At 60.2% G+C, this 115,343-nt stretch carries 102 protein-coding genes, 8 tRNA genes and 2 pseudogenes (2 of these 112 running past the window's edge); 51 read left to right on the plus strand and 61 right to left on the minus strand.

The window, feature by feature from the left end; all coding sequences use genetic code 11:
* The 3 genes in view from HBO09_RS05800 to HBO09_RS05810 are tightly spaced (at most 44 nt apart) and all read left to right on the plus strand, a layout consistent with a single transcriptional unit that may run on beyond the window.
* Positions 1-65, plus strand: partial view of a nucleobase:cation symporter-2 family protein gene (locus HBO09_RS05800; protein WP_169994145.1) — the final stretch only. It extends 1,279 nt beyond the left edge of the window; the window shows 65 of its 1,344 coding nt (coding positions 1,280-1,344); its start codon lies off the left edge, out of view; the stop codon is at positions 63-65.
* A gap of 44 nt (positions 66-109) precedes the next feature.
* Complete coding sequence (locus HBO09_RS05805) at positions 110-505, plus strand: hypothetical protein (protein ID WP_169994148.1); 396 nt, start codon at positions 110-112, stop codon at positions 503-505.
* A complete protein-coding gene (locus HBO09_RS05810; protein WP_029300394.1) occupies positions 502-1,287 on the plus strand; it encodes an outer membrane protein OmpK in 786 nt (261 codons plus the stop codon). The genes HBO09_RS05805 and HBO09_RS05810 overlap by 4 nt, the downstream gene beginning before the upstream one ends.
* Before the next feature lie 64 nt (positions 1,288-1,351).
* Here HBO09_RS05810 and HBO09_RS05815 read toward each other — a convergent pair whose 3' ends face one another.
* On the minus strand, positions 1,352-2,506 hold the full coding sequence (locus tag HBO09_RS05815) for a patatin-like phospholipase family protein (RefSeq protein ID WP_169994151.1): 1,155 nt from the start codon (positions 2,504-2,506) through the stop codon (positions 1,352-1,354).
* A gap of 35 nt (positions 2,507-2,541) precedes the next feature.
* Positions 2,542-3,474, minus strand: coding sequence for a lipid A biosynthesis lauroyl acyltransferase (locus HBO09_RS05820; protein ID WP_169994154.1), 933 nt, complete (start codon positions 3,472-3,474; stop codon positions 2,542-2,544).
* Positions 3,475-3,591: 117 nt separating this feature from the next.
* Between HBO09_RS05820 and minC the strand changes: the two genes are divergently transcribed.
* The 7 genes from minC (at position 3,592) to HBO09_RS05855 (ending at position 10,721) form a co-directional block, all read left to right on the plus strand.
* On the plus strand, positions 3,592-4,329 hold the full coding sequence (minC, locus tag HBO09_RS05825; RefSeq protein WP_038447253.1) for a septum site-determining protein MinC: 738 nt from the start codon (positions 3,592-3,594) through the stop codon (positions 4,327-4,329).
* Between the two features lie 201 nt (positions 4,330-4,530).
* A complete protein-coding gene (minD, locus tag HBO09_RS05830) occupies positions 4,531-5,343 on the plus strand; it encodes a septum site-determining protein MinD (RefSeq protein WP_057440689.1) in 813 nt (270 codons plus the stop codon).
* A 3-nt stretch (positions 5,344-5,346) separates the two neighbouring features.
* On the plus strand, positions 5,347-5,601 hold the full coding sequence (gene minE / locus HBO09_RS05835; RefSeq protein ID WP_003175252.1) for a cell division topological specificity factor MinE: 255 nt from the start codon (positions 5,347-5,349) through the stop codon (positions 5,599-5,601).
* 187 nt (positions 5,602-5,788) lie between these two features.
* On the plus strand, positions 5,789-6,424 hold the full coding sequence (locus tag HBO09_RS05840) for an RluA family pseudouridine synthase (protein ID WP_169994157.1): 636 nt from the start codon (positions 5,789-5,791) through the stop codon (positions 6,422-6,424).
* Between the two features lie 171 nt (positions 6,425-6,595).
* Positions 6,596-7,885, plus strand: coding sequence for a M18 family aminopeptidase (locus tag HBO09_RS05845; protein ID WP_029300406.1), 1,290 nt, complete (start codon positions 6,596-6,598; stop codon positions 7,883-7,885).
* 409 nt (positions 7,886-8,294) lie between these two features.
* Positions 8,295-8,471 (plus strand): hypothetical protein, encoded by a 177-nt coding sequence (locus HBO09_RS05850; RefSeq protein ID WP_169994160.1) that lies wholly within the window; start codon positions 8,295-8,297, stop codon positions 8,469-8,471.
* Positions 8,472-8,543: 72 nt separating this feature from the next.
* Entirely contained in the window at positions 8,544-10,721 is a 2,178-nt protein-coding gene (locus HBO09_RS05855; RefSeq protein WP_169994163.1) for a mechanosensitive ion channel family protein, read from the plus strand.
* Here the strand turns inward: HBO09_RS05855 and HBO09_RS05860 are convergent.
* A complete protein-coding gene (locus HBO09_RS05860) occupies positions 10,697-11,410 on the minus strand; it encodes a UTRA domain-containing protein (protein ID WP_169994166.1) in 714 nt (237 codons plus the stop codon). The genes HBO09_RS05855 and HBO09_RS05860 overlap by 25 nt on opposite strands.
* 349 nt (positions 11,411-11,759) lie before the next feature.
* Between HBO09_RS05860 and HBO09_RS05865 the strand changes: the two genes are divergently transcribed.
* The 6 genes from HBO09_RS05865 (at position 11,760) to HBO09_RS05890 (ending at position 17,092) form a co-directional block, all read left to right on the plus strand.
* Positions 11,760-12,827, plus strand: a complete 1,068-nt coding sequence (locus HBO09_RS05865; protein WP_169994169.1) for an ABC transporter substrate-binding protein — start codon at positions 11,760-11,762, stop codon at positions 12,825-12,827.
* Between the two features lie 158 nt (positions 12,828-12,985).
* Positions 12,986-13,792, plus strand: coding sequence for an alkaline phosphatase family protein (locus HBO09_RS05870; protein WP_169994172.1), 807 nt, complete (start codon positions 12,986-12,988; stop codon positions 13,790-13,792).
* Positions 13,789-14,634: an ABC transporter permease subunit gene (locus HBO09_RS05875; RefSeq protein ID WP_169994175.1), complete on the plus strand. Its 846-nt coding sequence runs from the start codon at positions 13,789-13,791 to the stop codon at positions 14,632-14,634. The genes HBO09_RS05870 and HBO09_RS05875 overlap by 4 nt, the downstream gene beginning before the upstream one ends.
* Positions 14,621-15,421 carry an ABC transporter permease gene (locus HBO09_RS05880; protein WP_169994178.1) on the plus strand — a complete coding sequence of 267 codons (801 nt, stop codon included), beginning with the start codon at positions 14,621-14,623 and terminating at the stop codon, positions 15,419-15,421. The genes HBO09_RS05875 and HBO09_RS05880 overlap by 14 nt, the downstream gene beginning before the upstream one ends.
* The gene (locus tag HBO09_RS05885) at positions 15,418-16,407 is read left to right on the plus strand and encodes an ABC transporter ATP-binding protein (RefSeq protein WP_169994181.1); all 990 of its coding nucleotides are present in this window, start codon (positions 15,418-15,420) and stop codon (positions 16,405-16,407) included. Before HBO09_RS05880 ends, HBO09_RS05885 begins: the two co-directional genes overlap by 4 nt.
* A 31-nt stretch (positions 16,408-16,438) precedes the next feature.
* On the plus strand, positions 16,439-17,092 hold the full coding sequence (locus tag HBO09_RS05890; RefSeq protein ID WP_169994184.1) for an HAD family hydrolase: 654 nt from the start codon (positions 16,439-16,441) through the stop codon (positions 17,090-17,092).
* A gap of 89 nt (positions 17,093-17,181) precedes the next feature.
* Here HBO09_RS05890 and HBO09_RS05895 read toward each other — a convergent pair whose 3' ends face one another.
* Entirely contained in the window at positions 17,182-18,144 is a 963-nt protein-coding gene (locus HBO09_RS05895; protein ID WP_169994187.1) for a zinc-binding dehydrogenase, read from the minus strand.
* A 138-nt stretch (positions 18,145-18,282) separates the two neighbouring features.
* Between HBO09_RS05895 and HBO09_RS05900 the strand changes: the two genes are divergently transcribed.
* On the plus strand, positions 18,283-20,364 hold the full coding sequence (locus HBO09_RS05900; protein WP_169852119.1) for a carboxy terminal-processing peptidase: 2,082 nt from the start codon (positions 18,283-18,285) through the stop codon (positions 20,362-20,364).
* A 118-nt stretch (positions 20,365-20,482) separates the two neighbouring features.
* Positions 20,483-22,240 (plus strand): bifunctional diguanylate cyclase/phosphodiesterase, encoded by a 1,758-nt coding sequence (locus HBO09_RS05905; protein WP_169994190.1) that lies wholly within the window; start codon positions 20,483-20,485, stop codon positions 22,238-22,240.
* An 18-nt stretch (positions 22,241-22,258) separates the two neighbouring features.
* Here HBO09_RS05905 and HBO09_RS05910 read toward each other — a convergent pair whose 3' ends face one another.
* From HBO09_RS05910 to HBO09_RS05930, 5 genes are all read right to left on the minus strand, one after another.
* Complete coding sequence (locus HBO09_RS05910) at positions 22,259-22,645, minus strand: sel1 repeat family protein (protein WP_169994192.1); 387 nt, start codon at positions 22,643-22,645, stop codon at positions 22,259-22,261.
* A complete protein-coding gene (locus HBO09_RS05915) occupies positions 22,646-23,017 on the minus strand; it encodes a hypothetical protein (protein WP_029292807.1) in 372 nt (123 codons plus the stop codon).
* A complete protein-coding gene (locus tag HBO09_RS05920) occupies positions 23,014-23,352 on the minus strand; it encodes a helix-turn-helix transcriptional regulator (RefSeq protein WP_169994195.1) in 339 nt (112 codons plus the stop codon). The genes HBO09_RS05915 and HBO09_RS05920 overlap by 4 nt, the downstream gene beginning before the upstream one ends.
* A gap of 97 nt (positions 23,353-23,449) precedes the next feature.
* On the minus strand, positions 23,450-23,905 hold the full coding sequence (locus tag HBO09_RS05925; protein ID WP_032863275.1) for a YkvA family protein: 456 nt from the start codon (positions 23,903-23,905) through the stop codon (positions 23,450-23,452).
* A gap of 485 nt (positions 23,906-24,390) precedes the next feature.
* On the minus strand, positions 24,391-25,119 hold the full coding sequence (locus HBO09_RS05930) for an FKBP-type peptidyl-prolyl cis-trans isomerase (RefSeq protein ID WP_169994198.1): 729 nt from the start codon (positions 25,117-25,119) through the stop codon (positions 24,391-24,393).
* Positions 25,120-25,377: 258 nt separating this feature from the next.
* Here HBO09_RS05930 and HBO09_RS05935 point away from each other — a divergent pair, with 258 nt between their 5' ends.
* Both HBO09_RS05935 and HBO09_RS05940 read left to right on the plus strand, forming a co-directional pair.
* Entirely contained in the window at positions 25,378-27,186 is a 1,809-nt protein-coding gene (locus HBO09_RS05935; protein ID WP_169994201.1) for a di-heme-cytochrome C peroxidase, read from the plus strand.
* A gap of 29 nt (positions 27,187-27,215) precedes the next feature.
* Positions 27,216-28,349 carry a catalase family protein gene (locus HBO09_RS05940; protein ID WP_169994203.1) on the plus strand — a complete coding sequence of 378 codons (1,134 nt, stop codon included), beginning with the start codon at positions 27,216-27,218 and terminating at the stop codon, positions 28,347-28,349.
* 59 nt (positions 28,350-28,408) lie between these two features.
* Here HBO09_RS05940 and HBO09_RS05945 read toward each other — a convergent pair whose 3' ends face one another.
* The 4 genes from HBO09_RS05945 to HBO09_RS05960 are packed head-to-tail and all read right to left on the minus strand — an operon-like array spanning position 28,409 to position 33,242.
* Positions 28,409-29,368: a LysR substrate-binding domain-containing protein gene (locus tag HBO09_RS05945; RefSeq protein ID WP_169994206.1), complete on the minus strand. Its 960-nt coding sequence runs from the start codon at positions 29,366-29,368 to the stop codon at positions 28,409-28,411.
* Positions 29,369-29,418: 50 nt separating this feature from the next.
* Positions 29,419-31,428 (minus strand): CocE/NonD family hydrolase, encoded by a 2,010-nt coding sequence (locus HBO09_RS05950; RefSeq protein WP_169994209.1) that lies wholly within the window; start codon positions 31,426-31,428, stop codon positions 29,419-29,421.
* 27 nt (positions 31,429-31,455) lie between these two features.
* Positions 31,456-33,039, minus strand: a complete 1,584-nt coding sequence (locus HBO09_RS05955; protein WP_169994211.1) for a BCCT family transporter — start codon at positions 33,037-33,039, stop codon at positions 31,456-31,458.
* A 50-nt stretch (positions 33,040-33,089) separates the two neighbouring features.
* Positions 33,090-33,242 (minus strand): hypothetical protein, encoded by a 153-nt coding sequence (locus HBO09_RS05960; RefSeq protein ID WP_169994214.1) that lies wholly within the window; start codon positions 33,240-33,242, stop codon positions 33,090-33,092.
* Between the two features lie 422 nt (positions 33,243-33,664).
* On the opposite strand from HBO09_RS05960, the gene kdpF reads away from it, so the two are divergent.
* The 6 genes from kdpF to HBO09_RS05990 all read left to right on the plus strand — a co-directional run bounded on the left by kdpF (position 33,665) and on the right by HBO09_RS05990 (position 41,794).
* Positions 33,665-33,763, plus strand: coding sequence for a K(+)-transporting ATPase subunit F (gene kdpF, locus HBO09_RS05965; protein ID WP_076964610.1), 99 nt, complete (start codon positions 33,665-33,667; stop codon positions 33,761-33,763).
* A gap of 107 nt (positions 33,764-33,870) precedes the next feature.
* Positions 33,871-35,577, plus strand: coding sequence for a potassium-transporting ATPase subunit KdpA (kdpA, locus tag HBO09_RS05970; RefSeq protein WP_104911897.1), 1,707 nt, complete (start codon positions 33,871-33,873; stop codon positions 35,575-35,577).
* A 10-nt stretch (positions 35,578-35,587) separates the two neighbouring features.
* The gene (gene kdpC / locus HBO09_RS05975) at positions 35,588-36,241 is read left to right on the plus strand and encodes a K(+)-transporting ATPase subunit C (protein ID WP_169994217.1); all 654 of its coding nucleotides are present in this window, start codon (positions 35,588-35,590) and stop codon (positions 36,239-36,241) included.
* A gap of 12 nt (positions 36,242-36,253) precedes the next feature.
* Positions 36,254-38,323: a potassium-transporting ATPase subunit KdpB gene (kdpB, locus tag HBO09_RS05980; protein WP_169994220.1), complete on the plus strand. Its 2,070-nt coding sequence runs from the start codon at positions 36,254-36,256 to the stop codon at positions 38,321-38,323.
* A 130-nt stretch (positions 38,324-38,453) separates the two neighbouring features.
* Positions 38,454-41,105, plus strand: coding sequence for a sensor histidine kinase KdpD (locus tag HBO09_RS05985; RefSeq protein ID WP_169994222.1), 2,652 nt, complete (start codon positions 38,454-38,456; stop codon positions 41,103-41,105).
* On the plus strand, positions 41,102-41,794 hold the full coding sequence (locus HBO09_RS05990) for a response regulator (RefSeq protein ID WP_169994225.1): 693 nt from the start codon (positions 41,102-41,104) through the stop codon (positions 41,792-41,794). The genes HBO09_RS05985 and HBO09_RS05990 overlap by 4 nt, the downstream gene beginning before the upstream one ends.
* A gap of 87 nt (positions 41,795-41,881) precedes the next feature.
* Here the strand turns inward: HBO09_RS05990 and HBO09_RS05995 are convergent.
* Positions 41,882-41,958: transfer RNA gene (locus HBO09_RS05995), tRNA-Asp, on the minus strand.
* Positions 41,959-41,976: 18 nt separating this feature from the next.
* Positions 41,977-42,052, minus strand: a tRNA-Val gene (locus HBO09_RS06000).
* 201 nt (positions 42,053-42,253) lie between these two features.
* On the opposite strand from HBO09_RS06000, the gene HBO09_RS06005 reads away from it, so the two are divergent.
* The 4 genes and pseudogenes from HBO09_RS06005 to HBO09_RS28805 all read left to right on the plus strand — a co-directional run.
* Positions 42,254-42,772 carry a sigma-70 family RNA polymerase sigma factor gene (locus HBO09_RS06005; RefSeq protein WP_169994229.1) on the plus strand — a complete coding sequence of 173 codons (519 nt, stop codon included), beginning with the start codon at positions 42,254-42,256 and terminating at the stop codon, positions 42,770-42,772.
* 7 nt (positions 42,773-42,779) lie between these two features.
* Positions 42,780-43,760 (plus strand): FecR family protein, encoded by a 981-nt coding sequence (locus HBO09_RS06010; RefSeq protein ID WP_169994234.1) that lies wholly within the window; start codon positions 42,780-42,782, stop codon positions 43,758-43,760.
* A 78-nt stretch (positions 43,761-43,838) separates the two neighbouring features.
* Complete coding sequence (locus tag HBO09_RS06015; RefSeq protein WP_169994237.1) at positions 43,839-46,277, plus strand: TonB-dependent siderophore receptor; 2,439 nt, start codon at positions 43,839-43,841, stop codon at positions 46,275-46,277.
* A 76-nt stretch (positions 46,278-46,353) separates the two neighbouring features.
* Positions 46,354-46,440, plus strand: a pseudogene (locus HBO09_RS28805) (outer membrane lipoprotein carrier protein LolA); the annotation flags it as partial.
* 94 nt (positions 46,441-46,534) lie between these two features.
* On the opposite strand, the gene HBO09_RS06020 reads toward HBO09_RS28805, so the two are convergent.
* Together HBO09_RS06020 and HBO09_RS06025 are read right to left on the minus strand one after the other, a co-directional pair.
* Positions 46,535-46,611, minus strand: a tRNA-Asp gene (locus HBO09_RS06020).
* Between the two features lie 19 nt (positions 46,612-46,630).
* Positions 46,631-46,706, minus strand: a tRNA-Val gene (locus tag HBO09_RS06025).
* 159 nt (positions 46,707-46,865) lie between these two features.
* On the opposite strand from HBO09_RS06025, the gene rdgC reads away from it, so the two are divergent.
* The 3 genes from rdgC (at position 46,866) to sugE (ending at position 49,314) form a co-directional block, all read left to right on the plus strand.
* The gene (gene rdgC / locus HBO09_RS06030) at positions 46,866-47,786 is read left to right on the plus strand and encodes a recombination-associated protein RdgC (protein WP_169994239.1); all 921 of its coding nucleotides are present in this window, start codon (positions 46,866-46,868) and stop codon (positions 47,784-47,786) included.
* A gap of 150 nt (positions 47,787-47,936) precedes the next feature.
* Entirely contained in the window at positions 47,937-48,893 is a 957-nt protein-coding gene (locus tag HBO09_RS06035; protein WP_169994242.1) for a bile acid:sodium symporter family protein, read from the plus strand.
* Positions 48,894-48,999: 106 nt separating this feature from the next.
* A complete protein-coding gene (gene sugE, locus HBO09_RS06040) occupies positions 49,000-49,314 on the plus strand; it encodes a quaternary ammonium compound efflux SMR transporter SugE (RefSeq protein ID WP_065943540.1) in 315 nt (104 codons plus the stop codon).
* A gap of 70 nt (positions 49,315-49,384) precedes the next feature.
* Here sugE and HBO09_RS06045 read toward each other — a convergent pair whose 3' ends face one another.
* The 3 genes and pseudogenes from HBO09_RS06045 to HBO09_RS06055 form a co-directional block, all read right to left on the minus strand.
* Positions 49,385-51,259, minus strand: a complete 1,875-nt coding sequence (locus tag HBO09_RS06045) for an MFS transporter (RefSeq protein ID WP_169994246.1) — start codon at positions 51,257-51,259, stop codon at positions 49,385-49,387.
* Between the two features lie 67 nt (positions 51,260-51,326).
* The gene (locus HBO09_RS06050) at positions 51,327-52,481 is read right to left on the minus strand and encodes a TDT family transporter (RefSeq protein ID WP_169994248.1); all 1,155 of its coding nucleotides are present in this window, start codon (positions 52,479-52,481) and stop codon (positions 51,327-51,329) included.
* Positions 52,482-52,573: 92 nt separating this feature from the next.
* Positions 52,574-53,759 (minus strand): annotated as a pseudogene (locus HBO09_RS06055) (MFS transporter).
* Between the two features lie 90 nt (positions 53,760-53,849).
* On the opposite strand from HBO09_RS06055, the gene HBO09_RS06060 reads away from it, so the two are divergent.
* Positions 53,850-54,395, plus strand: coding sequence for a TetR/AcrR family transcriptional regulator (locus tag HBO09_RS06060; RefSeq protein ID WP_169994251.1), 546 nt, complete (start codon positions 53,850-53,852; stop codon positions 54,393-54,395).
* Between the two features lie 137 nt (positions 54,396-54,532).
* Here HBO09_RS06060 and HBO09_RS06065 read toward each other — a convergent pair whose 3' ends face one another.
* The 4 genes from HBO09_RS06065 to HBO09_RS06080 all read right to left on the minus strand — a co-directional run bounded on the left by HBO09_RS06065 (position 54,533) and on the right by HBO09_RS06080 (position 57,696).
* Positions 54,533-55,312, minus strand: coding sequence for an ABC transporter permease (locus tag HBO09_RS06065; protein ID WP_169994254.1), 780 nt, complete (start codon positions 55,310-55,312; stop codon positions 54,533-54,535).
* Positions 55,309-56,241 carry an ABC transporter ATP-binding protein gene (locus HBO09_RS06070; RefSeq protein WP_169994257.1) on the minus strand — a complete coding sequence of 311 codons (933 nt, stop codon included), beginning with the start codon at positions 56,239-56,241 and terminating at the stop codon, positions 55,309-55,311. The genes HBO09_RS06065 and HBO09_RS06070 overlap by 4 nt, the downstream gene beginning before the upstream one ends.
* A 134-nt stretch (positions 56,242-56,375) precedes the next feature.
* A complete protein-coding gene (locus tag HBO09_RS06075; protein ID WP_169994259.1) occupies positions 56,376-56,993 on the minus strand; it encodes a glutathione S-transferase in 618 nt (205 codons plus the stop codon).
* 43 nt (positions 56,994-57,036) lie between these two features.
* Positions 57,037-57,696: a transglutaminase family protein gene (locus tag HBO09_RS06080; RefSeq protein ID WP_169994262.1), complete on the minus strand. Its 660-nt coding sequence runs from the start codon at positions 57,694-57,696 to the stop codon at positions 57,037-57,039.
* 202 nt (positions 57,697-57,898) lie between these two features.
* On the opposite strand from HBO09_RS06080, the gene HBO09_RS06085 reads away from it, so the two are divergent.
* Positions 57,899-60,346, plus strand: a complete 2,448-nt coding sequence (locus HBO09_RS06085) for an acyl-CoA dehydrogenase (RefSeq protein ID WP_169994265.1) — start codon at positions 57,899-57,901, stop codon at positions 60,344-60,346.
* A 76-nt stretch (positions 60,347-60,422) separates the two neighbouring features.
* Positions 60,423-60,830, plus strand: coding sequence for a PA2817 family protein (locus HBO09_RS06090; RefSeq protein WP_169994268.1), 408 nt, complete (start codon positions 60,423-60,425; stop codon positions 60,828-60,830).
* A 145-nt stretch (positions 60,831-60,975) separates the two neighbouring features.
* On the opposite strand, the gene HBO09_RS06095 is transcribed toward HBO09_RS06090, so the two are convergent.
* Complete coding sequence (locus HBO09_RS06095; protein ID WP_169994270.1) at positions 60,976-61,908, minus strand: LysR family transcriptional regulator; 933 nt, start codon at positions 61,906-61,908, stop codon at positions 60,976-60,978.
* 90 nt (positions 61,909-61,998) lie between these two features.
* Here HBO09_RS06095 and HBO09_RS06100 point away from each other — a divergent pair, with 90 nt between their 5' ends.
* Together HBO09_RS06100 and HBO09_RS06105 are read left to right on the plus strand one after the other, a co-directional pair.
* Positions 61,999-62,625, plus strand: a complete 627-nt coding sequence (locus HBO09_RS06100) for an alanyl-tRNA editing protein (protein ID WP_169994272.1) — start codon at positions 61,999-62,001, stop codon at positions 62,623-62,625.
* Positions 62,626-62,780: 155 nt separating this feature from the next.
* Complete coding sequence (locus HBO09_RS06105; RefSeq protein WP_169994275.1) at positions 62,781-64,520, plus strand: dipeptidase; 1,740 nt, start codon at positions 62,781-62,783, stop codon at positions 64,518-64,520.
* A 103-nt stretch (positions 64,521-64,623) separates the two neighbouring features.
* Here HBO09_RS06105 and HBO09_RS06110 read toward each other — a convergent pair.
* The 4 genes from HBO09_RS06110 to HBO09_RS06125 form a co-directional block, all read right to left on the minus strand.
* Positions 64,624-64,699, minus strand: a tRNA-Gly gene (locus HBO09_RS06110).
* Between the two features lie 3 nt (positions 64,700-64,702).
* Positions 64,703-64,778, minus strand: a tRNA-Glu gene (locus tag HBO09_RS06115).
* A 105-nt stretch (positions 64,779-64,883) separates the two neighbouring features.
* Positions 64,884-64,959: transfer RNA gene (locus tag HBO09_RS06120), tRNA-Gly, on the minus strand.
* A 2-nt stretch (positions 64,960-64,961) separates the two neighbouring features.
* Positions 64,962-65,037: transfer RNA gene (locus tag HBO09_RS06125), tRNA-Glu, on the minus strand.
* 358 nt (positions 65,038-65,395) lie between these two features.
* On the opposite strand from HBO09_RS06125, the gene HBO09_RS06130 reads away from it, so the two are divergent.
* Positions 65,396-66,166, plus strand: coding sequence for a hypothetical protein (locus HBO09_RS06130; protein WP_092234781.1), 771 nt, complete (start codon positions 65,396-65,398; stop codon positions 66,164-66,166).
* Positions 66,167-66,289: 123 nt separating this feature from the next.
* Complete coding sequence (locus HBO09_RS06135) at positions 66,290-67,102, plus strand: alpha/beta fold hydrolase (protein WP_169994278.1); 813 nt, start codon at positions 66,290-66,292, stop codon at positions 67,100-67,102.
* A 12-nt stretch (positions 67,103-67,114) separates the two neighbouring features.
* Here the strand turns inward: HBO09_RS06135 and HBO09_RS06140 are convergent, their stop codons facing one another.
* The 3 genes from HBO09_RS06140 to HBO09_RS06150 form a co-directional block, all read right to left on the minus strand.
* A complete protein-coding gene (locus tag HBO09_RS06140) occupies positions 67,115-69,055 on the minus strand; it encodes a methyl-accepting chemotaxis protein (protein ID WP_169994280.1) in 1,941 nt (646 codons plus the stop codon).
* 113 nt (positions 69,056-69,168) lie between these two features.
* Positions 69,169-70,593 (minus strand): PLP-dependent aminotransferase family protein, encoded by a 1,425-nt coding sequence (locus tag HBO09_RS06145; protein ID WP_169994282.1) that lies wholly within the window; start codon positions 70,591-70,593, stop codon positions 69,169-69,171.
* A gap of 205 nt (positions 70,594-70,798) precedes the next feature.
* On the minus strand, positions 70,799-71,560 hold the full coding sequence (locus HBO09_RS06150; RefSeq protein WP_169994284.1) for an SDR family oxidoreductase: 762 nt from the start codon (positions 71,558-71,560) through the stop codon (positions 70,799-70,801).
* A 226-nt stretch (positions 71,561-71,786) separates the two neighbouring features.
* On the opposite strand from HBO09_RS06150, the gene HBO09_RS06155 reads away from it, so the two are divergent.
* Entirely contained in the window at positions 71,787-72,794 is a 1,008-nt protein-coding gene (locus tag HBO09_RS06155; protein WP_169994286.1) for an NADP-dependent oxidoreductase, read from the plus strand.
* A gap of 164 nt (positions 72,795-72,958) precedes the next feature.
* Here the strand turns inward: HBO09_RS06155 and pyrF are convergent, their stop codons facing one another.
* Positions 72,959-73,657 carry an orotidine-5'-phosphate decarboxylase gene (gene pyrF, locus HBO09_RS06160; RefSeq protein WP_169994288.1) on the minus strand — a complete coding sequence of 233 codons (699 nt, stop codon included), beginning with the start codon at positions 73,655-73,657 and terminating at the stop codon, positions 72,959-72,961.
* 266 nt (positions 73,658-73,923) lie between these two features.
* Here pyrF and HBO09_RS06165 point away from each other — a divergent pair, with 266 nt between their 5' ends.
* Together HBO09_RS06165 and HBO09_RS06170 are read left to right on the plus strand one after the other, a co-directional pair.
* Positions 73,924-74,673, plus strand: coding sequence for a response regulator (locus tag HBO09_RS06165; RefSeq protein ID WP_169994290.1), 750 nt, complete (start codon positions 73,924-73,926; stop codon positions 74,671-74,673).
* Positions 74,673-75,719, plus strand: a complete 1,047-nt coding sequence (locus HBO09_RS06170; RefSeq protein ID WP_169994292.1) for an ATP-binding protein — start codon at positions 74,673-74,675, stop codon at positions 75,717-75,719. Before HBO09_RS06165 ends, HBO09_RS06170 begins: the two co-directional genes overlap by 1 nt.
* Here HBO09_RS06170 and HBO09_RS06175 read toward each other — a convergent pair.
* The 11 genes from HBO09_RS06175 to HBO09_RS06225 form a co-directional block, all read right to left on the minus strand.
* Positions 75,714-76,430, minus strand: coding sequence for an AAA family ATPase (locus HBO09_RS06175; RefSeq protein WP_169994294.1), 717 nt, complete (start codon positions 76,428-76,430; stop codon positions 75,714-75,716). The genes HBO09_RS06170 and HBO09_RS06175 overlap by 6 nt on opposite strands.
* Positions 76,430-77,095, minus strand: a complete 666-nt coding sequence (locus HBO09_RS06180) for an ABC transporter permease (RefSeq protein WP_346266417.1) — start codon at positions 77,093-77,095, stop codon at positions 76,430-76,432. The genes HBO09_RS06175 and HBO09_RS06180 overlap by 1 nt, the downstream gene beginning before the upstream one ends.
* Before the next feature lie 944 nt (positions 77,096-78,039).
* A complete protein-coding gene (locus HBO09_RS06185; RefSeq protein ID WP_169994296.1) occupies positions 78,040-79,101 on the minus strand; it encodes an AI-2E family transporter in 1,062 nt (353 codons plus the stop codon).
* A gap of 72 nt (positions 79,102-79,173) precedes the next feature.
* Positions 79,174-79,992, minus strand: coding sequence for a DUF4892 domain-containing protein (locus tag HBO09_RS06190; protein ID WP_169994298.1), 819 nt, complete (start codon positions 79,990-79,992; stop codon positions 79,174-79,176).
* Between the two features lie 102 nt (positions 79,993-80,094).
* Complete coding sequence (locus HBO09_RS06195; RefSeq protein ID WP_169994300.1) at positions 80,095-80,949, minus strand: alpha/beta fold hydrolase; 855 nt, start codon at positions 80,947-80,949, stop codon at positions 80,095-80,097.
* A complete protein-coding gene (locus HBO09_RS06200; RefSeq protein WP_169994302.1) occupies positions 80,946-81,755 on the minus strand; it encodes an alpha/beta hydrolase in 810 nt (269 codons plus the stop codon). The genes HBO09_RS06195 and HBO09_RS06200 overlap by 4 nt, the downstream gene beginning before the upstream one ends.
* A gap of 97 nt (positions 81,756-81,852) precedes the next feature.
* The gene (locus HBO09_RS06205) at positions 81,853-82,296 is read right to left on the minus strand and encodes a hotdog fold thioesterase (protein ID WP_169994304.1); all 444 of its coding nucleotides are present in this window, start codon (positions 82,294-82,296) and stop codon (positions 81,853-81,855) included.
* A 30-nt stretch (positions 82,297-82,326) separates the two neighbouring features.
* Positions 82,327-83,994 (minus strand): AMP-binding protein, encoded by a 1,668-nt coding sequence (locus HBO09_RS06210; RefSeq protein WP_169994306.1) that lies wholly within the window; start codon positions 83,992-83,994, stop codon positions 82,327-82,329.
* Between the two features lie 223 nt (positions 83,995-84,217).
* Positions 84,218-84,667 carry a phosphohistidine phosphatase SixA gene (gene sixA / locus HBO09_RS06215; RefSeq protein WP_169994308.1) on the minus strand — a complete coding sequence of 150 codons (450 nt, stop codon included), beginning with the start codon at positions 84,665-84,667 and terminating at the stop codon, positions 84,218-84,220.
* Complete coding sequence (locus HBO09_RS06220) at positions 84,664-85,011, minus strand: DUF4389 domain-containing protein (RefSeq protein WP_029292722.1); 348 nt, start codon at positions 85,009-85,011, stop codon at positions 84,664-84,666. The genes sixA and HBO09_RS06220 overlap by 4 nt, the downstream gene beginning before the upstream one ends.
* Before the next feature lie 10 nt (positions 85,012-85,021).
* Positions 85,022-86,047: an NAD(P)H-dependent glycerol-3-phosphate dehydrogenase gene (locus tag HBO09_RS06225; protein WP_169890951.1), complete on the minus strand. Its 1,026-nt coding sequence runs from the start codon at positions 86,045-86,047 to the stop codon at positions 85,022-85,024.
* A gap of 195 nt (positions 86,048-86,242) precedes the next feature.
* Between HBO09_RS06225 and HBO09_RS06230 the strand changes: the two genes are divergently transcribed.
* From HBO09_RS06230 to fabB, 5 genes are all read left to right on the plus strand, one after another.
* Positions 86,243-88,363 (plus strand): TonB-dependent receptor, encoded by a 2,121-nt coding sequence (locus HBO09_RS06230; RefSeq protein ID WP_169994310.1) that lies wholly within the window; start codon positions 86,243-86,245, stop codon positions 88,361-88,363.
* 1 nt (position 88,364) lies between these two features.
* Complete coding sequence (locus HBO09_RS06235; protein ID WP_222933914.1) at positions 88,365-89,297, plus strand: ABC transporter substrate-binding protein; 933 nt, start codon at positions 88,365-88,367, stop codon at positions 89,295-89,297.
* On the plus strand, positions 89,294-91,195 hold the full coding sequence (locus tag HBO09_RS06240) for an ATP-binding protein (RefSeq protein WP_169994312.1): 1,902 nt from the start codon (positions 89,294-89,296) through the stop codon (positions 91,193-91,195). The genes HBO09_RS06235 and HBO09_RS06240 overlap by 4 nt, the downstream gene beginning before the upstream one ends.
* Before the next feature lie 248 nt (positions 91,196-91,443).
* Positions 91,444-91,959: a 3-hydroxyacyl-[acyl-carrier-protein] dehydratase FabA gene (gene fabA / locus HBO09_RS06245; protein WP_010211704.1), complete on the plus strand. Its 516-nt coding sequence runs from the start codon at positions 91,444-91,446 to the stop codon at positions 91,957-91,959.
* Between the two features lie 11 nt (positions 91,960-91,970).
* The gene (fabB, locus tag HBO09_RS06250; protein WP_092234675.1) at positions 91,971-93,191 is read left to right on the plus strand and encodes a beta-ketoacyl-ACP synthase I; all 1,221 of its coding nucleotides are present in this window, start codon (positions 91,971-91,973) and stop codon (positions 93,189-93,191) included.
* Positions 93,192-93,366: 175 nt separating this feature from the next.
* On the opposite strand, the gene HBO09_RS06255 is transcribed toward fabB, so the two are convergent.
* From HBO09_RS06255 to HBO09_RS06265, 3 genes are all read right to left on the minus strand, one after another.
* Positions 93,367-94,992, minus strand: coding sequence for a methyl-accepting chemotaxis protein (locus tag HBO09_RS06255; protein WP_169994315.1), 1,626 nt, complete (start codon positions 94,990-94,992; stop codon positions 93,367-93,369).
* A 139-nt stretch (positions 94,993-95,131) separates the two neighbouring features.
* Positions 95,132-95,596, minus strand: coding sequence for a DUF3859 domain-containing protein (locus HBO09_RS06260; RefSeq protein ID WP_169994317.1), 465 nt, complete (start codon positions 95,594-95,596; stop codon positions 95,132-95,134).
* Positions 95,597-95,663: 67 nt separating this feature from the next.
* Positions 95,664-96,668: an amidohydrolase family protein gene (locus HBO09_RS06265; protein WP_169994319.1), complete on the minus strand. Its 1,005-nt coding sequence runs from the start codon at positions 96,666-96,668 to the stop codon at positions 95,664-95,666.
* A gap of 141 nt (positions 96,669-96,809) precedes the next feature.
* Between HBO09_RS06265 and HBO09_RS06270 the strand changes: the two genes are divergently transcribed.
* On the plus strand, positions 96,810-97,226 hold the full coding sequence (locus HBO09_RS06270; protein ID WP_169994321.1) for an OsmC family protein: 417 nt from the start codon (positions 96,810-96,812) through the stop codon (positions 97,224-97,226).
* A 64-nt stretch (positions 97,227-97,290) separates the two neighbouring features.
* On the plus strand, positions 97,291-98,157 hold the full coding sequence (locus HBO09_RS06275; RefSeq protein WP_169994323.1) for a pirin family protein: 867 nt from the start codon (positions 97,291-97,293) through the stop codon (positions 98,155-98,157).
* 86 nt (positions 98,158-98,243) lie between these two features.
* On the opposite strand, the gene HBO09_RS06280 is transcribed toward HBO09_RS06275, so the two are convergent.
* From HBO09_RS06280 to HBO09_RS06295, 4 genes are all read right to left on the minus strand, one after another.
* Positions 98,244-98,972 (minus strand): dienelactone hydrolase family protein, encoded by a 729-nt coding sequence (locus tag HBO09_RS06280; protein ID WP_169994325.1) that lies wholly within the window; start codon positions 98,970-98,972, stop codon positions 98,244-98,246.
* Positions 98,973-99,160: 188 nt separating this feature from the next.
* Positions 99,161-101,065: a molecular chaperone HtpG gene (gene htpG, locus HBO09_RS06285; protein WP_169994327.1), complete on the minus strand. Its 1,905-nt coding sequence runs from the start codon at positions 101,063-101,065 to the stop codon at positions 99,161-99,163.
* 89 nt (positions 101,066-101,154) lie between these two features.
* Entirely contained in the window at positions 101,155-101,619 is a 465-nt protein-coding gene (locus HBO09_RS06290) for a PaaI family thioesterase (RefSeq protein ID WP_169994330.1), read from the minus strand.
* Positions 101,616-102,092 (minus strand): PaaI family thioesterase, encoded by a 477-nt coding sequence (locus HBO09_RS06295; protein WP_070995402.1) that lies wholly within the window; start codon positions 102,090-102,092, stop codon positions 101,616-101,618. The genes HBO09_RS06290 and HBO09_RS06295 overlap by 4 nt, the downstream gene beginning before the upstream one ends.
* Positions 102,093-102,250: 158 nt before the next feature.
* Here HBO09_RS06295 and HBO09_RS06300 point away from each other — a divergent pair, with 158 nt between their 5' ends.
* The gene (locus HBO09_RS06300) at positions 102,251-102,502 is read left to right on the plus strand and encodes a hypothetical protein (RefSeq protein WP_029292691.1); all 252 of its coding nucleotides are present in this window, start codon (positions 102,251-102,253) and stop codon (positions 102,500-102,502) included.
* A 74-nt stretch (positions 102,503-102,576) separates the two neighbouring features.
* Here the strand turns inward: HBO09_RS06300 and HBO09_RS06305 are convergent, their stop codons facing one another.
* The 10 genes from HBO09_RS06305 to sdhA form a co-directional block, all read right to left on the minus strand.
* Positions 102,577-102,978: an MAPEG family protein gene (locus HBO09_RS06305; protein ID WP_169994332.1), complete on the minus strand. Its 402-nt coding sequence runs from the start codon at positions 102,976-102,978 to the stop codon at positions 102,577-102,579.
* Positions 102,975-103,715 (minus strand): DUF599 family protein, encoded by a 741-nt coding sequence (locus tag HBO09_RS06310; RefSeq protein WP_169994334.1) that lies wholly within the window; start codon positions 103,713-103,715, stop codon positions 102,975-102,977. Before HBO09_RS06310 ends, HBO09_RS06305 begins: the two co-directional genes overlap by 4 nt.
* A gap of 265 nt (positions 103,716-103,980) precedes the next feature.
* The gene (gene brnQ, locus HBO09_RS06315; protein WP_169994336.1) at positions 103,981-105,294 is read right to left on the minus strand and encodes a branched-chain amino acid transport system II carrier protein; all 1,314 of its coding nucleotides are present in this window, start codon (positions 105,292-105,294) and stop codon (positions 103,981-103,983) included.
* 416 nt (positions 105,295-105,710) lie between these two features.
* The gene (gene sucD, locus HBO09_RS06320; RefSeq protein ID WP_057438865.1) at positions 105,711-106,592 is read right to left on the minus strand and encodes a succinate--CoA ligase subunit alpha; all 882 of its coding nucleotides are present in this window, start codon (positions 106,590-106,592) and stop codon (positions 105,711-105,713) included.
* Entirely contained in the window at positions 106,592-107,758 is a 1,167-nt protein-coding gene (gene sucC / locus HBO09_RS06325; RefSeq protein ID WP_003233235.1) for an ADP-forming succinate--CoA ligase subunit beta, read from the minus strand. Before sucC ends, sucD begins: the two co-directional genes overlap by 1 nt.
* A gap of 204 nt (positions 107,759-107,962) precedes the next feature.
* The gene (gene lpdA / locus HBO09_RS06330; protein ID WP_029292680.1) at positions 107,963-109,399 is read right to left on the minus strand and encodes a dihydrolipoyl dehydrogenase; all 1,437 of its coding nucleotides are present in this window, start codon (positions 109,397-109,399) and stop codon (positions 107,963-107,965) included.
* Positions 109,400-109,496: 97 nt separating this feature from the next.
* On the minus strand, positions 109,497-110,717 hold the full coding sequence (gene odhB, locus HBO09_RS06335; protein ID WP_169994338.1) for a 2-oxoglutarate dehydrogenase complex dihydrolipoyllysine-residue succinyltransferase: 1,221 nt from the start codon (positions 110,715-110,717) through the stop codon (positions 109,497-109,499).
* A 44-nt stretch (positions 110,718-110,761) separates the two neighbouring features.
* The gene (locus tag HBO09_RS06340; RefSeq protein WP_169994340.1) at positions 110,762-113,593 is read right to left on the minus strand and encodes a 2-oxoglutarate dehydrogenase E1 component; all 2,832 of its coding nucleotides are present in this window, start codon (positions 113,591-113,593) and stop codon (positions 110,762-110,764) included.
* Positions 113,594-113,853: 260 nt separating this feature from the next.
* Entirely contained in the window at positions 113,854-114,558 is a 705-nt protein-coding gene (locus HBO09_RS06345; protein ID WP_169994342.1) for a succinate dehydrogenase iron-sulfur subunit, read from the minus strand.
* Positions 114,559-114,569: 11 nt separating this feature from the next.
* Positions 114,570-115,343: the 3' end of a succinate dehydrogenase flavoprotein subunit gene (gene sdhA / locus HBO09_RS06350; RefSeq protein ID WP_169994344.1), read on the minus strand. It continues 999 nt past the right edge of the window; the window shows 774 of its 1,773 coding nt (coding positions 1,000-1,773); its start codon lies off the right edge, out of view — the gene reads right to left on this strand; the stop codon is at positions 114,570-114,572.

Below are 115,343 nucleotides of genomic sequence, written 5' to 3' on the forward strand. Positions count from 1 at the left end.
CGCTGAACGTGCTGTTCAACATTCTGGGCGGTTCAGAACGCCCCGCCGTCGCCCATACGCATTGATTCCTTCGTTACTACAAAAATAACAACGAACAGGGAACATCAACATGCACACCACCAACTTGGGGCCGACCACACGCCGTGCCCCATTCTCGCCCCTCGCGCTCTTTTACAGCGCACTTGAGCACAGGCTCTGGAGCCAGTATTCTCCGCGCCCGCTCGAATCGACTCAAAAAAAAACAGCGAATGTAAAAGCTGACTTAAAGGCCAACTTATCCCGGCCTTATGTCTGCTGCCAAAGTGCGCAAAAGTCCTCTGAACCCGACTGCATCCCATGCAGCCGGCGGGGATTTTTTGGCTTTTCAAACACTTTGGCGCAGCTCTTGCTAAAAGCATTAAAGCTGACCGAACAGACGATTTTTGCAGCGAACCAAAAGGCGCCACACCAGAGCGCCTGCGTAGAAGAAAAACCACAAAACTTTAGCTCGGGAGCAACCGAATGAAACGTACCGTGAACAGCCTGATATTGGCCGGATCCCTGTTGGCCGGGGGCCAAGCAATAGCGGGTGACCTGTTGCAGTGGCAGAACAACAGCCTGACTTACCTGTGGGGCAAGAACTTCAAAGTCAACCCAGAGATCCAGCAAACCGTTACCTTCGAACATGCCGATGCCTGGAAGTACGGCGACAACTTCTTCTTCCTCGACCGCATCTTTTACAACGGTAAGGAAGACGGCAACGTCGGCCCCAATACTTACTACGGCGAGTTCAGCCCGCGGCTGTCGTTTGGCAAGATCTTCGATAAAGACTTGTCCTTCGGCCCGATCAAAGATGTATTGCTGGCGTTCACCTACGAGTTCGGCGAAGGCGACAACGAGTCGTACTTGGTCGGCCCGGCGTTCGACTTGAACATCCCTGGCTTTGACTACTTCCAGTTGAACTTCTATCAGCGCCAGACCGAAGGCAATCGCCCGGGTGACGGCGTATGGCAGATCACCCCGGTCTGGTCCTACACCATTCCAGTGGGCAACTCCGATGTGCTGATCGACGGTTTCATGGACTGGGTGGTGGATAACGACAAGAACGCCCGTGGCACTTACCACGCCAACCTGCACTTCAACCCACAGGTCAAATATGACCTGGGCAAGGCCATGAGCTGGGGCGCCAAGCAGTTGTATGTGGGTTTTGAATACGACTACTGGAAGAACAAGTACGGGATCCAGGACAGCGGCGCGTTCGAGACCAACCAGGACACGGCGAGCCTGTTGGTCAAGTACCACTTCTAAAGCCAACCCCGGCCTCCCCTGTGGGAGCGGGCAAGCCCTCTCCCACACAAGCCCGCGCCCCGATTCAGTTCGGGGTCAAGCCCAGGAACCGCTGCAACTCTTCGCGCTTGGCCAGCGCATCGCGCCGGCCCAACTCGATCAACTCACTGCAATATCCCGCCTCGAACAGCAGATAGCTGAGCACCCCCGCCCCGCTGGTTTTGGTCGCCCCTGGCCCACGCAAAAACAGACGCAACGCCGCCGGCAGTTCCTGGCGATGGCGTGCCGCGATTTCATCGATGGGTTGGCTGGGCGCAATCACCAGTACTTCAACCGGTGCAAGACCGCGCGCAGCGCTGTTGGCCGGTTGCAGATGGCTGAACTGGTTGAGGCGCTCCAGTAACTCGATGTCACTCTCCAGGCTGTCAATGAACGTGCTGTTGAGCATATGCCCACCGATCTGCGCCAGGGTCGGCTCCTGGCCGGTGTAGGTGCGCTGCTGCGGCACCGAGGGGTCCGGGGAACGCGGGTTGCCACTGACACCCACCACCAGTACCCGGCTGGCCCCCAGGTGCAACGCCGGGCTGATCGGCGCTGATTGGCGGACGGCGCCATCGCCAAAATATTCCTGATCGAGTTTGACCGGCGCAAACAGTAATGGGATCGCCGAACTGGCCAGCAGATGCTCCACGGTCAATTGCGTGGGCAGGCCGATGCGCCGGTGGCGCAGCCAGGCGTCGATGGTGCCGCCGCCCTGATAGAAGGTCACCGCCTGCCCCGACTCATAGCCGAACGCAGTCACCGCTACGGCATGCAGGTGCTTATGGCGGATTGCCTCATTGATACCTTCCAAGTGCAGCTTTTCTTGCAGCAACTGGCGCAGCGGCGAGCTGTCGAGCAGCGCCACCGGCACGGGTGACCCCAGACCCAGCAAGCTGCGGGTCAGAAAACGGCTGGCCTGGTGAATCACCCCCGGCCAGTCGCTGCGCAGCACCAAGTGGCTGCGAAAGCCCTGCCAGAATGCGGTGAGGCGCGCGATTGCTGCGCGAAAGTCCATGGCGCCGCTCGCCAGGCTCACCGCATTGATCGCCCCGGCCGAGGTACCGACAATCACCGGGAAGGGGTTGGCAGCCCCCGGTGGCAACAGTTCGGCAATCGCCGCCAAGACACCGACCTGATACGCCGCACGCGCCCCGCCACCAGAAAGAATCAAGCCTGTGACCGGTTCAGTGGGGCGCATTGCATAACTCCATGGGCGGGGGGAAATCCGTTTGTTCAGCGGCGCTTTTCGTACAGCTTGGGTTCGCCCGGTGGCCGGCTCTTGAAGCGACGATGGGCCCACAGGTACTGTTCGGGGCACTGGCGTACCGCGGTTTCTACCCATTGGTTGATACGCAGGCAGTCGACCTCATCGGATTCGCCGGGGAAGTCGCTCAAAGGCGGATGAATCACCATGCGGTAGCCACTGCCATCGGCCAGGCGCTCCTGGGTAAACGGCACCACCAACGCCTTGCCCAGGCGCGCGAACTTGCTGGTGGCGGTGACTGTGGCCGCCTGGATGCCGAACAACGGCACAAAAATGCTCTGCTTGGCGCCATAGTCCTGGTCCGGCGCGTACCAGATCGCCCGGCCGGCGCGCAGCAGCTTGAGCATGCCACGCACGTCTTCGCGCTCTACCGCCAGGGAGTCGAGGTTATGGCGCTCGCGGCCACGGCGCTGGATAAAATCGAACAACGGGTTGCCGTGCTCACGGTACATGCCATCGATGGTGTGCTTCTGCCCCAGCAAGGCCGCACCGATCTCCAGGGTGGTGAAATGCAGGGCCATGAGGATCACGCCCTTGCCTTCCCGTTGCGCCTGCTTGAGGTGCTCCAGCCCTTCGACATGGGCCAGGCGCGCCAGGCGCTGTTTGGACCACCACCAACTCATGGCCATCTCAAAGAAGGCGATACCGGTGGAGGCAAAGTTTTCCTTGAGCAAATGTTTACGCTCCTGGGCGGACATTTGCGGGAAGCACAGTTCCAGGTTTCGCGCGGCAATACGCCGACGCTCACCGGCCACCCGGTACATAAACGCACCCAGCACACGACCAATTCCCAGCAGCACACGGTATGGCAACTGGGTAATCAGCCACAGCACACCGAGCCCCAGCCATAGCAGCCAGAAGCGCGGGTGAAAAAATACAGCTCGAAAACGCGGGCGATCCATTACAGATTCCGGTAAAGACAGGGCCGCGCATTCTACAACGGTTCGACCCGGCTTGCGGCTAGCGGTTGTTCTCGTTATAAGTCTCGACACTTTTCGTGACAAGCCGCTTTGCCGACCATGAGCCAAACCGAATCGCTAGACCAAGATCCCGTCTTCCAGCTCAAAGGCAGCATGCTCGCCATTACTGTGCTGGAACTGGCCCGTAACGACCTTGATGCCCTGGACCGCCAGCTCGCCGCCAAGGTCGCCCTGGCTCCGAATTTCTTCAACAACGCGCCGCTGGTGCTGGCCCTGGATAAATTGCCGGCCGGCCAGGGCGCGGTTGACCTGCCCGGGCTGATGCGTGTTTGCCGCCAGCATGGCCTGCGCACGCTGGCCATTCGAGCCAGCCGGATCGAAGACATCGCAGCCGCCATCGCCATTGAACTGCCAGTATTGCCACCGTCCGGCGCCCGCGAGCGTGTGCTCGACCCGGTGGAAGGTGAAGTGAAGAAAAAACCGGAAAAACCACCGGAGCCGACGATCAAGCCTACAAGGATCATCACCTCTCCCGTACGCGGCGGGCAGCAGATTTACGCCCAGGGCGGCGACCTGGTGGTGGTCGCTCCGGTCAGTCCTGGCGCGGAACTTCTCGCCGATGGCAACATCCATGTATACGGCCCAATGCGTGGCCGGGCACTGGCTGGAGTCAAGGGCGATACCAAGGCCCGGATTTTCTGCCAGCAATTGAGCGCTGAGCTAGTGTCCATCGCCGGCCAGTACAAGGTTTCGGAAGATTTGCGCCGTGATCCGCTGTGGGGGGCCGGGGTACAAGTCAGCCTGTCGGGCGATGTGTTGAACATCATCCGTCTTTAACGGATACTGCCGCATTTTCCAAGCATCTCTGGACTCTGATAGCACAGCGAAACCGGCAAGACTTGCGTAGGAATAATTGAAAGGTGGCGCTTCCCCTACGGGAAGCACATCTTTTTCCTACGAAGGCTGTCCGCCTGCGGCGAGTTTCAAGAGATGTTTTTCAGGGACTGAGAGGTCCTTTTTCCTTAGGGGTGAAACACCTTGGCCAAGATTCTCGTGGTTACATCCGGCAAGGGTGGTGTGGGTAAGACCACCACCAGCGCCGCTATCGGTACCGGCCTCGCTCTGCGCGGCCACAAGACAGTCATCGTCGACTTCGACGTCGGTTTGCGTAACCTCGACCTGATCATGGGCTGCGAGCGCCGTGTGGTGTACGACTTCGTCAACGTGGTCAACGGCGAAGCCAACCTGCAACAGGCCCTGATCAAGGACAAGCGCCTTGAGAACCTGTATGTACTGGCCGCCAGCCAGACCCGTGACAAAGACGCGCTGACCAAAGAAGGCGTGGAAAAAGTCCTGATGGAGCTCAAGGAAACCTTTGAGTACGTGGTCTGCGACTCCCCGGCTGGTATCGAGACCGGTGCTCACCTGGCGATGTACTTCGCCGATGAAGCCATCGTCGTGACCAACCCGGAAGTGTCTTCGGTACGTGACTCGGACCGTATGCTGGGCCTGCTGGCCAGCAAATCCCGGCGCGCCGAAAAAGGCGAAGACCCGATCAAGGAACATCTGTTGCTGACCCGCTACAACCCTGACCGTGTCAGCAAGGGCGAAATGCTCGGCGTTGAAGACGTCAAAGAGATCCTGGCCGTGGCCCTGCTGGGCGTGATCCCGGAATCCCAGGCCGTACTGAAAGCATCCAACCAAGGCGTACCGGTCATCCTCGACGACCAGAGCGACGCCGGCCAGGCATACAGCGATGCCGTTGATCGCCTGTTGGGAAAAACCGTGGAACACCGCTTCCTCGATGTAGCGAAGAAGGGATTCTTCGAGCGCCTGTTTGGAGGCAACTAAACAATGAAATTTCTCGACTTCTTTCGCGCCAACAAAAAGCCAAGCACCGCATCGGTAGCGAAAGAGCGTCTACAGATCATCGTGGCGCACGAACGCGGCCAACGCAGCACCCCGGACTACCTGCCAGCCTTGCAGAAGGAACTGGTGGAGGTGATCCGCAAGTACGTCAATATCGGCAACGATGACGTGCATGTCGCCCTGGAAAACGACGGCAGCTGCTCGATTCTGGAACTCAATATCACCCTGCCTGATCGTTGATCGAACAGGCGGTCGCCTCGGCGGCTACGCTACCCGCCCCTGTAGGAGCGAGCTTGCTCGCGAAGAATTCAACTGCACCGCGTTCATCCTGGATAAACGCAGCGCTCTCAGGTTCTTCGCGAGCAAGCTCGCTCCTACAGGGGGTGGTTGGCGCAGCCGCCGTTGGCGTTTGTTACGAGGCTGTTTAATGCCGCTGTCCAATATCCATATCCTTCACCAGGATGACGCTGTCCTGGTGGTGAACAAGCCGACCCTGCTGCTCTCGGTGCCTGGTCGCGCCGACGACAACAAGGACTGCCTGATCACCCGCCTACAGGAAAACGGTTATCCCGAGGCCCGCATTGTCCATCGACTGGACTGGGAAACGTCGGGGATCATCCTGCTGGCCCGGGATGCCGACACCCACCGCGAACTGTCCCGCCAGTTTCACGACCGTGAAACCGAAAAAGCCTACACCGCCTTGTGCTGGGGCCAGCCGGAGCTGGACAGCGGCAGCATCGATCTGCCATTGCGCTACGACCCACCGACCAAGCCTCGCCATGTGGTGGACCATGAGTTCGGCAAGCACGCCCTGACCTTCTGGAAAGTCCTGGAGCGCTGTGGAGATTGGTGCCGGGTCGAGCTGACGCCGATTACCGGGCGTTCTCACCAACTGCGGGTACACATGCTGTCCATCGGCCACCCGCTACTGGGCGATGGCTTGTATGCCCACGAACAGGCCCTGGCCGCCTGGCCGCGCCTGTGCCTGCACGCCAGCATGCTGAGCTTTACTCACCCACAGAGCGGCGAGCGCGTGCGCTTCGAGTGCCCAGCGCCGTTCTAACCTGTAAACGCAATTAAAACGTGGGAGCGGGCTTGCTCGCGAATGCGGTGTGTCAGTTGCTGGATAAACTAACTGATCCACCGCATTCGCGAGCAAGCCCGCTCCCACATTTGTTCTGTGCACTTATCACATCGGACGGTAAACTCGCGCCATTGCTGTCTGGAGCTACTTATGCGCGAAGCGTTGAATCAAGGCCTGATCGACTTCCTCAAGGCCTCTCCCACCCCCTTTCATGCCACTGCGGCCCTGGCCCAGCGCCTGGAAGCTGCCGGTTTCCAGCGCCTCGACGAGCGCGAGACCTGGACTACCGAGGCCAACGGTCGCTACTACGTGACCCGCAACGACTCCTCGATCATTGCCTTCAAGATGGGCCGCCAATCGCCCCTGCACGACGGCATCCGCCTGGTCGGCGCCCATACCGACAGCCCATGCCTGCGGGTCAAGCCGCAACCTGAGCTGCAACGCCAGGGCTTCTGGCAACTGGGCGTGGAAGTCTACGGCGGCGCATTGCTGGCGCCGTGGTTCGACCGTGACCTGTCCCTGGCCGGGCGCGTGACGTTCCGCCGTGACGGCAAGGTCGAAAGCCAGTTGATCGACTTCAAGCTACCCATCGCCATCATCCCCAACCTGGCCATCCACCTGAACCGTGAAGCCAACCAGGGCTGGGCGATCAATGCCCAGACCGAGCTACCGCCAATCCTCGCGCAGTTTGCCGGTGATGAGCGCGTGGACTTCCGCGCCGTGCTCACCGACCAACTGGCCCGCGAACATGGGTTGAACGCTGATGTGGTGCTCGATTACGAGCTGAGTTTCTACGACACCCAAGGCGCGGCGGTGATCGGCCTGCATGGCGACTTTATCGCCGGCGCGCGCCTGGACAACCTGCTGTCGTGCTACGCCGGCCTGCAAGCGCTGCTCACCAGCGAGACCGACGAAACCTGCGTGCTGGTGTGTACCGACCACGAAGAGGTCGGCTCCTGCTCGGCCTGCGGTGCCGACGGGCCGATGCTGGAACAGACCCTGCGTCGCCTACTACCTGAGGGTGATGAGTTCGTACGTGCGATTCAGAAGTCGCTGCTGGTATCTGCCGACAATGCCCATGGCATCCACCCCAACTACGCCGACAAGCACGACGCCAACCACGGCCCGAAACTCAATGCCGGCCCGGTGATCAAGGTCAACAGCAACCAGCGCTACGCCACCAACAGCGAAACCGCCGGGTTCTTCCGCCACCTGTGCATGGCCGAAGAAGTGCCGGTGCAGAGCTTTGTGGTGCGCAGCGACATGGGCTGTGGCTCGACCATCGGCCCGATCACCGCCAGCCACTTGGGCGTGCGCACCGTGGACATCGGCCTACCGACGTTCGCCATGCACTCGATCCGCGAACTGTGCGGCAGCCACGACCTAGCGCACCTGGTGAAGGTGTTGAGTGCGTTCTACGCAAGCCGCGACCTGCCCTGAGATCAGCTGTGGCGAGCGGGCTTGCCCCGCGCTGGGCTGCGAAGCAGCCCCAAAACGCCCGCCGCGTTTCTTCAGATAAACCGCGATGTCCGGGTTTAGGGCTGCTTCGCAGCCCAGCGCGGGGCAAGCCTGCTCGCCACAGGGGAGGTCGCCAGTGTCTGAAAGTTGTGTAGATACCGATGCCCCCGCTGGGCTGCGCAGCAGCCCCAAAACCTGCCACATCTATCTGTCTGAAAAACCTCAGCGGTCTTGATTGACTTGGGGCTGCCGCGCAGCCCAGCGGGACAAGCCCCCTCGCCACGACAGCGCCTGGCCACATAGCCTTCGCCCTATCTGACACACATCAACCCCACTTGCGCCAATCCAGCCTAGACTGACAATCATCTTTCTACGACAAGGCCGTCCCACCATGATCCCGATGTCCGCCTTCCACGCCATGCTTATCCCCATCCTCACGGGCATGATCCTGCTGGCCGTTGGCTTCAACTTCCGCGACAAAAATCTCGGTGTGTTTGGCATGTGGGTCGGCATGCTGTTGATCCTCGGCACCATCGTCTACCGGATCCTCGCGAAACTGGCCGATTAACAAATGCACTCGCATTGGGCATAGCGCCCTCGTACACTCGGTCGATCTGTCGTTTCCAAGGTTGACCGCCTCGTGCTTGCCCGTCTGTTTGCCCTGCCCCACTGCCTGCTCCTTTGCCTGCTGATCCTGTTGCCTATCGCCCCTGCCCAAGCGGTCGGCCTGCCAGGCATCCTGGGCAGCACCACCAAAACCCAGCCACAGGCCGACGTGCCGCTGGGGCAGTCTTTGGACGAGGTGATCAAGACCCTGGAAAACGACCAGCAGCGCACCAAGCTGCTGGCCGACCTGAAGAAGCTGCGCGAGGCCACGAAAAAGGCCCAGCCTCAGGCCGAGCAAGGGGTGCTGGGCCTCATCGGCGGCACCCTGGCCAGCCTCGAGCAACAGCTGTCCGGCGCCGACAGCCCACTCAATCGCTGGTCCGTCGAGTTCGACCAGGCCAAGACCGAGCTGGCCGCACTGATGCTGCCCGCCAGCGAATGGCTACCGATCATCTTTGGTTTTGCCATGGTGCTGATGCTCTGGAGCCTGCTGGCGGCCGCGCTGATCTGGCTCGGCCATCGAGTGCGCCTGCGCTTTGGCCTCAGTGAAGAGCTGCCACAACACCCCAAGACCTGGGACATGCTGCGTTTTGCCCTGCGCAAACTCGGCCCATGGCTGATTGCGCTGGTGATCACCGTCTACCTGAGTTACGCCCTGCCCTCGTCCCTGGGCAAGTCCCTGGCGATGGTGCTGGCGTACGCGCTGGTGATCGGCACCTGTTTTTCGGCGATCTGCGTCATTGCCTTTTCCGTGCTTGACGGCCCGCACCGCCACCGGGCCCTGTACATCCTGCGCCACCAGGCGTTTCGCCCGCTGTGGCTGATCGGCAGCTTCGCCGCCTTCGGCGAGGCGCTGAGCGACCCGCGCCTGACCGAAGCCCTGGGCATCCACCTGGCACACAGCGCGGCGACCGTCGCCAATGTCCTGGCGGCACTGTCCACCGGTGTGTTTATCCTGCGTTTCCGCCGGCCCATCGCGCACTTGATCCGCAACCAGCCACTGTCCCGGCGCCTGACCCGCCGCGCCTTGAGCGACACCATCGAGATCATCGGCACCTTCTGGTACCTGCCCGCGCTGCTGCTGGTGGGCATTTCGCTGTTTGCCACCTTCGTGTCCGCAGGCGATACCAGCACCGCCTTGCGCCAGTCATTGCTCTGCACGGTGTTGCTGGTGCTGTGCATGGTGATCAACGGCCTGGTGCGCCGCCACTCCCTCAAGCCTCAACGTGGGCACAAGCGCCATGCGCTGTATTCCGAACGCCTGAAAAGTTTCGTCTACACCCTGGCCCACCTGGTGGTGTGGCTGGTGTTTATCGAGCTGGGCCTGCGGGTCTGGGGCTGGTCGCTGATCCGCTTTACCGAAGGCGATGGGCATGAAATCAGCGTCAAGCTGTTCGGCCTCGCGGGCACCCTGCTGTTCGCCTGGCTGATCTGGATCCTCAGCGACACCGCGATCCACCACGCCCTCACCCGCTCGCGCAAAGGCCTGGCCAATGCGCGGGCGCAGACCATGATGCCGTTGATCCGCAACGTGCTGTTCGTGACGATCTTTATCATCGCCGCCATCGTCGCCCTGGCGAACATGGGCATGAACGTCACGCCACTGCTGGCCGGTGCCGGTGTGATCGGCCTGGCCATCGGTTTTGGCGCGCAGTCACTGGTGGCGGACTTGATCACCGGCCTGTTCATCATCATCGAAGACTCCCTGGCCATCGATGACTATGTGGACGTCGGCGGCCACCTCGGCACCGTCGAAGGCTTGACCATCCGCACCGTGCGCCTGCGCGATATCGATGGCATCGTGCATACCATCCCGTTCAGCGAGATCAAGAGCATCAAGAACTACTCGCGGGAATTCGGCTATGCGATTTTCCGCGTGGCAGTGCCTGCCAGCATGGACATCGACACCGCGATCAAGCTGATGCGCGACGTCGGCCAGAAGATGCGCGCCGATCCGCTGCAGCGCCGCAATATCTGGTCGCCCCTGGAGTTCCAGGGTGTAGAGAGTTTCGAGTCCGGCAACGCCATCCTGCGCGCGCGTTTCAAGACCGCGCCGATCAAGCAGTGGGAAGTGTCGCGGGCGTTCAATCTGTCGCTCAAGCGCCATCTGGATGAGGCCGGCATGGACCTGGCGATGCCGCGCTTGAGTGTGCAGGTGGTGACAGCGGCGAGTGGGCCGCAGGACGCTCAAGTCACATCCACACCGACATGAATCGCATCATGGCGCCAGAACTCCAGGTCGCAATCAATCAGGCGCTGATGCTGATCGTAATTGACCCGGGCGATTCGCAGCCCGGGGCTGCCTGCCGAGACCTTCAGGGCTGCTGCCGCTTCCACCGCTAATGAAGTCGGCACAATTTCAAAGCGCACGCGTCCGTAATGCAGGTCGTACTTGCGGGCGTACAACTCGGTCATCGACTCGTTCAGGTCACACGCCAGGATCCCCGGAAAATACTGAGGGTTGAGGTAGTGCTCGACATACAACACCAACCGCCCATCAATACGCCGCCTGCGGCAGATCTGGATCACGCTCGATAGCGCTGGCAGTTGCAGCCACGCGCAAACAGCCGCCGAGGCCGGTTGCAGGCGTGCCGAAATGACTTCAGTGCAAGGCACCCGCCCCTGAGCGCTGACCATGGCGTGGAAGTGGCTGCGCTGCATCAAGTTGTAGGCCAGCCGGGGTGGCGAAACGAACCAGCCACGGCGTTCCTCGCGGTAGATCTGGCCCTGGGCTTCCAGTTGCAGCAAAGCCTCGCGCACGGTGATGCGGGTGGTACCAAACAACTCACTGAGTTTGCGCTCGGCCGGCAATTTGCTCGCCGGGCTCAATAAACCGTGGCTGATCTGCTCTTGCAGCGCCAGGCCGATGGCTGTCACCGCTTTGGTTGCCTCATCACGCATCAACGTTACCTATCTGGACTAGGCCAGCACTGTTTGGGTGCGCCAAATGCCCCTGAAATGGGCGGCGGCTATTGCGTGCAAGCCTAGGCATTGCACATGACCGACAGATGACAGCCTCTTGCGCCGCCGCCTCACACGCCCTGCAATACATCGGCCAAGTCCAGATATTACGGGCTCGCGGTCGTGGTCTACGCTTACCCGGCAGGTGCCTGCCCAGGCACTTTAAAAACGACATCGACATGAAACTGTCATCCAGCGCGCCTAAATTGGCTCGTGTATTGCTGACCTAGACCAAACCAACCGCGCCATCAAAAAATCGCAGCGTTGAAAACGCCCAAAGGAGCTTCGGATGAAACAGCTTTTCCTGGCATCACTGTTAGGCTCGACCATTGCCATGTGCACCGCCGCCATGGCCGCTGACACCGATTTGAAAACCCTGGAAGCTGCCGCCAAGGCAGAAGGCGCTGTGAACAGCGTCGGCATGCCCGATGACTGGGCCAACTGGAGAGGCACCTGGGAGGACCTGGCGGCCAAGTACGGCCTCAAGCACATCGACACCGATATGAGCTCGGCCCAGGAAATCGCCAAGTTCGATGCGGAAAAAGACAATGCCAGCGCCGATATCGGCGACGTCGGTGCAGCCTTTGGGCCGATTGCGGCCACCAAGGGCGTCACACAAGCCTACAAGCCCAGCACCTGGGAACAGATCCCCGATTGGGCCAAGGATAAAGACGGCCACTGGGCGCTGGCCTACACCGGCACCATCGCGTTTATCGTCAACAAAAAGCTGCTGCACGGCTCCGAAGCCCCGACCAAGTGGGCGGACCTGAAGAACGGAAAATACAAGGTCTCGATTGGTGACGTGAGCACCGCCGCCCAAGCCGCCAACGGCGTGTTGGCAGCCGCCCTGGCCAACGGTGGCGACGAGAAGAACATCCAACCGGCGCTGCTGATGTTCGCCGAAATTGCCAAGCAGGGGCGTATTTCCCTGGCCAACCCGACCATTGCCACCATGGAAAAAGGTGAAGTGGAAGTGGGCGTGGTCTGGGACTTCAACGGCCTGAGCTACAAGGCCAAGATGGCCAACCCGGATGACTACGTGGTGCTGATCCCATCGGATGGCTCGGTGATTTCCGGCTACACCACCATCATCAACAAATACGCCAAGCACCCGAACGCCGCCAAGCTGACCCGCGAATACATCTTCAGTGATGCCGGGCAGATCAACCTGGCCAAGGGCAATGCGCGGCCGATCCGTGCCGAACACCTGACCCTGCCCGCCGAAGTGCAGGCCAAGCTGCTGCCTAACGAGCAGTACAAAAACGTAACCCCCATCAAGGACCCGGCCGCCTGGGAGGCAACCTCCAAGGGCTTGCCGCAGAAGTGGCAGGAAGAAGTCATTATCAACATGCAATAAGCCCTGGGTGGGAGCTGGCTTGCCGGCGATAGCGGTATGACATTCAGCACTTGTATCGGCTGATGCACCGTTATCGCAGGCAAGCCAGCTCACACAGTTGATCCGGTTCCAGAAGAACCACGCAATCAAGCCCAATTTGTCGCGGAGCCCCTGCCCCTATGAAGCACAACGTCATCCTTGTGGTGCTCGACGGCCTCAATTACGAGGTCGCCCGACATGCCATGGGGCATCTCCAGGCCTACGTCGGTGCCGGGCGTGCGGCGCTGTACAAGCTGGAATGCGAATTGCCCGCCCTGTCCCGCCCGCTGTACGAATGCATCCTCACCGGCGTACCACCGATCGACAGCGGCATCGTGCACAACCACGTCTCGCGCCTGTCCAACCAGCGCAGCATTTTCCATTACGCCAGCGCCGCCGGCCTGACGACCGCAGCGGCGGCTTACCACTGGGTCAGCGAGCTATACAACCGTTCCCCCTTCATCGCGCCCCGTGACCGGCACACCGACGACAAAGACCTGGCGATCCAGCACGGGCACTTCTACTGGAGCGATCATTACCCGGACGCCCACCTGTTCGCCGACGCCGAAAGCCTGCGCCTCAAGCACGCGCCGAACTTTTTGCTGGTGCACCCGATGAATATCGACGACGCCGGCCACAAGCACGGCCTCGATACCGCGCAATACCGCAACAGCGCCCGCACGGCCGACATTATCCTGGCCGACTACCTGCAAGGCTGGCTCGATGCCGGCTACCAGGTGCTGGTAACGGCCGACCACGGCATGAACAACGATCGCTCCCATAACGGCCTGTTGCCAGAGGAGCGTGAAGTCCCGCTGTTTGTACTCGGTGATGCCTTCAGCCTCGACCCCAAGGCCCAGCCCAGGCAAACCGATATCTGCGGCACCGTCTGCGCCCTGCTCGGCGTTGCCCACGAAAAACCTGTCTGCCAGGAGCTATTGAAGTGAGTTCAGTGATCCGCGGCAAATGGCTGGCTGCCTTGTGCCTGGTACCTTTCGCCCTGTTTTTTATCGTGTTCCAGATCGCTCCGTTGTTCTGGGTGATGGTCAACAGCCTGCAATCGGAAGAGTTCGGCTGGGGCCTGGCCAACTTCAGCAAGATCTTCAGCTCCAAGTTCTACCTACAGGCGATCAAGCACAGCCTGGAGATCAGTTTCTACTCCAGCATCTTCGGCATCATCATCGCAGTGCTGGGCAGCTACTCGTTGCGCAAGGTGGATTCGCCGCTGCGCAATTTCGTCACAGCCTTCGCCAACATGACCAGCAACTTCTCCGGCGTGCCCCTGGCCTTTGCCTTCATCATCCTGCTGGGGTTCAACGGCAGCATCACCATCATGCTCAAGCAGGCTGGGATCATTCAGGACTTCAACCTGTACTCCAAGACCGGCCTGATCATTTTGTACACCTACTTCCAGATTCCCCTGGGCGTGTTGCTGCTGTACCCGGCCTTCGATGCGCTGCGCGAAGACTGGCGCGAGTCCGCAGCACTCCTGGGTGCCAATGGCTGGCACTACTGGCGGCATATCGGTCTGCCGGTGCTGACGCCGGCACTGCTGGGTACTTTCGTGATCCTGGTGGCCAATGCCCTTGGGGCCTATGCCACGGTGTACGCGTTGACCACCGGCAACTTCAACGTGCTGCCGATCCGCATCGCGGCGATGGTGTCCGGTGACATTTCCCTGGACCCGAACATGGCCAGCGCCCTGGCCGTGATCCTGGTGGCGCTGATGACCGTGGTCACCGTGGTCCATCAACTGCTGCTCAAGAGGAGCTACCATGTCTCGCGCTGAAGCCAGCCCCGTTGCCCTCTATCATCGCGTGGTGGTGTACCTGCTGTTCGCGATCCTGGTGCTGCCGCTGATTGGTACCCTGGTGTACTCCCTCGCCAGCAGTTGGTCGGCGACCATCCTGCCCGCCGGCTTTACCTTCAAGTGGTATGTACAGCTGTGGAGCGATCCGCGCTTTTTGCATGCCTTTGGGCAGTCGCTGCTGGTCTGCGTGGGTGCGCTGATCCTGTCGGTGGTGCTGATCCTGCCGCTGCTGTTCGTGGTGCATTACCACTTCCCCAGGCTCGATGCGCTGATGAACATCCTGATCCTGCTGCCCTTCGCCGTACCGCCAGTGGTGTCGTCGGTGGGGCTGTTGCAGCTGTATGGCTCGGGGCCGCTGGCCATGGTCGGTACGCCGTGGATCCTGATCGGCTGCTACTTCACCGTGGCGCTGCCGTTCATGTACCGCGCGATCACCAACAACCTGCAGGCAATCAACCTGCGTGACCTGATGGACGCCGCCCAACTACTCGGCGCCAGCACCTGGCAGGCGGCGATCCTGGTGGTGCTGCCCAACCTGCGCAAGGGCCTGATGGTGGCGTTGCTGCTGTCGTTCTCGTTCCTGTTCGGCGAGTTTGTGTTCGCCAACATCCTCGTCGGCACGCGCTATGAGACCTTGCAGGTGTACCTCAACAACATGCGCAACAGCAGCGGCCATTTCACCAGCGCCGTGGTCATTTCCTATTTCCTTTTCGTGCTGCTGCTCACCTGGGCCGCCAACTTCTTGAACAAGGACAAAAGCCAATGAGCTTCGTCAGCGTCCAGCACCTGCAAAAAAGCTACGCCGCCACCCCGGTGTTCAGTGATATCAACTGCGAGATCGCCAAGGGCGAATTCGTCACCCTCCTCGGCCCGTCCGGTTGCGGCAAGTCCACGCTGCTGCGCTGCATCGCCGGCCTGACGCCGGTGGACAGCGGGCAGATCCTGCTGGACGGCCAGGACATTGTTCCGTTGAGCCCGCAGAAGCGCCATATCGGCATGGTGTTCCAGAGCTACGCGCTGTTCCCCAATATGACCGTGGAACAGAACGTCGCCTTCGGCCTGCGCATGCAGAAGGTCAACGCCGATGACAGCCACAAGCGGGTCCAGGAAGTGTTGCAACTGGTCGAGCTCAAGGACTTGGCCGGGCGCTATCCGCACCAGATGTCCGGCGGCCAGTGCCAGCGCGTCGCCCTCGCTCGCTCCCTGGTCACCCGGCCGCGCCTGCTGCTGCTCGACGAGCCGCTATCGGCCCTGGATGCGCGAATTCGCAAACACCTGCGCGAACAGATCCGCCAGATCCAGCGCGAGCTGGGGCTGACCACCATCTTCGTGACCCACGACCAGGAAGAAGCCCTGGTCATGTCCGATCGCATCTTCCTGATGAACCAGGGCAAGATCGTGCAGAGCGGCGACGCCGAGACCCTCTACACCGCTCCGGTGGATGCCTTTGCCGCCGGGTTTATCGGCAACTACAACCTGTTGGACGCCGAGCAGGCCAGCAAGCTGTTGCAGCGCCCGGTCAACGGGCGCATCGCCATCCGCCCCGAATCCATCGAGCTGAGCAACAGCGGCGAACTGGACGCCCTGGTCCGCAGCCACAGCCTGCTGGGCAATGTGATTCGCTATCGTGTCGAGGCCCGGGGCGTCGAATTGGTGGTGGACGTGCTCAACCGCTCGGCCCAGGATCTGCACCCAGACGGGCAACGCCTGGCACTTTCCATCGATCCCAGTGCGCTGTGTGAGGTAGCCTGAGGATGCAGTGTTCATTGAGGAAGCATGACTGATGGCTTTGGTAATTTTTGATCTGGACGACACCCTGATCCACGGCGATTGCGCCACGTTGTGGAGCGAACAGATGGGCCGCCTGAACTGGGTCGACCCTGAATCGTTCATGCGCAAGAACAACGAACTGATGTCCGCCTACAGCCGCGGCGAGTTGGCCATGGAAGATTTCATGGACTTCAGCCTGGAACCGATGATCGGGCGCACCCCGGAAGAAGTCGCGCACCTGGTGGAGCCGTGGGTGGAAGATGTTATCGAACCGCTGATCTACAGCGACGCCACCAAGACCATCGCCCGCCACCGCCAGAACGGTGACCGGATCCTGGTGATCTCGGCCTCGGGCACGCACCTGGTGACGCCGATTGCGGCGCGCATTGGCATCGATGAGGTGCTGGGGATTGAACTGGAGGTGGCCCACGGGGCGTACAACGGCAAGACCGTGGGTGTACTGACCTACCGTGAAGGCAAGATCACCCGCTTGATGCAATGGCTGGAACAGGAAGGTGAAAGCCTGGAAGGTGCGTACTTCTATTCGGATTCACGCAATGACTTGCCGCTGTTGAGAAAGGTCGATTACCCACAGGTGGTGAATCCGGATCCTGTGCTAAGGGCCCACGCTGAACAGGCGGGCTGGCCGATTCACCAGTGGACCTGACAGCGCGTTTCCTGACTTGAAACCCAATCAAAATGTGGGAGCAAGCCCGCTCCCACACTTTTGACCCGGTTTCAATTCGGGATCGACATTTAAGCCAGGCTTTCGTCAATCACCAGCACCAACTTCCCGGAAATCTGGTTGGTCGCCAGCTCCGCAAACGCCGCCTCAGCATCCTTGATCGCAAAGGTCTTGGCCAACTGCGGGCTCAAGCGCCCTTCACCAAACAACGGCCACACCTGTTGGCCCAAGTCGCTCAGCAGATCCGCCTTGAACTGATCATCGCGGTTGCGCAAGGTCGAGCCCAGCACCTGCACGCGCTTGGCCAGCACCTGCGCCAGGTCCAACTGGGCCTCGCGCCCGCCCATCAAACCAATCAACACCCAACGACCGTCGCGGGCCAGGAGCTTGAGGTTAATGGCCGCGTAGTTGCCGCCCACCGGGTCGAGAATCACATCGAACGGGCCAAAATCGCCCAGGCTGTCGATGCCATCGGTACGTACCACGCCGCCCTGGGCGCCGAGCTCTTCGCAGTAGGCCAGGCGATCCGCCGAACCGACACTGACCCAGCACGGGCTGCCAAACGCCTTGCACAGCTGGATCGCCGCCGAACCGACGCCACTGGCGCCCGCGTGCAACAGCACCTTTTCACCCGGCTTGAGTGCCGCCAGTTGGAACAGATTCAGCCAGGCCGTGCTGTACACCTCAGGCAAAGCGGCCGCTTCAGCCAGGGACAAGCCCTCCGGCACTGGCAGTACGTGGCGCGCGTCCACCACCACTTCCTGCGCCATGCCACCGCCGGCCAACAGCGCACAGACCCGATCCCCCACCTGCCAGGAAGACCCGGCGCCGACCTCACTGATAACGCCGGAACACTCCAGTCCCAATACCTCGCTGGCACCCGGAGGTGGCGGATAGAGCCCTGCACGCTGTAATAAATCAGCCCGATTCAAGCCGGCTGCCGCCACTCGAATACGAACTTGCCCTACATCGCACGTAGGACTAGGGGTCTCAACCCACTCCACATGACCTTCAACGCCTTGCAATGCTTTCACAGTGCCTCCATAGTGAGTCTGGACTGAGCCCGTTGCTGTAGCGCCGGGCTTTTTGCATTATGCGACCGGCCCAAATGGAACCGGCGACTTCAAAGACGGCCTAATATGCGTTATCAATTGCCCCCGCGTCGAATCAGCATGAAGCATTTGTTCCCCAGCACCGCCCTCGCTCTTTTCATTGGTCTCGGCCTGTTGCCGCTGTCGACCAATACGTTCGCAGCTAACAGCTGGGACAAACTTCAGCCTGATCGCGATGAGGTGATTGCCAGCCTTAACGTCGTCGAGTTGCTCAAGCGCCACCATTACAGCAAGCCGCCGTTGGACGATGCGCGCTCGGTGATTATCTATGACAGCTATCTCAAGCTGCTGGATCCCTCGCGCAGCTATTTCCTGGCCAGTGATGTTGCCGAGTTCGACAAGTGGAAGACCCAGTTCGACGACTTCCTCAAGAGCGGCGACCTGCAGCCTGGCTTCACCATCTATAAGCGTTACCTGGACCGCGTCAAAGCGCGTCTGGACTTCGCCCTGGGTGAGCTGAACAAAGGCGTCGACAAGCTCGACTTCACCCAGAAGGAAACCCTGCTGGTGGATCGCAAGGAGGCCCCGTGGCTGACCAGCACCGCCGCCCTGGATGACCTGTGGCGCAAACGCGTCAAGGATGAAGTCCTGCGCCTGAAGATCGCCGGCAAAGAACCCAAGGCGATCCAGGAGCTGCTGACCAAGCGCTACAAGAATCAATTGAGCCGCCTGGAACAGACCCGCGCCGAAGATATCTTCCAGGCCTATATCAACACCTTCGCGATGTCCTACGATCCGCACACCAATTATCTGTCGCCAGATAACGCGGAAAATTTTGATATCAACATGAGTCTTTCCCTCGAAGGCATCGGTGCCGTGCTGCAGAGCGACAACGATCAGGTCAAGATCGTGCGCCTGGTGCCCGCAGGCCCTGCGGACAAGACCAAGCAAGTGGCCCCGGCCGACAAGATCATCGGCGTGGCCCAGGCCGACAAAGAGATGGTCGACGTAGTCGGCTGGCGCCTGGACGAAGTGGTCAAGCTGATCCGTGGACCGAAAGGCAGCGTGGTGCGCCTGGAAGTGATTCCGCACACCAATGCACCTAACGATCAGACCAGCAAGGTGGTGTCGATCACCCGCGAAGCGGTGAAGCTCGAAGACCAGGCCGTGCAGAAGAAAGTCCTCAACCTCAAGCAAGATGGCAAGGACTACAAGCTGGGCGTCATTGAGATCCCGGCGTTCTACCTGGACTTCAAGGCCTTCCGTGCCGGTGATCCGGACTACAAGAGCACCACCCGCGACGTGAAGAAAATCCTCACCGAGCTGACCAAAGAGAAGGTTGACGGCGTAGTCATCGACCTGCGCAACAACGGTGGCGGCTCGTTGCAGGAAGCCACCGAGCTGACCAGCCTGTTTATCGACAAGGGCCCTACCGTGTTGGTGCGCAACGCTGACGGCCGTGTGGATGTGCTGGAAGACGAAAACCCCGGTGCCTTCTACAAAGGCCCGATGGCGTTGCTGGTCAACCGTCTCTCGGCTTCGGCCTCAGAGATTTTCGCCGGCGCGATGCAGGACTACCACCGCGCAATGATCATCGGTGGCCAGACCTTCGGCAAAGGTACGGTGCAGACCATCCAGCCGCTCAACCATGGCGAACTGAAGCTGACACTGGCCAAGTTCTACCGGGTTTCCGGGCAGAGCACCCAGCATCAGGGCGTACTGCCGGACATCGATTTCCCGTCGCTCATCGACACCAAGGAAATCGGCGAAAGCGCCCTGCCCGAAGCCATGCCATGGGACACCATCCGCCCAGCCATCAAGCCCGCATCGGACCCGTTCAAGCCATACCTGGCCCAGCTCAAAGCCGAACATGACCTGCGTTCCGCCAAGGATGCCGAGTTCGTGTTTATCCGCGACAAGCTGGCCCTGGCCAAGAAGCTGATGGCCGAGAAGACCGTCAGCCTCAATGAAGTGGACCGCCGCGCGCAGCACACCGATATCGAGAACCAGCAACTTGCCCTGGAAAACATCCGCCGCAAGGCCAAGGGTGAAGCCCCGCTCAAGGAGCTGAAGAAAGAAGACGAAGATGCGCTGCCGACCGAACCTGAAAAGACCAAGCCGGAAGATGATGCCTACCTGAGCGAAACCGGGCGGATTCTGCTGGACTACCTGAAAATCAGTAAGACGGTGGCCAAGCAGTAAATGATGGCAATTTAATGTTGCCGCTCCACTGAGCGTCATCAAACAGACATCATTCTGTCGTGAAATGAAGGACCGGGCGCCCCAGGCACCCGGTCCTTTTTTTTCGACCGAGATCATCATGACCATGACCGAACAGCTGAATGCCCTGGGCTCCATCCTGGCTCAGGGCAGTTTGCACAGTCTGTTCCAACCCATCATCAGTCTCAGCGAACGCCGCATCCTCGGCTACGAAGCGTTGAGCCGCGGCCCCTCCAACAGCCCACTGCACTCGCCCCTCGCGTTGTTTAGCGTGGCGCGCCAGGCCGGGCGCCTGAATGAGCTGGAGATAGCCTGCCGACAAAGCGCCTGCAAGCGCTTCAGTGAGCAGAAACTGCCGGGCAAGCTGTTCCTCAACGTCTCGCCCGAGTCCCTGCTGGAAACCACCCATCAACCGGGGCGCACTTTGCAGATGCTGCGCGAGTACGGGATCGCGCCCAGCCAGATCGTGATCGAACTCACGGAGCAAGCGCCGACCGACGATTTCCAACTGCTGCAGACCGCCCTGCACCACTATCGTGACATGGGCTTTTCAATTGCATTGGATGACTTGGGCGCCGGTTACTCCAGCTTGCGCCTATGGTCCGAGTTGCGCCCGGACTACGTGAAGATCGACCGGCATTTTATCGACGGCATTCATCAGGATGCGCTCAAGCGCGAGTTTGTCGGCTCCATCCTGCAGATCGCCAGGGCGTCCCGTGCGCAGGTAATTGCTGAAGGCATCGAGTTGCCAGAAGAGTTGGCGGTGCTCACGGAAATGGGCGTGGATCTGATCCAGGGCTACCTGCTGTGCCGTCCCCAGGAGCACCCGCCGACCGAAGCCCGGTTGATGCTGGCCAAGCCTGACAGCACCAGCATCTCTTTCAACGAGGAGGCCAGTGACCTCAGCGCCCTGCTCAACGAACAACCGGCCGTGGCCCAGGACACCGCCACGGCCAAAGTGCTGGAAGCGTTCCGCAGCCAGGCCAACCTCAACTCCCTGGCGGTCCTCGATGGACGCGGTCAGCCTATCGGAATCGTGCATCGGCATTCGTTGTCCGACGCCTTGCTCAAGCCATTTGCCACCGATCTGTTTGCGCGCAAGCCCATCAGCCGCTTGATGAGCGACGACTTCCTGGCCGTGGAACTGAGCCAGTCGTTGCAACAGGTCAGCCGTCTACTGACCAGCCGCGCACGGCAACGCATCGAAGAAGATTTCATCATCACCCAGAACGGCAACTACCTGGGATTGGGCCGGGTAATTGACGTGCTCAAGCTGATTACCGAACTGAAAATCCAGCAGGCGCGCTACGCCAACCCACTGACCCTGCTACCGGGCAACGTGCCGATCCAGCAGTGCCTGACACGGCTGCTGCAGCAGCAGCGCGAATCGGTGATTTGCTATGTGGATATCGACAGCTTCAAGCCGTTCAACGATATCTACGGCTATGGCCGTGGCGATGAAGTGTTGTTGTGCCTGGCGCAATGCCTGAACGACCGGGTAGACCCCAGCCGCGATTTTGTCGGGCATATTGGCGGCGATGATTTTTTACTGGTGCTGGGCGCCCAGGACTGGCGCAAGCGTCTTAACCAGTTGGTGGATGATTTCCAGACCCAGTGCCGGCGTTTCTACCGCAGTGAGCATTTGGAGGCGGGCTGTTTTATCGCCCTCAATCGCCAAGGGGCACGACAGGAGTTTGCCTTGCTGTCGCTGTCCATCGGCGTGGTGCATCTGCATCCGTTGAGTTGTGGACACCTGGATGCCAGCCAGTTGGCGGAACTGGCCTCGCAGGCCAAGCATCACGCCAAAAACGTGGCCGGTTACAGCATCCACGTCATCGACAGCCGAGAGCTTCTGTAGGAGCCGGCTTGCCGGCTCCTACAATTGCTCCAGGCGGATCTGCGCCAGCGGATGCCCGGCCTTGGCGGCGATGGTCCACCAGCGTGCGGCTTCGACCGGGTCCGGGGCCTTGCCCAGGCTGCCTGCCAGGCTCAGCACGCCGACTTGATAGGCGGCCTTGCCGTCCCCGGCCTGCCCCGCCAGGCGCAGCAAGCGCACGCCCTCTTCCCGTGCGCCAAGGCCCTGGCCGCGAAAGGTCAGGATATGCCCATAGAAACTTTGGGCCTCGACATTACCCAGGTTGGCCATGCGTGCAAACTGACCCTCCAGCCAACGCCAGCCACGGGGCTGACGCACAAACCAAGACCAATGAAACAATCTGCGCGCCAGCCAATAGCTGGCATACGCTTTGAGCTTCCAGAACACTCAAGCCTCCGCTGACTCAGGATATTCGTACTCGAACACACGGACCACTTCCGAGGCATGCCACGACGCTGCAGCGACGCCATCGGACGGCCCGCAAAAACGTCCAAGACGTTCGACACATTCAAAAAAACCGGTACGCGGCAAGCGACTCGCGCCCTGGCTGATCACCAGTGAACTGCGCAGGGGTTGCTCCGCCTTGGCATCCAGGGCCGCCAGGTGTTCGAGGGCGGCGGTCAGGGTTTGCATCGCTGGCGTCGGAAATTGCAGGCGCTCAAGCAATGCGCGATAGGTCAAAAGATGTCGTTGGCGACGGGCCTGATCAAGTTCGTTGAGCAATCCATCCCAATGTTGACGGCTGATGCGCACACTCACATTTGGTCCCTCCAACCCGCAATCCCCAACTCCCAGGCCAGGCTGCGACGGATCGCAGCATCCGGCTGGCGCTCACCACTTTCAATCAAACCCAGGTAGGACGGGCTGATGCCCACGGTACGGGCCAAAGTCTCGATCGCCAGCCCCTTGGCTTCACGCAAGCTGCGCAATTGTTCCAGGGGGCGTAGATCCTGCTCGGTAGCGATGGGAGGGATCTGTGCAGAAGGAGTGGCTGGTTGCTGCAGGCCGGCGGCTTTTAACAGCGCCTGGTACTGAGCCCATGGCAGAACCGCGTATTCGGGTTCGCCATCCCGTGAAATGATTTGTATATCCATGACTGCCCCGTAGGATCACAACACTTACGAAGTAAGTACTTTCCTTAGGAGTGTAATCCTAACAGCCACAAAGAGCGCAGGGGGATAATCCGCGTCTTCAGTTTTTTTTCGGATTTTCCTGCTCCAACAGCTGTGGCGTGGCGGGCAAGCGCTCAACCACCACCAGCTTTTCCGGGCGCTGGCGTTCACGCCAGGCGCGGAAGGCACTCAACTCACCGTCCAGGGACTTCATGACCCAGGCCAGAACCGCGATGTCATCGAGCATGCCGAACATCGGCAGGAAGTCGGGAATCGCATCAATCGGGCTGAGGAAATACATCAGGCCCGCCACCACCGAGATCAGCGCCTTGGGGCTGATGGCCCGGTACTCGCCGCGCCAGTAAGCCAGACACAACGCCTGGAGCAGCTTCAGGTCGTCCTTGAGCTTGCCCAGGCGGTTGCCCTGGCTTGAACCTTTGGCAGCGACCGCGAACAACAGGGTCGGCAGGCGTCCACGCCCGATCAGGCGTGCGGCCAACGGTAGGAAGCGGGTGAAATTCCAGGGTGCTTTCATCGTCACTCCAGTTCCAGGCAAGAGAAAAGGTTATCCACACAACTTGTGGATAACCTTGTGAACAGAGCCCATTTTCGCGGCTGAAAGCCACGTAATACAAGGCCCAGAGTCAGATCGGGCGTTTTTTGCGCACATAAAAAAATCCCAAGATTTCATTGACTTGGGGGGCATCTGCGGCTACCCGTGCCGAGGTATAGCATCAGACTGCTCTAAGTCGCAGGCGTTCGTTCCGATTGCACGGGATCCGCTTTCAGCGCGCTCACCCACTGTGGCGAGCGGGCTTGTCCCGCGCTGGGGTGCGTAGCAGCCCCAATAGGGCAACCTCGCTGTCTCAGGCAGACTGGGGCTGCTACGCACCCCAGCGCGGGCGATGCGGCGTTCCGACAAGCCCGCTCGCCACAATAAGCCTGCTCGTCATGAGTAAAGAGGATTTGCAGAAACGACAACGCCCCGTATAAACGGGGCGTTGTGTGTTCAGCAGCTGCTTACTTCGCAGCCGGTGCCTCAGGAGCGTCAGCCTTGGCCGGGTCCTTGATTGCCAGCAGCTCCAGGTCGAAGACCAGTACGGAGTTGGCTGGAATCGCCGGGCTCGGGCTCTGGGCGCCGTAGGCCAGGTCGGACGGGATGTACAACTCGACCTTCTCGCCCACGTGCATCAGTTGCAGGCCTTCGACCCAACCTGGAATCACGCCGCTGACCGGCAGGTCAATCGGGCTACCGCGATCCACGGAGCTGTCAAAGGTGGTGCCGTTGGTCAGCTTGCCGGTGTAGTGCACAGTCACTACGTCGGTAGGCTTGGGTTGCGCGCCTTCGGCCTTCTTCACGATCTTGTATTGCAGACCGGAAGCGGTGGTGACGACGCCGTCTTTCTTGGCGTTGTCTTCGAGGTATTTCTTGCCGGCGGCTGCCGACTCTTCGCTCATCTTGGTCATGCGTTCTTCAGCACGCTTTTGCAGTGCGGAAAACGCTTCAACCAGTTCGTCGTCCTTCAGCTTCTGTTCTTTCTTGCCGACGGCATCTTCGATGCCTTGGGCAACGGCTTTGGAGTCCAGGTCATCCATACCTTCCTGAGCCAGGCTTTTGCCCATGTTCAGGCCGATACCGTAGGAAGCTTTCTGCGCCGGGGTTTTCAGCTCTACGCTGGTTTGCGAATCACAACCCGCAAGTACCAGGCTAACCAGGGCCACCGCCGCCGCCAACCGATGCTGTTTCATGCTATTTCCTTGTTCATGCGCCAAAAGGGCATTCGAATAAAGTCGCGAGCTTATCAGGCGGCCACGACCAATGGCTACCGGCATGTGAGCAGGAAACTTCTGATAAGTTCACGTGTTTAAAAGCATTTTCATCTGCCCTAACGCCCGGCGAAGGACAGCCGCTGTACCGAAAACCGCCTGCGTAGACGGATCATGGCTACTTGCCGCCTACCGCGCTCGGTGGCATAAGGACACAACCACTCGACAAGGATAGTTATCTTGCGCATTTTTTCCCGTGTTTTAGTCCTGATCCTGTCACTTCTGGGACTGGGGCTGGCCGTAGTGCTCTATTACGTGGTCAACCCGAAGCTACCGGATTACGTGCCGGTACAGCAGGTGCACTATCAGGACCAATGGAGCGCCGCCGACCGCCAGCTCTACTACTTCACCCCCCAGGGCACCCAGGTCAAGGGCCTGCGCTATAACTGGTTCACCGCGTTGGAGCTGCCGTTTTCCGAGCAGCGTTTTGCCGAGCCGGCCAACCTGGCGCGCTTCGGTTTCCTGGTAGACCCGCGGCAACAGGCCACACCCCAGAACCCCGGCAACCTGCCCGTAGGGTTCGCCCGGCACAAGAATGCCGGCAGCAACGATGAGTTTCTCGATATCACCTGCGCCGCCTGCCACACCGGCGAGTTGCACTTCAATGGCCAGGCCCTGCGCATCGACGGCGGCTCTGCGCAACATGTGCTGCCCTCCAGCGTGCCGACCCTGCGCGGTGGCAGCTTTGGCCAGGCCCTGGTAGCCAGCCTCGCGTCCACTTATTACAACCCGTTGAAGTTCCGCCGCTTCGCCCACAGCGTGCTGGGGGATCAATACGACGCCCAGTACGATCAACTGCGCCAGGACTTCAAGAAGTCCCTGGACACCTTCCTCAAGGTGGCCTGGAACGATACCCATCGCGGCCTCTACCCCACCGAAGAAGGCCCGGGGCGCACCGATGCGTTTGGCCGCATCGCCAATGCCAGCTTTGGCGATGCCATTTCGCCGGACAACTACCGTATCGCCAACGCACCAGTGGACTACCCACAGTTGTGGGACATGTGGACCTTCGACTGGGTGCAATGGAACGGCTCGGCCCAACAACCCATGGCGCGCAATATCGGCGAGGCCCTGGGCGTAGGCGCGACCCTGGCGTTCTTCGACAGTGCCGGCCAGCCTCTGCAGGGCGATGCGCGCTACCCTTCCAGCGTGCGCGTGCGTGACCTGAACCTGATCGAAGAAACCCTGCAACGACTCAAGCCGCCGACCTGGCCTGAAGCACTGTTCGGCGCCATCGACAAACCCCTGGCCGCCCGTGGCCGCGCGCTGTTCGCGGAAAACTGCGCGGCCTGCCATGTGCCCAGCGTGAACGAAGTCAACGGGCGCCCGGTGCAGCAATTGAAGATGCTGGCGGTGGACTACATTGGTACCGACCCTGGCACCGCCAGCAACATTGCCGACCAGCGCTACGACCTCAGCGCCCTGCAATGGGACCCGGCCGAGCTGGCGCGGTTGAATGTCGAACTGCACCCGACGCCGACCGAACCGCTGGACCTGCGTAGCCTGTCCGTGGCTAAGGGCCTGGCCTATGTCACCGCATTTGTCGAAGAGCATGCCTACCGCGCCGCCGGTATCACCCCGGCCGAACGCCCGCGCCTGGACGGCTTCGGCCTACCTATCGGCGTGCGCGAACTGCGTGCCTACAAGGCCCGCCCGCTGGCCGGCGTGTGGGCCACGCCGCCGTTCCTGCACAACGGTTCGGTGCCGACGCTCTACCAGTTGCTTTCACCCCAGTACGAGCGCAGCCGCACCTTCTATAAAGGCACCTTCGACTACAACCCCCGTCACCTGGGCTATCGCACCGAGGCCTTTAAAAACGCGTTCCTGTTCGATACGAGCATCACCGGCAACCACAACAGCGGCCACGAGTTCCGCGCAGGCAAGCGTGGCAACGGGGTGATTGGCCGGGGCCTGGAGCCTGAGGAGCGCTGGGCGCTGCTGGAATACCTGAAAGTACTGGGCGGCCCGCTGGAGCAGCAACTGCCATGAATTCCCCCTTTCGATACAAGGACCGTTCCATGCTCGCTCGACTGTGGCTGCGCCTCGGCGCGTTTCTCGGCAAGACGCTGTTGTGGCTGGTAGGCCTGGGCCTGCTCGGCTGGTTGTTGTCGACCCTATGGTTTGCTTGGCACCACAGCGGCCCGGTGCCTACCGAAGAGCAGATACCGCCAGGCGAAGCGGCCATGACCCAAGGCATCATTCAGACGGCAGTGCGCATCGTCGACCAGCATCGCGAAGGCACCCGTTACCTGCGCGATGCCCATGCCAAGGCCCATGGCTGCGTGAAGGCCGAAGTCAGCGTGCTGCCGGACCTTGAGCCGGCGCTGCGTCAGGGCGTGTTCGCCGAACCGGGCAAGACCTGGCAGGCGATGATGCGCCTGTCCAACGGCAACGCTTATCCACAGTTCGACAGCATCCGCGACGCTCGCGGCATGGCGATCAAGCTGCTGGACGTGCCGGGCAAGCAACTGCTGGCCGATCAGCAGGCGCGCACCGAGCAGGACTTTGTGATGTTCAGCCACCCGAACTTCTTCGTCAGCGACGTGGCCGAATACGCGCAGAACGTCGGGGCCCAGGCCGACGGCAAAAAAGCCATGGCGTTTTTCCCCAGCTTCGACCCTCGCAGTTGGCAGGTGCGGCATCTGTTTATCGCCCTGGCCACCCTCGCACCGGCACCGGCCAGCCCGACCGAGGCGACGTACTTTTCGGTATCGCCCTACAAGTTCGGCAGCGCAAATGCCAAATTCCGCGTCGCCCCAGACCCGCAAAGCTGCCCGGAGTACAGTTTGCCCAAGCAGAACCAGGACTTGCCGAACTTCTTGCGCAGCGCTTTGAGCCAGCAACTGTCCACCGACCGCATCGACGCGTGTTTCGTGCTGCAGATCCAGCGCCAGAACCCACAAAAGTACATGCCCATCGAAGACACCAGCATTGAATGGAAGGAAAGCGACGCGCCCTACGAGAGCGTGGCAAAAATCCGCATTCCGGCGCAGGACTTTGATACCAAGGCCTTGAACCTGGCCTGTGACAACCAGTCGTTCAACCCATGGTTTGGTGTGGAAGAACACCGGCCGATTGGTGGGATCAATCGGTTGCGCAAGGCGGTGTATGAGGCTGTGAGTGATTATCGGCATAGCCGCAACACCCCCTGACTCACTCCTGGAGCTGGCTTGCCAGCGATGACGTCAGCAAGACCGCATCAGGGTGTCAGTCACCCAGCGTTATCGTTAACGACCATCGCGGGCAAGCCCGCTCCCACGGTGCTCGTCAGCAGCCAGTGCTGAAAGCTGCGCACCGCAGCGGGCGGGTTGCGGTGTTGCGGTTGCATCAGTTGCAGGCGGCCACGACTGTGCATGTGATGGGGCAAGGCCAGTTGCAGGCGTCCGGCCGCCAGCTCGCCTTCGAGCAAACACTTCCAGCCCAGGGCCACGCCATGTCCCATCACTGCCGATTGCATCAGCAACTGATAGCTGTTGGTGCGCAAGGCGTGACGGGGCGTGTGGTAGTGCGCGCCGATATCGGCGAACCAGTCGGTCCAGGTCAGCCAGTCGTGATAGTGGTCTTCGACAATCAACAGGGTATGGCTGTGTAGCAGGTGTTGGGCATCGCGTATCGCGCCATGACGCTCTATGTAGCCGGGGCTGCACACGGCGATGACCTGCTCACTGGCAAACACCGGGGTGAGTTCCAGGCCAAGGGGCGCGGGCAACTCGTCAAGGTGATAGAACAGGCCCAGATCATATTCGCTTACATCCAGATGACTCGGGCTTTCACTGCACAAGATGCGGATATCCAACTCCGGGTGTTCACGCTGGAAGGCCGGCAGCAGCGCGGCGAGCCAGATGGAACTGATGGTCGGCGTGCTGGCCAGGGTCAGTTGGCGATCGGCGCCGCGCCGGCGCAGTTCCGCAGACTCACGGTCCAGTTCGCGCAGCAGGCGCTGGATGGTGCGAAAGTAGCGCACGCCGGCCGGGGTCAAACTCAATCCCAGCGCCAACCGATAAAACAGTGGTCGCGCCAGATCTTCCTCCAGGCGTTTGATCTGCCGGCTCACCGCGCTTTGGGTCAGGTTCAGTTCGTGGGCCGCCTGGGTAAAGCTCAAATGACGGGCGGCCGCTTCAAACGTCTGCAAACAATTGAGCGGTGGAAGATCGACGTTTCGGCGCGACATGCAAGGGTCCGTGGCTGATCAGGTGGGCAAACATCCTGCCATTTGCCCACTCACAACGCGACCCGCTCGACACGTTTGCGCCAGGTTCTGTCATGCACCTGCACCCCGTTTTCCTGTGCCTGCTGCTGCGCCTCGATATAAAACCATTGGGCGTCGGCGTGCACATGCAGGCGGCTATCGACCGTCACCGACCACTGCCCGCGCTCGACGCGGTAGTGCCAGTGGATATCGGCCTGGGTCGACAACGGATCCCAGGGCAAGGTGCGATAGTGCTCGGTGCAGCGCTGATCCACCGCCAAGCCATGCTCGGTAAAGCGCACGGCGCCCAGGTCGTCCTCGATTTTTACGCAGACTTCGCCACTGCCCACGTCCTCGATCAAGGTGCGTTTCGGCGCAGCCGCCCGCAGCACTTGCAGCGCGGCCGGGGTAGCCGCTTGTGGGGCCTCGAAGGGGCATGGCACGGCCGCGCCGCTGAAGATCGGCAATTGCACACGTTGCAGGGCAGGCAGCACAGTCAGGGTGGTCAGCTCACGGCTGGGCCACAGCAACGGGAAACTTGCGGTACTCAGGGCCAGCCGCAGGCGGTGGCCGGCCGGCACCCGCGTGCCGACATGGTCCAGGCACAGTTGCACATCCATCGGCTCGCCCGGCACGGGTGGCGTCAGACGAGAGAAATCTTCACGTAGGGCAAGGTTGAGAACGCCGTAGGTGATCTGCGTGACTTGGCCATCCGGCGCCACGGCATTCAGCCGCGCCACCAGTTGCCCGCAGGCGGTATCGCTGGCCAAACGCAACTGCAAGCGCACATCCCCCAGCAGCGCCAGGGGCTCGGTCAGTGGCTGGGAGTCGAAGCACAGCGACTGCGCATCGTCGCGACGCTGATCGGTCGGGCCATCGGGGCCAAACCAGATGGCGCAGTACTCGCCCTGGTGCAGGCCGGTGGTGAGTGGCGAACAGATACTGCGCGGGCGGCCCAGCGCCTGCTGGCCGGGGCTCAGCCCCTGGTCGTTCAGGCTGTAGTCGGTCCATTGCACCTGGGCATCAGGCCAGCCCGCAGTCTGCACCCAGATACCTGGGCGTTCGGCATAACTGCCCTTGGGTGCCAACACATCCTGTAGGTAAAAGGTGCAGGCTGCGTCGTCCATCACTCCGTTATCCACGCCTTTGAGCCAGTGGTCCCACCAGCGCTTGGCCTCCTGCAGGAACCCGATGGCCGGGTTGGGCACGGCGAAATGCGGGTACTTGTGGATCCACGGGCCGATCATGGCTTTCTTCGGCCCCGGCAGGTTTTCCATCAGGCGCGGCACCGCATTCTTGTAGGCATCGCCCCAACCGCCTACGGCGTACACCGCCGCCTTGATCGCCGAGTAATCCTCGCAGACCGAACCGTGACGCCAGTAGGCATCGCGGGTCTGGTGTTGCAACCAGGTCTCGGCCAGCAGCGGCATGGCGTCCAGGCGTTGCTGCCACTGGGTTCTCCATGCATCACCGACCAGCAGCGGGTCCGGCACCGCCGCGCTGAAGTTGAGCATGGTCGCGGCCCAGCCGAAGTTCTCCAGCAGCAGGTTGCCGCCCTTGTAATGGATGTCATCGGCAAAGCGGTCATCGGTGGAGCACAGGGTGATGATCGCCTTCAGCGCCTCGGGCTGGCGCGCCGCGACTTGCAGGCTGTTGAAGCCGCCCCAGGAGATGCCCATCATTCCCAGGTTGCCGTCGCACCAGGGTTGTTGGCACAGCCAGGCGATCACTTCGAGGGCGTCATCCTGCTCCTGCAACAGGTACTCATCGGCCATCAAGCCCTGGGATTCACCGTTGCCACGCATATCGACCCGCACACAGACATAGCCCTGCCCCGCCATCCACGGATGGGTCAACGCATCGCGCACCGCCGTGCCATCGCGCTTGCGATAGGGCAGGTATTCGAGGATCGCCGGGAAGGCCTGTTCGCCGGGGGTTTCAGGCAACCAGATACGGGCTGCCAGTTGCGTGCCGTCGCTCATGGGGATCAGGCAGTGTTCGATTTCCCGAACCTTGTAGGCAAATTCGGTGACGATTTCCATGGGTAACTCCAACAAGATAGAGGCAAGTCAGCGGGCAAAATCCGCCATCGGGCTGGCACCACGCGGGCCAGGGGCGAGGTGTACTGCAGGGGCTTTTACGTCCAGCAACGCGGGGTTCTTCAACCAGTAGATCAACGAGGTGCTGGCCAGCAGTACCAGGATCATTCCCGGCAGGCCGCCGAGGTTGGAGAGCATCTTCACCCCGTCGATACCGACAAAGGCCACCATGACCCAGGACACCGTGCCGATGATCACGCCCCAGACAATCTTCAGCAGCGGGTTGCCATCCAGGTCCGAATCGGCGGTGACGCCCTTGCTGCACAGGTTGGCGATCACGTCGGTGCTGGAGTCGGCGGCGGTGACGAATGAGATAAATGCGACAAACAGCAAAAACGCGATCATCAGGCCGCTGGCCGGCAACTGCTGGAACATCTGGTACAGCACATGCTCCACGCCTTGCTCGTTGAGCACGCGGTTCAAGCTGCCGTCGCCAAGGGCATCGAAGTACAGGCTGCTGCCGGAGAAGATGCAGATCCACAGCGCGGTGAACAGCGCCGGGTACAGCATGTTGATATGGATAAATTCGCGCACCGTATAGCCCCGGCCGATCTTGCCGAGGAACAGCGCACTCACCGGGGCCCAGGCGAACCATACCGACCAGTAGAACACCGTCCAGCTCTGCGGCCAGCTGTCGCCACTGGCGGCACCGGTGGACAGGCTGCGGCTGAAGAAGGTGTCGAGGTAGACCCCCAGGGACTCGACGCCCAGGCTGAAGATGTACAGGGTTGGCCCACACAACAATACAAACGCGCCCAGGGCCAACATGATCCAGGTATTGAACGACGACAGCATGACGATGCCGCGTTGCAAGCCGCTGGCGGCCGAGGCGACAAAGGTGAAGACGATCACCGCGATGATCAGGGCCAGGCGCAAGGGCGTGGTCTCACCGCCGATGTACTGGCTCAAGCCACCGGCCAAGGTCAGTGCACCGGTGCCCAGGGACGAGGCCATGCCGGCCACCAGGGCGAACATCGCCAGGGTGTCGATCAACCCGGCATACCGCTTGACTCGCTGGGCGCCGAGCAAGGGTTGCAACATGGCGCCAATCGAGAAATGGCTGCGCAGGTTGTAGAACATCAAGGCAAAGACCAAGGACGGCACCAGGTAAATCGCGTAGGGCGTGATCGTCCAGTGCAGGAACATTGTCGACAGGGCAAAGCTCTTGGCTGCCGCGCTGCCTGCTTCGATCGGCAGGCTGCTGGGCGGCGAATACAGGTGGTAGAGCGGCTCGGCGGTGGTCCAGAACAACACTCCCACCGCCAGGGTGGTGCAGAGCGCGACCATGAACCAACGCCATTTACTCAACAGAGGCGTGGCGCCCTCCCCACCAATGCGCACCTTGCCCAGGGGCGAAAAATACACAATGGCCGTAAGCCCCACCATGGCGAAAGAGCCGGCACTGAACAGCCAGGAAAAATTCTGCAGGATCACCGTATTAAGCTGTTTGCTTACGGCCAGAAATGCCTTGAGGTCAAGGTAGCTGGCGATTACCGCCGCCAGCAGAATCAAAAAGGTTGGCCAGAAGACCAAAGGACGCAATGGGTATTTCATCTCGTGCGCTTCCCCAGACAGACTATTTTTATTGCCTTTGCAGGCCATTGTTAGAAAGCAGGCACCGTGGCCGCCCACCTTGAAGTCTTCGCGTGGGTATAGATAAACGTGGGCGCCGGTTGCGGTGCAATCGACCAATAGGCATAGGGGTATTCCGTCAGGTCATGGCTGATCAGAAGCGGCGTGGGGCGTAAAGAGTTCATATAAATCGTCTATTCGCCATAACGTTTACGTCGCCTCTATTGAGCAACTAAGTGCAAACACTCTACCGTCACTTCCTACCCCAACACCCGTAGGAAATCATCGTGGAAAGTTCAACTTTAGGCATGATCGTCCTGTCAATGATTGCGCTCTTCGGTACTGCCGCGTTTTGCTTCGAACACCTCGCTACCCGCAGCGAGAAGAAAAATAAAACTAAATAAGCAGGTCGTTAACATCAGCAACACCCCAGTGTTTAAAGGGATACCCGGGCGGCGGGCTATCCCTTTTTTTCGTGCGCCCGGCAGAATTTTTTCTATATACCGTCTTAATACCGCTGCGCGTAATCAGTGCCTGAGCTTGATACCCCAGGGATTAACCTCCCCGCGTCCGCAGTTGCGGCTTATTCACTCAGGGGAGTTACACCGTGCTCACACTTACGTTCATTTATATCGCCAGCGGCTTATGCGCCGTGGGGCTGTTCGTTTACTTGGGCTACGCCCTTATTCGCGCAGAAAAATTCTAGGGAGCTGGCCATGTACGACCTGATGTTTATCAGTCTTTCCCTGGTGTTTTTTGTTGCGACTGCCATGGCCATTGTCGCCATGGGCAAGATTTGAACGGAGCCACGACATGTTAAGCACGCTGCTGGAATTTACGCTGGTCCTGGGGGTAATGACGGGACTCGCCGTACTGATGGGCAAATGGCTGGCCCGGGTATTCACCGGGACCCACCATGCCTTGCCGGAACGTTATACCTACCGCCTGCTGGGCATCGACCCACAGGAAACCATGGGCTGGGCCCGCTTCGGTTCGGCGCTGTTGTTGTCGAACGCGGCGATGATGCTGCTGGGCTATCTGGTGCTGCGCCTGCAAGCGGTCATGCCGCTCAACCCGCTGGGGCTGACCGCACAATCGCCGGACCTGGCATTCAACACCGCCGTGTCCTTTATCACCAACACCAACTGGCAGGCGTACTCGGGCGAGAGCAGCCTGTCGAACTTCAGCCAAATGGCGGTCATTACCTTTCTGATGTTCGTCGGTGCCACCTCTGGCGTGGTCGCGGCGGCCGGTTTCATTCGGGGCCTGAGCCGCTCCAGTTCGGGCGATATCGGCAACTTCTGGGTCGACTTCACTCGCACGCTGTACCGCGTGATGTTGCCGTTATGCGTAGGCATGGCCCTGGTTTATGTCTGGCAGGGCATGCCACAGACCTTCGCCTCCCAGGCCCTGGTCACCACCCTGGAAGGGGCCCAGCAACAGTTGATTGTTGGCGCAGTGGCCAGCTTTGAGTCGATCAAGCACATCGGCACCAACGGCGGCGGTTTCTTCAGCATGAACGCCGCGCACCCGTTCGAAAACCCGACGCCGCTGACCAACATCCTGCACATCCTCAGCATGTTGCTGATCCCTTCGGCGTTGACCTACACCTTCGGCAGCATGCTGTTGCAACGTCGTCAGGGCTGGGTGTTTTTCGGCACCTTTCTGGTGATGTTCATCGGCTTCCTCGCCCTGGTCTACGGCGCCGAGCAAAGCGGCAACCCGCTGCTGACCCAGGCCGGCGCCAACCAGACCCTGTCGATTGAACACAGCGGCGGCAACATGGAAGGCAAGGAACTGCGCTTCGGCATTGCCGACAGCAGCCTGTTCGTCGCCACCACCACGGCGGCAACCACCGGCTCGGTCAACACCATGCACGACTCGCTGACCCCCATGGGCGGCTTCGTGCCCCTGGCGCAGATGATGCTCAACTGCGTGTTCGGCGGCGACGGCGTGGGCTTTATCAACCTGATCCAGTACGCCCTGCTGACGGTGTTCCTGGTGGGCATGATGATTGGTCGCAGCCCGGAGTTCCTCGGCAAGAAAATCGAAGCGCGGGAGATCAAGCTGGTGATGCTCTCGGTGCTCGCGCACCCCATCAGCATCCTGGGCTTCACCGCCCTCGCCGCCCTGTGGCCCGACACCATGGCCAGCCTCAACAACATCGGCCCCCATGGATTCAGCGAGGTGTTGTACGCCTACACCTCTGGCACCGCCAACAACGGCTCGGCCTTTGCCGGCTTGAACGCCAACACGCCGTTTTTCAACACCACCATTGGCCTGGCGATGTTGATCGGGCGCTTCTTCACCATGCTGCCGATGCTGGCCGTGGCCGGCTCCCTGGCGATGAAAAAGACCGTACCGGCCGGTGCCGGCACCATCCCCACCGCGACCCCGCTGTTCATGCTGCTGGTGGTGTTCGTGGTGCTGGTGGTCGGCGGCCTGACCTTTTTGCCAGCGCTTGCGCTCGGCCCGCTGGTGGAGCAACTGCAGTTGCTGTCCGGCCAGACGTACAACTGAGGACACCTAGATGACGACTCAATCGATATTCAAAGGGCTGTTGCGCCCGGTACTGGTTTCGGCGGTGTTTTTCATGCTGCTGACGGGGTTCGCCTACCCGGCGTTCACCACCGTGACCGCGCAGTTGATGTTCCCGTTCCAGGCCCGCGGCTCGCTGATTGAGCGCGATGGCCTGGCCATGGGCTCGACCCTGATTGGCCAGCACTTCACTCGGCCGCAATACTTCCATGGCCGTCCAAGCATGACCCTGGGCGCCGATCCGCAAGACCCAAGCAAAAGCGTGTCGCAGCCCTACAACGCCGGTTCCAGCGGCGCCAGCAACCTGGGGCCGACCAGCCAGAAACTGGTGGACCAGGTGGCCGCACGCGTGCAGGCCTATCGCCTGGCCAACGGCCTGCCCGCCGACGCCCAAGTGCCGGTGGACGCGGTCACCGCTTCCGCCTCGGGCCTCGACCCGCACATCTCAGTGGCCAATGCGCGCCTGCAACTGCCACGGGTCGCGCGCCTGCGGCAGATCCCCGAAGCCGAGCTGCTGCAACTGGTCAACCAGCACACCAGCGCACGCACTCTGGGCCTGCTCGGCGAGCCACGGGTCAACGTGTTGCAACTCAACCTTGCGCTGGACGACCGCCTGCCATCGCCTCCTATTGCGGCCAGTGAGTAAGAGATTGCCCTTATGAAGAATGCTCGTTTACCTCTGTTTGATCGCGCCATCGTACTCACCGCGTGCGGCGATGCACTGAAGAAACTGCTGCCCCAGGCGCAATGGAAAAACCCGGTGATGTTCGTGGTTTACCTGGGCAGCATCCTTACCACCCTGCTGTGGTTCCAGTCCCTCGGCGGCCAGGGTGAAGCGCCCAGCGGTTTTATCCTCAGCATCACCTTGTGGCTGTGGTTTACCGTGCTGTTTGCCAACTTCGCCGAAGCCTTGGCCGAGGGTCGCAGCCGCGCCCAGGCCGCCAGCCTGCGCGGGATGAAACGCCAGACGCTGGCCAAGCTGCTGCAACATCCCAAGCACGGTGCGCCATGGCTGCCGACCGAAGCGTCGCTGCTGCGCAAGGATCAGGTGGTGTTGATCGAGGCCGGTGACCTGGTGCCACTCGATGGCATCGTGATCGAGGGCGTAGCGTCGGTGGATGAAAGCGCAATCACCGGCGAATCGGCGCCAGTGATTCGCGAGTCCGGTGGCGATTTTTCCTCGGTCACCGGCGGCACACGCGTGCTGTCGGACTGGCTGGTGGTGCGCATCAGCGTTAATCCCGGGGAGTCGTTTCTGGACCGCATGATCTCAATGGTCGAATCGGCCAAGCGCCAGAAAACCCCGAACGAAGTGGCCCTGACCATCCTGCTGGTGGGCCTGACTCTGTTGTTCCTGCTGGTGATCGCCACGCTGAGCCCCTACTCGATCTTCGCCGTGGTCATGAGCGGCAGCGGTAGCGTGGTCAGCGCCACGGTACTGGTGGCTTTGCTGGTGTGCCTGATCCCCACCACCATCGGCGGCCTGCTCTCGGCCATCGGCGTGGCGGGCATGAGCCGGATGATGTCGGCCAATGTCATCGCCACCTCCGGGCGGGCGGTCGAGGCGGCGGGTGACGTCGATGTGTTGCTGCTGGACAAGACCGGCACCATCACCTTGGGCAACCGTCAGGCCAGCAGCTTTTTGCCGGCGCCGGGGATCAAAGAGGCCGACTTGGCGGATGCCGCGCAATTGGCCTCCCTGGCCGATGAAACCCCGGAAGGCCGCAGCATCGTGGTGCTGGCCAAGCAGAAGTTCGACATTCGCGCGCGGGACATCAACCAACTGGGCGCAAGCTTTGTGCACTTCACCGCGCAAACCCGCATGAGCGGCGTCGACCTGCCGGCAGGCCGGGCGATTCGCAAGGGTGCAGCGGACGCGATTCGCCGCCATGTCGAGGCCTTGGGCGGGAGTTTTCCGGCGGCGTTGCAGGCCAAGGTCGATGAGGTCTCGCGGCGTGGAAGTACGCCGCTAGTCGTCAGCGACGGCGCTACGGCGCTGGGTGTGGTGGAGCTCAAGGACGTGGTCAAAGGCGGCATCAAGGAACGCTTCGCCGAGCTGCGGCGCATGGGCATCAAGACCGTGATGATCACCGGCGACAACCGCCTGACCGCCGCCGCCATTGCGGTGGAGGCCGGCGTGGATGACTTCCTTGCCGAGGCCCGCCCGGAAGACAAACTGCAATTGATCCGCGACTACCAGGCCAAGGGCAAGCTCGTGGCCATGACCGGCGATGGCACCAACGACGCGCCGGCGCTGGCCCAGGCCGACGTGGCGGTGGCGATGAACAGCGGCACCCAGGCTGCCAAGGAGGCCGGCAATATGGTCGACCTCGACAGCAACCCGACCAAGCTGATCGAAGTGGTCGAGGTGGGCAAACAGATGCTGATGACCCGCGGCGCCCTCACCACCTTCAGCGTGGCCAATGACGTGGCCAAGTACTTTGCAATCATCCCGGCGGCGTTTGTCGCGACCTATCCCCAGCTCGGTGCCTTGAACGTGATGCAACTGAGCAGCCCCAACTCGGCGATTCTCAGCGCGGTGATTTTCAACGCCCTGATCATTGTCGCGCTGATCCCCCTGGCCCTGCGCGGCGTGACTTACCGCGCAATCGGCGCGGCGGCCCTGCTCAACCGCAACCTGCTGATCTATGGCCTGGGCGGAGTGCTGGTGCCGTTTGCCGGGATCAAGCTGATCGACATGCTGCTGACGGGATTGGGCCTCGTGTAACGCTCCACCCACTGTAGGAGCGAGCTTGCTCGCGAAGGGCGTTAACGAAAACGCGAAAAACCTGACACCCAGCGGCGCCATCAGGTTTTTCGCGAGCACGCTCGCTCCTACAGACAACCAGAGGAATGACATGCCCGCCTTAAACGACGAACGCCCCGACCCCGACGCTCTGCTGGCTCGGGTCCAACAAGAAGAACAGGCCGCCTTGCGCGGCAAATTGCGTATCTACTTTGGCTCCAACGCCGGTGTGGGCAAGACCTGCGCGATGCTTGCAGCGGCGCGCCGCGAAGCCGGCCTGGGCCGCGACGTGCTGGCCGGCGTGGTGGAAACCCACGGCCGCCAGGACACCGCCGAGTTGCTCCACGGCCTCGAACAACTGCCCCGCGCCCAGCACCTGCACCGTGAATTCGCCCTGACCGAATTTGACCTCGACGCCGCGCTGCTACGCCACCCGGCCATCGTGCTGGTGGACGAACTGGCCCACAGCAATGTGCCCGGCTCGCGTCACCCCAAACGCTGGCAAGACGTGGAAGAACTGCTCAGCGCCGGCATCGATGTCTGGACCACGCTCAATGTCCAGCACCTGGAAAGCCTGAATGACCTGGTCAGCGGGATCATCGGCATCCGCGTGCGCGAAACGGTGCCGGACCATGTGTTCGACGACGCTCACGAAGTGGTGGTGATCGACCTGCCGCCCGACGATCTACTGCAACGCCTCAAGGACGGCAAGGTGTACCTGGGCCCAGCGGCGGCGCGTGCGTCACGGCATTTTTTCCGCAAGGGCAACCTGCTGGCGCTGCGTGAGCTGGCCCTGCGACGCACGGCCGACCGGGTCGACACGCAGATGCGTGTGTACCGCCGCGAACAATCGATCAAGACCCTGTGGCCGGCCCGCGAACGGCTGTTGGTCGGCGTAGCCGGTGAGGCCGGCGATGAACGCCTGGTGCGTGAAGCAGCGCGCCTGGCGCAAAAACTGGAAGCCGACTGGATTGTGGTCCATGTCGCCTCGGCCCAAGGGCGCGGCGCCAGGCGCTACTTGAACGCGATGAAAACCCTGGCCCTGGCCGAAGAGTTCGGTGCCGATACGGCCACACTGCCGGGGATGGACGTTGCCCAAGCCCTGGTGGACTGTGCCCGCGAGCACAACGCCAATCGCCTGATGCTCGGCCATCATCCGCGCCGTCGGTGGCGGTTCTGGCATCAGTCGGTCAGTGACCGGATCAGTCGCCACCATCCGCAAATCGATCAGATCGTGATTGCCCACGGCCTGCTACCGGGCAAACCCGCCGCGCGCGAAAAAACCGTGCCATTGCCCGGCACTCGACTGGCCTACGTCTGGACCAGCCTGGCCTGTCTGGCCACCAGCGCCGTCGCCGCCCTGCTGCTGCAGGTGTTCGACCTGGCCAACGTGGTGATGCTGTTTTTGCTCACGGTGGTGCTGGTCGCGCTGCGCTTTGGACGCGGCCCCGGCGTGTGGGCGGCGATGCTCGCGGTGCTGTGTTTCGACTTCTTTTTCGTCCTGCCGCGCTATTCATTCGCCGTTACCGATACTCAGTATTTCTTCACCTTTGCGTTGATGCTCGGCATTGCGCTGATCACCGGCCAACTCACCGCGCGCCTGCGCCACGAAGCACGCACCGCCGCCGCACGGGAACGCCGCGCAACCTCCCTGGCGCGCCTGGCCCGCGACCTGTCGGCGGCGCTGACGGTGGAGCAAATCAGTGAAGTCGCACTGCGCACCTTCAGTGGCGTCTTCGAAGCACGGGTCGGCCTGGCCCTGCCGGATGCCGCCGATGGCGTACACGGCGTGAGCGCCGATGGGCTGCCGATCGACGACAGCATCGCGCAATGGACCTACGACCACGGCCAACCCGCCGGCCATGGCACCGACACCCTGTCGGCGGCCAAGGGCTGCTACTTGCCGCTCAAGGCGCCGATGCGCGTGCGCGGTGTGCTGGTGCTGGAACTGGCACAGCGCGAACGCTTGAACGACCCGCAGGAACGCCGCCTGCTGGAAGCCTGCATGAGCCAGTTGGCGATTGCCTTGGAGCGCGTGCATTTCGTCGAAGTGGCGCAAAGCACCCTGGTGCAGATGGAAGGCGAGAAAATGCGCAACACCCTGCTCGCAGCGATTTCCCACGACCTGCGCACGCCATTGACCACCCTGATCGGCGCTGCCGAGACCGCCCTGCCCCATGCCTCGCCAGGACCACTGAGCGAGTTGCTGCAGGGCATCCACGAACAGGCTACGTCCATGCAGCGCCTGATCGAAAACCTGTTGGACATGGCGCGCCTGCAAGAGCGCGGGGTGCGCCTGAACCGCCAATGGCATTCGCTGGAAGAAATCGTCGGCAGCGCCCTGCGCCAATTGCGCGAGCCCCTGGCGCAACACCGCGTACACACCGCGCTCGACGCGCAGTTGCCGCTGGTGGAAGTCGACGCGCTGCTGATCGAGCGGGTACTGGTCAACCTGCTGGACAACGCCGCCAAATACACCCCCCCGGGCACCAGCATCTGCGTGGCCGCCAGCCAGGCCGGCGAGCACATTGTGCTGCAGGTCAGCGACACCGGCCCCGGTCACGCGCCGGCCAACCTGTTTGAACCCTTCACCCGCGGCCAGCAGGAATCGTCCGTGGCCGGCATCGGCCTGGGCCTGGCGCTGGTCAAGCGCATCGTCGAGGCCCACGGCGGGCGTATCCAAGCCAACCCTGGCCACACGGGCGGTATGCATTTCACCATCACACTACCGGCAGGCACCCCGCCGGCCATGGAAACCTTATGAGCACTGCACGCATTCTGATCGTTGAAGACGAGGCCAATATCCGCCGCTTTGTGCGTATTGCCCTGCAAGATGAAGGCTTTCAGGTATTCGAGGCCGACAGCGTCAAGCGTGCGCTGATTCATGCCGCCAGCCGTCAGCCGGACCTGGTGATTGTCGACCTCGGCTTGCCGGACAGCGATGGCAAGCAACTGATCAGCGAACTGCGCGGCTGGCTGGCGGTGCCGATCCTGGTGCTGTCGGCGCGAGACCGTGAAGAAGAAAAAGTCGCCGCCCTGGACGCAGGCGCCGATGACTACCTGACCAAGCCGTTTGGCGTGCCCGAGTTGCTCGCACGCATCCGCGCCCAACTGCGCCGGCATGGGCACACCGGCACCGTGGTGGCGACCAGTAAGGTGGCGTTTGGCGAGATTGCCGTCGACCTGGCAACCCATCAAGTGTGGCGCTCAGGACAACCGGTGCACTTGACGCCCATCGAGTACCGCTTGCTCTGCGCGATGATTCGCGGCCAGAACCGGGTACTGACGCACCGGCAACTGCTGCTGGAAGTGTGGGGCCTGGATTACGTCGACCGCGCCCATTATCTACGGGTGCATATGGCGCACTTGCGGCAAAAACTGGAGGTGGACCCCACGCAGCCGCAGTACTTCATTACCGAATTGCAGGTGGGTTACCGGCTGGTGGGGCTGTAGAACAGCAAATCCCAGGCACAAAAAAGCCCGCTCAATGAGCGGGCTTTGCGTGGTGACCTGGCGTTCAGCGTTCCAGGTTACCGAATATGGCGCAGCGGACGGGACTCGAACCCGCGACCCCCGGCGTGACAGGCCGGTATTCTAACCGACTGAACTACCGCTGCGCGTAGCATTGGACGTAATGGTGGGTGATGACGGGATCGAACCGCCGACCCTCTGCTTGTAAGGCAGATGCTCTCCCAGCTGAGCTAATCACCCTTTACGTTCGGTGCGGGGCGCATCATATACGAAAATTTCGCAATGTGTTGATTTAAATGCAATTTATTTGAAATATCTTTTCGCCGGCAGCGTACCCCCTGGAAAACCGGCGCTTGTAGCGGGTAAACGCGAGTCCATTGCGTTTACCCAGCCCTGGGCCCACAATTAGAAACTATTCTCAATAACACCTGGGCCACGCCTATGTCTGTGGGTGAACCGCCATTCCAACGGGAAATAACCCAGCTCTACAGCGAACATCATGGCTGGCTACTCACCTGGCTGCGGCGCAAGCTGGGCTGCCGGCAAAACGCTGCCGACCTGGCACAGGACACATTCACGCGCATCCTCAACACCCGTGAATCGGTGGCGACGATCCGCGAACCCAGGGCCTACTTGAGCACCACCGCGCGGCGGCTGATCATCGACCAGGCCCGGCGCAAACAGATTGAACAGGCCTATCTGCAAGAACTGGCGCTGACGGTGGACGCGCTTGAGGGGTTCCAGTCGCCGGAGCAGATCAACACGACCCTTGAAGCCCTGGAACAGATCGCGTTTATTCTCGAAGGCATGCATGAGTATTCGCGCCAGGCCTTTGTGCTCTATTACCTTGAAGAACTGACCCAACAGCAGATCGCCCGGCAACTCAAGCTCTCGGAGCGCACGGTACGCAAATATCTGATCCAGGCCCTGGTGCATTGCGGCCATAGTATGGACACCTGAGCCAACCATGCCCGACGCCCAACAGATCGAAGAACAGGCCGCCGAGTGGATGCTGCGCCTGCATGAAGGTGAGCTGAGCCAAGCCCAGCGCCTGGCGTTCGAGCGTTGGAAACAACAAGGCCCACACTACGCCGCAGCCGCTGCACGCATGGAAGCGGTGATTGCGCGGATGCAGGCCCTGCGCGGGGAAAAGTCCCCGGCACGGGCGGCGCTGAATGCGGCGTTCGCCAATAAGCCATCGCGCCGCAGCAAAAGCGCAGTGCGCAGCCTGTTGCTGGCATGCAGCCTGGCGGTGCCGGCGGCGGCGCTGCTGGTCAGCCCGTATCCGCAGCGCTGGATGGCCGATGTGCAAAACGGCCCCGGCCAGTGGCAGACCCTGCGCCTGGCCGACGGTTCGGCATTGAGCCTCAATGGCATCAGTGCGGCCAACCTGCATTTCGACGCCACGCAACGGCGCATCGAACTGCTGCAAGGCGAAATCCTGGTGGAAGTGGCCCACGATCAGGCACGACCGTTTATCGTACAGACCGCCCAAGGCAGCATGCGCGCGCTGGGCACGCGGTTTGTGGTCAAGCGCGAGGGCGATAGCACCGTGCTGAGCATGCTCGAATCGCGCGTGGCAGCCCACAGCGCCGATGCCCGGCAGAGCCTGGAAGTCGCCGCTGGTTCCCAGGCCCTGATCATTACCAACAGCGTCCGCCTGACCGGTAGCATTGACCCAGCGGGCATCAATGAAGCCTGGCGCCGCCATCAACTGGTGGTGGAAAACCGGCCATTGCCCGAGGTACTGGATGAAATCGCCCGGCATCGTGCGGGCCGCCTGCAGTTTGATCGTGCCGCCTTGCAAAGCCTGCGGGTGTCGGCCGTGATTCCTCTGGACGACAGCGACCATGCCCTGCAACTGCTGGCGCAAACCCTACCGATAACGGTGCAAACCTATACCCCTTGGCTGGTCATCGTGAACCCGACCAACACCGCCAATAAATAATTATTCGCATTTGCTTCCGGTTTTTACGCAGCTGCCCGTCAAGCAAGGTAATTCGACACCTAAAGGATTGCCTTCACCATGCACACCCCTTCCTACCCGCGTGGGCGCTTTGGCCTGCTCAGAAGCGCACCGTTTTCCCTGGCCATGCTCGCCGCCACCGTTGGCGCCTTGCACGTCAACCTGGCCCAGGCGGATATACCAAGCACTGCCGCCCAGGCTTACAACATTCCCGCCGGGCCACTGGGCAGCTCGCTCAACCGCTTTGCCCAGCAGGCAGGCGTGGCGATTGTGTTCCAGTCCCGGGAACTGGAAGGCCTCAAGGGTCCGGGTTTGCAAGGCAACTACGGAATCCAGGATGGTTTCGACCGGTTGCTGCAAGGCAGCGGCTACATCGCGGTAAAGGGCAACCAAGTCTATGCACTGCAACCTGCGCCCGCTGCCAGCAACGGCACCATGGAACTGGGCCCGACCCAAGTCACCGGCAACCAGCTGGGTAACGTCACCGAAGACAACGGCTCGTACACGCCCGGCAGCATCGCCACCGCCACGCGCCTGGTGCTGACCCCCAAGGAAACCCCGCAGTCCGTCAGCGTTGTTACGCGCCAGCACATGGATGACTTCGGCCTGAACAACGTCGACGATGTGATGCGCCATACCCCGGGCATCACCGTGTCGGCCTTCGACAGCGAACGCAGCAACTACTACGCCCGTGGTTTTTCGATCAATAATTTCCAGTACGACGGCATTCCTTCGACGGCGCGCAACGTTGCCTATTCGGCGGGCAACACCCTGAGCGACATGGCGATCTATGACCGCGTCGAAGTGCTCAAGGGTGCCACCGGCCTGCTCACCGGCGCGGGCTCCCTGGGCGCGACAATCAACCTGGTGCGCAAGAAGCCCACCGCCGACTTCCAGGGGCACGCCACCCTCGGCGCCGGTTCCTGGGACAACTACCGCAGCGAACTGGACGTCAGCGGCCCGTTGACCGACAGCGGCAATGTGCGCGGCCGGGCGGTCGCGGCCTACCAGGACAAGCATTCGTTCATGGACCACTACTCGCGCAAGAGCCCGACGTACTACGGCATCATGGAGTTCGACCTGTCGCCGGACACCCTGCTGACCGTCGGCGGCGATTACCAGGACACGTTGCCCAAGGGCTCTTCCTGGTCAGGCAGCTTCCCGCTGATCAACTCCAAGGGCGAGCGCAACAAGGTCAAGCGCTCGTTCAACAACGCCGCCCAATGGAGCAGCTGGGAGCAATACACCCGCACCGTGTTCGCCATGCTCGAACATGACCTGGGTGACGGCTGGGTGACCAAGCTGCAACTGGACCACAAGATCAACGGTTACCACGCGCTGATGGGCTCGATCCAGGGCGACCAGCCACAGCCGGACGGCACCGCACAGTTGACCTCGGGCAAATACACCGGGGAAACGGTCAGCGATTCCGCCGACCTGTACGTCAGTGGCCCGTTCAGCCTGGGCGGCCGCGAACATGAACTGGTGCTGGGCGGATCCATCAGCGCTTCGCAGTGGAAAGGTAAAGGCTATTGGAACCTCAGCCCCAACATCGTCGACTTCAATAACTGGCATGGCCACGCGACCATCCCGGACTGGGGTAACGCCCAATCCCTGACCGACGACACCGTGCGCCAGACCGGCGCCTATGTGACCACGCGCCTGAACCTGGCCGATGACCTGAAGCTGCTGCTGGGCGGTCGGGTGGTCAATTACCAGGTCACGGGCTACAACCCCAACTATCGTGAATCCGGGCGCTTCGTGCCGTATGTCGGTGCTGTCTACGACCTGAACGACACCTACTCGGTGTATGCCAGCTATACCGATATCTTCATGCCCCAGGAAAACTACAACCGCGACCGCGATAACAAGCTGCTTGAGCCGGATGAAGGCCAGAACTGGGAATTTGGGGTGAAAGCCGACTTCCTCGACGGCCGGGTAAACGCCAGTGCGGCGTACTTTGAAATCCACGAGTCCAATCGTGCGCTGTCCGATGATGAGTACAACAACCAGACGCCAATCCCGTCCAACTACGCCTATAAAAGCAGCAAGGCGGTGACCAAGGGCTACGAAGTGGAAATGTCCGGCGAGATTGCCCCCGGCTGGCAATTGCAGGCGGGCTATACCCACAAGATCGTGCGCGATGACAAAGATGTGAAGATTTCCACGTTCGAGCCAGAAGACCAGGTCAAGCTGTACACCACCTACAAACTCAAGGGCGACCTCGACAAATTGACCGTCGGCGGCGGCGTGCGCTGGCAGAGCGTGGGATGGCAGGATATCTACAACAACCCACATGGCGGGTATGAGGAATTCTCCCAGGAAGCCTACTGGCTGGTGGACCTGATGACCCGCTACCAGGTCACCAAGAACCTCTCGGCGACGCTGAACGTCAATAACATCTTCGACAAGTCCTACTACACCAATATCGGCTTCTATAACTCTGCCGCCTATGGTGAACCGCGCAACTTCATGGTCACCACGCGCTGGGATTTCTAAGCGCCCAATAAAAAACGCCCCCGGTCATCGGCAATGACCGGGGGCGTTTTTTAACGCAATCCCTGTAGGAGCGAGCTTGCTCGCGAAAATCGCCAACGATAACGCGAGCATCCTGAATAAACACAGCGCCCTCAGGTTCTTCGCGAGCAAGCTCGCTCCTACAAAAGCACAAAGGCAAACCCCTGACAGCAAAAAGCCCGCTCAATGAGCGGGCTTCTTGTGGTGACCTGGCGTTCAGTGTTCCAAGTTACCGAATATGGCGCAGCGGACGGGACTCGAACCCGCGACCCCCGGCGTGACAGGCCGGTATTCTAACCGACTGAACTACCGCTGCGCGTAACACATGAAGCGAATGGTGGGTGATGACGGGATCGAACCGCCGACCCTCTGCTTGTAAGGCAGATGCTCTCCCAGCTGAGCTAATCACCCTTCGTTTCGGTGTGGCGCGCATTCTACGGAGCGACCATAAGTCTGGCAAGCACTTTCTTAAATCTTTTTTTTCAGCCCTTCCAATGGCTTAGGCAGGGTTGGCCTCAGGCCTTATCAAGAGAATAATGCCCCACTTTGTATAAAGGAGAGACTCACCCCATGTGGTTCAAGAACCTGCTTATCTATCGCCTGACCCAAGATCTGCCTGTTGATGCCGAGGCGTTGGAAACTGCAATGGCCACCAAACCGGCGCGCCCTTGTGCAAGCCAGGAGTTGACCACTTACGGTTTCGTCGCGCCTTTTGGCAAAGGTGAAGACGCGCCCCTGGTGCACGTCAGCGGCGACTTCCTGCTGATCGCTGCGCGCAAGGAAGAACGTATCCTGCCGGGCAGCGTGGTGCGTGATGCAGTAAAGGAAAAGGTCGAAGAGATCGAAGCCGAGCAAATGCGCAAGGTCTACAAAAAGGAACGGGACCAGATCAAGGATGAAATCATCCAGGCCTTCCTGCCACGCGCCTTTATCCGTCGTTCGTCGACCTTTGCTGCCATCGCGCCTAAACAGGGCCTGATCCTGGTGAATTCGGCCAGCCCCAAGCGCGCCGAAGACTTGCTGTCGACCCTGCGTGAAGTGATCGGCACCCTGCCGGTACGTCCACTGACCGTAAAAACCGCGCCAACCGCCATCATGACCGACTGGGTTACCACCCAGAAGCCAGCCGATGACTTCTTCGTCCTCGACGAATGCGAACTGCGCGACACCCACGAAGACGGCGGCATCGTGCGCTGCAAGCGCCAGGACCTGACCGGCGAAGAAATCCAGCTGCACCTGAGCACCGGCAAAGTCGTGACCCAGCTGTCTCTGGCCTGGCAGGACAAGCTGTCGTTCATGCTCGACGACAAAATGACCGTCAAGCGCCTGAAGTTCGAAGACCTGCTGCAAGACCAGGCCGAACAGGACGGCGGCGACGAAGCCTTGGGCCAACTGGATGCCAGCTTCACCCTGATGATGCTGACCTTTGGCGACTTCCTGCCGGCGTTGGTGGAAGCATTGGGCGGTGAAGAGACCCCGCAAGGTATCTAAACGCGCACACTCAATGTAGGAGCTGGCTTGCCTGCGAAAGCGGCAGGTCAGTTGTAAAGTTGTCGGCTGATCCACCGCCATCGCAGGCAAGCCAGCTCCTACAGTTGATTGGGTACCCACTCCCAGCACTCTAATAATAAGGACATCACCATGCGCGCACTCGCCGCCTTGAGCCGTTTCGTCGGCAATACCTTCGCCTACTGGGTGCTGATCTTTGCCGTGGTCGCGTTCCTTCAGCCCAGCTGGTTTATCGGCCTGAAAAGCGCCATTGTGCCGCTGCTGGGCCTGGTGATGTTTGGCATGGGCCTGACCCTCAAAGTTGAAGATTTCGCCGAGGTCTCGCGCCATCCATGGCGGGTGGCCCTGGGCGTGGTCGCGCAATTTGTGATCATGCCCAGCGTGGCCTGGCTGCTGTGCCAGACCTTCAACTTGCCAGCGGAAATCGCCGTCGGCGTTATTCTGGTTGGCTGCTGTCCTAGCGGCACCTCTTCCAACGTCATGACTTGGCTGGGCCGTGGCGACTTGGCGCTGTCAGTGGCCATCTCTTCGATCACCACCCTCCTCGCCCCGCTGCTGACGCCGATGCTGATCTGGCTGCTGGCTTCGGCATGGCTACCGGTGTCGTTCATGGAGCTGTTCTGGTCGATCCTGCAAATGGTGTTGCTGCCTATCGTGCTGGGTGTATTGGCGCAACGTCTGCTGGGTGAGCGCGTGCGGCATGCCATCGAGGTGTTGCCGCTGATCTCAGTGGTCAGCATCGTGATTATCGTCGCGGCCGTGGTCGCGGCGAGCCAGGCGAAGATTGCCGAATCGGGCCTGCTGATCATGGCGGTGGTGATGCTGCACAACAGCTTCGGCTACTTGCTCGGTTACTTCACCGCCCGCGTGTTCAAGCTGCCGCTGGCTCAACGCAAGTCCCTGGCGCTGGAAGTAGGCATGCAGAACTCGGGGCTGGGGGCCGCACTGGCCAGTGCGCACTTCTCGCCGCTGGCGGCGGTGCCCAGTGCGCTGTTCAGTGTCTGGCACAATATTTCCGGGGCGTTGTTGTCGACGTATTTCCGCCGGATGAGCGAGAAGGAAGATCGCAAGGCCCTCGCCGAAACTTGATCGGGTCCTGGCTTTTCGGCACTCTACCAACCTTCGCGGGGACGACCCCGCGACGCGTTTGAGCATTCAATCCGGGGACGACCCCACTTCTAAAAGGAAGGTCTTTATGTCCTGGGTCATTCTGTTTTTCGCTGGACTGTTTGAAGTTGGCTGGGCCGTCGGCCTGAAATACACCGACGGTTTCAGCAAGCCGCTACCCACCGCCCTGACGATTGCGGCCATGGCCGTCAGCCTCGGCCTGCTGGGGCTGGCCATGAAGGAATTGCCGCTGGGTACCGCCTATGCCATCTGGACTGGGGTCGGTGCAGTGGGCACGGTGATTGCCGGGATTATCCTGTTTGGGGAGTCCATGGCGCTGTTCCGGCTGGCCAGCGTAGCGCTGATCATTGCCGGGCTGATCGGTCTCAAGATCAGCGCTTAAGCCACTAACGCTATCGCAGGCAAGTCGAATCGTCGACTTGCCTGCGATGAGGCCCTTAAATCCGAAAACCCTACCTGACACTCCCCCGCAACGCCCCAACCTGTTCCTGCAAGGCTTCTGGCGTCGCCTGCTCCACCGTCAACGGCGGCCCCGCCACCAACGTTACCCGCGACCAGATCCGGTGAAAGATGCCCTTGTTCGGATCGCGGCTGAAAAAGCTCCCCCACAACCCCTGCAACGCCATGGGAATCACCGGCACCGGGGTTTCTTCGAGTATCCGCGTCACCCCGCTCTTGAACTCGTTCATCTCACCGTCGGCGGTCAATTTGCCTTCCGGGAAGATGCATACCAACTCGCCGTCCTTCAGGTATTGGCTGATACGCTGGAAGGCCTTTTCGTAGATCTCCAGGTCTTCATGGCGCCCGGCAATCGGAATCGTCCCTGCCGTGCGAAAGATAAAGTTGAGCACCGGCAAACGGTAGATCTTGTAATACATCACAAAGCGAATCGGCCGACGCACCGCGCCACCAATCAGCAATGCATCGACAAACGACACATGGTTGCACACCAGCAACGCCGCGCCTTCGTCCGGGATGTGTTGCAGGTCGCGATGCTCCACGCGGTACATGGAGTGGCCAAGCAGCCAGATCATGAAACGCATGGTGAACTCGGGCACGATCCTGAAGATGTAGGTGTTGACCGCGATATTAAGCAGCGACACCACCAGGAACAGCTCAGGGATCGACAGCTTGGCCACGCTCAACAGCACGATGGTGACAATCGCCGAGACCACCATGAACAGCGCATTGAGAATGTTATTGGCGGCAATCACCCGCGCCCGTTCGTTTTCAGCCGTGCGTGACTGGATCAAGGCATACAGCGGCACGATATAGAAACCGCCAAACACCCCCAGGCCAAGGATATCGATCAACACCCACCACGCCTGGCTGTAACTCAACACCGTCAGCCAGTCATTGGCCTGGACGTTTTGAGGGAAGCCGCCGGAATGCCACCACAGCAACAGGCCAAACACCGTCAGGCCGAACGATCCGAAGGGCACCAGGCCGATTTCCACCTTCCGCCCGGAAAGTTTCTCGCAAAGCATCGAGCCCAACGCGATACCGACCGAGAACACCGTGAGGATCAGGGTGACGACAGTCTCATCGCCATACAGCCACTCCTTGGCGTAGGCCGGGATTTGCGTGAGGTAGATCGCCCCGACAAACCAGAACCACGAGTTGCCGACAATCGAGCGCGACACGGCCGGCGTTTGTCCCAGGCCCAGGCGCAAGGTGGCCCAGGATTGGCTGAAGATGTTCCAGTCCAGGCGCATCTCTGGACTGGACGCCGCTGCGCGTGGGATACCCCGGCTGGCCAGGTAGCCCAGGAGCGCAATCACCACAATCGCGGTGGAGACCACAGGCGCGTAGTCGGTAGAGGACATCATGACCCCGGCCCCGATGGTCCCGGCGAGAATGGCCAGGAACGTGCCCATCTCCACCAGGCCGTTACCGCCGACCAATTCCTCTTCGTGCAAGGCTTGCGGCATGATCGAGTACTTCACCGGGCCAAACAGCGCCGAGTGCGTGCCCATGGCAAACAGCGCCAGCAGCATCAGTTCCAAGTGGTTGGTCATAAAGCCCACGGCGCCCACGGCCATGATCACGATCTCGCCGATCTTGATCGCGCGGATCAACGCATCCTTGTTGAATTTCTCGCCAAACTGCCCGGCCAGAGCCGAGAACAGGAAGAATGGCAGGATAAACAACAACGCGCAGAGGTTGACCCAGATCGAGCGGTCGCCCTCGATGGCCAGCTTGTAGAGAATGGCGAGGATCAACGACTGCTTGAAGATATTGTCGTTGAACGCGCCCAGGGACTGGGTGATGAAGAACGGCAGAAAGCGCCGTTTGCGCAGCAAGGTGAATTGCGAGGGGTGACTCATCGTCCGTGTTCCTGCGTGGCCTGAAGGCTTTATTGATTTTTCAGGCCACGACTTTACCTAATCCTGCTTACTTATTCCCCAATCCTGCAATGCACGGTGAAACAAACAGCTCGCCTTTATAGGCACCCTGCACCGTGCGCTTGCTGACAACCAGCCACATCAGCGCCAGGGCGGCGACCAGCACGCTACCGGTCACGCTGAAAAATGCCAGGTGCAAGGTGCTGCCCAGTTTCAAGGTGGTCAGGGCATACACCCCCAACGGGAAGGTAAAGCCCCACCAGCCCAGGTTGAATGGAATACCGGCGCGCAGGTAACGCAGGGTGATCAGCACCGCGATCAACATCCACCACAGCCCCAGGCCCCACAAGGTGATCCCGGCCACCAGCCCCAGGCCTGCGGCAATCTCACCGATCCCGGCAAAACCATTGGCGGCGAAGATGGCCGGCGCGTCCTGGCCCAGCAGCAACATACCCAGAGCACCGGTGCCGATCGGGCCAAGGGCCAGCCAGCTCGACGCGGCCATATTGGCGTGGGGCAGCTTGTGCAGGGCCATGCGCAGCATCAGGATCGTCAGAATGCTGAATGCAACTGGCAGGGAAAATGCCCAGAGCACGTAGCTGGTCACCAGCATCACCAGTTGCGAATGGGCGTCGACGAGGTGCGGCGCCAGCAGGCCACCACTGGCGGCGGCGACTTCGGCCGCCACCACTGGCAGCAGCCAAACGGCGGTCATCTGGTCGATGCTGTGTTCCTGGCGGGTAAACATCATGAACGGGATCAACACCCCGCACGCTAGGGCCATGGCCACGTCCAGCCACCACAAGGCTTCGGCCAATTGCACCACGCCCTCGCCCCAGCGCGGCAGGCCAAACAGCAGCAGGCCGTTGATGATGGTTGCCAGGCCCATGGGGATGGTGCCGAAGAACATCGAGACCGTGGAGTGTCCGAAAATTCGCCGCGCTTCGTCGTAGAACATCACCCAGCGCGCGGCGTACAAGGCGCTGAACAACACAAACAGGAATATCGTCAGCAGCCACAGCCCTTCGGCGACGGCATAGACACCCGGCAGTTGCACCGGCAATTGCGCCAGAGCCAACGCCAGCACGCCGGTGCCCATGGTAGCGGCGAACCAGTTGGGGGTGAACTGGCGAATCACCTCCCTGGGGCCCGCCAGGTGGCTGAACGGCTTGTAACTTGTGGCAATGCTATTGGGGCAGGTCATGGTTCAATCCTCTTCCTCTTATGAGGTTGAGCCCATGATAGAAGCACAACGAATATCTATATAACGGGTAATATCTCTAACTGTTATCTGTTTTACCTATATTCAGCCTTGGCCGATACTTGCTTTATCAAGCCAATCAAGGCCCCGAGCGACAATACGATCAGCACTGCACCGTAGCCGTCAGTGGTAGCGATCAAACCAAAACTGCGGGTCAGGTTGCCCGCCAACAGCGGTCGGCAGGCAGAACGCCAGGTAACTGAGTACGTAAAACGCCGACATCAACCCCGCCCGTTCATGGGGCAAGGCCAGGGGGACTACGCTGCGCAGCGCGCCGAGAAAACCTGCACCAAATCCGCTGCCGGCCACCAGCGTGGCGAAGAAAAACAAGCTCAGGCTAGCGCTGTGGACCGCACCAAGGATCAGTGCGACGCCCCCGGCCAACAGACCGGCCCCCAGGCGCAGTACCTTGTCTGCCGGGCGATTGCGCAGGCTGAAAATCATCACCGCACCGCTCAAGGTCAACACCGCGACCAGGCCGCCACCGATCAGGTTGGATGTCGACCCGGTCGCCGCCCTTACCAGCGACGGCGCCAGCGACAAATAGAAACCGCCCATGGCCCACACGGCGATATCCACCGGCAGCGACAGCCACAAGGCCCGACGCGCCTGGGGCGGCACATGCAGGGTCGGCCATAGCGAGGCGAGCGCGCCAGGGATCGGGCTGACGCTTTCCGGCAGACGCCAGACATACAGGCTCTGCAACAACATCAGCGCGAACAAGGCCCAATAGATCAACTGGGTCGGCAGCGGCGCGAACTCCACCAGTAAACTGCTGCCCATGGCGCCACAAGCCATGCCCAGCAACGGCGCGACACTGTTGACCAGCGGGCCCTGCAGGCGGTCGGTATCCAACAAGGCGGTACCGAGTACGGCGGTGGCCATGCCCGTGGCGAAACCCTGCAAGGTGCGGGCAGCGATCAGCCAGGCGACACTGTCTGCATGGATAAACAGCAGCATCGCCAGCATATTCAGGATCAGCGCGACAAAGATCACCGGCTTGCGCCCCAGGTGATCCGAAAGCGAACCGACGGTCAACAAGGCCGCCAGCAGGCTCAAGGCATAGACGCCGAAGATCAGGGTCAAGATGCCGGCGGAAAACTGCAGGCCCTCCTGGTAAAGGTGATACAACGGCGTCGGCGCGCTGGAGGCGGCGAGAAACGTCAGCAAGGTGATCGCCAGGAACACCAGGCTGGAACGGTGAGAAGTGACGCTGGGCATGGGCACGCTCCGCTAAAGCTAATATTTTGCTTTTGTGCAGTGTGCTACTGGGTCGCGCTTAAAGCAAATTCTTTGTGTTAAGGTTTTGGCATGGCGATTAAAGAAGGCCTTCGCCCGGGGGGCCGTAGTGCCCGGGTACAAGAATCAGTTCATTCGGCGGTGCGCCAGTTGCTACAAGAGCAAGAGCGCGCCAGCGTGACCGTGCCGCAAATCGCCGCACGTGCAGGGGTCACGCCGTCGACCATTTACCGGCGCTGGGGCGACCTCGCCGCCCTGCTCGCCGACGTCGCCTTGGCGCGCATGCGCCCGGACAGCGAGCCGGCCAACACCGGCACCCTGCGCGGCGACCTGCAAGCCTGGGCCGAGCAGTACCTGGACGAGATGAGTTCGGAACCGGGGCGCAACATGATGCGCGATGTGCAGTGCAGCCAGACACCGGGGTACTGCGTGACGATTCTGGGTGGGCAGTTGCAGGTGATCCTGGATCGTTACCAGGCTAGCGGCCAGGCATTGCCCAGCGTAGATCGGCTGATCAATCTGCTGGCGGCGCCGACGGTGTTTCGGATTCTGTTTGGCGCCGCGCCGATGCGGGTCGAAGAACTGCATGAACTGATCGAAATCGCCCTGCAGCCCTGAGATAAACACAAATCCAAATGTGGGAGCAGGTTTGTGTAGGAGCGGGCTTGCCCGCGATAGCGGAGTGTCAGGTTAGATACAGTTGACTGACCCACTGCCATCGCGGGCAAGCCCGCTCCCACATTTTTAGACCTTGCTTAGGTACGCATCCCACGCCCGCTCACCAGCAACCGCGCGCAGCCGATATACAACACCACTGTCGCCACGATCATGAAGGTGATCGCCACGCTGATCTTGATATCCGAAACCCCGAGGATCCCGTAGCGAAAGGCATTGACCATATGCAGCACCGGGTTGGCCATCGACACGGTCTGCCAGAATGGCGGCAGCAAGGTGATCGAATAAAACACACCGCCCAGGTAAGTCAGCGGGGTCAGCACAAAGGTCGGGATGATCGAGATATCATCGAAGTTGCGCGCAAACACTGCGTTGATAAAGCCCAGCAGCGAGAAGATTGTCGCCGTCAGTACCACCACCAGGATAGTCACGCCCAGATGATGCACCTGCAGGTCGGTGAAGAACATCGACAGCACCGTCACAATCGCCCCGACCATCAAGCCACGCAGAACGCCGCCCAGGGTGTAGCCGATCAGGATGGTGTGTGGCGATACCGGCGAGACCATCAACTCCTCAATGGAACGCTGGAACTTGCTGCCAAAGAAACTCGACACCACGTTGCCGTAGGAGTTGGTGATCACCGACATCATGATCAGCCCCGGCACGATGTACTCCATGTAAGTGAAGCCACCCATATCGCCAATCTGCCGGCCGATCAGGTTCCCGAAGATCACGAAGTACAGGACCATGGTGATCGCAGGTGGCAGCAAGGTCTGTGGCCAGATGCGCATAAAGCGCTTCACTTCGCGGTAGACGATAGTATTGAGCGCTACCAGGTTGGGTCGGAACTCGGAATTCATACCGCCACCTTCGCCAGATTCTTCTCCACCAGGGACACGAACAACTCCTCAAGGCGATTGGTTTTGTTACGCAGGCTCAACACTTCAATATTCTGCAAAGCCAACTGGCTGAACAGCGCGGTGATGCCCACGGCTTTATCAACCTGGACTTCCAGCGTATGGCTGTCTACCAGGCGGGTCGGGTAGCCAATCAGCTGCGGTGGCACCGACAGGTTGTTCTTAAGGTCCAGCAGGAACGTCTCCACATGCAACTGGCCCAGCAGGTTGCGCATGCTGGTGTTCTCGACAATGGTGCCGTGGTCGATGATGCCGATGTTGCGGCACAACTGTTCAGCCTCTTCCAGGTAATGGGTGGTGAGGATGATGGTGATGCCTTTCTGGTTCAGTTCGGTGAGGAAGGTCCACATCGAGCGACGTAACTCAATATCCACCCCCGCCGTCGGTTCGTCGAGGATCAGCAGGCGTGGCTCGTGCACCAGGGCACGGGCGATCATCAGGCGCCGCTTCATGCCGCCGGACAGGGAACGTGATGGCACGTCGCGCTTGTCCCACAAGCCCAGTTGGGTCAGATACTGCTCGGCGCGCTCCTTGGCGATCTTCGGCGGGATGCCGTAGTAACCGGCCTGGGTCACCACGATATCGAAGGTCTTTTCAAACTGGTTGAAGTTGAACTCCTGGGGTACCACGCCAATGCTGCGCTTGAGCGCGGCCGGGGATTTATCCAGGTCATGGCCAAAGATACTCACCGTGCCACTGGTCTTGTTGACCAGGGTCGACAGAATGCCGATGGTGGTGGATTTGCCGGCACCGTTGGGGCCGAGCAATGCGAAAAAATCACCTTCGGCGACATCCAGATCGATACCACTCAGGGCCTGGAAACCGTTGCCGTAGGTTTTGGTTAGCTGCCGGATGGACAGAGCGGAACTCATATCGGATTACGCACCAAGGAAGGGAATAGAAAGAATAGATAAGGGCGTACGCTACGTAATACAACTGCAGCGCACGGCAAGCATGGTGCTTGCCCGCGCCGCACAAGTACAGTCACCTGTATTAATAGTCAGTATTAAGTCAACGCGGTCATAACCGCTTTTTGATAGGCCGGACGTTGCTGCAAACGCTGGTACCACGCCTCCAGATGGGGCATCGCCGGGCGTTCGATCGGCATCTCGAACCAGGCGTAAATAAAGCTGCCCAAGGGAATATCACCCATGCCGATGTCGGTACCGGACAGGTAAGGCTGCTCGGCCAGGGCCTGGTCCACGGTTTTCAACACCTCGATACAGGCCTTGCGCCCGGCATGGATGCTGTCCCAGTTCTGCCGCTCGGCCGGGGTCCGCAAAATGCCCCAGAACACCGTCTTGAAGGGTTCAGCAAAGGTCGAGGTGGTCCAGTCCATCCACTTCTCGGCGTTGGCTCGCGCCTGCAGATCCGCGGGGTACCAGCTCGATGCCTGTTTGGCGCAGAGGTAACGCACGATGGTGTTGGACTCCCACAACACGAACTCGCCGTCCTCAATCATTGGCACCCGGCCGTTAGGGTTCAACGCCCGATATTGCGGCGTATCGACCACACCAAAGGCCCCGCCCGCATCAATTGCCTCATAGTCCAGGCCGAGTTCCTCGGCGCACCACAGTGCCTTCCTGACGTTTGACGAATTTTTACGACCCCAGATCTTCAGCATGACCGCCTCCCAGTGGATGAATGCCGCAGCAGCATACGCCCGTTCAGCCGCGACTCAAATCGCTCTGCATGTCACCTAATAATTGGGGGGACTGCTCGTCAAACAGGTGCGGGTAACATTTCTCCAGGTGGGCGAAGAAGAACTCCTCGGGCACCTCGGCAAATTGCCCATGGTCCAGCACGTACTCCATGGAGCGCTGTCCCTGGCGGTTGAACGGGTGGAACACACTGTCATTGATCCCGTCGAAATCCAGCGGCGGCACATCGAACAATTCGCACAGTTGGCTGTTAAACGCTGGCGTGGCCTTGACCCAGCGCCCGTGCAGATACAGTTCGGTGTAGCCATGCATGGCGAACACATCACTCTTGAGCAACTCGATCAGGCGCGGCGTCGACAAGTGATTACGCACGTCCGCCAGGCCAATACGCGACGCTATGCCGCAATGCCGGGCGCAAGCGGCCAGCAGGGTGGCCTTGGGCACGCAATAGCTCTGCCCGGTGGCCAGCGCGTAACTGCCCGCCAGGGTTTGCGGATCGCGGCTGAAGGTGTAAGGGTTGTAGCGCACCGCTTCGCGCACGGCGTAATACAGACTGACTGCCTGGTCACGGGGATCGCGGTTTGAACCGCGATTTTTTTCGGCGAACTCCACCACCGCAGGGTGGTCACTATCGATGAAGCGGCTGGGATTCAAGTACGCATTCATGGGGATTTTCTCCGAGGCGAGCCTGGAGTCTAACCACAGGCCCGACCGAGGGATAACGACGATTCGGCCAAATGTCGGCGCCTGCTGCCTGTGACTGGAGAGCATTTCCCGCCACACCACGTAACACCCTCAGGCACCGCTTTGCCGGATGCCGGCTAAGCTCTGAGGATGTTTCTGCCCCTGGTTTCACGGAGGATTGAATATGCTGTTGTTGTGGATACTGGTTCTGGTGCTCGGCATTGCCTACCTGGCACACCGTCGCACCGCGCCCCTGCCCGCCCTGGGTGTGGTCGCCGTCTATCTGTTGGCGATGGGCGCCTTCAGCCATGCGCCGGGCTGGCTGCTGCTGGTGTTCTGGGTCCTGCTCGCGGCAATCGCCGCACCGCTGCTGCTGCCCGACCTGCGCCGCCAGTATTTCACCGCACCGCTGTTCAACTGGTTCCAGAAAGTCTTGCCGCCAATGTCCGAGACCGAGCGCGATGCCATCGACGCCGGTACCGTGTGGTGGGACGGCGAACTGTTCAGCGGTCGCCCCGACTGGGACAAGTTGCTGGCCTACCCCAAGGCGCAATTGACCGAAGAAGAACAGGCCTTTATCGACGGCCCCACCGAAGAGCTGTGCGCCATGGTCACCGACTGGGAAATCGGCCAGGCCATGGACCTGCCGGCGGCGGCCTGGGACCATATCAAGCAACATGGCTTCTTTGCCCTGATCATTCCCAAGGAGTTCGGTGGCAAGGGCTTTTCGGCCTACGCCCACTCCCAGGTTGCAATGAAACTGGCAACCCGCAGCGGCGACCTCGCCTCCACCGTGATGGTCCCCAACTCCCTGGGCCCGGCCGAACTGCTGCTGCATTACGGCACCGACGAACAACGCAACCACTACCTGCCACGCCTGGCCCGTGGCGATGATATTCCGTGCTTTGCCCTGACTGGCCCGCTGGCCGGTTCCGATGCCGGCGCGATGCCCGACACCGGGGTGATCTGCAAAGGCGAATGGGAAGGCAAGGAAACACTCGGCCTGCGCCTGAACTGGGAAAAACGCTATATCACCCTGGGGCCGGTCGCGACCCTGCTCGGCCTGGCCTTCAAGGCCCATGACCCGGATCACCTGCTGGGTGACGAAGAAGACTTGGGCATCAGCCTGGCGCTGATCCCAACCGACACCCCTGGCGTGGAAATCGGGCGCCGTCACCTACCCCTGGGCGCCGCGTTCATGAACGGCCCCAACTCCGGCAAAGACGTATTCATTCCTCTGGACTTCCTGATCGGCGGCCAGGAGATGCTCGGCAAGGGCTGGATGATGCTGATGAACTGCCTGTCGGTTGGCCGTTCGATTTCCCTGCCGGCGGTGGGCACTGGTGCGGCCAAGTTCACCAGTTTGGTGACAGGCCAGTACGCCCAGGTACGCGAGCAGTTCAACGTGCCACTTTCCGCCTTCGAAGGCATCCAGGAAGCCCTGGCCCGTATCGGCGGCAATGCCTGGCTGATGGACAGCGCGCGAATGCTCACCGCCAATGCCGTCGACCTGGGGGAAAAACCCTCGGTGCTCTCGGCGATCCTCAAGTACCACCTGACCGAACGCGGCCGCGAGTGCATCAGCCACGCGATGGACGTGCACGGCGGCAAGGGCATCATCATGGGCCCCAACAACTATCTGGGCCGCAGTTGGCAAGGGGCGCCGATTTTCATCACTGTTGAAGGTGCGAATATCCTGTCGCGCAACCTGATGATCTTCGGCCAGGGCGCGATCCGCTGCCACCCGTTCGTGCTTAAGGAAATGGCCCTGGCCGGTCGTGAAGACCGCGACCAGGCGCTCAAGGAGTTCGATGGGCTATTGATGCAGCATATTGGCTTTGCCGTAAGCAACGCCGCCAGCACCCTGGTGTTGAACCTGGGCCTGGGCCACTTCGAAAAAGCTCCGGGCAACCGTTTGAGCCAGGGCTACTTCCGCGCGCTCAATCGCCAGGCCGCAGCATTTGCCCTGCTGGCGGACCTGAGCATGATGCTGCTGGGGGGCGAGTTGAAACGTCGCGAACGCCTGTCGGCACGGCTCGGGGATGTGCTCAGTCATATGTACCTGGCCTCGGCGGCGCTCAAGCGTTACCACGACCTCGACTCCCCGGACCATCTGGAGCCGCTGTTTGCCTGGGCCATGGAAGAAAGCCTTGGCCAGTCGGAGCGCGCGCTGGATGAGTTGCTCAGCAACTTCCCCAACAAAGTGCTGGGCTGCCTGATGCGGGTCATCGTGTTCCCGTTCGGTCGCCGCCATAAAGGCCCATCCGATGCACTGGACGCGGAAGTCGCGGCGGTGATTGGCCGGGCCAAGGGCGACCCGACCCTCGAAGAGCTGCTGGCAGGCTGCTACCGTCCACAGTCGGCGGAAGATCCGGTTGGCGCGCTGCAACATGCCTACGACCTGCTGGGTGCCAGCCATCCCCTGCAGAAAAAACTCCACAGCGCCCTCAAGAGTGGCCAAGTCAAGCCACGCGCCGGCGAACACGCCATCGATGCCGCACTGGAAGCAGGCGTGCTGCAACCGGCTGAAGCGCAAACCCTGCGCGACGCGGAAGCTGCGCGGCGCAAGGTGATCGATGTGGACGACTTCAGCAAAGAGGAGTTGGCCCAGGCACCCGGCAGAGTCCGCTGATACCGGCGGTCATATAAAAGCGGGCGCGAGAGCTATATACTCTCGCGCCCGTTTTTGCTTTTGAGGACTTACTCTCGTGTCCAACGTCGTTGCCGATCATCTCGTCTTGCTCGACCACCTGCGCAGTATCCTGGTTGCCGTCGGCGAAGCCGAACAGGTTCCCGAGGAAAGCCACGCTTTGTTCCTGGAACGCTTTGATGAACTGCGGGCCATGCTGCCCATCGACCCGATCAAAAGCCAATACCTGGGCCAGGACATGATGAGCCAGGTCATCCTGCGCTACCCGCAGATTGCCCATCTGGTACCGCGCGACTTGCTCTGGTTCTTCGGCGGTGACTGCCTGCACTTCATGCCTGACGATGAACTGGACCTGTACCAAGCCCTGGAAGAACGCCGCTTCGAAGCCGAACAGAATGACGAGCCGTTCGACTGGAACCAGGAAAAGCAATTGCTGGCCATGTCCAACGACCAGCCCAAGCACTGATCCCGAACACTCCAAAACCCCAAATGTGGAGAGGGGCTTGTGTGGGAGTGGGCTTGTCCGCGATGGCTGAGTGCCAGTCGATACATTGGTTGACTGATACACCGCTATCGCGGGCAAGCCCGCTCCCACATTTTCGACCGTGCTCCTACCGCCGGCGCAATGTCGGCTCCCTGGCCATGCACTCCACCAGATAATCGATAAACACCCGCAGTTTCGGCGGCAGGTACCGTGTGGGTGAATGCAACAACCAGGCATCCCCATGGTACGAGGCAATGAAATCCCATTGCGCCAGGACCTGCACCAACCGCCCCTCCTCCAATGCATGGCGCGCGGTGAAGTATGGCAGGCTGCCAATCCCCACATCCTGCAGTACTGCATCCAACCGTACCCCGGTGTGATTGGCCGCATAGCGACCGCGCACGCCCACCGTCACTGTCTTGCCAGCCTGGCGGAATTTCCAGCGCGCATCCCCGGGGGTTTCGCCCAGGTAGATACAACTGTGCTCCAGCAAGTCATGGGGATGCAGCGGCGTACCGTGCGCTGCCAGGTACTGCGGCGTGGCACACAGCAAATGCTCAATCGGCAGTAGCTGACGCCCTACCAAACCCGGTGGCGGGCTATCGGTGATGCGGATGCTCAGGTCGACATTGTCATCAATCAAATCCACCTGCCGATCTTCGAGGATCAACTGCACATCGACCTTGGGATAACGCCGCAGAAACTCCGGCATATGCGGGTGCACCACAAACCGCCCGACCGCCTTGGGCACGCTGATACGCACCAGCCCTTCGGCCTCGTGGGTGTACTGACCGCTGATCTCCATCACCGAGCGCGCGGCATTGACCATGTCCTGGCAGCGCTTGAAGACTTCTTCGCCACCTTCGCTCAAGCGCAACTTGCGTGTGGTGCGTTGCAACAGCCGGGTAGCCAGGGCCTTTTCCAGGCGCGAGATACTGCGACTCACCGCCGATGGCGAAGCCCCCAGTTGGCGTGCCGCCTCAGAGAAGCTGCCGGTTTCCACCACTTTGACGAAAATCGCCATTTCGCCCAGCAGCGGTAAAGGAAGATTGATGCTCATGACGCACAAGTCCATTGAGATTTCAGCGGATTATCACCCATTGGCGCACTACTTATACTGCTGCGTAGAACCCTGATGCGGATGTAGACGATGACCCAGCGCCTGTTTTTTACCCATGACCACCTGGTTGCCGATGTTGATGTGCTGGAGTGCACGCCCGTTGAGCAGCAGTTTGCGGTGGTCCTGCAGTCCACCATTTTCCACCCCCAGGGGGGCGGTCAACCCTTTGACACGGGCTGGCTGGGACAAAGCACCGTATTGAAAGTAGTGCAGGAAGCAGAGCGCATCGTGCACTACGTCGACCAGCCCGTCGCACTTGGCCCCGTGCAAGCGCGGGTCGACGGCCAACGTCGCACCCTGCATACACGCCTGCATTCTGCCGGGCACTTGATCGGCAATGCTGGTGAAACCCTGGGCTGGATGCCGATCAAGGCCCACCACTGGCCCGGTGAAGGCAAGATCAGTTTTATCCGTGGGGAATCGGCCCAGGACATGCAAGCTGATGCCTTGCAGGAACAGGTCAACCAATGGATCGGCGCCGACCTGCCACGCCATATGACGCTGGACGGCGGCACCCGGGAAGTCGGTTTCGGTGACCTGCCGCCCTATGCCTGCGGCGGCACTCATGTACAAGCCCTCGCCCAAGTCGGGCAGGTCACGATCCTCGGCCTGTCGGAGAAAAAGGGCACGCTGTCGGTGCGCTACAGCCTGGACTGACAGCCTGATGGCGGGCGGCGTTTTCTTATTGAGATAGGACATCACCCTGCCGGAGGGCTCCCCTCCAGCGTGTGGGTGGTGCTAGTGTGTGAAAATGTTTCCGACATAAAAATCGGAAACATCCTACTCACCACCTGCAAAGGAATGCCCCAGCAATGGACTTTTCCCTCAAGCACCTGGCCGCCGCCACCCTGATGGTCGCCAGCCTGTCTTCAATTAGCGTGTCTGCCGTCGCCAGCATCAACCCGCAACAGAGTGCGACTATTCTCAAAACTCTGAATGACGCCTCGATCAAGGACTTCCGTACATTCCTCGGCAACCTAGGCAAAAGCGACGTGGCGAAATCCGCCAATCTTGGCCCGGCCATCACTGCCTTTCTCGACAACAAGACGCTGACCGCCGAGCAACAGAACGATATCCATCGCCTGCTAGGCATCTATGCCCGGGTGAAATACGGTGCAGCCGCTACCGAAACCCTGCGTGAACTGGTGGCCATCCCGACCTTCCAGGTTGAGGGTGTTGCCCAGCACGACAACCCCGAATTCAAAAAGATTGCTGAAAAAATCAAGGCCCTGGCGCAGTCCTTCAACCTGAACTTTCGCAATATCGATGATCGCGTCTACGAAATTTCCCTGGAAGGTGCCGGCGATGAAGTGGTCGGCATTCACGCCCACGCCGACGTGGTACCGGTGACCCCGGAAAACTGGGTCCTGGCCGACGGCACGCGCCTCGACCCGTTCAAGGTCACACTGATTGGCGATCGCATGTATGGCCGCGGCACCGAAGATGACAAGAACGGTATCGTGGTAACGCTGTATGCGATGAAGGTGATCAAGGAAGAAAACCTGCCACTGGCACGCAATTTCAAGTTACTGGTGGACACCACCGAAGAAACCACCGGCGACGCCATCCCCTACTACTTTGAACACAACCCAACGCCGAACTACAACCTGGCACTGGATGGCGGCTACCCGGTCGTCATCGCCGAAAAAGGTTACGGCACAGTCATGGCGACCTTTGCCAAGCGCAAGGCCGATGGCAAAGGCGCCGAAATCATCGCCATGACCGGCGGCCTGGCGACCAACCAGATTCCTTCGGCATCAGTGGCCACATTGCGCAGCGATAAACCCGCCGAGTTGGCCGCCAACCTTCAGCAGGCCGGCGTTGCGTTCGCCAAGGCCCATGGTGGCGATTTCAAAGTGGATGCCAAGGTCGTCGGCAAAGACGTCAAGCTGACCGTTACCGGGGTGTCGGCCCACTCTTCCGAGCCCGAATCCGGTATCAACCCGGTGGCGCGGATGCTGGTCTTTATCAACAGCCTGGACGGCAAGGTTGCACTCAAGCACAACGAGATCACCGACGCCGCTCGCTACGCCGCCGACAACTGGGGCCTGGATTACTTGGGTGGCAAATTGGGCGTGGGCTTTTCCGACGCGTTTATGGGGCCGTTGACCACCTCCCTGACATTTGTGGGCATGGATGACAAGGCCTTCAAGCTGGCGGTCAACCTGCGGGTGCCAAAAGGCAAATCCCCAGAAACGCTCAAGCAAGAGATCGCCGACAAGCTCAGCGCCTGGAGCCAAAAGACCCATATTGCGCCGGCTTTCGATTACTCGGTCGCCGCGCCGATGTATCGCAACCCCGAGGGCGAATGGGTCAAGGCGCTGCTGGCCGTATCCACGGAAAACCTGGGCATGAAGCCAGAGTTCGGTACCTCGGCCGGCGCAACGTCGGTGCATGACCTGCCCAACGGCGTGCAATTCGGCTTGGCCCGACCGGAGGTCAAGTACACCGGGCACACCGACAACGAGTTCAAGACCACCGAGCAGTTCCTGCTGGACCTGCAGATCGTCACCGAAATGATGGGGCGTATCGGGCAGCTGCCGAAACTCTGAGCCAACGCTTGGCCCCGCTGTTGCAGCGGGGCCATTGGGTGCGGGCTTAAATTCCGGACAAACAAAAACGCCGATCATCTCTGATCGGCGTTTTTGTTGAATATGGAGCGGGAAACGAGACTCGAACTCGCGACCCCGACCTTGGCAAGGTCGTGCTCTACCAACTGAGCTATTCCCGCAAATGGCGTCCCCTAGGGGACTCGAACCCCTGTTACCGCCGTGAAAGGGCGGTGTCCTAGGCCACTAGACGAAGGGGACACGCTAACTGAAACACATGGTGTGTATTCCAGTGCCCAGAGGCCTTGTCCGAAGACTTGGTCCTGGTTTCACTCAGTGCCGCCCGAAAGCCACACTGTTTAAAAATGGAGCGGGAAACGAGACTCGAACTCGCGACCCCGACCTTGGCAAGGTCGTGCTCTACCAACTGAGCTATTCCCGCAATGGCGTCCCCTAGGGGACTCGAACCCCTGTTACCGCCGTGAAAGGGCGGTGTCCTAGGCCACTAGACGAAGGGGACACACGTACAACATTCACTCCCTACCGCGTTTCGCTGTGTGCTTTACGCTGTAAGTGGCGCGCATTCTATGGATGGATTGAAAGGTCGTCAACCCCCAAGGATAAATTTATTTAAATCAATGACTTCGCCCTGCTTTACAGGCACTGCCGGGGTTTCTCGCCGTCCAGGCTTTGACGCCTATATTCTGGCGCCCGACAAGACGTTATAGTCCTGCCCCGCGAATGATGGCAATGTGCATCTATACAGTCGATGCCTACATATAGAGATGAAAGCACTGACTCATCTCGTCGAAGAGTCCTATCCGCCGCATGCGCCAATCACTACACTTCAACGTACATCCTATAAAGAGGTCACACCGGTGACACCACTCATGATCACCCTGCTGGTAATAGCCGGGATCGTAATACTGATCGCCATTGGCTACATGAACCACGTGGTGGAAAACAACAAACTGGAAAAGGCCCGGGCCCAGATAGAGCTCAACGATCGGCTGCGCCGCTGTGGCGAGATCACCGAGACGTTTCCCGGCCAACTGATGACGCCGCAGCTCAAGCTGCTACTCACCCGCCTGGAACTGAACGTCAACCAACGCATGCTCCACCTCAACAAATCCAGCGCCACCATCAAGGCACGTATTGCCGAACTTGAAGCGCTGGTGGGCCAGGGCGAATCGATCCCGGTGAACAATCCCCCGGGACCGATCCAGACCGAAGCCAAGGCCAAGGATGTGCGCTTTTTGCTCGAAGCTCTGCACGGCCAGGTCACCCGCGCCGCCCAGGACGGTTTTTTGCCCACCAATGAGGCCAAGCACTGGATCCGCGAGATCCGTCACCTGCTGGTGCTGCTACACATCGAGTTCTTCAACAATCTGGGCCAACACGCGTTGCAACAGGCGCAACCCGGCCAGGCACGCCTGGCGTTCGAGCGCGGCGTACAGTACCTGCGCAAGCAGCCCGAGCCGGCCACCTACAGCCAGCACCTGCAACTGCTGGAAAAACAATTGGCACGCGCCAACTCCATGGTGCTGACCAACAGCCAGCAAACCGCAGAAGAGGTCAATGAACTGACCGCAGGCTTGAAAGCCGATGACGCGGATGCCGAATGGAAAAAGAAAGTCATCTACGATTGACCCCTCCTGTACTCAGTCGCCGAGTGCATTTCTTGCGCTCGGTGACATCATCCTGCCTCTACCTCCCTCTGCTATAACTCGAGTACAAAAGTGCACTCATGCATTTAGCCAAGGAGGCCCGCCATGCCTATCGCCATTATTGATGATCAGCCCTTGCACTACGTGGACCAGGGTTCTGGCCCTGCTGTCCTGCTCGGCCATAGCTACATGTGGGACCAGCAGATGTGGGCCCCGCAGATTGCCGCGCTGTCGCAAAAGTACCGCGTGATCGTGCCAGAGCTGTGGGGCCACGGAGAGTCTGGCCCGCTGCCAGCACAGACCCACAGCCTAGGCGACCTGGCGCGCCAAGCCCTGGCCTTGCTGGACCACCTGGGCGTTGCCAAGGTCAACCTCGTGGGTTTGTCCGTCGGAGGCATGTGGGGTGTCCCGCTGGCGCTGCTGCCGCCTGAGCGGGTTAATAGCCTGGTGCTGATGGACACCTACCTGGGCGCAGAGCCTGAGGCTACCAAAAAAGCATACTTTGCGCTGCTCAGCGAAATCGAGCAGGCAGGGGAAATTTCTGACAAAGTTTTGGATACCATCGTGCCGATCTTCTTCCGCCCCGGTATCGACCCCGACTCTGCGCTGTATAAGGACTTCCGCCAGTCCCTGCGCGTCCTCCCCCCCGACCGTCTGCGAAACAGCATCGTGCCCCTGGGGCGCCTGATCTTCGATCGTAAAGATGCGCTCGAAGGTTTGTCCCGCCTGAACCCCAATAGGACACTGGTGATGTGTGGCGACGAGGACCAGCCACGCCCACCCGCAGAAGCACAGGAAATGGCTGATCTGATCGGCTGCAAGCTGATATTGATCCCGGAAGCTGGGCATATCTCCAGCCGGGAAAATCCTGATTTCGTCAACAAGGTGCTGCTCAAGTTCTTGGAAGAACACGCCTGAGGCGACGGGTGCTCACAGGCGAAAATGCCCCACCATGCCCTTGAGCTCCGCCCCCAGTTGTGCCAACTCGATACTCGAGGCGGCGTTACCCTGCATGCTCAGCGCCGATTGATCGGCACTGGCGCGGATGCTGGTGACGCTGCGGTTGATCTCTTCGGCCACCGAGCTCTGCTGTTCGGCCGCGGCCGCGATCTGCTGGTTCATCTGTTGGATCAGCGAGACCGCCGCAGCAATGCTGCCCAAGGCGCTTTCGGTTTCCAAGGCATCGCTGACAGCCAGCTTCACCAGTTCACCGCTGTGCTGGATATCCCGCACTGAAGACTGCGCGGCACTGCGTAAGGTGCTGACCAGGCGTTCGATTTCCTCTGTCGATTGCTGGGTGCGCCTGGCCAGGGCGCGCACTTCATCGGCAACCACCGCAAAGCCGCGTCCTTGCTCGCCAGCGCGTGCCGCCTCGATGGCGGCGTTGAGCGCCAGCAGATTGGTCTGCTCGGCGACGCTTTTGATCACCTCCAACACGCTGCCAATGTTGTGGATTTCCGCGTTCAGGCTCTCGATGCTGGTGCTGGCGGATGTCGCCGAACTGGCCAGCAACTCGATACGCTGCAGGCTCTGGCGCACCACCTGCTGACCGCTGTCGACCTTGTCGTCGGCGGTCTGCGCTGCTTGCGCGGCCTGCTCGGCATTGCGTGCCACATCGTGCACCGTGGCGGCCATCTGGTTCATGGCAGTGGCGACCTGCTCGGTTTCTTCTTTCTGGCTGCTGACTTCGATATTGGTCTGCTCGGTCACGCTGGACAGCGACTGGGCCGAGCTGGCCAATTGCTCAATCCCCGCCTGCAGCCCGCTAACCATGCTGCTCAGGCCGCTGCCCATCTGTTGCATCGCCTGCATCAACTGGCCCATTTCGTCCTGTCGGCTCACGTCCATGCGCCCGCTGAGATCCCCGGCGGCGATCTGCCGGGCCACGGCGATCACACTGCGCAACGGCATTACGATCAAGCGGGTAATCAGCCACGCGGCAATCACCCCGACCAACAAGGCCAGGCCCGAGGAAACAATGATCAGCCAGCTACTCTTGGCCAACTGCGCCTGCATCGACTGGTCCTGCTCGGCATAGGCCTGGTTGACCTGGGACACCACCTGCGCCGCCCGCTCGTGCAATTGCTGGTAGACGATCTTCTCCTGGGCAAGCAGGCCGGTGTATTCGGTGAGCTTTTCGCTGAAGGCGCCGATATGCCCGACCACTTCGTTGAGCACGGTCTGATAGCCGGGATCCTTGACCAGGGTCTTGAGTTGCTCAGCCTGGGCCAGGGCCTGATCGGCCTGTTCGATACGGCCTTGCCCAGCATTGTCCTCATCACCTTTGCGGCTCAGACCCAGGCGCACCCGCGCCTCGTTCATGGCCTGCAACATCAGGCGTGAGACCTGCCCCACCTGCCCGGCCTGCTCGATAAACTCAGCGCCCTCCTTGCCCTGGCTTTCCTTGAGGCCATAAGCCCCGTCGTCAGCCAGGCCGGCCTGCAAGACATCAAGGTTGTTGGCGACACTGGACACCGACCAACTGGCCATTTCCAGCGCCAGGTCCTTGGCCTGGGTCAGCTCGACAAACTCGTCAAACGCCTTGCGATAGGCGCCCAGGGCTTGCTCGACCTCGGTCATGTCGAGTGCCAGGGCTTCGGCTACCAGGCTATCAACCCGCTCATGCAGGGCCTCGACCGACTGGGTATCGGTGCGCAACGCATACTCCTGCTCGATCAGGCGCACGTTCAGCAGCCCCTGATTGAGCGAGGACATACCCTTGAGCCCCACAAAACGCTGGCCAACACTTTGCAGCGACCACACGCCAATCGCCGCCACCAGGGCAGTCAACAGCAATACCAAGGCAAACCCCAGCCCCAGTTTCCTGGCCAGCCCAAGGTTGGCAAATCGTCGTTGCACGGCCGAAATCATGGCGCAAAATCCTCTTGGCGTGGCGAATGCCAACATGCCGGGTTCCATGCAACGAGATTCGCAACCCCAGGCCCCGCAACACAAGACGTTGGCGTCACAATAATGGCAAAAAGCTACACATCCGTCGTTTTCAGGACGGTAGAGGTCGATCCCGCAGGCCCCATGGCCTTGAACAACGCCAACGCCCGATGATCGCTGGCATAGGCCACATTAATCCGCAGCCAGTCCGCGTGCTCGCCGGCGGGGCTGAACAACTCCCCGCAAGACAATAAGACCCCAAGCCGCCTGGCCCTTGCGTGCAACCTTGCCCCGTCCCCCACCCGCGGGCGAGCCCAAACAAACATACCGCCTGCGGGCACCGCAAAGACCTCCCACTCTTCGTCCTCCAGTACCTGCAGGGTCTTGGCCATCTCCGCGCTCAACCGCCTGCGCAGGCGTTGCACCCATTTGCGGTAGGTGCCATTGGCCAACAGGCTCGCCACCATCGCCTCAGCGAAGCGGGAGGTGCCGATACCGGTCAGGGTCTTGAGCATGAGCAAACGGGTGATAAGCGCGGTACTGGCGGTGAGATAGCCTACCCGTAGCGCGCTGCTCAGGGTCTTGGAAAAACTCGAGACATAAATCACCCGATCATCATGGGGTAACGCCGCCAGGCGGATACACGAGGCGTGTTGCAGGTCGCCATAGACATCCTCCTCGACAATCAGGAAATCCCGGGTATGGGCCAGATGCAGCAGACGCTCGGCCACCGCCAGCGAAAGGCTGGTGCCGGTCGGGTTGTGGTAAAGGCTATGGATGAACAGGCACTTTGGACGGTGGCTCACCAGCAGCGCTTCCAGGGCCTGGACGTCCGGGCCACTGCGGGTCCTGGGGACCTCCAGCATCGTGACGCCGTGGAAGGCCAACTGCCGATAGAGGTTGCCGTAGCCAGGACTTTCAACCACCACCGTATCGCCAGCCTTGAGCAAGGTGCGTATCAACAGGTCCTGAGCATGGCTGGCGCCATGGGTAGTGAGGATCCGCTCGGCGGTGGTGGTCACCTGGATCTGCGTCAGGCGCTTGTGCAATTGTTCACGCAACGCTGGCAACCCAAGGGGGGTGCTGTAATTGAATACGCCAGCGGTGTCGGTACGGCTGATTTCGCGGATTGCGTAGCTGATGTCATCACTTTCACGCCAGGTATCGGGAAGCCAACCACACCCCAGCTTCAACTCCCCCAGTTGGTTATCGGTAAAAGCCCCCCAACGGAGTTCCGCCCCTTCATACCACTGGCATTCTCCCAGGGGAGTGCTGGCAACAGGTTGCGCGGCGATAACAAAACCCGAGCCGGCCCTTGAGGCCAACACCCCTTCAGCCACCATTCGCTCCAGGGCCTCGATCACACTGGATTGACTGAGCAGGTTGTCTTGGGCCAGTTGCCGAATGGAAGGCAGGCGCGTCCCGGGGCTGACCCCGCTCTCCCGAATCCATGTGGCAATGGCGCTGACAATTTGCTGAACCACCGGTACCAGGGCTTGCCGATTGATCCCTAAATCCATGAGCCACCCCCTTCAACTGTTTGGCATTTAACTCAAAACAGTTAAGCACAGAAGGCTCGGGGCGCCCCGCTCATAAATTTATTAAATTATTGATTTTATTGAGTTATTTACCTAGTGAAACACAATGGACGAGGGCATCTTGCCATCTACGGAAATGCCCCACAGACCTTCAAATCAATTTCTTCGCCGTGCACGGTGGCCGTTCCTAAATAGCCGTAGCACCACCATCCACGGCCAATGCATGCCCAGTGGTGAACGCAGCACCATCGCTGCACAGATACAGCACTGCGCTGGCGATTTCCGCGACCGTGCCAATGCGCCCGACCGGATGCATGGCGGCGGCAAACTCGGCCTTGCGCGGATCGGCTTCATAGGCGCGGCGGAACATATCGGTGTCGATCACCGCCGGGCACACTGCGTTGACGCGGATTTTCTTTTTCGCGTACTCGATGGCTGCTGACTTGGTCAAGCCAATCACCGCATGCTTGGATGCCGCATAAATACTCATCTTCGGCGCAGCGCCCAACCCCGCAACCGACGCGGTATTGACGATTGCCCCACCGCCCTGGGCCAACAGCAACGGCAACTGATACTTCATGCACAACCACACGCCCTTGACGTTGACGGCCATGATGGCGTCGAACTCATCCAGGGTGCCGTCGGCCAGCTTGCCCTGTTCAATCTCGATGCCGGCATTGTTGAACGCATAGTCTAGGCGGCCATAGCTGTGCAACACCTGCTGCATCAGTTGTTGTACATCCGCCTCCAGGGTCACGTTACAGCGCACGAACACCGCTTCGCCGCCTGCCTCGCGGATCAATGCGACCGTGCCCTCGCCGCCCGCCACATCGAGGTCGGCGACCACAACCTTCAAACCTTGCGCGGCGAATGCCAGTGCCGTGGCGCGGCCAATGCCGTTGGCGGCACCGGTGACCAGGGCGACCTGGCCGGAAAACGTCATGCTCATTGCTTATATCCTTGGATGATTGCCCGTGGGCCCAGCATAGCCAGGGCCCGGCACCGCGCGTCAGCATTATCAGAAGGCCGGTTGAGCGCCCATGCGTCGCAGTGATAAGCCTAGTGTGCCCACTATCAAGCCAGCCTATCGACGGGCATTCGCAGCGATCAGCCGAACTTGCTCCTCGCGCCTGGAAGGTCTATCACTTGAGGTTCATTTACCCAGAGTCCTTGCCATGACTGCCCAGACCAACCGCCAATTCCTGCTTGCCAAACGCCCGGTCGGCGCGGCCACGCGGGACACCTTTACCTATCAGGAAGTGCCGGTGGGCAACCTCGCCGACGGCCAGGTGCTGGTGCGCAACGAATACCTGTCCCTCGACCCGGCCATGCGCGGCTGGATGAATGAAGGCAAGTCCTACATCCCACCGGTAGCTATAGGCGAAGTCATGCGCGCATTGGGCGTGGGCCAGGTCATTGCCTCGAACAATCCGAAATTCGTCGTAGGCGATTACGTCAACGGTGCCCTGGGCGTGCAGGATTACTTCCTCGGCGAACCCCGTGGTTTCTACAAGGTCGACCCGAAACTGGCGCCCCTGCCGCGCTATCTGTCTGCGCTGGGCATGACCGGCATGACCGCCTACTTCGCGCTGCTCGATACCGGCGCGCCCAAGGCCGGCGAAACCGTGGTGATTTCCGGCGCCGCCGGTGCGGTAGGCAGCATTGCCGGGCAGATTGCCAAGATCAAGGGTTGCCGTGTGGTGGGGATTGCGGGCGGCGCCGACAAGTGCAAGTTTTTAGTGGATGAACTGGGGTTCGACGCGGCCATCGACTACAAAAGTGAAGACGTGCCCGCGGCCCTCAAACGCGAATGCCCGAAAGGTGTGGACGTTTATTTCGACAACGTTGGCGGCGAGATCCTCGACGCCGTACTCAGCCGCCTCGCGTTGAAGGCACGGGTGGTGATCTGTGGGGCTATCAGCCAGTACAACAACAAGGAAGCCGTGAAGGGTCCGGCCAACTACCTGTCACTGCTGGTCAATCGGGCGCGCATGGAAGGGTTTGTGGTGATGGATCACGCGGCGAACTTTGCCGCCGCCGGGCAGGAAATGGCCGGCTGGATGGCCCAAGGCAAGCTCAAGAGCAAGGAAGATATTGTCGAAGGCCTGGAGACGTTCCCGGAGACGCTGATGAAGCTGTTCAACGGCGAGAACTTCGGCAAGTTGGTACTGAAGGTCAACTGACACACCACAGAGCCATGGTGGGATTGGGGCCTGAAGGCTAACTGCCACACCACAAACCAATGTGGGAGCTGGCTTGCCTGCGATGCGGACACCTCGGTTTTTCAGTAACCACGAGGTGATGCTATCGCTGGCAAGCCAGCTCCCACATTTTTAGCCCAAGGGCATCAGGCGATTTCGGCGACCACCGCCGCCAAGGCCTTGGCCGGATCAGCCGCCTGGCTGATCGGGCGACCAATCACCAAATAATCAGAACCCGCATCCAGCGCCTGGCGCGGCGTGAGGATACGACGCTGGTCGTCCTGGGCACTGCCCGCCGGACGAATCCCCGGCGTCACCAATTGCAACGTCGGATGGGCAGCCTTCAACGCCTGGGCTTCCAGCGCCGAACAGACCAGGCCATCAAGGCCGGCCTTCTGCGCCAGGGCCGCCAGACGCAGCACTTGCTCCTGGGGCTCGATATCCAGGCCGATGCCGGCCAGGTCCTCACGCTCCATGCTGGTCAGCACGGTCACACCGATCAGCAACGGCTTGGGACCGCTGCGTTGCTCCAGCACCTCACGGCACGCAGCCATCATGCGCAGGCCGCCGGAACAGTGGACGTTGACCATCCACACGCCCATCTCGGCGGCGGCCTTGACCGCCATCGCGGTTGTGTTGGGGATATCGTGGAATTTCAGGTCGAGGAACACCTCGAAGCCCTTGTCACGCAGGGTGCCGACGATTTCTGCGGCGCAGCTGGTGAACAGTTCCTTGCCGACCTTGACCCGGCAGAGCTTGGGGTCCAACTGGTCAGCCAGCTTCAGTGCGGCGTCACGGGTGGGGTAATCCAGGGCGACGATGATAGGAGTCTGGCAGACGGACATTGGAATGGGCTCTCAGGCAAGTCGAAATCGGCGCGGATTGTAGCGCAAGCAGCGGCTTTGCGGGATCCGATGATCGGTAAATCCTCGGCTAGCGCCTATTTTTCTGGGATAACCGGCTAATATTTCAAAGCCGATACATTCACGACACGCCTGCAACATGCCCCGGCAGTAGCCTCGCCCGCACGCCCCGACACGGCGCCTATGCTCACGCAATTACCCCGCCGCGGCCCTTGGGCCGGGCGGCCAACCAGGCAGATGATCGCACCATGCATACCCCTTCCGCCCTGCCCCATGAACTCGCCACCGAGGACAAGCGCTGGAACACCCGCGCGCTGATCGTCGACGACGATGTACCAATCCGCGAACTGCTGATCGATTACCTGGCCCGCTTCAATATTCTCGCCAGCGGTGTGACCGACGGCGCCGCCATGCGCCTGGCCATGCAGGCCGAGACCTTTGATGTGGTGGTGCTCGACCTGATGCTGCCCGGCGAAGATGGCTTGTCGATTTGCCGTTGGCTGCGGGCCGAGTCAGATATCCCGATCCTGATGCTGACCGCGCGCTGCGAGCCCACTGATCGCATCATCGGTCTGGAATTGGGCGCTGACGATTACATGTCCAAACCTTTCGAGCCTCGGGAGTTGGTGGCACGGATCCAGACCATCCTGCGCAGAGTGCGCGATGACCGCACCGAGCAACGCACCAACATCCGCTTCGACAATTGGCGCCTCAACAGCGTGCTGCGCCAACTGGTGGCGGATGATGGCCTGGTGGTGCCGCTGTCCAACGCCGAATTCCGTTTGCTGTGGGTGTTCATCGAACGCCCGCGCCGGGTGCTCAGCCGCGAACAATTGCTGGATGCGGCCCGTGGGCGCTCGATCGAAGCCTTTGATCGCAGCATCGACCTGCTGGTCTCGCGCCTGCGCCAGAAACTGGGAGACGACCCCAAGGCCCCGCAACTGATCAAGACCGTGCGTGGCGAAGGCTACCTGTTCGACGCGCGGGACATCGGCTGATGCGCAGCGCCTTCAACACCTTGTTTGGCCGCCTGTTCGGAGTGCTGCTGGTAGCCATTGTGCTGGCCCATGTGCTCGCGTTCTTTTGGTTTCACCACTACGGCCCACCGCCGCCACCGCCCGTCGACGTCATGATCGAGCAGGCGGACGGCTCCTTGCAGGCTGCGCCCCAGGCACATCGACGACCCTGGTTCGGTGGCCCGGTAGTGCCGCTGACCTTCCAATTTATCTCGCTGATCATCGCCGCGTGGTTTGGCGCCAAACTGCTCAGCCGCCCGATCCAGCGCTTGAGCGCGGCGGCCGAGCGTTTGAGTGTGGACCTGGACAGCCCGCCCCTGGACGAATCCGGCCCGCGTGAAGCCCGCCAGGCCGCTTCGACCTTCAACCTGATGCAGCGACGCATCCGCGAACAAGTCAGCCAGCGCGCCCGCATGCTTGGCGCGGTTTCCCACGACCTGCGCACCCCTCTGTCACGGCTCAAGCTGCGCCTGGAGCAGATCGACGATCTGCGCCTGCAAGGCCAGATGCGCCAGGATCTGGACGACATGATCGGCATGCTGGACGCCACCTTGAGCTACCTGCACGAGCAACGCACCAGCGAAAGCCGGCAGTGGCTGGACGTGCAGGCACTCGTGCAATCCCTGAGCGAAAACGCCCAGGACCAGGGTGCTGACGTGCAGTGCCAGGGCCAAAGCACGCCGTTGCAAGTGCAGCCCATGGCCTTGCGTTCGTGCCTGAACAACTTGATCGACAACGCCCTGCGCTATGCCGGTACGGCCCGCATCGAACTGCAGGACAGCCCCCAGGCGTTGGTGATCCGGGTAATCGACCATGGGCCGGGGATTGCTGCCGAGCAGCGTGAGGCGGTGTTCGAACCGTTTTTCCGCCTGGAAGGCTCGCGCAATCGCAATTCCGGGGGCGTGGGGTTGGGGATGACCATTGCCAAGGAGGCGGTTGAGCGGTTGGGGGGCCGGCTACATCTGGAGGAAACACCGGGTGGCGGACTGACGGCGGTGCTAGGGCTACCCAGAAGCCAGGCTCTATAAGGGACTCCGTATGTTTACCGCCTTGATAAAGGCTTCATCTAACGTAGTTGCATCGTAGTGGCTCATAAAGCTCACAGCATTAGTAAAATGGTTAAACCGTTGCTGAGCAAGCATGTAAAAATCGTCACAATTACTGGCTACCTCCTCAACGTTGTGCGATGAGATCAAAATTGCCGCACCTTCGTTTGCAGCACCCCGTAGACACTTCCATATGTGATATCGAAACTCCGGATCAACACCCGCTGTAGGCTCATCAAGAATCACAAAGTCCGCCGCAACAGACAGCAAAGACAAAGTAAAAAACCAGCGCTTTTCGCCATAACTGCAAAGAGATGACTTTTTGTCCCAGATACTCAAGTAACGGTCAACTAAAGTCGGACTCCACAATTCCAGTTTCTCGAGAGATTTTTCTTTAGTGATTTTTTTCTCGGAGCAAAACAGGGTAATCATTTTAAAAATATCAGACATGCGAAATACAGCAGGCGTCGAAATCACCTGCGACAAATAAACTCGACTCGAAAACTCATCCGTAATCGCGCCACTATCGACACTCCTTAAACTGCAAACAATATCAAAAAAAGTAGTCTTACCAGAACCATTTGGCCCTAGAAGTCCTGAAATTGAGCCGGACTCGACTTTCATTGATGCATCTTTAAATACGGTATGACTCGCATATTTAAAGTCAATGGCTTGCGCAGAAAACCTTCTCATCAGTAGCGACTCCAAACGGGTGTCACAAGCAAACGTCTAACGGAAATCAAAAAGACCGCCACATACAATATAACTATAACAGCGACTAAAAATCTCAGTTGACCAACCCCCTCCATCATTATTCTATTCGCCCACCACAGCGGATTGAAAAAACTGACAACCGTCATTAACGGCAGAGACGAGTTCATCCCCGCCACACCGACTACCAGCATGGCAAATGACACGACGGAAAATAATGTATTCGTATTCTGGAAACTGATCGGAATCAACGTCAATAGCAGAGCGAGTGTAGAAAACAGGACAAAACACACATAAAATCTGACGAGCACAATACAAAACTCTACAAGACTCACTGGACCAAAAACAATATGGGTAATCGCGTAAAAAACAGCACAATATACCAAAGACATAAATGAATAAGCTATAAACTGCCCCAACATAAAAATAAATTTGGTACGAAAGGTATAAATAAATGACCTAACAAAGCCGCTCTCCCTACGCCCCACAATGTAAAACGCGAACCCAAACAATGCGACACTGGAAGCCACATAAGCATAAAACCAAGACGTGCTGGACAAATAGTCGCTTGATGCTGAATATGTGAGACCTCTCGAATAGCTCAGCAAATAAAAAACCACTCCGGGAGACACGACAATCCAGAACAACGCAAGGGGCTCCTTGACTTGTTCCTTTATTAAAAGCACTGCCAACGATAAGGACTTTGATATTAAGTTAGCGCACATAATTCACCTCAAAACAATGTCACCACGATCCACAATCTATCCTGCGCCATAATATTAAAAACAGCCTCACCCAAATTTTCACCCCCCCAAACCAATAAAAGGCCGATTTCTATCACCCGATATATAGCAATAAAATAAAGCTAGCCATTTCTGAGAAAAATTCAAATATCGAAAAGGCGGAACGTAGGAATTTACTGATTTAAATATAAGTAATTGCCCACGCAAAAATCAGCCCCCTCCAAACTGCATAACACCCAATCATCGAAAGCTAAAAAATACTTTTAATAATTAATAATTTACCTAACCCCTCCGCCATACAGATACCCCACCACAAACCTTAATGCTTTGTAGGAAGTAATAAAATACTCCGTAAAATCCACAGAAAAACCGACAAACGGTATCACTAAGCGTCGTTTCAACAACGGTACTAGGTGCTAGAAAATAATCATCACATGAAGTTTTGCAGCATAGAAGAGCATGCTTAACAGCAGAAATTTGTAGGAAATGGCAGGTTTCGGGGGGAGGCGCGAGGCGAGGATAATTTCATTTGCGGGCTAGCTTTCAAAGCGAGCCATTGATCAGTTCCCGATAATATTGCTCCAGATACGCAAAGCCCTCTGTCGTGAAACGCTTGAGCGGCGGCTTGACAGCAAAAATGTGGCTACCCAGAACCTTTGGCTAGAGGGCTAGCCCCCCGCGGGGCTGCGCAGAAGCCCCAACACCAACCACCTCGGTGTACCTGGCACAACGTGATGAGGCTATTGGGGCGGCTTCGCCACCCAGCGCGGGGCAAGCCCGCTCGCCACAGAAAACCAGCGGTCCACAGCACGTTCCAGGCTGCTGCAACGCCCCCATGTGGATAGGTGCTAGCCCACCTTGTCTTCCCGGCGAACCTGCGCCTGACTCGCGCTCCAATCGGTTAACAGGCTATACGCCACCGCCAACAATGTCGGCCCGATAAACAAGCCGATAAAGCCAAACGCAATCAACCCACCAAATACCCCCAACAACACGATCACCAGCGGCAGGTTGCCGCCGCGGCTGATCAGGTAGGGCTTGAGCACGTTGTCCACGCCGCTGATGATGAACGTGCCCCAGACGCCGAGGAACACCGCGTAGGTGTAATCGCCCTTCCACACCAGCCAGGCCGTGGCCGGGATCCACACGAGCGGCGGCCCCATGGGGATCAGGCTCAGCAGGAAGGTGACGATACCCAGTACCAGCGCCCCGGGCACTCCGGCGATCAGGAAGCCAATCAGTGCCAGCAGTGCCTGGGCGGCGGCGGTGCCGATCACGCCGTTGACCACCCGCTGTACAGTACCGGCCACCAGGTCGATGTAGTAACCGGCACGCTCACCAATCAAGCGCTCCAACAGACGGTGAACGAACATCGCCAGGCGCGGCCCGTCGCGGTAGAAAAAGAACACAAACACCAGGCTCAGGGTCAGTTCCAGGATGCCGCCGCCGATCTGCGCGCTGCGGGCCAGCAGCCAGTTGCCGACCTGCCCCAGGTACGGCTTGATGGTGACCATCAAGGCCGCGCCCTGCTGGTCGATGCTGTCCCACATGGCGACCAGCCGCTCCCCCACAAACGGGATGGAGCCAAGCCAGTTGGGTGCCTCGGGCAGGCCGTCGACCTGGATATCCTTGATCAGCGCCACGGCGTCGCGCACATGGTCGGCCAGGTTGAAGCCCAGCCACACCAGCGGCACCGCCACCAGCAACATCCAGCCCAGGGTCAGGATCCCCGCCGCCAGGGACTCGCGCCCCCCCAGGGCACGGGTCAACAGGCGCATCAGCGGCCAACTGGCAAACGCCAGCACCGCGCCCCAGAACAGCGCCGACCAGAACGGTGCCATCACCCAGAAGCTGGCACCAAACAGCACCAGGAGCAGGATCTGCACCAGCAGGCGATCATTGTTGAGCATGTGGTTTCTCGAAAAGAAGTCTGTTGAGGGAGAGCTTAGGCGAACGGCGCGGGTCCGTTCGCCCTGGAACGATCAGCGGATCACTTGCAGATGCAGGCCCTTGGCCTCACCCGTACCGGTTTCCAATCGCGCCGCACGCACGCCCTTGTCGATCAGGCCCTGGCGCCAGGCTTCGGCATTAGGCCCGCTCACACTGACCCGCAAGGTGGTATCGAGGTTCAATCCACGGGAAATCAGGGTCAACCACGTTGCATCAGGCTCTGATTCCAGCAACGGAAAATCCAGGTCGCCGGTACTTTTCAATTCGCGCAGCAGGGTGGCCGAGGTGGGTAGCAATTGGCCCAGTGGCGCGCTGGCGTCCATTTGTTCCACATGTAGGTAAGCGCGACGATTGCCACGAGTGATGCCGTAAAGCGCCACCAGGGAATTGTCCTGGGGGGCTGCCAGGCGCAGTAACAGGAACTCCTGCTGGCCATCGGCGCCGACCAGTTTGGCGTTGCCCAGCACTTCGTTGGCCCAGAGGCTGCTTTCGCCGCAATCGCGAGCCTGGCACCAGAACAGCAACTGCGCGCCTTGCTCTTGCAACGCCTCGCGCGTGGATTTGAAGGCCGCGCTGGAGCTGTGCTCGGCGGGCAGTTCATAGGTGATGGCTGTCACCTGGCCCCGCGCCGTGGCCTGGCCCTCGTAGCGCAACTGGCCGCTGATCTTGCGGATCGCGCCCATGGGGTAGATACGTTCTTTTTCTTCGGCGGGACGGTAGTCGACAATCTGCGCATCCACCTGTCGGGCCACGCTAGGCAGATCCTGGCTTCCCGGCAGGTCAGCAGCGAAAACCAACGGGCTGATGCAGCACAGCCCAAGCACACGGATAATTCCCTTGGCACTACTCATCGGATCGGTGCGCCTTGGCCGGTGGATGCCTTCGCGATATTCGGATTGTTCATGGTTGACTCCCTTTCAATCCGCCCAGCCTCGACAGTTGCCCCCGCCAAGTCAAGGCGCGGTGAAGAACCGATTGAAACAGTCTGCAACAAGAGCCGCCCCCGACTCGTCGTTCAGGTGCAAATGATGGCCGCCTGCGAGGGTGGTTACAGTGAAAGGAAGCTGCGAAAGCAGCTCGGGATGTTTGGCCAGCATGCCCTCTTGCGCCACCACCAACTGTGTAGGACACGCCACTCGACGCACGAAGGCCATGGCCTGCTCTTCCGTCAGGCGCATCGGCGACGCCAGGGTCAAGCGACTGTCGCTGCGCCAGGTGTAGCCGCCCGGCACCGGCATCAAGCCGCGCTGGGCCAGGAGTTCCGCGGCTTCACGGCTGACGGCCACCACGCCTTTCATCCGCGCCTCCACCGCACGGTCGAGTGTGCTGTACACCGGTTTTCGCTTGTCTTGCAGGCTGATTTGCGCCTGCAACGCCATGCCCATGCGCTCGGCGGCATTCTCGCCGGTGGCGGTCGGCGGGATCACGCCGTCGATCAACCCCAAGTGCGTCACACGCTCTGGCAACGCCCCGGCCAACACCGTGGAGACAATCGCACCGAGGGAGTGACCAAGTAATGCAAAACGTTTCCAGCCCAGTTGCTCGGCCACTTGCAGCACATCAAACACGTAATCCCACACGGCATACCCTGCCCCGGCCGGGCGGTGGGCCGAGTGGCCGTGACCGGCCATGTCCAGGGCAACAATACGCAAACCCTGCAGCCTGGGCGCCAGGCGCGCGAAGCTGTTGGCGTTATCCAGCCAGCCATGCAGGGCGATCACCGGCAGGCCATCTTCCGGGCCGAAAAGATGGGCCGCCAGCTCGATATGCGGCAGGCTCAGACGTACTTCTTCGACGGGTGCGGTCATGCGCAATTGCGCTCACGCTCGCGGGCTTCCCAGCGGGTGAACAGGTTCTTGATCAAGGTCGCGGTGTCCTGCGGGCGCTCAAGGGGAAACATGTGGCCGCCAGGCATGGTCAGCATCTCACCCATGGGCAGGCGCGCGACGCCACTGGCGTGATGGCGCATCACCACCCGGCTCTGCCGGCCGCGCACCACGGCCAGTGGCACTTTCAGTTGGCGGGTCTGGCCAGGGCTGGTATGCGGCACGCCCCGGTAGATGCTGATTTCCGTTGCCGGATCGAACCGCAGGCGCAGGCGATCGCCGACCTGGTGCAGGCCGTGTTGCAGGTAGGCCTCCAGGCATTCCGGGTCAAAGCCGCGGAACAGTGTCTTGCCGGAAAAATACTGGCGGGCAGCATCCAGATCGCTGAACTCTTCGCGCCGGCCCAGGGTGCGACCGGCGGGGGTCAGGCGGTCGATCAGGCCAAAGCGCTTGGCTGCACGGATCACCCAGCGGTCAGCCAGGGTCAGCACCGGCGAATCGAGCATCACCACCCCGCGATACAACTGCGGGCAGCGCAGGGCCGCGTGCAAATGCAACACGCCGCCCAGTGAATGGCCGACACCCCACACCGGCTCCGGTTGCTGCTCCAGGTGATGGATCAGTTCGTCCACCAGGTTCTGCCAGTTGTCATCCACCGGGAACCGCGGATCGTGGCCGTGCTGCGACAGGTGCGCCACCGTGTACTCCGGCGCCAGGGCATCGAACAATTTGCCGTAGGTCGCCGAAGGGAAGCCATTGGCGTGAGTGAAAAACACATGTTGCGACATAGCCAGTCCATCTTCAAAAACAGAAATCGATTGTCCCCACGCCTGGCCGCTACAGCAATGACTGTAACTGCCAGGAATGATGACACTCACGCCACGCCTATCGCGCCGGCGGGTTTTCGCCCAGCGGCACCACGGCCATGGTCAGGCGCGACACACAGCTGGCCTTGCCCTCGTCACTGGTCAGGCGAATGTCCCAGACATGGGTGGTGCGCCCGATATGGATCGCCCGAGCCACCGCCGTCACCCGCCCGGAACGCAGGCCGCGCAGGTGGTTGGCGTTGATCTCCAGGCCCACGCAATAGAACTTGCTGGGGTCAATGCACAAGTAGCTGGCCACCGAGCCCACCGTTTCGGCCAACACCACCGAGGCCCCGCCGTGCAGCAGCCCATAAGGTTGATGGGTGCGATGGTCGACCACCATGCTGGCGGTCAGGGACTGGTCGTCGAAGCTTTCGAAGCGAATATCCAGCACTTCACCAATGGTGTTTTTCTGTCTGGCATTGATTTGCTCGATATCGGGAACGGTGCGCCACAGGCTCATTGCAGTGTCCTTCTTGATTTTATTGAATGCTCAATCCTGCCACAGCACCGCCTCGGAGCGCGCGCTCCAGGCCTGGAACTGTGGGCCGTAGGTTGACTCGATGACGTTGCGCTTGATCTTCAGGGTCGGCGTCAGAAAGCCGTTTTCCACGGCCCAACTGTCCTTCACCACCACCAGTTGACGCAAGCGCTCATGTTTATCCAGCACCTGGTTGACCTCCTCCAGCAAGCGCTCCAGGCTGCCGTGCAAGGACTGCCGAGCCTCGCCGGCCGCCTCCTGCTGGCCTACCGCAGACAGCACGCATAAGCCCAACGGCGCGCTCAGGCCATCGCCAACCACGCACACCTGTTCGATGCGCCCATGCTCTGCCAGGCGGTTTTCGATGGGTGCCGGGGCGACGTACTTGCCCTTGCTGGTCTTGAAGATTTCCTTGAGGCGCCCGGTCAGGCGCAAGCGGCCTTCGGCATCCTGCTCGCCCTTGTCGCCGGTACGCAGAAAGCCGTCTTCTGTGAGGGTCTCGGCGGTCTTCTGCGGGTCCTTGAAGTAACCGAGCATGGTCGCGCCGCTGCGCACCTGGACCTCACCGGCCGGATCAATGCGCACCTCCACGTCCGGACACGGCAGGCCGATCCAGCCGATTTTCTGCTGGCCGGGACGACAGACATGGGAATAGCCGCAGCTTTCGGTCATGCCATACACCTCCAGCACATCCAGGCCCAGGCTCTGGTACCAGCGCAGGAGCGCCTCGGGTACCGGCGCGGCACCGGACAGGGCTACCCGTACCGCGTCCAGCCCAAGGCCGGCAAGGACTTTGCGGCCGACGCGTTTGCCGACAAACGGCAGGCGCAGCAGCAGGTCCAGGCGTTTTTCCGGGATTTTGCCGTACACCCCCATCTGGAATTTGGTCCAGATCCGCGGCACACCGAACAAGGCCGTGGGCCGGGCGCGTTGCAGGTCGGTGAGGAAGGTGTCGAGGCTTTCGGCGAAAAACACCGTCTGCCCGGTGTAAATCGCAGCCATCTCGACAAACATACGCTCGGCCACATGGCACAGAGGCAAGTAGGACAGCAGGCGATCGCCCTCCCCCAGGCCGAACAACTCGGTGCCTCGGGTCGCCGCAAACGCCAGGCCGCCGAAGGTGTGCATCACGCCCTTGGGCAGGCCCGTGGTGCCTGAGGTGTAGATGATGGTGGCCAGGTCTGTCGCCGCAGGCGCAGGGTCATCCTGGATCGGCGAACAGGCTTGCAGGTCGGCCCAGGTGAAGTCGAATTCGCCCTCGGGGCACAGCGGCAGGCTGATGGTGGCCAGCCCAGGCTTGATACCCGGGGCCATGGCGGGCCAGTCGTCAAGTTTGCCGATAAACGCCAACGCTGCCTCGGAGTGCTCCAGCACATGGGCTACGGAGTCGGCGGTGAGGTTGGGATACAGCGGCACCGAGACATGCCCGGCCATCCAGATCGCCAGGTCGGCGATGATCCAGTGCGCGCAGTTTTTCGAGATCAGGGCAATGTGCGAACCCTGGGGCAGTTCCCGCGCGCGCAGCCAATGGGCGGCACAACGGGCCTGGTGACCGGCTTCGCCCCATGTGAGGGTCTGCACCTCGCCACCGCCAATGGGCTGGACCAGGAAGCGCTGGCGCGGATGGCGCGCCTCACGTTCAAAGAAAACCTGCAGCGGCAAACGAAAAGCGACAGACATGGGACGCGCTCCTGTGTGTTCCGATGGTAGCCAACCAAGCACTTGCTTGGTGGACTATTCCATGCACACAGGAGCACTGCAAGTTCCTTGCTGACACAACACAACCAACTGTGGGAGCGGGCTTGCTCGCGAATGCGGAGTGTCAGCCAATATATTCATTGACTGATACACCGTATTCGCGAGCAAGCCCGCTCCCACTGTTGGTTGTGTTGTGCCTGAAAAATCAGGGGTTTTTGACGCTGTTGAGGCTCATCAGCCCCGCCAGCGGAAAGTCCCCTTCCAGCTCTGCCAGGCTGGCGGTGTGCATCGGTTGCGGCTGGCGCTGGTGCCCGTGCTGCAGAAAGCTGATCAGGTTGCCCACCAACGGTTGATGGCTGACCAGCAGCACCGTGTCATCGGTGTCGAGCTTTTCCAGCACTTGCTGGGGATTGCTGTCAGGCGTCAGCCACGCCACGGTACGGATCTCTGGCACAACTCCCAACGCCGTGCGCACCAACTCTGCGGTCTGCTGCGCCCGCACATAGGGGCTGGCGATGATCGCGCTGATGGGCTGGTCGATCAGGTGTGCGGCGCTGCGCAGCACCTCATCGCGACCACGCTCGGTCAGGTTGCGCTCGGCATCGCTGGGCGCATGGGACTCGGCTTCACCGTGGCGCAACACCCACAGCTTCATAGCTTGGGCTCCTCATCACGCACCGGGTGGGGGGCTGGCGGCACGCTGTGGGCGGCCTCGCCCTCCGGCGCGCGCGGGGTTGGCCAATCGGCGAAGGGCCAGGGCTTCTGCTCGCTGTGGAAGCTGCCAAAACGGCCAATCTGCGCGAGGAACTGACTGAGGCTGTCGCCAAAGTTCATCAAGCCCAGGTTCGGTGCGCCGTAGATCAGGCGGTAGATCAACTGCACCACCACCAACGCCCCGAGGATAAACTGCGCCACTTGCCAGACCAGGGCAAACACCAGCATCCACAGGATGCGCAGGACGATAGATTCATACTTGGGTGCTGCTTTGGGATCGTTCATCGCGCGTTCCTCAGTTGAAACCACTGGTGGAAATAAAGTCGACATCAGTCTTGGGTTCGGCACGCATCAGCAACTCGATGACCTGGTTCAAAGTGCGCCCTTCGAACAGGATCGCGTGCAGGCCGGCGACCAACGGCATATAGACCCCGGTTTCCTGGGCCTTGGCCTTGAGCACTTTGAGGGTATTGACCCCTTCGGCCACTTCACCCAGGCGGGTGACGGCATCTTCCAGGCTCAAGCCCTGGCCCAGGGCAAAGCCCACCTGGTAGTTGCGGCTTTTGGGCGACGAACAGGTGACGATCAGGTCGCCCACCCCGGCCAGGCCAAGGAAGGTCATGGGGTTGGCGCCCTGGTTGACCGCAAAGCGGGTCATTTCCGCCAGCGCGCGGGTGATCAACATACTCTTGGTGTTTTCCCCCATGCCCAGGGCCACCGCCATGCCGGCGATAATGGCGTAGACGTTTTTCAACGCGCCGCCCAGTTCCACGCCAAAGCGGTCGGCACTGGCGTAGACGCGGAAGGTGCGGCCATGCAGCACCGCTTGTACCTGTTCGCACAGCGCCTCGTCTTCACTGGCGACCACGGTGGCGGTCAGGGCGTGTTCGGCCACTTCCCGCGCCAGGTTCGGCCCGGAGAGCACGCCGATGCGGGCCTGGGGCGCGATTTCTTCGAGGATTTCGCTCATCAGCTTGAACGTCTGAGCCTCAATGCCCTTCGTCAGGCTGACCAGCATCTTGCCCGCCAGCCGTTCGGCATGGGGCGCCAGCACCGAGCGCAGGGCGCTGGAAGGCAGCGCGACAAAGCACAAGTCGCAGTCATCCAGGGTGGCCTGCAGGTCCGTGACCGGCGTGACGGCCGGATGAATCTTGATGCCCTTGAGGTAACGGGGGTTTTCCCGGTTGACCCGAATGGCCTCGGCCTGTTCCGGATCACGCATCCACTGACGCACCTGATGGCCGTTTTCGGCCAGCAGATTAGCCACGGCGGTACCAAAACTTCCGCCTCCCAGGACCGCTATTGGGCGCTGTTCAGTCATATGCAATCCGTTAATCCATAGCAGTGGCGATGGCGGCATTATACGGGCCGGCCTGACGGCGGCCAGCCCTTCCTTAATTTCCCGCGCTTGTCGGAAAATGGCCGAATAGACCACAGTAATTGCCATAGCGCCGACTGGCAAAAGCCCCCACCTCAGTTAACATGGGCGGCTATCCGCAATTATCAAGGCCGTTCCGTGTATTTGGGCCCTCCTTCTCGTTCATCTCTGTTGCTGGCGCTGTTGGTCAGTACGCCGTTGCTGGCCGACGATCTGTTCCTCGACAACCAGCCGCTGCCCCAAGTCCTCACGGCGACCCGACTCAAGCAGTCGGCCGCCGCCGTGCCCGGCAGCATGACGGTGATCGACAGCGAACTGATCAAGGCCAGCGGCGCGCGGGATATCGCCGAGTTGTTGCGCCTGGTACCGGGGATGATGGTGGGCTACACCTCGGGCAACCAGGCAGCCGTCAATTATCACGGCACCAATGCCAGCGAAGCACGGCGCATGCAGGTGCTGATCGATGGCCGCTCGGTGTACCGCGCCGGCCTCGCCACCGTGGACTGGAGCGATATTCCGGTCGCCATGGAGGATATCGAGCGAATCGAAGTATTCCGTGGGCCCAATACCGTCAGCTACGGGGCCAATGCGCTGATGGCGGTGGTCAATATCCTCACCCGCTCACCGGCCAACAGCCTGGGCACGCGGATGAAAATGACCCGGGGCGAGCGCGGGATCAACGACTGGTATGCCAGCCAGGGCCTGGGCTGGGACACCGGCAACCTGCGGCTATCGCTGTCCGGGCAACAGGATGACGGCTTCGACAGCGACCGGTTGGGCGCCGATTACCGCGACAGTCGGCGCCTGAGCCGCTTCAGCCTGAAGGTCAGCCAGACCCTCGACCAGCAGCAAAGCATCGACTGGCAGATCAACGCCAAGGAAGGGACCAACCAGCGGCCCTATACCTATCAACCGATATTTGGTGTAACTGAACGCGGGACAGACTCCGACGTCAGCGCCAAGGACTACGCCGCTTCCCTGCGCTGGAATTTCGACTTAAACCCCGACCACAGCCTGTATATCCAGGGTTCGGCGCAGCAATGGGATCGGCGCCAGGTCTGGAAGGCGTGTGATGCCAAGATCTCGTTCAGCCCGGAGTTGACGCAACTGTGGCAAATGAACCCCAACTACGCTGAAAAATTGGCGCGGCATATGAAGGACTATCCCGACGGCGCACCCCCACCCCAGGGCTCCGATGCAGAGCGAGCATTAGCCCAAGAGGTGATAAACCAGTGGAATAAAAACGGCAAGGAAAGCGTCTGCGGCAACATCGACCAAAGCACCAAGGAAAGCCGCTACGACCTGGAAATACAGGACACCCTGAGCCTGTCCGACAGCCTGCGCCTGGTCAGCGGCATGAACTACCGCTACGACCGCGCCGACTCCGACACCTACTTCAATGGCCGGCTGGACGACACCACCTGGCGCCTGTTCGGCCACCTGGAATGGCGCGCCAGCGAGCACTGGCTGTTGCAGGGTGGGGCGATGTACGAAAACACCGACCTGAGCGGCAACTCGCTGACGCCCAGGGTCGCGGTCAACTACCTGATCAACCCGCGCCACGGCCTGCGGGCGGTGTATTCCGAAGCCATTCGCTCGCCGGACATGTTCGAGAACAACGTCAACTGGAGCTATAAGGTCACCAACCTCAGCTCCCCCACCTATGGGCAAAACTCCGGCCAGTATTTCGTCAAGACCCGTGGCCCGGGCAATCTCGACAAGGAGCTGATGCGCTCCAGGGAGCTGGGCTACAACGGCTTTTTTGCCGATATCGGGCTGAACGTCGACGTCAAACTGTTCTATGACGAAATCACCGGCATGATCAGCGAGCCCTTGCGCAATAACCAGTACATCGCCAGCAACAGTAACAGCTCGCGCTTTACCGGTACCGAGACCCAGCTGGACTGGCACCTGAGTACCGCCGACCGCCTGCGCCTGACCTATGCTTATGTGGATGCCGACGCCAGCAACCGGCTGGACCGGCAACAGACCGCGCGCAACAGCGGTTCGGCCGGCTGGATGCGTGAATGGGGACAGGGCTGGTCCAGCGCGCTGTTCTATTATGGCAACGATGCACTCAATCAATATCGCTTTGAACGGGTCGACATGCGGGTCGCCAAACGCATCGCCCTGGGCAAGGCCAATCTGGAGCTGGCCGGCATGCTGCAACAACGCCTCGACCAGCAGCCCACCACCCATGTCGACAATAACTACGACCAGCGCCATGTGCTCTACTTCAGTGCCGAGTTAGAGTTCTGACATGAACCCTGCCCAGTCAAGGATGAACGCCCTCTTTGGCGCCCGGTTCTGGCGCCGCTGCCTGCTGCTTGCCAGCCTGGCATGGGCCATGCCCGCGTGGAGCGCCGATCTCCTGCTGACCGCCGCCGAAGATGGCCCCGGTGTGCAGGCATTTACCCAGGCCCTGCGCGAGCAACGCCCCGCCGATAGCGTCACTTTCAAGGCCCTGCCAGACATGCCCGCCCCCGGCCAACTGCCGAACAGCACCCGCCTGATCCTGCTGGACCTGCCCAGCCTCGACTGGCGCCTGCAGGACACCCAGGGCCCGGCGACGCTGGTGCTGCGCATCAGCCGCCTGCAAGCCCACGCGCGCCTGGGCAATCATGTGCCCGGCAAGATCAGCCTGCTGTGGAGCGACCCACCGGTGGACCGACAGTTGCGCCTGATCGCCAATATCCTGCCCCAGGCCCAACGCATTGGCGTGCTGTACGGCAACGACAGCGAATTCCTGCTGCCGGAGCTGCGCCAGCACGCCGAGGCCCTGGGTCTGGAAATCGTCGCCCAGCACTGGGACAACATTAACGACAGTCGCCCGCTGCTCAGCCTGTTCAAAAGCAGCGCTGTGTTGCTAGGGCTGGATGATCCGCAGTTGTACAACCCCAAGACCGTGAAAAACCTGCTGTTGAGCAGCTATGCCAGGCAATTGCCGCTGATCGGGCCCAACGCCGGCTTCGTGCGGGCCGGCAGCCTGGCCAGTACCTACAGCGACCAAGCTGACTGGCTGAATGAGCTCGACCGCCTGCTCGATCGTCCGCCGGCTAGTTGGCCGCGCTCGCTGTACCCGGAACACTTCAAAGTCGTGGGCAACCCGCAAGTGGCGCGCTCGCTGCGCATCGAACAGGTGGACGAAACCGCCGTCGCGACCCGATTGGCCGAAGGGGAGAAACGCCCATGACCTTGCGTCGCCGTTGGGATATCAACACCCGTACTCAGATCATCACCCTGGGCCCGGCCCTGTTGCTGACCCTGCTTTTAATCAGCTTCTTTACCTTCGTGCGGATCCAGGATCTGCGCCAGGAACTGGACCACACCGGCCAACTGATCGCCAACCAACTGGCCCCGGCCACCGAGTACGGCGTGATCTCGGGCAATAACGACGTGCTCGACAGCCTGTTGCGGGCAACTCTGGCCACGCCCCATGTGCGCTTTCTGGAGATCCAGGACAGCGCGGAAAACATCCTGGTGTACGTGGAGCAGCCCTCGGAAAAGCACGACCGCTCGCTGTCGGTGAAAATCTTCCAGGCACCGATTCGCCTGCAGCATATCCAGCTGGGCAACGATTTTTTCCAGGACAACACCGCGCAGCCCAAGGCGCCACGGGCCGACTATCTGGGCCGGGTGATCGTCGGCATGTCCAATGACGCTTTCAGCCAGCGCCAACAGGAAATCCTCTTCAAGGCCGCGATCCTCGCGCTGTTTGCCCTGCTCTTTACCTTCCTGCTGGCGCGGCGCCTGGCCGCCAGCCTGTCGCAACCGATCAGCGCCATGGGCCATGCGGTCAAGGCGATCCAGCAGGGGGACTACAAGACCCCACTGCCGATTGTCGACGACTCCGAGCTGGGCGACCTGTCACGGCATATCAACAACCTCGCCGAAGGCCTGCATCACGCCAGCCGCGAACAGCAGCAGGCCATGGCCCAATTGATCCAGACGCGGGAAGAAGCCGAGCGCGCCAACAGCGCCAAATCCGACTTCCTGGCGATGATGAGCCACGAGCTGCGCACGCCGATGAATGGCGTACTGGGCATGCTGCAACTGCTCGAAACCACGTCCATGACCGACGAGCAGACCGAGTACGCCGCACTGGCCTCGGAGTCCACCGAACACCTGCTCAAAGTCATCAACGATATCCTCGACTTCTCGCGTATCGAACGCTCGGCCCTGGAGCTTGAGCATATTCCGTTCAACCTGGTGGACCTTATCAACAGTTGCGCCCAGTCCTTCCAGCACAGCGCCATACAACGCGGGCTGGTCCTGGAGTTGTCGATCCCGCCGGGCATGGACGCTTTGCGCGTACAGGGCGACCCGACACGCATCCGCCAAATCCTGGTGAATCTGATCGGCAATGCGCTGAAATTCACCGAGCGGGGCACGGTCACGGTCGAGCCCAACTGGCAAACCCTGGACCCTGAACTGCTGTGGTTTACCTGCACGGTGCGCGACACCGGGATTGGTATCTCGGCCGAACGCCTGGAACTGATGTTCGACGCCTTTCAACAAGCTGACAGCTCTATTTCCAGGCGTTACGGCGGCACCGGTCTAGGCCTGCCGATTGCTCGCACCTTGGCCGAGCGGATGGGCGGCACCTTGCGTGCCCTTAGCGAGGAAGGCGTCGGCTCGGTATTCACCCTGGAAATCCCCCTGGCGATCTACCAGCAGAGCCTGCCGCAGATCGCCCCGGACACCCAGCACAAAGCCAGCGCCGGTGAAGGTCGCCATGTATTGCTGGTGGAGGACAATCCGGTCAACCGCACCGTGGTCGAAGCCATGCTGCGCAGTCTGGGGTTCGAGGTGAGCATCGCCACCGATGGCGCCGAAGCGATTCGCAGCGCTGAAAGCCTGATTTTCACGGCGATCCTGATGGATTGCCGGCTGCCGGTGATCGACGGCTATGAAGCCACCCGCCAGATCCGCCAGTTGCCCGGCTGCGCCGACCTGCCGATCATTGCCCTGACAGCCAACGCGCTACAGGGTGATCGCGAGGCATGCCTGGCCGCAGGAATGAACGATTACCTGGCCAAGCCGTTCAAACGCACGGATTTGCAGCAAATCCTGCAACGCTGGGTGCATTAGATGGGCACCATCAGCCAACTGCGACTGGCGTGAAAGACGAAAGTGCGGCAGTCTTAGGCACCCGAGCGGGCCTATAAATGAGTCCGGTTTAAAATTTCAGTGCACAAGTGTACATTCATGTCCTTGATGCTGTGACTTTCACTACAACGCAATAGTCTACCTGTAGGCTGCCGACGTGAGGCAAGCACGCTTCAGTCGGTCGGGAAGATTTACCCGGCCCTGCCGCATGGGATTATTGAGGAGCTCGCATGACCAAACAAAACGCCTTTACCCGGGAAGACCTGCTGCGCTGCAGTCGCGGTGAGCTGTTCGGCCCAGGTAACGCGCAACTGCCCGCCCCGAACATGCTGATGGTGGATCGCATCACCCATATCAGCGAAGAGGGTGGCAAGTACGGCAAAGGTGAATTGGTCGCCGAGCTGGATATCACCCCGGACCTGTGGTTCTTCGCCTGCCATTTCGAAGGCGATCCGGTCATGCCGGGCTGCCTGGGCCTTGATGCCATGTGGCAACTGGTCGGCTTCTTCCTCGGCTGGCAAGGCCTGCCGGGCCGCGGTCGCGCCCTGGGTTCGGGCGAAGTGAAGTTCTTTGGCCAGGTCCTGCCGACCGCCAAGAAAGTCACCTACAACATTCAAATCAAGCGCGTCCTCAAGGGCAAGCTGAACCTGGCCATCGCCGATGGTTCGGTGAGCGTCGACGGTCGCGAGATCTACACCGCCGAAGGCCTTCGCGTCGGCGTGTTTACTTCCACTGACAACTTTTAAGGGTTATCCGCATGCGCCGCGTCGTTATCACTGGTCTGGGCATCGTTTCGTGCCTGGGCAATGACAAAGAGACCGTCTCCGCTAACCTGCGTGCAAGTCGCCCTGGCATCCGCTTCAACCCGGAATATGCCGAAATGGGTCTGCGTAGCCAGGTTTCCGGCTCCATCGACCTCCCCCTCGAAGAACTGATCGATCGCAAGATCTATCGCTTCGTTGGCCACGCCGCAGCTTATGCCTACCTGGCCATGAAAGACGCAATCGCCGATTCCGGCCTGAGCGACGACCAGGTATCCAACGTGCGCACCGGCCTGATCGCTGGCTCCGGCGGCGCGTCGACCTTGAACCAGATGGAAGCGCTGGACATCCTGCGCGAGAAAGGCGTCAAGCGCGTTGGTCCGTACCGCGTCACGCGGACCATGGGCAGCACCGTTTCCGCGTGCCTGGCCACACCATTCCAGATCAAGGGCGTGAACTACTCGATCTCCTCCGCCTGCGCCACCAGTGCCCACTGCATTGGTACCGCTGTCGAGCAGATCCAGTTGGGCAAGCAAGACATCGTATTCGCCGGTGGCGGTGAAGAAGAACATTGGAGCCAGTCGTTCCTGTTCGACGCCATGGGCGCACTGTCCACCCAGTACAACGAAACCCCGGAAAAAGCCTCCCGTGCCTACGATGCCAAGCGTGACGGTTTCGTCATCGCTGGCGGTGGCGGCATGGTGGTGGTCGAGGAGCTGGAACACGCCCTGGCCCGTGGCGCGAAGATCTACGCGGAAATCGTCGGCTACGGCGCAACTTCCGACGGCTACGACATGGTTGCGCCAAGCGGCGAAGGCGCCATCCGTTGCATGCAGATGGCCATGGCCACCGTTGATACGCCAATCGACTACCTGAACACCCATGGCACCTCCACTCCGGTGGGCGACTCCAAGGAAATGGAAGGCGTGCGTGCGGTATTCGGCGACAAGGCACCGGCCATCAGCTCCACCAAGAGCCTGTCGGGTCACTCCCTGGGCGCCGCTGGCGTTCACGAAGCGATCTACTGCCTGCTGATGATGGAAGGCAACTTCATGGCGGGTTCGGCCAACATCGAAGAGCTGGACCCAGCCGTTGCTGATATGCCGATCCTGACCAAGACCCGTGAAGATGCCACCATCAACACGGTCATGAGCAACAGCTTCGGCTTTGGTGGCACCAATGCCACCTTGGTGCTGAAACGCTGGCAGGGTAAGTAATACCCCGCAGGTTGTGCATATGAAAACGCCCCGACTGGTTCGGGGCGTTTTTTATTGGGCGGGGTTAACGCTAGACCGTGTCGCCTTCATCGCAGGCAAGCCAGCTCCCACACTGATCGCATTCCAACTCGGTCAAGTGTGGGAGCTGGCTTGCCTGCGATGGCGATCTTCAGCCCTACACCGAAAACCGCGCCACCATGCTGTTCAGATCCACCGCCAACCGCGACAACTCCTGGCTCGCCGCACTGGTTTGATTCGCCCCCGCCGACGTCTGCATCGCCAGGTCGCGGATATTCATCAGGTTGCGATCCACCTCCCGCGCCACCGCCGCCTGCTGCTCCGAGGCGCTGGCAATCACCAGGTTACGCTCGTTGATCAAGGTAAACGCCGAGGCAATCTCCTCCAACGCAGTGCCCGCTGACTTGGCAATGTCCAGGGTCGCACGCGCCCGGCCATTACTCTGCTGCATGGAACTGACTGCCAGATCGGTGCCCTGCTGAATCCCGCCGATCATCTGCTCGATTTCCTGGGTCGATTGCTGGGTGCGATGGGCCAGGGCCCGCACTTCATCGGCGACCACCGCAAAACCACGCCCGGCCTCGCCTGCGCGCGCCGCCTCGATCGCCGCATTCAGCGCCAGCAGATTGGTCTGCTCGGCAATCGCGCGGATCACATCCAATACCTTGCTGATGCCATACACCTTCTGCGCCAAGTCCTCGACCTGGGTGGCATTGGCGGTCACATCGTCGGCCAGGGATTCAATCGACAGCACCGTCTGATGCACCTGCTCACGCCCGTGCTGGGCAATGCGATCGGATTCACGCGAGGCCTGTGAGGTCGCCACCGCGTTACTGGCCACCTCCTCCACCGCAGCGGTCATCTGATTGACCGCCGTGGCGGCCTGTTCGATTTCCTGGCTTTGCTGGTGCAGGCCGCGGGTGGCATCTTCGGTGACACAACTGAGCTCCTCGGAAGCCGAGGCCAGTTGGTTGGAAGAGTCGGAAATGCGCCGGATCGTCTCACGCAAGCTTTGCTGCATGCTCTTGAGCGCCTGTTGCAGGCGCGCTGGCTCATCCTTGCCGTTGACGGTGATCTCGCCAGTCAAGTCGCCGCTGGCGACCCCCTCGGCGACCCTCACAGACTGCGCCAGTGGCAACACAATGCTACGGGTCAACAAAACGGCCAGGGCGATGGTAATCAGCGCGGTCACGGCGATCATGCCGATCACCCAGATCCGCGACTGGCTGAATACCTGCTGGGCCAAGTCTGCCGCCTGGTTGGCGCTGTCCTTGTTGAGTGTGACCAGTTCGCCAAGGGTGCCGGCCAAGGTATCGGCCAGATGATTCATCTCGCCGTTGACCACCTTGATCGCGTCTTCCAACTGATTCTGCCGGGAAAGCGCCATGACCTGTTCCTGGCGTTGCAAATACTGTTGCTGCTCGACCTTGAAGCGGTCGAACAGCACCTGATCTTCGGGCAGGACAATCAACGCCTCATACAACAACTGCGCGGTGTGCAGCTGCTTTTTGATATCAATGATTTTTTGCTCATTCTGTGTCACCGCCGAAGGATCGCGGTTGATCAGCAGGCGCAAGGTCAAGGCGCGTATGCGCAGCAGGTCCTGATTCATTTCGCCGGCTGCCATCACGCTGGGCAGCCAGTTGGTTTCCACCTGGTCCGACTGCTCGCGCATATTGCCCATTTGCATCAAGGCAAACCCGCCCAGCACAAACACCATCAACGCCAACAATCCAAAACCCAGGCCTGCACGTGGAGCGATATTGAGACTTCTGATACTCATTGCGCTGATTCCTTTCAAAAGCGCTGCATCCACCTGCAGCGAGTTGCTCATGAAAGGTATCGGCGTCTTCGACTTTTTGCGTAAGACGAAAACGCGATATCAAAACGCCTTTATCTACCTAGTCCATAGCTGTGGCGGTTCAGCGCACGGTAAAGTTCTTCTGAGTCAGCAGGCGATCGCCCTGAAACACCATGAATCGCCACTCACCCGGCACCACTTCGTGGCTTTCGGTGAACTCGTAGGCCATCACGTCCTGAGGCGCGCCGGGCACCAGTTTCTGGGTCACTTCGAATTTATCATGGCGCTGGCCATCGGCCGTGCGGATGCCAGGCGTGAAGTAGAGCAAGGTCAGCGGCGTATCTTCGGCGACCTTGCCCAGCAACTGATAACGCAGGCCGAACTTGGTGCCCAGCTTGGCCGGCACCACGGTAGTGGCCTGGATCTGTTCGTTGCTGCGGCGCAACACGCGCTCGCCCGACTGCAGCTCGGCTTTGGGGCCTTCAAACACGCCAAATTCCACTGGGCCTTCGATACGGACTTCGGCGCTGGCAAAGCTGCTGATCATCATCAATGCCGTCAGGGCGCTTAAACGGGTGAGGTGCATAGTGGGCTCCTTGAGTGAGATGGCGGGAGCTTATGACACCGGTATGACGGGACGATGACAAACCCGATCAGCGCGCCTTGGGCAAGATCGCGAGAAAATTGTCCCGCGCAACTTTTCGCGCAACATCTTCTGGCAAGGCATCGAGGAAGGGATTGAAGCTGCGCATCTCCTTACCCAACTTGTTGAACCGCCCTACAACATCAGACCCCAGCATAAAACGCTCCGGGAAGCGCTCTACCAACTTCAGCCACTCAGGCCGCGGCTTTCCCGCCTCATCCAGCAAGTAGGGCGTGAGCACGCTCCAGGACAGGTCGACGTACAGGTTGGGATAGGCCTCCAGCATCCGGCTCAGGGTCGGCAACAGGAAGTCCAACTGCGTCTGGTGCCGGTGGATCTCCATGCTGGTACCGGCATGGGCCCAGATAAATCGGGTATGCGGATGATTGCGTAGCGGCTCTTCGATTTCTGCCAGATACAGGGGATTGCGCTCGCGCTTGGAGGTGATATTGGAATGCACCAACACCGGCAGGTCATTCTCGGCGGCCAGGTGATAGATCCGCGTCATGGCCTCGTTATTGGCCCGTGGCGTGTCTCCGGAAGTCAGTGCTGTCAGGTCATCGTGGCGGGTGAAGACCTCTCCGATGCCCTGCCACAGGCCTGGATTGAGGTCGAGCATGCGCTGGATATGGGCCTCGGAGTTCTTGTCGTTAGGGTTGAAGCCGCTGAGGAATGGATGGAAATGCTGGCGCTGTTCGGGGGTCAGCTTGTTGACCGCAGCGGCGACGATTACATCGGTGGCGCTGTACCAGTAGGCATCGGCATCATCACCAGCGTAATAGCGCGGCCGCTTGGGCTCGTCTTCATGCCATTTCTTCGCCACAGGCACGCCGGAAATCATCACATGTTCGATGCGATTGTCAGCCATGGCCTTGAGCAATTTGTCCATGCCGGCCGTCTCCTGGAAGAAGTCGACGTAATGCAGGTGCGCGTCGCTGTAGGCATAGTCGCGGGCGTGCACGGCGACGCTGCTGGCGCTCAGCAACAGGGCAAGGGTCAGGCGGGTCCAGGGCACGGTAAAACCTCAATCTAGGTTAAGTGGGGTAGACCGCCGGTAGCTTGCTGGGGTTCATCCGGCAAAAAAACGCGGAACACTCAGATGCCAGCATGCTCTATAACTGCATGACGTTCATCCTGCCACCTAGTGAGGTTCACCATGCCCGTTATCGTCAATACGCTGAACACCGAGAATTTTCGCCATAGCGTCAACATCAATAACCACGAGCTGTTTACCGACCTGCCCAAGAGCCTGGGTGGCGACGACTCGGCGCCCTCGCCTCACGATTACTTCGACGCCGCGCTGGCCTCGTGCAAAGCCCTGACCGTCAAGCTGTATGCGCAGAAAAAAGACATCCCCCTGACTGGCGTGACCGTGGAAGTCACCCATGACAGCAGCGAGGAGCAAAAGGGCAAATACAAACTCAACGTCAAGCTGACCCTCAAGGGCGTGCTCACCGATGAACAGCGTGACGAACTGCATCGCGTGGCCGACAAGTGCCCGGTGCATAAACTGATGACCACCGCCGAGATCAGCATCGATACCAAGCTCGCCGAAGGCGCGTTCAGCCAATAACACCTGCTTCCTGTCTGGCGGGTTATGCTCAAGCCCTACAAACCCGCTCAGACAGGGATGCTCCATGACCACCGTGACCGTGATTCGCCCGCGCCCAGAAGATGTAGAAGGCCAACCAATCCTGCGCCCGCTGCCCTCGCGAGAATGCCGCAGCGTTGGGCCCTTCGTGTTTTTCGACCATATGCTCCAGACCCGCTACGCGCCCGGCAGCGGCATGAATATCCGCCAGCATCCGCATATCGGTTTATCTACCCTCACCTACCTGTTTGAAGGCGAACTGCTGCACAGGGACAGCCTCGGCTCCGATCAAGTGGTGCAGGCCGGCGATGTCAGTTGGATGACTGCTGGCAGCGCCATCGCCCACGTCGAACGCACGCCCGACGCGCTCAAGGCCAAGGGTTTCAACCTGCATGGCCTGCAGGTGTGGCTGGCATCGCCCAAGACCCATGAGAAGGGACCGGGGCATTACAGCCATCACCCCGCCATCAGCCTGCCGGTCAGTGACAACCTTGGCGTGACGATCCGCTTGATCGCCGGCAGTGGCTTCTGCCTGGAATCACCGGTGCCCGTGCTGTCGCCGACGTTGTATGCCGAGGTTCATATGCAAACCGCCACTACCTTGCTGATTCCTGATGAACATGAGGAACGGGCGGTGTACGTGCTCGACGGTGATGCGCAGTTGGACGGCGAACCGGTGCAGGCCCATAGCCTGGTGGTGTTGCCGGCAGGCCAGAGCATGACGTTGTTTGCCGAAACCGACTGCCATCTGGTGGTCTTCGGCGGCGCGCCACTGGATGGGCCACGGCGGATCAACTGGAATTTTGTCGCCAGTGATCCGGCGTTGATCGAACAGGCGCGTCAGCGCTGGGCGGCTGGGGATTGGCCGACGGTGCCGGGGGAAAGCGGGAGAATCGAGTTGCCTTTGAGATAGCTATCGCGGGCAAGCCCGCTCCCACATATTGATTTAAATGTGGGAGCGGGCTTGCCCGCGATAAGGCCCGAACAGGCGCTGAAGACTCAGCCCCCGAACACTTCATCCAACAAATTATGCATCGCCTGGAACGCCCGCCCAGCCGTCTTGGCGTCGTACATCATCTTGCCCGGCACATTGGCATGGGGATCGGTGAAGGAATGCACCGCGCCGCCGTAGCTCAGCAATTGCCAGTCCACACCGGCTGCGTTCATTTCATCTTCAAAGGCAGGTAGCTGCTCCTTGGGCACCAACGGGTCAGAAGCGCCATGCAGCACCAATACCGAACCCTTGATGTTCTTCGCATCCGCCGGGTTTGGCGTATCCAGGGTGCCATGGAACGACACCGCCGCCTTCAACTGCGCACCGGTACGCGCCAATTCCAGGGAACAGCAACCACCAAAGCAAAAGCCAAAGGTCGCCAGCTTCGAGGTATCGACGACGGCTTCAGTCTGCCCTTGCAATTGCTCAAAGGCCGCCCGCATGCGCTTGTTCAGCAACCCACGGTCATTCTTCAATGGCATCATCGCCGCCCCGGCTTCATCGCCATTGGACGGGCGCACCTGTTGCCCATACAGATCGGCGATCAACACCACATAGCCCTTGGCGGCTACGGCCTTGGCGATCTCTTCGGCGCCGGCGCTGACGCCCATCCAGTTCGGCGCCATCAGCAGGCCCGGCAGCGGGCCCTTGTGGCTGGAATCGAAGGCCAGGCGGCTTTCATAAGACTGGCCATCAATCTGATACACCACGGAACGCACGGTGACTTGGCTCATCATTTTCTCCAGTGAGAATGGATTAACGCGGTTCCCCGTAGGAGCGAGCTGGCTCTCGAAGAACGTCAACGATAACGCGCACATGCTGAATGAACGCAGTGATCAGACGTTTTTTCGCGAGCCAGCTCGCGCCTACAGTGGAGCCATAACGAAAAACCCCGCCGAAGCGGGGTTTTCTTGCAACGTTGTTAAACCGACAGTTCAACCAACAGCTTGTTCAGTCGGCGCACGTAGGCGGCCGGGTCTTTCAAGCTGTCCCCTGCGGCCAGGGCCGCCTGGTCGAAGAGGATGTGCGACAAGTCGCCAAAGCGCTCTTCACTCTGCTCGCCGTCGAGTTTCTCGATCAACGGGTGAGCCGGGTTGAATTCGAAGATCGGCTTGGAATCCGGCACCTTCTGCCCGCTGGCTTCGAGGATCTGACGCATCTGCATGCCCAGGTCCTGCTCGCCGATGGCCAGGATCGCCGGGGAGTCAGTCAGACGGTGGGAAACCCGCACTTCGCTGACAGCATCGCCCAGGGCGGTCTTGATGCGCTCAACCAAGCCTTCTTTGGCCTTGGCCACTTCTTCGGCTTCTTTCTTCTCTTCTTCGGAGTCCAGGTTACCCAGGTCCAGGTCACCACGGGCCACGTCGACGAAGGATTTGCCGTCGAACTCGCTGAGATAGCTCATCAGCCACTCGTCGATGCGGTCGGTGAGCAGCAGCACTTCGATGCCTTTCTTGCGGAAGACTTCCAGGTGCGGGCTGTTCTTGACCTGGGCATAGGTTTCGCCAGTCAGGTAGTAGATCTTGTCCTGACCTTCCTTGGCGCGCGCCAGGTACTCGGCCAGGGACACCACCTGCTCGCCATCCTCGCCTTGAGTCGAAGCAAAACGCAGCAGGCCGGCGATTTTTTCCTTGTTGGCAAAATCTTCCGCCGGGCCTTCTTTCATGACCTGGCCGAAGTTTTTCCAGAAGCCCTTGTATTGCTCTGGCTCGTTCTTCGCCAGCTTTTCCAGCATGTCCAAAACACGCTTGGTCAATGCCGACTTCATGGAGTCGATGATCGGGTCTTTCTGCAGGATTTCCCGCGACACGTTCAGCGACAGGTCGTTGGAGTCGACCACACCCTTGATAAAGCGCAGGTACAGCGGCAGGAAGGACTCTGCCTGATCCATCACGAATACACGCTGTACGTACAGCTTCAGGCCCTTGGGCGCTTCGCGCTGGTACAGGTCGAACGGAGCACGGGCCGGGACGTACAGCAGTGAGCTGTATTCCAGCTTGCCTTCGACCTTGTTATGGCTCCAGCTCAGCGGGTTTTCGTAGTCATGGGCGATGTGCTTGTAGAACTCCTGGTATTCCTCGTCCTTCACTTCAGTGCGCGGACGGGTCCACAGAGCGCTGGCGCGGTTGACCACTTCCCATTCCTGGGCTGGCGTCTCCTCGCCTTCGGCAGCCGCTTGCTCTTTCGGCAGTTCGATGGGCAGCGCGATATGGTCGGAGTACTTCTTGATGATGTTGCGCAGGCGCCAACCATCGGCGAATTCGTCCTCACCGGATTTTAGGTGTAGCACGATGCGGGTACCGCGATCAGCCTTGTCGACGGTGGCGATTTCGAATTCGCCCTCGCCTTTGGAAGACCAGTGCACGCCTTCGCTGGCGTCGAGACCGGCGCGACGGCTGAACACTTCAACTTTGTCAGCGACGATAAAGGCCGAGTAGAAGCCCACGCCGAACTGACCGATCAGGTGCGAATCTTTCTTCTGGTCGCCCGAAAGGTTCTTCATGAAATCAGCGGTGCCGGATTTGGCGATGGTGCCCAAGTGGGTAATCGCGTCTTCACGGCTCATGCCGATGCCGTTGTCTTCGAGGGTGACGGTCTTGGCGTCCTTGTCGAAGCTCACACGGATTTTCAGTTCCGCACCACCTTCCAGCAACTCAGGCTTGGACAGGGCTTCGAAACGTAATTTGTCGACAGCGTCAGAGGCGTTCGAGATCAATTCGCGAAGGAAGATTTCCTTGTTGGAATACAGCGAATGGATCATGAGGTGCAGCAGCTGCTTCACCTCGGTCTGGAAGCCCAGGGTTTCCTTTTGAGTTTCCACACTCATGGTCATCAAACTCCAATTGGATGGCAGTGGCCGCGCCCGAGAGGGTTGGCGGCGGGTTGTCATCAAAGTTGGGGGCTAAGACCAGGATTTCAAGGGTGGCCCTGCTCCTGAATCTTGAAATGCGCACGAGCGGTGGCAATAGGCTCGGCTGGGGTGCTTTGCCAGGCGGTGATTGCCACATTGGCCACCCGCCGTCCCTGACGCCATACCTGGCAGGTGGCGTAAGTGTCACGAAACTGCCCGGCCCGCAGGTAATCCAGGGAAAAATCGACGATCTTGGGCAGGCCTTTTTCAACCCCTGGGGTACCCGTGGCCACCCACAGGTGAAAGGCCGCCGACAATTCCATAAAGCCTGCGATCACGCCACCATGGATAGCTGGCAATATCGGGTTACCAATATTGTCCTTGCTGGCCGGCATGCGGAACAACAGTTCATCCCCCAGACGCGAGCACTCGACGCCGATCAGACGCGCGTAGGGAATCAGCTCGAGCAACGCCTTATAGTCGCCGCGTTGGTGGGCCTGCTGCATCCGGGTCTTGAATTGATGGGTCATGCCTGTTCTCCCTTGATGCTGCTACCCAGTCCCTTGGTGCCCTTCAATCGCTTGCCCATACGCATAAACGTACCCACCACATGGGCAATCGGCTGCTGGGGATCGTCCTGGTAAGCAAAACCGCGGGTGAAAATCACGTCGCTGGTCACTCGGTAACATTGGGCAAAGCCGAATACCGTCTTGTGCGGTTCGGCCGGGTGCATATAGTCAATGCGCAGATCCAGGGTCGGGCAGACCTCGAACTCCGGCAGCACGCACAGGGTGGCCATGCCACAGGCCGTGTCCATCAGCGAGGTCAAGGCGCCGCCATGGATGATCCCGGTTTGTGGATCACCGACGATCTGCGGGCTGTAGGGCAAGCGCAAGGTCATGCCCTCGGCGTTCGCATCATGCACCTCGATTCCCAGCACCTGACAATGACGCAGGGCCGAGACAAACCGTGCGGCACGCTCTAAAAGGGGGCTATCGGTCATTGGATAAAGACTCTTATTAGTAGTGATCCGGCGAAAGAAATACCCCGGAAGAAAGTTCCTTGGCGAAACGTCTTATATATCTGTGGGATTAAAGGAACTAATGCAGGCACCCCATGCTCGAAAGGCCAGTAGATATCTTCAATAAGGAGAAACACCCCATGCGCAAGACTTTCGCTGTTTCCTTGATGTTGGCTGCCGCCCTTGGCCTCGCTGCCTGCGATAAAAAATCCGAGGACAAAGCTCAGGATGCCAACCAGCATGCTGAACAAGCTCAAGAAAAAATGAGCGAAGCTCAGGATAAAGTGAACGACGCTGCAAAAGAAAACGCCGAAGCCGCCAAAGCCCAAGCTGAATCTGACGCAGCCGCCGCTAAAGAAGCTGCTCCAGCTACACCTGCAACCGGTTCCTGATACCGCGGTTTAAATACCATGTTGCAAAAGAAAGCCCGCTTACATAGCGGGCTTTACTTTGTGCGGGACTTTTATCAGATCAGCAAAGTGCGAAATGTAGGACTAACCATCAACAATAGTGAGCACAGCAACCCCACCAACCACACCAGGCTGCGTTGCCAGGCCAAGTCGGCCCAATAGCAGGCTAGATAGATTACCCGCGCAATCACAAAGATGATCGCCAGCCAGTCAATCAGGTAGCCCTGGGTCTGGGTGGTATGGGCCATCAAGACTCCCGCCGCAAACAAGATAAACGCTTCAAAACTGTTTTGATGCGCAGCCACTGCCCGCGCGCCGAAGCCGGTCAACTGCGCCTGTTGATTGCGGGGAAGGTGGTTGTCATACCCCCCCTGCTCTTTCATCGCCTTGCCCACCGGCATGCGTGCCACGAAAATCAGCACTGCGCTGATAAATACACACCAGAACGGAATACTCACGATATAGCCTCCTTGGTCGCTTCAGGCATCGGTGCCTCTGTAGGGGTATAGACCATGACCTCCAGAACGTCGGAATGAAATTCCCGCCGGTACAGTACCAGCACCACCCCACTGCTCATCAGCATGAACAGCCAGGGGCTGACAAACCAGGCAAGCATGGTCATGCCGAAGTAATAGGAACGCAGGCCGAAGTTGAACTGGTTGGCAGCCATGGAGATCACCCGCGCTGCCCGCGAGGCAAACGCCTTGCGCTCCTGCTCGGAGACGTGACGCTCACCGACCATCGGCGCCGAGCCAATCAGGATCGCCGCGAAGTTGTACTGGCGCATGCACCAACTGAAGGTAAAGAAGGCGTAGACAAACACCAGGGCCAGGCACAGCAGCTTGATCTCCGACATGCCCTGGGACGCCTGCTGCACCATGGGAATGTCCGCCAGCAGCGAGACGGCGCGCTCCGAAGCCCCGAGCACAGTGAGGATACCGGCGAGGATGATCAGGGTGCTGGAGGCAAAGAACGAGGCGTTGCGCTCCAGATTGCCGATCACACTGGCGTCGGCAATGCGGTTGTCCCGCAGGAGCATGCGGCGCATCCAGTCCTCGCGATACAGGTGCAGCACACTGGCGAGACAGGCCGTGTCTCGGGCTTTCCAACTGGCGTAGCGGGTATAGCCGCCCCAACAGATGACAAACCATAGCGCAGCAAGCAAGTGGATCAGGTTGGCTTCGACGAACGACATGCGGGTCCTCTAAACAATAGGGCTGGCTAACTCGGCCAACTGTAGGAGCAGGCTTGCCGGCGATGGCGTCCTTTCAGTCAGTATCAGGCCGACTGATATACCGCTATCGCTGGCAAGCCAGTTCCTACACCCGCCGCGCTTGAGCTTTAGAATTGCGTACCCGTTCGACGTTAGCCCACAAAAAAAGACACTGCCCATCGCCCATAAAAAATGCCCCGGATCGATTGATACGGGGCATTTCGTTGTCTGCGGATAACAGCTCGCTTTAGGCGATGGCTTCGCTGCGTTTGCCCAGCATACGGTCAACCCCGAATGCAGCCACCAGGGTAATCACACAAGGTACCAGCCATGCCAGGCCTTGCTCGCTCAATGGCAGGTTAGCCATTTGCGCAGGCATCCAACCGGCCAGGCCAGCGCCCTTGAGCGCGTCGATGGTACCGAAGATGAACGACACCAGCATCACCGGGCCAAGGATGCGGCCATGCTCATGCCAGAAGTCCTTGCAGAAGCTCAGGGCCACCAGAACGATGCACGGCGGATAGATGGCGGTCAGTACCGGAATCGAGAACGCAATCAGCTTGGTCAGGCCCAGGTTGGAGACCAGCAGCGAGAACGCGGCCAGGATCACTACCAGGGTCTTGTAGGACAGCGGCAGCACTCGGCTGAAGTACTCGGCGCAGGCACAGGTCAGGCCCACCGCCGTTACCAGGCACGCCAGGGAGATCAGCACCGCGAGGAAACCGCTGCCCAGGGAGCCGAAGGTGTGTTGCACATAAGCGTGCAATACCGCCGCGCCGTTGGCTGCGCCGGCAGCCACTTCATGGCTGCCCGAACCGAGGCGGAACAGGCTGATATACACCAGCGCCAGGCCCACGCCGGCAATCAGCCCGGCGATGATTGCGTAGCGGGTGATCAACTGTGGAGACTCTACGCCACGGGAGCGAATGGCGTTGACGATGACGATGCCAAACACCAGCGCGCCCAGGGTATCCATGGTCAAGTAGCCATTGATAAAGCCTTGGGAAAACGGTGCCGCAACGTATTCAGGTGTAGCAACGCCGATATCACCCGCAGGCAGGGCAAAGGCTGCGATACCCAGTACCGCCAGCGCACTGATCTTCAGCGGCGCGAGGAAACGGCCGACGGTATCCAACAGGCGCCCTGGGTACAGGGAGATGAAGAACACCAGCAGGAAATACACCGAGCTGTAGAGGAACAGGGCCAGCGGGCTTTCACCGGTCAATGGCGCCAGGCCTACTTCGAACGAGACCGTTGCAGTACGTGGCGTGGCGAACAGCGGGCCGACAGCCAGGTAGCACGCTGCAGCCAGGATGCCACCGGCGATCTTGCCGATTGGGCTGCTCAATGCGTCCATACCACCGCCGACCTTGGCCAAGGCGATGACCGTAACGACCGGCAGGCCGACCGCAGTGATCAGGAAGCCCAGTGCTGCCATCCAGACATGAGGCCCGGACTGCAAACCGACGATAGGCGGGAAGATGATGTTGCCGGCGCCCACGAACAGGGCAAAAGTCATAAAGCCCAACGCCAGGATATCCTGGCTTTTCAACACTTTCATTTGAGGAAATACCACACTACTGAATCGGAATTTAGAGAGGGATTCCCTATGGATGAGGGAAATGCTACCGGCCCTTATGGGGACCGGCCGGTCTAGCACGCGGCTTCCTTTTGGGATGCAGGCGCATAAAGAGGCGGCTAGCGTACAGAAATTGCCTGACAAACGCACTGTTGCGGGGCGGGCTGTCCGATAAGCGACACTTTGATGTCGCGTTTTCATACTTAACTTAACAATACGAACAAATGTGGGAGCGGGCTTGCTCGCGAATGCGGTGGGTCAGCACTGAATGTATCAACTGATACACCGCATTCGCGAGCAAGCCCGCTCCCACATTTTGATCTTCAGTAACTTGCAGAAAGCACAAAGGCCACCCGAAGGTGGCCTTTGTGTGGTGAAGCGTCAGTTAAGCGCGAGGCTTACTTGATCGCCCAGCCAGTCAGCTCGGACAAAGCCTTGCCGATGTCTGCCAGCGAACGCACGGTTTTCACGCCTGCGTCTTCCAGGGCAGCAAACTTCTCGTCTGCAGTGCCCTTGCCGCCAGAGATGATTGCGCCAGCATGGCCCATGCGCTTGCCCGCAGGGGCAGTCACACCAGCGATGTAGGAAACAACCGGCTTGGTCACGTGTGCCTTGATGTAGGCAGCCGCTTCTTCTTCAGCCGAACCGCCGATCTCACCGATCATTACGATCGCTTCGGTCTTCGGGTCTTCCTGGAACAGTTTCAGGATATCGATGAAGTTCGAGCCTGGGATCGGGTCACCGCCGATGCCGACGCAAGTCGACTGACCGAAACCGGCGTCAGTGGTCTGCTTCACAGCTTCGTAGGTCAGGGTGCCGGAACGGGAAACGATACCGACTTTGCCTGGCAAGTGAATGTGACCTGGCATGATGCCGATCTTGCATTCGCCTGGGGTGATCACACCTGGGCAGTTAGGGCCGATCAGGGTAACACCCAGCTCGTCGCACTTAACTTTAGCGTCCAGCATGTCCAGGGTAGGAATGCCTTCGGTGATGCAAACGATCAGCTTGATGCCGCCGAATGCTGCTTCCAGGATGGAGTCCTTGCAGAAAGGAGCTGGAACGTAGATCACGCTGGCGGTGGCGCCAGTTTGAGCAACAGCTTCTTTCACGGTGTTGAACACTGGCAGACCCAGGTGCTCGGTGCCGCCTTTGCCCGGAGTTACGCCACCGACCATCTTGGTGCCGTATTCGAGGGCTTGCTGGGTGTGGAAGCTACCTTGCGAACCGGTAATACCCTGGCAGATAACTTTGGTGTCTTTATTGATCAGGACGCTCATTATTTGCCCTCCGCAGCTTTGACAACTTGTTGAGCAGCGTCGGTCAGGCTGGTAGCAGCGATGATGTTCAAACCGCTTTCTGCCAGTACTTTAGCGCCCAGTTCAGCGTTGTTACCTTCAAGGCGTACAACAACCGGGATTTTCACGCCGACTTCTTTCACTGCACCGATGATGCCTTCGGCAATCATGTCGCAACGAACGATGCCGCCGAAGATGTTGACCAGTACTGCAGCGACGTTGGAGTCGGACAGGATGATCTTGAACGCTTCGGTAACGCGTTCTTTGGTAGCGCCACCGCCCACGTCGAGGAAGTTGGCTGGTTTGCCGCCATGCAGGTTGACGATGTCCATGGTACCCATGGCCAGGCCAGCACCGTTGACCATGCAACCGATGTTACCTTCCAGGGCTACGTAGTTCAGTTCGAACTTGGCAGCGTGCGCTTCGCGCGGATCGTCTTGCGACGGATCGTGGAAAGTCTTCAGCTTAGGCTGACGGTACATGGCGTTGGCGTCGATGTTGATCTTGGCGTCGAGGCAATGCAGATCGCCGTCAGCCTTGATCACCAGCGGGTTCACTTCCAGCAGGGCCAGATCGTGATCCTGGAACAGTTTGGCCAGACCTACGAAGATCTTGGCGAACTGGGCAACTTGCTTGCCTTCCAGACCCAGCTGGAAAGCCAGCTCGCGACCCTGGAATGGCTGAGCGCCAACCAGTGGATCGATAGTGGCCTTGAGAATTTTTTCTGGGGTTTCGTGAGCGATCTTCTCGATGTCCACGCCACCTTCGGTGGAAGCCATGAACACGATGCGACGGCTCGAACGGTCAACGACAGCGCCCAGGTACAGCTCTTTAGCGATATCAGTGCACGATTCAACCAGGATCTTGGTGACTGGCTGGCCATTGGCGTCAGTCTGGTAAGTCACCAGACGCTTGCCCAGCCACTGCTGTGCGAAGGCCTTGGCGTCTTCTTTGCTGCGAACCAGCTTAACGCCGCCCGCTTTACCGCGACCACCAGCGTGGACCTGGGCTTTGACAACCCACTCGGTGCCGCCGATTTTGTCGCAAGCTTCTGCTGCTGCTTCCGGGGTGTCTACTGCGTAGCCCTTGGAAACTGGCAGGCCGTATTCAGCGAACAGCTGCTTACCCTGATACTCGTGAAGATTCATGCTTTTTACCGTCTTCGTTAGGTACTGCGCATTCGGCGCTGCGCTCATTATGAGTGCCGCGCCACCTGTGACTGCTGCTCGCACAACTTGCCGAACTTAAGCCCGGTCAAGCTGCACAAGACTGCGTCCAGCGGATATTCCGCGGTGAGTCTTGCGCGCAAGGCTCACGACGGGCAACTCCGCCGTGGTTTCTTATTATCTCGCTTAGCGCTTCTTGCGGTTGGCGATGTGGATGGCGCCGCCATTCACAGCCAACGCTGCTTCGTGCAACGCTTCGGACAGGGTCGGATGGGAGAAGACCATCATGCCCAGGTCTTCGGCACTGGTGCCGAATTCCATACCGATAGCGCCCTGCTGAACCAGTTCTGCAGCGCTTGGGCCAATTACGTGGACGCCCAATACGCGGTCAGTCTTGGCATCAGCGATGACTTTGACAAAACCGCCAGTGTCGTTCGCTGCCATGGCACGGCCAGAAGCGGCAAACGGGAAGGTGCCGACGTTAACTTCAACGCCTTCAGCTTTCAACTGCTGTTCGTTCTTACCAACCCATGCAATTTCCGGGTGGGTGTAGATAACCGAAGGGATCAGGTCGTAGTTCATCTGGGTCTTGTGACCCTTGATGCGCTCAACCACCATGATGCCTTCTTCGGATGCCTTGTGTGCCAGCATCATGCCGCGAACCACGTCACCGATGGCATAGACGCCAGGAACGGTGGTAGCGCAGTGATCGTCGACATGCACAAAGCCACGCTCGTCGATGGTCACGCCGCTGTCAGACGCCAGCAGATCAGTGGTCACTGGACGGCGACCAACGGCAACGATCAACTTGTCGAAAGTGATGGTCTGCTCGCCATCCTTGTCGGTGTAGGTCACGACAACTTCTTCGCCGTTGACTTTCGAACCGGTCACGCGAGCGCCCAGCTTGATGTCCAGACCTTGTTTGGTCAGGGTTTTCAGCGCTTCTTTGGACACCGCGGTGTCGGCAGCCAGCAGGAACGTGTCCAGGGCTTCCAGTACGGTCACTTCGGAACCCAGGCGGGACCAGACCGAACCCAGTTCCAGGCCGATTACGCCAGCGCCGATCACGCCCAGGCGTTTTGGTACCGATTGGAATTCCAGGGCACCGGTCGAGTCCACGATCACGTTCTGATCAACTGGAGCCGGTGGAATGTCGATTGGACGCGAACCTGGAGCCAGGATCACGTTTTCGGCTTCGATGATTTCGGTCGAACCATCTGGCTTGGTGATTTCAACTTTCTTGCCGGCCAGCAGTTTGCCGTGACCTTGCAGGGAAGTGACGCCATTGGCCTTGAACAGGGTAGCAACGCCAGAGGTCAGGCCTTTGACGATGTTGGCCTTGCGGCCGACCATTGCTGGCACGTCCATGGTCACGCCAGCGTGGTTGATGCCGTGGATGGCAAAACCGTCCTGGGCTTCGTGGAATTTCCAGGAGCTGTCCAGCAGCGCCTTGGAAGGAATGCAACCCACGTTCAGGCAAGTACCGCCCAGCGCCAGTTTGCCTTCCTTGTCGGTGTATTTTTCGATGCAAGCAGTCGAGAGGCCCAGTTGAGCGGCCTTGATGGCGGCAACGTAGCCGCCAGGGCCCGCACCAATCACTACAACGTCAAATTTCTGCGACATGAAAAAAAATCCTCTTTAGCAAAAAAGCTTCAAGCCCGAGCCACAAGCCAGGCTGCAATTGCTTGCAGCTTGAAACTTGCAGCTCACGGCCGCTTTATCAGATATCCAGCAGCAGACGAGCTGGATCTTCCAGCAGGTTCTTGATGGTCACCAGGAAAGTCACGGCTTCTTTACCATCGATCAGGCGGTGATCGTAGGACAGTGCCAGGTACATCATCGGACGAATCACGACCTGGCCATTGATGGCCATAGGACGCTGGATGATGTTGTGCATGCCCAGGATCGCGGCTTGCGGCGGGTTGACGATCGGGGTCGACATCATCGAACCGAAAGTACCACCGTTGGTGATCGTGAAGGTACCGCCGGTCATCTCGTCGATGGTCAGCTTGCCGTCACGGGCTTTCTTGCCGAAGCCAGCGATGCCGCCTTCGATTTCAGCCAGGCTCATCAGCTCGGCGTTACGCAGGACCGGTACCACCAGGCCACGGTCGCTGGAGACGGCAACGCCGATGTCAGCATAACCGTGGTAGACGATGTCGCCGCCGTCGATGGAAGCGTTGACTGCCGGGAAGCGTTTCAGCGCTTCGGTGGCCGCTTTCACGAAGAACGACATGAAGCCCAGGCGCACGCCATTGTGGGACTTCTCGAACAGATCCTTGTACTTCGAACGCAGGGCCATGACTTCAGTCATGTCGACTTCGTTGAAAGTGGTCAGCATCGCCATGTTCGACTGTGCTTCAACCAGGCGCTTGGCCACGGTGGCACGAACGCGGGTCATCGGTACGCGCTTCTCGGTGCGGTCGCCAGCGGCGAACACAGGAGCAGCGGCAGCCGGGGCAGCAGCCTTGGCAGGCGCGGCAGCCGGAGCGTTTTTCTTGGCTTCAACAGCAGCTACCACGTCTTCCTTGGTCACACGGCCGTCTTTGCCAGTGCCTTTGATGGAAGCCAGGTTGATGCCATTTTCTTCAGCCAACTGACGCGCAGCCGGTGCAGCGATTGGATCTTCACCACCAGCGGCCGGAGCGGCGGCAGCCGGTGCGGCAGCCGGAGCAGCGGCGGCTGGAGCAGCGGCAGCAGCGCTACCCGCTTCGATCGAGCCCAGAACCTGGTTGGACAGGACGGTCGCGCCCTCTTCGGCAACGATGGCACCCAGGACGCCGTCGGCTTCGGCCAACACTTCCAGCACGACCTTGTCAGTCTCGATGTCGACGATCAGGTCGTCACGCTTGACGGCCTCGCCTGGTTTCTTGTGCCAAGTGGCAACGGTGCCATCGGCAACCGATTCCGGGAATGACGGGGCTTTGATTTCGATAGCCATTATCTGTGGGTCCTTAAAATTCGGTTTCAGTCAGCGCGAAGGCGTTAAACAGTGAAAGCATCTTGCAGCAGTTTTTCCTGCTGCTCGGCGTGCATCGATGCATAACCACAAGCAGGTGCAGCAGAAGCATCACGACCGGCATACTCCAGGCTCAAGGCCTTGTTGTGGTTGCCGATGCTGCGACGCAGGTGATGCTGGCTGCTGTACCACGCGCCCTGGTTCATCGGTTCTTCCTGACACCACACCACATTGGTGAGGTTGTTGTAAGGCGCAATGGCCTCCATCAGGTCGTCTTCCGGGAACGGGTAAAGCTGCTCGATACGCACGATGGCGATGTCTTCGCGGCCTTCGGCACGACGTTTTTCCAGCAAGTCGTAGTAGACCTTGCCGCTGCACAGGATCAGGCGAGTGACCTTGGCCGCGTCCAGGGTGTCGATTTCCGAGATAACGGTCTGGAACGAACCATCGGCCAGATCTTCCAGGGTCGAGATGGCCAATTTGTGACGCAACAGCGATTTCGGAGTCAGCACCACCAACGGCTTGCGCAGCGGGCGGATCACCTGGCGACGCAGCAAGTGGTAGATCTGGGCCGGGGTAGTCGGTACGCACACCTGGATATTGTGCTCGGCGCACAATTGCAGGTAACGCTCCAGACGGGCCGAGGAGTGTTCCGGCCCCTGACCTTCATAACCGTGCGGCAGCAACATGGTCAGACCGCACAGACGGCCCCACTTGTGCTCGCCACTGGTAATGAACTGATCGATTACCACCTGGGCGCCGTTGGCGAAGTCGCCGAACTGGGCTTCCCAGATCACCAGCGCGTTTGGCGTGGTGGTCGAGTAACCGTATTCGAAGGCCAGTACGGCTTCCTCGGACAGGAACGAATCGTACAGATCGAAACGTGGCTGGCCTTCATACAGGTGCTGCAACGGGATGTAGGTGCCTGCGTCTTTCTGGTTGTGCAATACCGCGTGACGGTGCGAGAACGTACCACGGCCGATGTCCTGGCCGGTCATGCGGATCGGGTGACCTTCGAATGCCAGGGTCGCGTATGCCATGGTTTCGGCATAACCCCAGTTGATCGGCAGGCCGCCGGCTTGCATCTTCTGACGGTCTTCGTAGATCTTCGCAACCTGGCGCTGTACCACGAAGCCTTCCGGGATTTCCAGCAGCTTGGCGGACAGTTCCTGCAGGGTCTTCAGATCGAACGAGGTGTCGTGACGCGCAGTCCAGGCGTGGCCCAGGTACGGGCGCCAGTCCACGAACAACTCTTTGTTCGGCTCCTTGACCAGGCTTTTTACTACATGCAGACCGTTGTCCAGCGCGTTGCGGTATTCATCGATCTTCGCCTGAACACGCGCTTCATCCAGCACACCGGCCTTGGTCAGGCTTTCGGCGTACAGCTCACGGGTGGTGCGCTGCTTGGTGATCTGCTGGTACATCAACGGTTGGGTGCCGCTAGGCTCATCCGCTTCGTTGTGACCGCGACGGCGGTAGCAAACCAGATCGATGACCACGTCACGCTTGAACTGCATGCGGTAGTCAATGGCCAGTTGGGTCACGAACAATACAGCTTCCGGATCATCCCCATTCACATGGAGGATCGGCGCCTGGATCATCTTGGCAACGTCGGTCGCGTACTCGGTAGAGCGCGCGTCCAGCGGGTTGCTGATGGTGAAACCAACCTGGTTGTTGATAACGATGTGAACGGTACCGCCGGTCTTGAAGCCGCGGGTCTGCGACATCTGGAACGTTTCCAGGACCACGCCTTGACCGGCGAATGCCGCGTCACCGTGGATGGAAATCGGCAGAACCTTCTCACCGGTGGAATCGTTGCGACGATCCTGGCGCGCACGTACCGAACCCTCGACCACTGGAGAAACGATTTCCAGGTGGGATGGGTTGAACGCCATGGCCAGGTGAACTTCACCGCCGGTGGTCATCACGTTGGACGAGAAGCCCTGGTGGTATTTAACGTCACCGGAACCCAGCTCGACCTTCTTCTTGCCTTCGAACTCGTCGAACAGCTCGCGCGGGTTCTTGCCGAAGGTGTTGACCAACACGTTCAGGCGACCACGGTGAGCCATGCCGATCACGATTTCCTTGGTGCCGTAGGAACCGGAACGCTGGATCAGTTCGTCAAGCATCGGAATCAGGCTCTCGCCGCCTTCCAGGCCGAAACGCTTGGTGCCCGGGTATTTGGTACCCAGGTACTTTTCAAGGCCTTCGGCAGCAGTTACGCGCTCAAGCAGGTGGCCGCGCACATCGGCGGACAGCACCGGACGGCCGCGCACGCCTTCCAGGCGATGCTGGAACCAGTGGCGCTGCTCGGAATCGGTGATATGCGTAAATTCAGCGCCGATGGTGCGGCAATATGTCTGCTGCAACGCTTCGTGAATTTCGCGTAGGCTCGCTTCCTCTTTGCCGATGAACAGGTCGCCGGCACGGAAAATCGTATCAAGATCGGCATTGGTCAAGCCGTAGTGATTGATCGACAGGTCTGCAGGTGCAGGACGCTGCCACAGCCCCAGCGGATCAAGCTGGGCTGCCTGGTGGCCACGCATACGGTAGGCCTGGATCAGTCGCAGTACTTCAACTTGCTTCTTCTCGTGCTCACTGCTCACGCTCCCGGCGGAAACCGGTTGGGCGCGGCGCTGGTTCTTTGCCAGCAGCACAAACTGATCGCGAATTGTTGCATGCGATACATCGGTGGCAGCGTTGCCGTCTGAAGACAACGTCTGAAATTTGGTGCGCCATTCTTCTGGCACAGCGTTAGGGTCGTGCAGGTAGAGCTCATAAAGCTCTTCCACATAGGCAGCGTTACCACCTGAAAGATAGCCGCTGTTCCACATGCGCTGCATCACGCTTTCTTGCATGCTTGGTCACCCTCGATTTGGGGACACCACCGGCGAAAACACCGAGTTTGCTTGCAAAAGGCCAAGTGCAGCGACCAAAACAAGCCACTTAGGATCACGCTGATAGTTCGGGTACCAACCCGAATGCCCCTGCTTGTCTCATTTCTTCAAAATAAGAGCTGCGGCTTTGTAAGTCGCTGCTCAAGTTAAAACTACGGCGCCGGTTGAAGCCTGCGCCGTAGCATTTACGGGCACAACGGTCCTGCTTTTACTACAACGTCTTACACGCCGCTTTGCAGCAGCATGTTACGGATGTGACCAATGGCCTTAGTCGGGTTCAGGCCTTTGGGACATACGTTGACGCAGTTCATGATCCCGCGGCAGCGGAATACGCTGAACGGGTCATCCAGTGAAGCCAGACGCTCGGACGTCTTGGTGTCACGGCTGTCTGCCAGGAAGCGATAGGCTTGCAGCAGAGCAGCTGGACCCAGGAACTTGTCCGGGTTCCACCAGAAGGACGGGCAAGAGGTCGAGCAGCAAGCGCACAGGATGCACTCGTACAGACCGTCGAGCTTCTCGCGCTCTTCCGGGGACTGCAGACGCTCGATGGCCGGAGCCGGCGTGTCGTTCTGCAGGAATGGCTTAACCTTCTCGTATTGCTTGTAGAAGATGCTCATATCGACGACCAGGTCACGGATAACCGGCAAACCTGGCAATGGACGGACAACGAGCGTGCCTTTCTTGACCACGGCAGACAGCGGCGTAACGCAAGCCAGGCCGTTTTTGCCGTTGATGTTCATGCCGTCGGAACCGCAGACTCCTTCACGGCAAGAGCGACGATAGGAGAAACCTTCGTCCTGCTCTTTGATCAGGGCCAACACATCCAGCACCATCAGGTCTTTACCACCGGTATCGACCGTGAATTCCTGCATGAACGGCGCAGCGTCCTGATCAGGGTTGTAGCGATAAACACTGACTTTCAACATGGCAGCCACCCTTAGTAAGTCCGAATCTTCGGTTCAAACGTCGGAACCGTCTTCGGCGAGAAGTTCACGGCACGCTTGGTTACGCGCTTGTCACCCGGGAAGTACAGGGTGTGGCACAACCAGTTTTCGTCATCGCGATCTTCATAGTCTTCACGAGCGTGGGCACCACGGGATTCTTTACGAACCTCGGCGGCGATCGCAGTCGCTTCAGCCACTTCCAGCAGGTTTTGCAGCTCAAGGGCTTCGATACGAGCGGTGTTGAACGCCTGGCTCTTATCGTTGATCTTGACGTTGGCAATCCGCTTGCGCAGGTCGGCCAGCTGGGTAATACCCTTCTGCATGTATTCGCCAGTACGGAATACACCGAAGTAGTTCTGCATGCAGCTTTGCAGCTCGCGACGCAGGGTTGCCACGTCTTCGCCATCCGTGCGCTCGTTCAGAGCGTTCAGACGCGCCAGGGCAGCTTCAATATTGGCGTCGGTGGCGTCATCGTATTCGATGCCGTCGGTCAGCGCCTTTTCCAGGTGCAGGCCGGCAGCGCGACCGAATACCACCAGGTCGAGCAGCGAGTTGCCGCCCAGACGGTTGGCACCGTGTACCGATACGCAAGCCACTTCGCCTACAGCGAACAGACCATGAATGATCTCGTCCACGCCTTCGGCGTTCTGGGTGATCGCCTGGCCATGAATGTTGGTCGGCACGCCGCCCATCATATAGTGGCAAGTTGGAACCACCGGAACCGGAGCAACAACCGGGTCAACGTGCGCGAATGTCTTGGACAGTTC

The sequence above is a fragment of the Pseudomonas sp. WS 5027 genome (genome assembly GCF_012985695.1).
GTDB classification, from domain to species: domain Bacteria; phylum Pseudomonadota; class Gammaproteobacteria; order Pseudomonadales; family Pseudomonadaceae; genus Aquipseudomonas; species Aquipseudomonas hygromyciniae.

Bases quoted from the DNA above. Each gene is read 5' to 3' on its own strand.
- HBO09_RS05805 (WP_169994148.1), top strand. From the start codon at position 110: ATGCACACCACCAACTTGGGGCCGACCACACGCCGTGCCCCATTCTCG.
- HBO09_RS05810 (WP_029300394.1), top strand. From the start codon at position 502: ATGAAACGTACCGTGAACAGCCTGATATTGGCCGGATCCCTGTTGGCC.
- HBO09_RS05815 (WP_169994151.1), bottom strand. From the start codon at position 2,506: ATGCGCCCCACTGAACCGGTCACAGGCTTGATTCTTTCTGGTGGCGGG.
- HBO09_RS05820 (WP_169994154.1), bottom strand. From the start codon at position 3,474: ATGGATCGCCCGCGTTTTCGAGCTGTATTTTTTCACCCGCGCTTCTGG.
- minC (WP_038447253.1), top strand. From the start codon at position 3,592: ATGAGCCAAACCGAATCGCTAGACCAAGATCCCGTCTTCCAGCTCAAA.
- minE (WP_003175252.1), top strand. From the start codon at position 5,347: ATGAAATTTCTCGACTTCTTTCGCGCCAACAAAAAGCCAAGCACCGCA.
- HBO09_RS05840 (WP_169994157.1), top strand. From the start codon at position 5,789: ATGCCGCTGTCCAATATCCATATCCTTCACCAGGATGACGCTGTCCTG.
- HBO09_RS05845 (WP_029300406.1), top strand. From the start codon at position 6,596: ATGCGCGAAGCGTTGAATCAAGGCCTGATCGACTTCCTCAAGGCCTCT.
- HBO09_RS05850 (WP_169994160.1), top strand. From the start codon at position 8,295: ATGATCCCGATGTCCGCCTTCCACGCCATGCTTATCCCCATCCTCACG.
- HBO09_RS05860 (WP_169994166.1), bottom strand. From the start codon at position 11,410: ATGCGTGATGAGGCAACCAAAGCGGTGACAGCCATCGGCCTGGCGCTG.
- HBO09_RS05865 (WP_169994169.1), top strand. From the start codon at position 11,760: ATGAAACAGCTTTTCCTGGCATCACTGTTAGGCTCGACCATTGCCATG.
- HBO09_RS05870 (WP_169994172.1), top strand. From the start codon at position 12,986: ATGAAGCACAACGTCATCCTTGTGGTGCTCGACGGCCTCAATTACGAG.
- HBO09_RS05880 (WP_169994178.1), top strand. From the start codon at position 14,621: ATGTCTCGCGCTGAAGCCAGCCCCGTTGCCCTCTATCATCGCGTGGTG.
- HBO09_RS05885 (WP_169994181.1), top strand. From the start codon at position 15,418: ATGAGCTTCGTCAGCGTCCAGCACCTGCAAAAAAGCTACGCCGCCACC.
- HBO09_RS05890 (WP_169994184.1), top strand. From the start codon at position 16,439: ATGGCTTTGGTAATTTTTGATCTGGACGACACCCTGATCCACGGCGAT.
- HBO09_RS05900 (WP_169852119.1), top strand. From the start codon at position 18,283: ATGAAGCATTTGTTCCCCAGCACCGCCCTCGCTCTTTTCATTGGTCTC.
- HBO09_RS05905 (WP_169994190.1), top strand. From the start codon at position 20,483: ATGACCATGACCGAACAGCTGAATGCCCTGGGCTCCATCCTGGCTCAG.
- HBO09_RS05920 (WP_169994195.1), bottom strand. From the start codon at position 23,352: ATGGATATACAAATCATTTCACGGGATGGCGAACCCGAATACGCGGTT.
- HBO09_RS05925 (WP_032863275.1), bottom strand. From the start codon at position 23,905: ATGAAAGCACCCTGGAATTTCACCCGCTTCCTACCGTTGGCCGCACGC.
- HBO09_RS05930 (WP_169994198.1), bottom strand. From the start codon at position 25,119: ATGAAACAGCATCGGTTGGCGGCGGCGGTGGCCCTGGTTAGCCTGGTA.
- HBO09_RS05940 (WP_169994203.1), top strand. From the start codon at position 27,216: ATGCTCGCTCGACTGTGGCTGCGCCTCGGCGCGTTTCTCGGCAAGACG.
- HBO09_RS05945 (WP_169994206.1), bottom strand. From the start codon at position 29,368: ATGTCGCGCCGAAACGTCGATCTTCCACCGCTCAATTGTTTGCAGACG.
- HBO09_RS05950 (WP_169994209.1), bottom strand. From the start codon at position 31,428: ATGGAAATCGTCACCGAATTTGCCTACAAGGTTCGGGAAATCGAACAC.
- HBO09_RS05955 (WP_169994211.1), bottom strand. From the start codon at position 33,039: ATGAAATACCCATTGCGTCCTTTGGTCTTCTGGCCAACCTTTTTGATT.
- HBO09_RS05960 (WP_169994214.1), bottom strand. From the start codon at position 33,242: ATGAACTCTTTACGCCCCACGCCGCTTCTGATCAGCCATGACCTGACG.
- kdpA (WP_104911897.1), top strand. From the start codon at position 33,871: ATGTTAAGCACGCTGCTGGAATTTACGCTGGTCCTGGGGGTAATGACG.
- kdpC (WP_169994217.1), top strand. From the start codon at position 35,588: ATGACGACTCAATCGATATTCAAAGGGCTGTTGCGCCCGGTACTGGTT.
- kdpB (WP_169994220.1), top strand. From the start codon at position 36,254: ATGAAGAATGCTCGTTTACCTCTGTTTGATCGCGCCATCGTACTCACC.
- HBO09_RS05985 (WP_169994222.1), top strand. From the start codon at position 38,454: ATGCCCGCCTTAAACGACGAACGCCCCGACCCCGACGCTCTGCTGGCT.
- HBO09_RS05990 (WP_169994225.1), top strand. From the start codon at position 41,102: ATGAGCACTGCACGCATTCTGATCGTTGAAGACGAGGCCAATATCCGC.
- HBO09_RS06005 (WP_169994229.1), top strand. From the start codon at position 42,254: ATGTCTGTGGGTGAACCGCCATTCCAACGGGAAATAACCCAGCTCTAC.
- HBO09_RS06010 (WP_169994234.1), top strand. From the start codon at position 42,780: ATGCCCGACGCCCAACAGATCGAAGAACAGGCCGCCGAGTGGATGCTG.
- HBO09_RS06015 (WP_169994237.1), top strand. From the start codon at position 43,839: ATGCACACCCCTTCCTACCCGCGTGGGCGCTTTGGCCTGCTCAGAAGC.
- rdgC (WP_169994239.1), top strand. From the start codon at position 46,866: ATGTGGTTCAAGAACCTGCTTATCTATCGCCTGACCCAAGATCTGCCT.
- HBO09_RS06035 (WP_169994242.1), top strand. From the start codon at position 47,937: ATGCGCGCACTCGCCGCCTTGAGCCGTTTCGTCGGCAATACCTTCGCC.
- sugE (WP_065943540.1), top strand. From the start codon at position 49,000: ATGTCCTGGGTCATTCTGTTTTTCGCTGGACTGTTTGAAGTTGGCTGG.
- HBO09_RS06045 (WP_169994246.1), bottom strand. From the start codon at position 51,259: ATGAGTCACCCCTCGCAATTCACCTTGCTGCGCAAACGGCGCTTTCTG.
- HBO09_RS06050 (WP_169994248.1), bottom strand. From the start codon at position 52,481: ATGACCTGCCCCAATAGCATTGCCACAAGTTACAAGCCGTTCAGCCAC.
- HBO09_RS06060 (WP_169994251.1), top strand. From the start codon at position 53,850: ATGGCGATTAAAGAAGGCCTTCGCCCGGGGGGCCGTAGTGCCCGGGTA.
- HBO09_RS06065 (WP_169994254.1), bottom strand. From the start codon at position 55,312: ATGAATTCCGAGTTCCGACCCAACCTGGTAGCGCTCAATACTATCGTC.
- HBO09_RS06070 (WP_169994257.1), bottom strand. From the start codon at position 56,241: ATGAGTTCCGCTCTGTCCATCCGGCAGCTAACCAAAACCTACGGCAAC.
- HBO09_RS06075 (WP_169994259.1), bottom strand. From the start codon at position 56,993: ATGCTGAAGATCTGGGGTCGTAAAAATTCGTCAAACGTCAGGAAGGCA.
- HBO09_RS06080 (WP_169994262.1), bottom strand. From the start codon at position 57,696: ATGAATGCGTACTTGAATCCCAGCCGCTTCATCGATAGTGACCACCCT.
- HBO09_RS06085 (WP_169994265.1), top strand. From the start codon at position 57,899: ATGCTGTTGTTGTGGATACTGGTTCTGGTGCTCGGCATTGCCTACCTG.
- HBO09_RS06095 (WP_169994270.1), bottom strand. From the start codon at position 61,908: ATGAGCATCAATCTTCCTTTACCGCTGCTGGGCGAAATGGCGATTTTC.
- HBO09_RS06100 (WP_169994272.1), top strand. From the start codon at position 61,999: ATGACCCAGCGCCTGTTTTTTACCCATGACCACCTGGTTGCCGATGTT.
- HBO09_RS06105 (WP_169994275.1), top strand. From the start codon at position 62,781: ATGGACTTTTCCCTCAAGCACCTGGCCGCCGCCACCCTGATGGTCGCC.
- HBO09_RS06135 (WP_169994278.1), top strand. From the start codon at position 66,290: ATGCCTATCGCCATTATTGATGATCAGCCCTTGCACTACGTGGACCAG.
- HBO09_RS06140 (WP_169994280.1), bottom strand. From the start codon at position 69,055: ATGATTTCGGCCGTGCAACGACGATTTGCCAACCTTGGGCTGGCCAGG.
- HBO09_RS06145 (WP_169994282.1), bottom strand. From the start codon at position 70,593: ATGGATTTAGGGATCAATCGGCAAGCCCTGGTACCGGTGGTTCAGCAA.
- HBO09_RS06150 (WP_169994284.1), bottom strand. From the start codon at position 71,560: ATGAGCATGACGTTTTCCGGCCAGGTCGCCCTGGTCACCGGTGCCGCC.
- HBO09_RS06155 (WP_169994286.1), top strand. From the start codon at position 71,787: ATGACTGCCCAGACCAACCGCCAATTCCTGCTTGCCAAACGCCCGGTC.
- pyrF (WP_169994288.1), bottom strand. From the start codon at position 73,657: ATGTCCGTCTGCCAGACTCCTATCATCGTCGCCCTGGATTACCCCACC.
- HBO09_RS06165 (WP_169994290.1), top strand. From the start codon at position 73,924: ATGCATACCCCTTCCGCCCTGCCCCATGAACTCGCCACCGAGGACAAG.
- HBO09_RS06170 (WP_169994292.1), top strand. From the start codon at position 74,673: ATGCGCAGCGCCTTCAACACCTTGTTTGGCCGCCTGTTCGGAGTGCTG.
- HBO09_RS06175 (WP_169994294.1), bottom strand. From the start codon at position 76,430: ATGAGAAGGTTTTCTGCGCAAGCCATTGACTTTAAATATGCGAGTCAT.
- HBO09_RS06185 (WP_169994296.1), bottom strand. From the start codon at position 79,101: ATGCTCAACAATGATCGCCTGCTGGTGCAGATCCTGCTCCTGGTGCTG.
- HBO09_RS06190 (WP_169994298.1), bottom strand. From the start codon at position 79,992: ATGAGTAGTGCCAAGGGAATTATCCGTGTGCTTGGGCTGTGCTGCATC.
- HBO09_RS06195 (WP_169994300.1), bottom strand. From the start codon at position 80,949: ATGACCGCACCCGTCGAAGAAGTACGTCTGAGCCTGCCGCATATCGAG.
- HBO09_RS06200 (WP_169994302.1), bottom strand. From the start codon at position 81,755: ATGTCGCAACATGTGTTTTTCACTCACGCCAATGGCTTCCCTTCGGCG.
- HBO09_RS06205 (WP_169994304.1), bottom strand. From the start codon at position 82,296: ATGAGCCTGTGGCGCACCGTTCCCGATATCGAGCAAATCAATGCCAGA.
- HBO09_RS06210 (WP_169994306.1), bottom strand. From the start codon at position 83,994: ATGTCTGTCGCTTTTCGTTTGCCGCTGCAGGTTTTCTTTGAACGTGAG.
- sixA (WP_169994308.1), bottom strand. From the start codon at position 84,667: ATGAAGCTGTGGGTGTTGCGCCACGGTGAAGCCGAGTCCCATGCGCCC.
- HBO09_RS06220 (WP_029292722.1), bottom strand. From the start codon at position 85,011: ATGAACGATCCCAAAGCAGCACCCAAGTATGAATCTATCGTCCTGCGC.
- HBO09_RS06225 (WP_169890951.1), bottom strand. From the start codon at position 86,047: ATGACTGAACAGCGCCCAATAGCGGTCCTGGGAGGCGGAAGTTTTGGT.
- HBO09_RS06235 (WP_222933914.1), top strand. From the start codon at position 88,365: ATGAACCCTGCCCAGTCAAGGATGAACGCCCTCTTTGGCGCCCGGTTC.
- HBO09_RS06240 (WP_169994312.1), top strand. From the start codon at position 89,294: ATGACCTTGCGTCGCCGTTGGGATATCAACACCCGTACTCAGATCATC.
- fabA (WP_010211704.1), top strand. From the start codon at position 91,444: ATGACCAAACAAAACGCCTTTACCCGGGAAGACCTGCTGCGCTGCAGT.
- fabB (WP_092234675.1), top strand. From the start codon at position 91,971: ATGCGCCGCGTCGTTATCACTGGTCTGGGCATCGTTTCGTGCCTGGGC.
- HBO09_RS06255 (WP_169994315.1), bottom strand. From the start codon at position 94,992: ATGAGTATCAGAAGTCTCAATATCGCTCCACGTGCAGGCCTGGGTTTT.
- HBO09_RS06260 (WP_169994317.1), bottom strand. From the start codon at position 95,596: ATGCACCTCACCCGTTTAAGCGCCCTGACGGCATTGATGATGATCAGC.
- HBO09_RS06270 (WP_169994321.1), top strand. From the start codon at position 96,810: ATGCCCGTTATCGTCAATACGCTGAACACCGAGAATTTTCGCCATAGC.
- HBO09_RS06275 (WP_169994323.1), top strand. From the start codon at position 97,291: ATGACCACCGTGACCGTGATTCGCCCGCGCCCAGAAGATGTAGAAGGC.
- HBO09_RS06280 (WP_169994325.1), bottom strand. From the start codon at position 98,972: ATGAGCCAAGTCACCGTGCGTTCCGTGGTGTATCAGATTGATGGCCAG.
- htpG (WP_169994327.1), bottom strand. From the start codon at position 101,065: ATGAGTGTGGAAACTCAAAAGGAAACCCTGGGCTTCCAGACCGAGGTG.
- HBO09_RS06290 (WP_169994330.1), bottom strand. From the start codon at position 101,619: ATGACCCATCAATTCAAGACCCGGATGCAGCAGGCCCACCAACGCGGC.
- HBO09_RS06295 (WP_070995402.1), bottom strand. From the start codon at position 102,092: ATGACCGATAGCCCCCTTTTAGAGCGTGCCGCACGGTTTGTCTCGGCC.
- HBO09_RS06300 (WP_029292691.1), top strand. From the start codon at position 102,251: ATGCGCAAGACTTTCGCTGTTTCCTTGATGTTGGCTGCCGCCCTTGGC.
- HBO09_RS06310 (WP_169994334.1), bottom strand. From the start codon at position 103,715: ATGTCGTTCGTCGAAGCCAACCTGATCCACTTGCTTGCTGCGCTATGG.
- brnQ (WP_169994336.1), bottom strand. From the start codon at position 105,294: ATGAAAGTGTTGAAAAGCCAGGATATCCTGGCGTTGGGCTTTATGACT.
- sucD (WP_057438865.1), bottom strand. From the start codon at position 106,592: ATGAGCGTCCTGATCAATAAAGACACCAAAGTTATCTGCCAGGGTATT.
- sucC (WP_003233235.1), bottom strand. From the start codon at position 107,758: ATGAATCTTCACGAGTATCAGGGTAAGCAGCTGTTCGCTGAATACGGC.
- lpdA (WP_029292680.1), bottom strand. From the start codon at position 109,399: ATGTCGCAGAAATTTGACGTTGTAGTGATTGGTGCGGGCCCTGGCGGC.
- odhB (WP_169994338.1), bottom strand. From the start codon at position 110,717: ATGGCTATCGAAATCAAAGCCCCGTCATTCCCGGAATCGGTTGCCGAT.
- HBO09_RS06340 (WP_169994340.1), bottom strand. From the start codon at position 113,593: ATGCAAGAAAGCGTGATGCAGCGCATGTGGAACAGCGGCTATCTTTCA.
- HBO09_RS06345 (WP_169994342.1), bottom strand. From the start codon at position 114,558: ATGTTGAAAGTCAGTGTTTATCGCTACAACCCTGATCAGGACGCTGCG.